The sequence below is a fragment of the Agilicoccus flavus genome (assembly GCF_014857905.1).
Taxonomy (GTDB): domain Bacteria; phylum Actinomycetota; class Actinomycetes; order Actinomycetales; family Dermatophilaceae; genus Agilicoccus; species Agilicoccus flavus.
The window spans coordinates 228,756-342,622 of record NZ_JACYXE010000003.1 but is presented as its reverse complement, the minus strand read 5'-3'; the positions used below and the strand labels follow the sequence as shown (position 1 = coordinate 342,622).

Genomic DNA, 113,867 nt, shown 5'->3' with positions numbered 1-113,867 from the left:
GCTCTGAGGTGCGAAGGATCCGCCGGCCGGACTGACAGGCGCTGCGTCCCTACACCCCGACGAGGCTGTAGGGAACGCCCAGGAGGTCGTACGTGCGGCGGGCCCGCAGGTCACGTGTGAGCAGTCGGCACCCGTTGGTCGCCGCGGCCTGGCCGACGAGCGCGTCGTACACGGCGCCGCCGGTGATGCCGGCCACGGGAAGTCGCCGGCGTAGGTCGATACCGGCGGATTCGGGCAGCCACACCGTCCGGGGAAAGACCCGGTCGATGAGCGTCGCTGCGTCCGCCGGGTCGACACTCACACTGCCCGGCATGCGGGTGAGAACCGAATAGACCTCGAAAGCGGCGTGACCGGACAGGGCCGGCCGTCGCTGTTTGACGATGTCGAGACACGGGCGGTGGGCCGCGTGTCCGGCATCCAGGGCGGCGACGGCCACGCTGGTGTCGACGGCCCAGTCCTCACCGCTGGACATCGTCGCGCCAGCGCTGCACGTCGGCGTCGGTCACGGTCGCCCCGCGGACCGCCTCGATGACGGGCCATCCGTCGACCTCGACGATGCGGCGACCCGCCTTCCGCACGGGAGTCAGGCGCAGCGCGTCGTCCTCCACCGACACCTCGAGCTCGCTCCCGGCCTCGAGCGAGAGCCGCTCCCGGAGGTCCTTGGGAACGACGATGCGACCCGCTCGGTCCACCATTACCAACATGGATGCCATTTTGCCATGACTCGGCGGAAGCGTCGAGGGGCACTCGGCCCAGCAGGTCGCCGGCCTGCCGGTGCCCGACCCCGTGGTCGTGCCCTTCTGAGACCACCCCTACCTGCAGATCGCCCCCGGACTCGAGGCGCTGCTGCTCGACGGAGTCGACAGCCCCGCGGTGCGCGAGTTGCCGGTCGGCGTCGGAAGCACACCCGCGCCCGGCGCATCGCCGACCAGGGCTCCTGTCGCCGGAGGGTAGCCTGGGACAGGGGCGCCGACGCCCTGTACGCGGCGCGCCGAAGGGGAATCGGCGCGTCGACCACGGCTACCGCTCCCCTGCCGACCACCGCCACCCGGAGGGTTCCGATGTCGATCGCCACGTCCGACCCCAGCGTCGACCACCCGGGCGGCCGCGGTCCCGCCGACGGCTCCCCCGGGCACTCGCGCGCGTCGGGACTCGTGCTGACGATCACCGGGGTCATCGGGTTGATCGCCGCGGTCGTCCTGCTCGTCGAGAAGATGGCCCTGCTCGCCGACCCCGACTACGTCCCGACCTGCAGCATCAACCCCGTGCTGTCCTGCGGGTCGGTCATGGTGACGCCCCAGGCCGCGGCGTTCGGCATCCCCAACCCGATCCTCGGGATCGCCGGGTTCGCCGCGGTGACGACCATCGGCGTGGGGCTCCTCGCGGGCGCCCGGTTCGCCGCGTGGTTCCGGGCGGCGACAGTGCTCGGCGTCACGTTCGGGATCGTGTTCGTGCACTGGCTGATCTACCAGAGCCTGTACGTCATCGGCGCGCTGTGCCCCTACTGCATGGTCGTCTGGGCGGTGATGATCCCGTTGTTCGTCCACGTGACCCTGTCCGCGCTGACCGAACGGTCCGGCGGGGCGCCGAGTCGCCCCGTCCAGCTCGCGAGCGACTACCAGATCGTCGTCGTCACCGTCTGGTATCTCGCGATCTTCGTGCTCATCGCGCACCGGTTCTGGTCCTACTGGACGACCCTCGGCTGACCCGCCGGGACCCTCCTCAGCGCAGCCGGGTCTCGGCGTCCTCACCCATCTGACGGCGCAGCTCCTCCGCCGCGGCGGCGGCCATCGCCACCGCGAACCCCTTGGGGTCGGTGTCGGTGGACGTCTCGGGGACGATGCGGTGGGCGATGCCGGCCGCCAGGAGATCCGTGGCCGAGATGCGCTGCCGTCGCGTCATCTCCGGGGCGCGGTCGGGGGTGCCGTGGACGATGACCGAGGCGCCCTCGGGCGGGAGCGGCGACAGCCAGCCGTTCTCGGCGACGACCACCGTCCGGGCCGGCAGGAGGGCGAGCGCGCCGCCGCCGCAGCCCTGACCGATGAGCAGCGCGACGCTCGGGACGGTGAGCTGGGTCATCTCGGCGATGGACCGGGCGATCTCGCCCGCCAGCGCGCCCTCCTCGGCCTGGACCGACAGATCGGCGCCCGGGGTGTCGATGACGGAGACCAGCGGCAGCCCGAGCTCCTGGGCGAGGTGGATGCCGCGACGGGCGGCGCGCAGCGCGGCGGGACCCATCGAGTGGGTGCGCTGGCTGCGACGGTCCTGTCCCACGAGCACGCACGTCACCCCGTCGAACGAGGTGAGGGCGAGCAGGAGCCCGGCGTCGGCCTGCCCCTCCCCCGTGCCCGACAGCGGCACGACGTCGTCGGCGCCGTGGCGCAGCAGCTCGCGGACGCCGGGACGTCGGCGGGACCGGGTGATCTCGACGGCGGCCCACGCGTCGACCGCCGCCGGTTCGGAGTCGGTGACGCCCGCGGCACCGGTCGACGTCGCCTCCGGCACCGCGGCGGTGGGCCCCTCGGACCGGTCGCGCGCCGACGGGTGCAGCAGGCGCATGACCCGGGCGGCGACGGACGCCAGCTCGGAGGCGGGCACGACGGCGTCGATGATGCCCTTGTCGACGAGGTTCTCGGCGACCTGCACCCCGTGCGGGAACGCCTCCCCGTTGAGGGCCTCGTAGACCTTCGGGCCGAGGAACCCGACGAGCGCTCCCGGCTCGGCGACGGTGACGTGGCCGAGGGACCCCCACGAGGCGAAGACGCCGCCGGTCGTGGGGTGGCGCAGGTGGACGAGGTAGGGCAGCCCGGCCGCCTTGTGCGCGACGATCGCCCGGGTGATCGTCACCATCTCGACGAACGCCGGCGTCCCCTCCTGCATGCGCGTGCCCCCGGAGGACGTCGCGGCGATGAGGGGGAGGCGCTGGGCCGTGGCCTGCCGCACGGCCGCCGTGATCCGCTCGGCGGTCCGCACGCCGATCGACCCGCCGAGGAACCCGAACTCGCCGACGATGACGGCGACGGGCAGCCCGTCGATCGTCCCGCGGCCCGTGAGCACGGCCTCGTCGGTCCCGCTGCGCTCGGCGGCGCGGGACAGCGCGGCGCGGTAGTCGTCGTCGAACTCGGCGACGTCGACCGGCTCGTCCCACGAGTCGAACGACCCGTCGTCGAGGACGAGGTCGATGAGTTCGCGGCTGCGCAGGTGCGCGCTCATCGCGCGCCCCCCGCCGACCCGAGACCCGTTCCGACGTGACGTCGCGTCGACCTCGTCATCCGCTGTGCTCCTCGTTCGTGACGGCGGCCCGCCGCCGGGAGAGCCACTCGCGGGAGGCCGCGACGAGCTCGTCGGCGAGCGGGGTGGGGTTGTGCGCGACCTCCCAGTGGAAGCCGTCGGGGTCGGAGAAGTAGCCGGAGAACCCGCCCCAGTCGCGGCGCACCCCGTCGGAGACCTCGGGCGCGCCGGCCCGGCGGGCGTCCGCGAGGACACCCTCCACCTCGCGGGGGCTGTTCACGTTGTGTGACAGCGTGATGGGGGCAAGGCCGACGGCCGGGGGACCGACCTCCTCCTCGAAGCCCTCGCGGCTCCACAGGGAGAGCATGATGCTGTCGCCCACGGGCAGGAAGAGGACCTCGCCGGGCGCCTCGAACGCGAGTTCCCAGCCGAGGCCGTCGACGTAGAACGCGCGCGTCCGGTCGAGATCGGCGACCGCCAGGGTCACGAAGTTGAGGCGTTGCTCCATGACCCCAGCCTACTGGCCCCGCTCGGGCCGCCAGGGAGTGGCGGCGACGACGACGTCGGCCGGCAACGGGCCCCCGTAGACGTGCGGGAAGCGCTCCGCGTCGGCGTCGCCGGGACGGCCCGGCTCGTCGCGGACCTCCAGGCCCGCGGCGGCGAGCCGGGCCTCGTCAAGCTCGAGGACGAGCAGCGGCGCGGTGACGTCGGCGTAGAAGCGCCCGGCCACCCCGGCGAGCTGGGCGCGGTCGTGGCACGCGTGGAGGAAGCCGACGTCCTCGATCGTCGCGCCGCGGGTGGACCACGGGTAGGAACCGGACGCCAGGGCCGCGTCCCAGTCGTCGCGGATGGCCAGGTGCAGGATGCTCACGCCCCGATCATCGCCGCTGCGACCCCGCGGTCGCACGCCGCCCTCGGACGCGTCAGGGCCCGTCCGCGCGAGGCGGGCGGGCCCTGAGGCAGAGCGCTGGATCAGCCGGCGAAGACGGTCAGCCCGCGGAAGCTCGGGCTCACCTTCGTCACGCGGATCCCGGTGGCCCCCTGGGCGCCGATCAGGTAGCCGGCGCCGGCCCCGTCGACCGCGAGCACCGCGCGGGCGCCCGGCAGTCCGACGAGGGTGCGATACCCCCACGAACCCGCGAGGCGGGTCGAGCCGGTGACGAAGCCGCCCGTGCCGTTGCCCCGGAACAGCGTGGGGGTGCCGGAGGCGTTGACGCCGACGAGGTCGGCCTTGCCGTCGCCGTTCCAGTCGCCCACGCCGGCGAGCCGGGTGAAGACGCCGAACCCGCGCCCCACGCGCACCGCGGCCCGGAAGCCGCCCGTGCCCGTGCTGCGGTAGAGGAACAGGTCGCCGGTGCGTCGGTCGACCGCGAGCAGGTCGGGGACGCGGTCGCCGGTGAGGTCGCCCGGGACGACGAGGTGCGTCCGGCTCCCCCAGCCGGCCCCGGCCGCGCGAGCGCCGGTCAGCGTGTTCCCGGCGCCGCCGGTGAAGAGCACGAGACGGCCCGTGGCGCGCACCCGGGCCAGCACGTCGGCGCGTCCGTCGCGGGTGAGGTCGCCGGCAGAGAGGACGGCGTCGTACCCGGCCCACGAGGAACCCGACAGCTTGGAGGCGTACGTGAGGCCGGTCGACACGAGCGGGGCCGAGCGGAACAGGGCGCCGCTGGAGGACCGCATGAGGACGTCGGCGCCGGAGGGTGCCGGCGTGGACGGCGCCGCGGTCGCGGTGTTCCCGGACCCGACGCTCTGCGATCCGCCGCCGGCGGCATACGAGCCGGTCATCAGCGACCGGGCGGTGCGGCGGATGGTGGGGAGCTGCGCGTACAGCGACGTGCCCGGGCACGTCGTCTGGCCGACGTCGCGGTGTCCCTGGACGGTGCGCTCACGCCGTCCGTACAGGGTCGTCATCGCGTCGGGGTTGTACCCGGCCAGGCTGCCCTTCCACGCGATGACCTTCGCGACGGAGGTGACGGCCGCGGACGGCACGCTCACCTTGTTGTAGTCGCCGAGGACCGAGACGCCCATGGTCTGGGTGTTGTAGCCGGTCGCGTGCGCACCCTGGACCGCGCGGGAGACGCCGCCGTACCGGCCCTCCCAGACCCGGCCCCACTTGTCGACGAGGAAGTTGTAGGCGATGTCGTTCCAGCCGCGGTCCTTCGTGTGGAACGCGTAGATGCCGCGGAGGATCGCGGGGACCTGCGAGGGCGAGTAGTTGTTCGTGCCCGCCGTGTGGTGCACGACGACACCCTTGATCGTCATGTAGGACGGCGGGTCCTTGCGCCACGACTCGTTGGCGCCCCACTCCGCGCGGGAGTGGATGCGCGGTCGGGCGGCGCCGGCCTCGGCGGCCCCCGGCTGCGCGGTGCCGATCCCGTCGTCGCCCTCGCCCTGCCCCGGATCGATGACGGTGAGCCTGGCGTCGGCGGGAGCACCACCGGCCGGGCCGAGCACCCGGGCCTGCACCTGGGTGGCCCCGGTGACGACGATCGGGTCGGACCCGGAGCGGGTGCCCTCCTCGGCCGACGAGGTGGCCGCGTCGGCGTCGATGGCCTGCCAGTCGCTCCACGCATCGGCGCCGTAGGTCCGGTACTGCACGACCGTGGACCGCCCGACGTCGTTCGACCACGAGACGCCGACCACCGCGACGTCGGAGGGCACCGCCTGCGCCGGGCTCACCTCGAGCACGCGGGGCGACGCGACGGTCGCGGCCCGCGCGCTGACCCCCGCCTGCACCGCCTGGGCCGTCGCGAGCGCGAGGTCGCGACGCGAGGCCACTGTGCCGTGGGCGACGGCCGGGGCGGACGGGGCGAGTAGCTCGACGGAGCGTTCGCTGGTGGCGACCGTCTCCTGTCCGGCGGAGGCGCGGTGCCCCGACTGCGGTAGGACGATCAGGACGGGTGCGACCACAGTGGCGGCAGCCACGATGGACAGGCGGCGAATCCGCACGTTCACGACTCCTCTAAGGCATGGATGCGCGCAGGATCCCTGCGCGTCGGCCCCCCGATGTGTCCGCCGGCCGAGCCGTGTGGCTCGGCCTGCGGACACCCGTGCGCCCCATCGGCCCTCTGCCCGGTGAACTGAGCGAACGCTCAGCGCGGATGCCCGGTCGCGTGTGGATCCCTCGCTCGCGCAAGGCCTCCGGAGACGTCGGACGGGGCGGACGCGTCGTGCGTCCGCCCCGTCTCGGGTGTGCGTGCCTGTTCGGTTCTGTCGTGGTCGTGGTCGTGGTCGTGGTGCTCGGTGGCCGTCAGTGGCCTCGAGCAGCCGGGCGGGCCGCCGGGTGGCGGCGGCCGGGTCAGGAGAGGGGCACCGGCGCCGGCTGGCCGATGTCGGCCAGCATCGCGCCGAACCAGTCCTGGGTGACGTCGAAGGCCTTGTGCCCGGCGATCCGCTCGAACTCGATCGCGCGCAGCTCGTCGCCGCGCTCCTCGTCGTGCCCGATGACGCCGGGCTCGCCCGCGAGCGCCTTGTCGACCGCGAGCGTGGTCATGCTCGCGATGAGCGCGAGGTCTTCCTCGTTCGCGGGCGCCGACCGCGCGTAGTACCCGGACTTCTGGACGTTGACCTTCTCGGCGCCGAGCTTCTCCGCGAACTGCTTGGCGAACCACGCGCCCGGGTTGATCTCGTTGAGCCGCACGTGACCGAACGCGTCGCGCGGGACCTCCTCGCCGGCGGCCTCCATCTGCGCGACGATCTCGGGCACGCCGGCGCCCTCGGAGATGAAGAGGTTGACGCAGCCGAGGTCGTCCATGACGGCGCGCAGGCGGGTGGCCTCGGCGTCGATGTCGAGCTCCGCCTCGGGGACGTAGACCCCGTGGACGTCCCACGCGCGGCGGTCGAGGCCGAACTCGGGGAGCCACTCGCGCCCGTCGAGCCACCGGCGGTAGTCGCGCGCCGTCGCCGCCGTGAGCCAGCCGCAGTTGCGGCCCATGACCTCGTGGACGATGAGCATGCGCGACCCCGAGTTGTGCTCGGCGATGATGTTCGAGGCGAACTGGGCGCCCACCTGCGCCGCGGTCGTGGCCCCGAGCGACTGCCGGATGGGGACGATGTCGTTGTCGATGGTCTTCGGCAGCCCGACGACCGTGAGCGGGTGACCGTTCTTCTGCAGGTGCGCCGCGAGGTCGGCCGCCGTCGTGTTCGTGTCGTCGCCGCCGATCGTGTGCAGCACGTCGACGCCGTCCTCCGTCAGGCGGTTCGCGGCGAACTCGAGCGGGTCGACGCCGTCGGGCACGAGGCCGCGCTTCACGAGGTCCTTGGTGTTCGTCAGCTTGACGCGGGAGTTGCCGATCGGCGACCCGCCGTAGGTGTGCAGCAGGCCGGCCTTGGCCCGGACCTCGTCGGTCACGCGTAGGTACTCGCCGCGCAGCAGGCCCTGGTATCCGTGCGTGTAGGCGATGATCTCGACGTCGGGCGCCACCTGCGTGTACCGCTCGATGAGCCCGCCGACGGCGGAGGAGAGACAGGGGGCGTAGCCGCCGGCGGTGAGGAGGGCGACACGGCGAACGGTCATGGGGGGCGTCTCCATCGGTCGAGTCCCGGCCGGCGGCGGGCGAGGCGATACGACGGCCCCGCGCGCGCCCCGGCCGGATCGGAAGGGGTCGACTCCACCCTAGCGAGCGGCCCGGGTCCCGCATGACCCCCGATCGGGCCCTCAGTCCCCGGGCAGAGCCCAGGTGTGCACGGGCTCGTTGCTGTGCATCCGCTCGATGTAGTCGGCGAACATCGCACGCAGCGCGCCCAGCCGGTCGGCGCCGGCGTCCTCGTGGCGGCGGACCGCCTCCAGCTGCCACGTGGCGCCGTTCTGCCGGGCCAGGCAGCGCGCCTCGATGATGCCGAGGTAGTGGTCGCGGACGTGGGTCGGCACCCCGAGGTCGGCGAGGCCCTCGTGGGCGAGCGGGAGGAGATGACGCAGCACGAGCTCGTCGGGGCTGACCGCGTTGAACGACGGCCAGTAGAGGCGGGCGAACATGCCGTCACGGGCGCCGTGGCGGAAGTTCGTCTCGGCGGCCTGGAAGCTCATCTGCGTCCACACCGGGCGGTCCACGGTCGCGAACTTGCGCAGCGCGCCGTAGTAGAACGCCGCGCTGGCGATGGTGTCGGCCACGGTCGGGCCCGCGGGGAGGATGCGGTTCTCGACCCGCAGGTGCGGCTTGCCGCCGTGCGTGTCGTAGATCGGGCGGTTCCACCGGTAGATCGTCCCGTTGTGCAGCCGCAGCTCTCCCAGCTCGGGCGGCACCCCCTCGGCGAGAACGCTGACCGGGTCCTCGTCGGTCAGCTCGGGCAGCAGCGCGGGGAAGTAGCGGACGTTGTCCTCGAAGAGGTCGAAGATCGACGTGATCCACCGCTCGCCGAACCCGACCCGGGGGCGGACCCCCTGGTTGGCGAGCTCGATCGGGCGCGTGTCGGTGGCCTGCGTGAACAGGGGGATGCGGGTCTCGTGCCACAGCGCCTTGCCGCACAGGAACGGCGAGTTGGCGCTGATGGCGATGAGCACCCCGGACAGGGCCTGCGCCGCGTTCCAGTACGCCGCGAAGTTCGACGGGGCCACCTGCACGTGCAGCTGCAGCGACGTGCACGCGGCCTCGGGCCCGATCGAGCCCGAGTAGAACGCGAGCCGCTCGCCGGTCGACCCGGCGATGTCGATGTACATGTCCTCGCCGCGCGCGGCCATCATCGCGTCGTTGAGCGCGAGGTAGCGCCGGTTGGCGCTCATCCATCCGCTGTCGGGCGCGACGTGGTGCGTCATCAGCGTCGGGAGGATGCCGATCTGGACGATGTCGCTGCCCGCGCGCTGCGCCCGCTCCCGCGCCGCGTTGAGCCCGGCGCGGATGTCGTCCTCGAGCCGGTACAGGGCGTCGCCCTCGATGACGCGGGGGTCGACGTTGAGCTCGATGTTGAACTTGGCGAGCTCGGTCTGGAACGCCGAGGAGTCGATGGCGTCGAGGACGGCGGCGTTGTCGAAGCTCGGGTTCAGGTCGGAGTCGACGAGGTTGAGCTCGATCTCGAGACCCGTCATCCCCTCGTCGGCCTCGAAGCTGCTCGACACGAGCATGCGCTCGAACACGTCGAGGTTCTGCAGCACCTTCTCGCGGTAGCGCTGCCGCTGCTCGTTCGACCACTCGTTGCCCGAGACGTCCTGGCCCACGATCCACCTCGCGTCGTCCCGTCCACGCCTTTGCGCGGACCCCGTGAGGAGGAGCCAACCACACCGGCGTCCCCTCGTGCACCGCCAGGACCCGTGCGGTGGGCGTGCGCCCACCGCACGGGCTCCGTGCGATCAGTCCTCCGGCTCGGCGAGCTCCTCGGGCGAGGGGCAGGTGCAGACGAGGTTGCGGTCGCCGTAGGCGCCGTCGATGCGGCGCACCGGCGGCCAGTACTTCGAGCGCGGGTCGACGCCGGCGGGGTACACGGCGGTGGCCCGGTCGTACGCGAGGTCCCAGTCCCCCACGAGACTCTCGGCCGTGTGCGGTGCCCCGCGCAGGACGCTGGCGGCCGCGTCGACGCGCCCCTCCTCCACTTCGCGGATCTCCTCCCGGATCGCGATCATCGCGTCGCAGAACCGGTCGAGCTCGATGCGGTCCTCGCTCTCGGTCGGCTCGACCATGAGGGTCCCGGCGACCGGGAAGCTCATGGTCGGCGCGTGGAACCCGTAGTCGATGAGGCGCTTCGCGACGTCGTCGACGGTGACGCCGCTGCGCCTCGTCAGCTCGCGCAGGTCGAGGATGCACTCGTGCGCGACGACCCCGTCGACCCCGGAGTAGAGCACCGGGTAGTGATCGCGCAGCCGGGCGGCGACGTAGTTGGCGTTGAGGACGGCGACCTGCGTGGCGCGCAGGAGGCCGTCGGCCCCCATGAGCCGCAGGTAGGCCCACGAGATGGGCAGGACCCCCGCCGAGCCGTACGGGGCGCCGACGCACGGGCCGTCGCTGGTCTCGGGCCCGGCCGCGGGGTCGAACGGGTGGTCGGGCAGGTAGGGCGCGAGGTGGCTGCGCACCCCGATCGGCCCGACGCCGGGGCCGCCGCCGCCGTGCGGGATGGCGAACGTCTTGTGGAGGTTGAGGTGGCTCGCGTCGCCTCCGAACCGGCCCGGCCGCGCCACGCCGACGAGAGCGTTCATGTTCGCCCCGTCGATGTAGACCTGGCCGCCCGCGGCGTGCACGAGATCGCACAGCTCGGTGATCGTGTCCTCGTACACCCCGTTCGTGGACGGGTACGTCACCATGATCGCGGCGAGCTGCGGGCCGTGCTTGTCGACCTTGGCGCGCAGATCGTCCATGTCGATCGACCCGTCGGCCGCCGAACCGACGACGACGACCTTGAACCCCGCCATGACGGCGCTCGCGGCGTTCGTGCCGTGCGCGCTGCTCGGGATGAGGCAGACGTCGCGCTCGGCCTGGTCGTTGTCCCGGTGGTAGGCGCGGATGGCGACGAGGGCGGCGAGCTCACCCGTGGCACCCGAGTTGGGCTGCAGCGACACCTCGTCGTACCCGGTGAGGTCGCACAGCCAGCGCTGCAGGTCGGCGACGATCCGGCGGATCCCCACCGTCTGGTCGGCCGGGGCGAACGGGTGCAGGGCGGCGAACTCGGGCCACGTGATGGCCTCCATCTCGGTGGCCGCGTTGAGCTTCATCGTGCACGAGCCCAGGGGGATCATGCCGCGATCGAGCGCGTAGTCCCGGTCGGCGAGGGTGCGCAGGTAGCGCATCATCCGCGTCTCGGAGTGGTGGGTGTTGAACACGGGCTGCGTGAGGAACTCGCTGCGTCGGGCGAGGTCGCCCCACTCCCCCGCGAGGTCGACCGCGTCGACGTCTACCCGGCCGACCGTGACGCCCTCGACCCCGAACGCGGCGAGCACGTCGGTGGCCACCTCGGGCGTGCTGAGCTGGTCGAAGCTGAGCAGGACGGTGTCGTCGTCGACCTGCCACAGGTTGATGCCGCGCTCGCGGGCGGCGGCGAGCACCGCCTCCGCCCGGCCCGGGACGACGACGGTGAGCGTGTCGAAGAACCGGCGCGTGCGGACGTCGATCCCCGCCTCGCGCAGGGCGTCGGCCGTCGCGGCGGCGAAGCCGTGGACGCGCGTGGCGACCCGGACCAACCCGGCCGGGCCGTGGTAGACCGCGTACATGGACGCGAGAACGGCGAGGAGCACCTGAGCGGTGCAGATGTTGCTCGTCGCCTTCTCGCGGCGGATGTGCTGCTCGCGGGTCTGCAGCGCGAGCCGGTACGCCGGCCGACCCTCCGCGTCGACGCTGACCCCGACGAGTCGGCCCGGCATCGTCCGCTCGAGCCCCTTGCGGACGCACATGTAGCCGGCGTGCGGTCCGCCGAAGCCCATGGGGACCCCGAACCGCTGCGACGTCCCGACCGCGACGTCAGCGCCCCACTCCCCCGGCGCGGCGGCCAGGGTGAGAGCGAGCAGGTCGGCGCACGCCGTGACCAGCGCCTTCGCCTCGTGGGCGGCAGAGGTCAGCCCCGAGAAGTCCCGGATCTCGCCGTCGGCGCCGGGATACTGCACGACGACCCCGAACACGTCCCGGTCGCCCGCCGCGGCGCGCAACTCGTCGGGCGTGGCGACGTCGGCGAGATCGGTGTCGGCGACGACGACCTCGATGCCGATGGGCAGCGCGCGGGTGCGAATCACAGCGACGGTCTGGGGGAACACGTGCCGATCGACGAGGAGGACGGCCCCCTTGGGCGCCTTGGCGGCGCGACGCATGAGCGTCATCGCCTCCCCGGCCGCGGTGCTCTCGTCGAGCAGGGAGGAGTTCGCGACGTCGAGACCCGTCAGGTCCGACACGACGGTCTGGAAGTTGAGCAGGGCCTCGAGACGGCCCTGCGAGATCTCCGGCTGGTACGGCGTGTACGCCGTGTACCACCCGGGGTTCTCGAGCACGTTGCGGCGGATGACCGACGGGATGACCGTGCCGTAGTAGCCGAGCCCGATCATCGAGGTGAGGACGGTGTTGTCGGCGGCGATCTGCGCGAGCTCGGCGAGCACGGCCTGTTCGCTGGGCGCGGCCTCGATGTCGAGACGGTCACCGCTGCGGATCGCGCCGGGCAGGGTGGTGTCGATGAGGGCGTCGAGACTCGGCTTGCCGACGACCTCCAGCATCGCCTCCACGTCCTCCTCGCGCGGCCCGACGTGCCGGGCGACGAACGGAGTGGCGGGAACGCGGGTGGCCCGGTCGGGGGCGGCGGTGCTCTCGGCGATGTGATCGGTGGTCACGAAGGTGCTCCTGTCAGGACCGTGTCACCTCGGACGCGGGTCCGTCGATCGGCCTCCCCCCCTGTCGCCGCCGGACGCGACTCCACGGTGCCTACCCGCCCGGTCCTGCGCGCCTGAGAGATTCCGGGGAGGTTTGCTCCTTCGGCGCCCCGAGCCGGCCGCACCAGGCGGCCGGAATGCCGGGGACTCTCCCGGACGGGGTTACAGCGCGTCGAGATTAACACCGGCGCGTGCGGCGCCGGCGTGGTTCAGCCGATCCGGCGCTTGCGCCGCAGACTGAGCTCGTCGGAGGCGGAGACGGCCGCCTCCGCGGCCTCCGCCTCGAGCCGCTCGGTGGGCAGGTGGGCGAGGTCGCCCTCGACCTCGCGCCAGACGCGCCCGACGGCGATGCCGAAGACGCCCTGTCCGCCCTGGAGGAGGTCGATGACCTCGTCGCTGCTCGTGCACTCGTAGACGCTGGCGCCGTCGCTCATCAGGGTGATCTGGGCGAGGTCCTCGACGCCGCGCTCGCGCAGGCTCGAGACGGCGATGCGGATCTGCTGCAGGGAAACCCCGGTGTCGAGCAGGCGCTTGACGACCTTGAGCACGAGGACGTCGCGGAAACCGTAGAGGCGCTGGGTGCCGGAACCGGTCGCGGTGCGCACCGACGGCTCCACGAGGCCGGTGCGGGCCCAGTAGTCGAGCTGCCGGTAGGTGATGCCGGCGGCGCGGCAGGCCGTGGGCCCGCGGTAGCCGGCGTCCTCGTCGAGCTCGGGGAGGTCGGACTCGAACAGCACGCCCTGGGCCGCGACCTTGACGGGTGCCCGGCGACCCGTGTCGTCCGTCGAGCTCACGAAGACCTCCCTCTCGATCCCCGGCGTGCCGGGGATCGTCGCCGGCGCCGCGGCGGCTGCTGTCCTCGTGGCGAGCGCCCCGAGGAGGATCGGACCCGTCCGAGCCGGCTGCGGCGCGGGAGGTGCCCGTTGCGGACCTACCCTCAGAACGCTACGGTCCGCCCCGACAGTTGGCAATCACCGGGCGTGCGACGCGCCGGTGGGCCACCGTCATCCCGGGCCGACGGGGCCGGGACCACGTCGAGAACGCGTCCCGACGCCGCGTGGGCAACCGCGACGTCAGGTGGAGGTTGAGGGCCCGGGAGTCTCCTCCTCGGGGCCTCCGGGGGTGTCGAAGTCCTCGGCGGAGACGTGGTCGAGGAAGGCGCGGAACCGCTCGACCTCGTCGTCCTCGTCCTCGTCGACGACGACGCCGGCGGTGTCCATGACCTCGTCGGCGGCCCGGATGGGGCTCTTGGTGCGCAGCGCGAGGGCCACGGCGTCGGACGTGCGCGAGCTGACCTCGGCGCCGTCGGAGAAGACGAGGGTGGCGTAGAAGACGTCGTCGCGCAGCTCGACGATGCGGACCTCGGTCAACTCGCGGCCGAGGGCGGTGATGACGTCCCGCAGGAGGTCGTGGGTCAGGGGCCGAGGCGGGGTCACGCCCTGCTGGGCGAAGGCGATCGCGGCGGCCTCGGCCGCCCCCACCCACACGGGCAGGTACCGGTCCCCGTCGCGCTCGCGCAGCAGGACGATGGGCTGGTTCGTGGGCATCTCCACACGGACACCGAGGACGTCGAGATCTCGCACCCTCACCACGCTACCGGGTGCGGCCGCGCTCAGCGCTCGAGACCCGCCCGCACGAGCGCCGTGTGCAGCGCGATGCAGTGGTGGAGCAGCTCGGCGAGCGTCTCGTCGTCGCGCTCCGGGTCCCGCCCGCGACGGGGCGCGACCACCTGCTGAACGAGGCCGATCTCGCGGTCGGCGGCAGTCCGGAACGGGCGCAGATGACGCGCCTCGATCCCGTGGGCCGCGAGCGCCGCCGCCGCCCTCGCGATCGGCAGGGCCGACTCGGTGAAGTGGCCGTCGCGGCCGGGCGAGAGGAGCCCGTACCCGGCGAGCGCGTCGAACGTCGCCGCGTCGAGACCGGTGGCGCGCATGACCTCCCGGCGGTTGAGCCGGGCGGGGGCGTCCCGGCGCAGCAGGGCCGACGGCGGCGGTGCGACCGGGTCGCGGTGGTCCGCGGCGGACCCCTCGCCCGTCCCGACGTCCCCGTCCCCGCCACGCGCGGTCCCGCCGCGTCCGCCCGCCGAGGCCGACGACCTTCCGCCCTGCGGGTCGACGCCGCGGTCGAGGGAGTCGAGGGCCTCGCGGATGACCTTCAGCGGCCAGAAGCGGTCCCGCTGCGCCTCGAGCACGTAGCGGAGCCGCTCGACGTCACGGTCGCTGAAGCTGCGATAGCCCGACGGAGTGCGCTCGGGCTTGATGAGTCCCTCGGCCTCGAGGAATCGGATCTTGCTGATGGTGACGTCGGGGAAATCGTCCTGCAGGGTCCGCAGGACCGCCCCGATCGTCCACCTCGCTGCGGCCGGCCGCCGATCCACCACGGCGTCAGTGCGCTCGCGGAGCGTCAGCCGAGGCGTGCGTGTGGCCGGCGTGGTAGACGAGCCGGAACTTGCCGATCTGGACCTCGTCGCCCGACCGGAGCGGGACCGAGTCGATGCGCTCGCGGTTGACGTACGTGCCGTTGAGGGACCCCACGTCGCGGACGACGAAGCCGTCCCCTTCGGCCTGGAAGACCGCGTGCTTGCGGGACACGGTGACGTCGTCGAGGAAGATGTCGCTGGACGGGTGGCGGCCCGTGGTCGTCGTCTCGGCGTCGAGGAGGAAGCGCGCGCCGGTGTTGGGACCGCGCAGGACGAGCAGCAGGGCGGTCCCGGGACGCAGGGCCTCGATCGTCGCCTGGTCGTCGGAGGACAGGCGGGCCTCGACGTCGTGCGAGACCTCCGGCTCGGCCCCCAGGCCGGTGATATGCATGGTGGCCGGATCGGCGTGCGGACGCCCCGACTCCTCGTGCGAGCCCTGGTCGGTCACCGTGTCGTCACCTGCTTCTCTGCCCTGGCGCGGGCCCGTCGCCCGGCGTCATCGGACCCTCACCCTAAACCATCGGTCGACCTCCCCGGAACGGTCATGTCGACCGATGGCGGCAGCGTGTGGTCAGTCGAGCTGCTCGCGGTAGGAGTCGACGTCGAGGAGCTGCTCGGCCGCACCCACCTCGGCCGCCTTCATCTCGAACATCCAGCCCTCGCCATAGGGGTCGGAGTTGACGAGTTCGGGTGTGGTGTCGAGGGACTCGTTCACGGCCGTGACCTCGCCCGCGAGCGGCGAGTAGAGGTCGCTCACCGACTTCGTGGACTCGATCTCGCCGCACGAGTCGCCCTCGGCCACGGTGTCGCCGACGGTGGGGAGGTTGACGAAGACGACGTCGCCGAGGGCGTCCTGGGCGTACGACGTGATGCCCACGCGCACGATGCCGTCGGCGGCCGCGCGGACCCACTCGTGCTCGGCGGTGTAGCGCAGGTCCTCGGGGTAGTCCAGCTCGCTCATGATGCGTCCTTCCGTGGGTGGTGCGGTCGGGGCGGCGACACCGCCGGCGGCGGCGCGACGGGGGCGTTCGGCTCGCGCGGTGTCGCTCGCTTCGAACACTAGCGAAGCGTCGAGGTGGTGCGCACGGCACTCACGAGGACCGACGGCGACGTCGTCACCGAGACCCGCCCCTCCAGCCCGCGGACCGTCTCGACGAGTCCGCCGGGGATGTCCATGGCCGAGGCGAGCGTGCGCGGCTCGCCGATGGCGCTGACGACGACCCGGGCGGGCAGCGGCGTCCCGTCGAGGCTGACCACGCCGTCGGCCGACTCCGTCACCGCGCTCGAGGCGACGACCCGGACCGGACCCACCTGGATCGCCTCGGCGCCCGCGTCGCGCAGCTCGGCGAACAGGTCGAGGTAGACGCCCGTGCCGATCCCCTGCGGCGGCCCCTCCAGCGTCATCGTGACCCCGGGCCCGCGCGCGGGGACCGTGCCGGCGAGGACGGCGAGGTCGTCGGCGCGGTCCTGGGCGGCGCGGCGCGCGGCCTCGCTGCCGGCGGGCGCGGTCACGAGGTCCTCGCGCTGCCGCTCGAGGTCCGCGACCTCCTCCGACAGACGTGCGCGTCGCTGCTCGACCGTGTCGAGGACACCGACGAGCTCGTCCTCGCGCAGCGCCTCCAGCCCCTGCTCGCGGGTCGCGCGGATCTGCACGGTCAGCGCGAGGCCGAGCAGGAGGGCGAGCACGCCGGCGAGCAGCGCCGTGCGCGTCGGGCGGATGAACAGCGCGGTGCGCAGGCGGCTCCAGGCCACCGCCCGGCGCTGCGCCGGGGTCGCCTCGGGTGCGGGTGGCGCGCTCATGCGCCGAAGAGGAGGCGCCGGATGGCGGCCACGTTGGAGAAGATGCGCACGCCGAGGACGACGACGACGCCGGTCGAGAGCTGCGCGCCGACCCCGAGTTGGTCGCCGAGGAAGACGATGAGCGCGGCGACGACGGTGTTCGACAGGAACGAGACGACGAAGACGCGGTCGGAGAAGACGCCGTCGAGCACGGCGCGGAGCCCGCCGAACACCGCGTCGAGGGCGGCGATGACGGCGATGGGCAGGTACGGCTGGGCCCACAGGGGGACGGTCGGCTGGAGGACGAGGCCGAGCACGACGCCGACGACGAGGCCGATGACGGGGATCACGAGGCGGAACCCTTCGGGGTGGGGACGGGCGTGGAACGGGCCCGGGAGGGCGAGGTCTCGCCGGGGGACGGCGCGGGCGGGGTGGCCGGGCTCGCGGGCGCGCGGGGCCACTGCTCGGGGCCGTCGACGGCGCCGGGCGCGGGCGCGGCGTGGTCGAGGTCGAGGAGGGTGCCGGCGGGCAGGGTGAGCCGGGCCACCGCGGCCGTGCCCACCCGGGCCCCGAACGCGGTGCGCAGCTCGTCGAGGTACACCCCGCCGCGGGGCTCGAACCGGGCCGCCAGGTCGGCCGGCCCGACGGCGCCGATCTCGTACGGGCGCGCGAGGGGCCGGTAGCCGACGAGGATGGCCCGGCCCGCGAAGCGGATGGAGGACGTCGCGGTGAGGCGTTGGCCGTTGACCGCGACGCCGGTCGCGCCCGCGGCCCACAGCTCGTTGGCGACCTGGGCGACGTCCCGGGCCACGATGCGTCCCGATTCCGCGGCGTCGCCCGCGCCCGGGGCGTCGGGGGCCGGCGCGGGGGCGAGGGCGGCCGGGGCGTCGTCGAGGGTGACGACGAGGCCCGGACCGGTCAGCGGCACCGCGCCCGCGGCCTCGGCGAGACGGGCATCGGCGGAGCGGGAATCGGCGGCGGTGGGGCCGGCGCCCCGCAGGGCGCTCGCCCGGGCCGTGAGTGCATCGACGTCGGCCTGGGAGGCCTCCACCCGTTCGACGAGGGCGGCCCGCCGCTCGCGCAGCGACGACCGGGTCCGGTCCGAGGCGAGACCGGACGTGGCGAGCACGAGGCCGATGACGAGCCCGACGGCCAGCGAGCCGGCGACGTGGCCCGGCCGAGGACGGGGACGAACCGCCCCGGCTTCATCGGGTCGCGGCCCCTCCCCCGACTCACCCGACGCCTTCGACTCCCCCGGCGCCTTCGACGACGAGCCCGCACGGGCGGCGTGGGCGGTGGACCGCACCCGGTGGACGGCCTCGTACCCGGGATCGAGGGGCTCGGCCAGCGCCTCGAGCAGACCGACGGGCACCGGTGCGTGCGAACGCGAACGACTCACGGCTCTCCCTCCCCTGCGGCAGCGTAACCGGGCACGACGAAGCCCCGGCAGGACGTCCGTCCCGCCGGGGCTGTCTTCGTCGGGATGACAGGATTTGAACCTGCGGCCCCTTGACCCCCAGTCAAGTGCGCTACCAAGCTGCGCCACATCCCGATATCCACTTGTTCTTCGTGCGCACCCGCCGTGCTCCTGCGCGGTGGGCGACCTGAAGACTACCGCACGCCCCGGCCGACCTCCGAATCGCCCGGCCGGGCCGGGGATCGGCTCGCCGTCGGCTCGTCGTCGGGCCCGGACACACCCGCGCCGACCACGGTTCCCGGTGCGGTTTCCCGGCCCGATCCGGCGCCGATCACCGGGTCTTGCGTCGCTTCTCGCGGACGCGCACGGAGATCTCGATGGGCGAGCCCTCGAACCCGAACTCCTCGCGCAGCCGCCGCTCGACGAAGCGGCGGTAGCCGGCCTCGATGAAGCCGCTCGCGAAGAGCACGAACCGCGGGGGCCGGGTCGACGCCTGGGTCGCGAAGAGGATGCGGGGCTGCTTGCCGCCGCGCACCGGGTGGGGGTGGGCGGCGACGATCTCGCCGATGAACGCGTTGAGCCGGCCCGTGGGGACGCGCCGGTCCCACGAGTCGAGCGCGGTCGTCAGGGCCGGGACGAGCTTGTCCATGTGCCGGCCCGTGCGGGCCGAGACGTTGGCGCGCGGCGCCCAGTCGATCTGCACGAGCTCCCGCTCGATCTCCCGTTCGAGGAAGTGGCGGCGCTCCTCGTCGAGCAGGTCCCACTTGTTGTACGCGATGACGAGGGCGCGGCCGGCGTCGACGACCTGCTGCACGACCCGGATGTCCTGCTCGGTGAGCGAGGCGGAGGCGTCGATGAGGACGACGGCCACCTCGGCCTTCTCGAGCGCCGTCCGCGTCCGCAGCGAGGCGTAGAAGTCGGCGCCCCGGGTCTGGTGGACGCGGCGGCGGATGCCCGCGGTGTCGACGAACCGCCACGTCTCGCCGCCGAGCTCGACGAGTTCGTCGACGGGGTCACGCGTCGTGCCGGCGACCTCGTCGACGACGACCCGCTCCTCCCCTGCGAGCTTGTTGAGCAGGCTCGACTTGCCGACGTTCGGGCGCCCGAGGAGGGCCACCCGCCGCGGACCGCCCCGGCGGTAGGCCCCGAAGACCCCGGAGGTCGCCGGCATGACGGCGAGCAGTGCGTCGAGGACGTCGCCGCTGCCCCGGCCGTGCAGCGCGGACACGGGCCACGGCTGCCCGAGGCCGAGGGACCACAACATCGCGGCGTCGGCCTCGGCGCGCGCGTCGTCGACCTTGTTCGCGACGAGGACGACGGGCTTGCCCGAGCGGCGCAGCAGCCGCACGACGGCCTCGTCGGTGTCGGTGGCGCCGACCGTCGCGTCGACGACGAAGAGGACGACGTCGGCGAGCTCGACGGCAACCTCGGCCTGCTCGGCGACGCGTAGGTGGATGCCGCTCGCGTCGACGTCCCAGCCGCCCGTGTCGACGAGGGTGAACCGGCGGCCGGTCCACTCCGCGTCGTAGGCGACGCGGTCGCGGGTGACGCCCGGGACGTCCTCCACGACGGCCTCGCGGCGGCCGAGGATGCGGTTGACGAGCGTCGACTTGCCGACGTTCGGGCGCCCGACGACCGCGACGACGGGCCGGTCCGCGCCGTCGTCGTCCTCGTCGTCGAACCCGCGCTGGGCGGACAGCAGGGCCCGGTCGTCCTCGTCGAGCTCGAACTCCTCCAGGCCGGCCCGCAGGGCGACCTCGACCTCGGAGGCGTCGCCGTCGTCGGAGCCCGGTCCGAAGGCCCGATCGGCGTCCGCCGCGGCGCCGGGGGACGTCGGCGGCGCCTCACCCTGGATGTCGGCCTCCACCTCGGCCTCCGCCTCGGGCGCAGTGTCTGTGTCCACCTCGGCCGCGGTGTCCGCGTCGGCGGCGAAGTCGACCTCCGAGACGACGATCGCGAGGACGGCGCGGACCGACTCCTCGAAGTCGAGGTCGGAGGTGTCGAGAACGGTCACGCCGGGGGCGGGCTCGAAGAAGCTCGCGACGGTCGAGTCGTCGGCGTCGCGGCGCACGACCTCGTCGCGCACCGACTCCACCGCCGCCTCGCTGTCCGCGGGGCCGTGGAGCTGGGCCGCGCGGCGCCGCAGCCGGGCCTCCTCGCTCGCGACGAGCAGGATGCGGGCGTCGGCGTCGGGGGCGACGACGGTCGTCGTGTCGCGCCCCTCGGCGACGACGCCGCCGTCCTCGCGGCACGCCTCGATGACGCGGCGCTGGCGGTCGACGAGCTCGGTGCGCACGCCCGGGACGCGGGCGACGAGCGAGACGACGGTCGAGATCGACGACTCCCGGATGGCGGCGGTGATGTCGCGCCCGTCGACCCCGACGTAGGGCTCGAGCGGGTCGACCCCGATCTCGAGCGGCATGTCGACCGCGGCGGCGGTCACCGCCTCCGCGTCGTCGAGGGGGATGCCGTGCTCGAGGCACCACCAGGTGAGGGCCCGGTACATGGCGCCGGTGTCGAGGTAGGCGAGGTCGAGGCGGGCGGCGGCCTCGCGGGACACGCTCGACTTCCCCGAGCCGGAGGGCCCGTCGATGGCGACGACGAGGGCGGAGGAGGGCGGGAGAGTCACCGCCCTACCCTAACGTCCGCCCGGCACGCCCCCGGCGGAGCGGTCGCGAGGCGGCGACAGGCGACGGCTCAGTCCCGGACCGTCCAGCCCTGGGCGCGCAGGGCGGCCCGCAGCGGGTCCACGGCGGCCGGCAGCACGGCGATCTCGACGACGCCGACCGCGCGGCCGACCTCGTGCTCGATGCGCACGTCCTCGACGTTGACCCCGGCGGCGCCGACGTGGTCGAAGAGCAGCGCGAGGTGCCCGGGCCGGTCCGGCATGAGGACCGTCACCGTGCCGTACGTCGTGGGCCCGGCGCCGTGCTTGCCGGGGATGCGGGCGTGCCCGGCGTTGCCGTGGGCGATGGCCGAGGCGAGGACGCGGCGCGCGCCCGGCGCGGGGGCGTCGGGGTCGTCGCCGACGTCGGCCAGGGCCGCGACGACCTCGCCGAGGTCGGCCGCGAGGTCGGCGAGGACCGTGCGGACGGCGCTCGCGTTCCCGACGAGGATCTGGGTCCACAGCGCGGGGTCGCTCGCCGCGATCCGGGTCACGTCGCGCAGACCCTGCCCGGCGAGCGCCACCGAGTCGGCGGGCAGGTCGCGCAGGCGCGCGGCGACGAGGCTGGCCGCCACCTGCGGCACGTGCGAGACGGCGGCGACGGCGGCGTCGTGCTCCGCCGAGGCCATGCGGGCGACGGCGGCGCCGGTGAGCGCGGCGAGGCGTTCGACCTGGGCGACGCGCCCGGGATCCGACGCCTCGTGCGCGACGACGACCCACGGCCGACCCGCGAAGAGGTCGGACCGGGCCGCGATGGCGCCGCTACGCTCGCGGCCCGCCATGGGGTGCGAGCCGACGTACCGGGCGGGGTCGTCGGCCGCGGCGACGACCTCGGCCTCGACCGCGCGCTTGACGGAGGCGACGTCGGTGACGGTGGCCCCGGGGTGGCGGCGCAGGGCGTCGCCGACCACCCGGGCGGTCACGTCGGGCGGGGCGGCGACGACGACGACGTCGGGGCGGTCGTCGGGCCGGGCGAGGCGCCCGGCGCCGAGGTCGGCCGCGAGGGTCACGGCCGTCGGCGAGGGGTCCTCGAGGGCGACCGGCACGCCCGCGGCCCGCAGCGCGAGCCCGACGCTCGCCCCGATGAGGCCCGTGCCGACGACGGTGACGAGCCCGAACCCCGACTCCGCCCGACGGGAGGCGACGTCGGGGGCCTGCGGCACCTCCGGCGTCTCGGCCGGGCTCACAGACCCGCGGCCGAGTAGAGCTCGCCGATCTCCTTGCCGTTGAGCGGGCGGGTGCGCCCGGTCTTGAGGTCGGCGAGGCGGATCGGGCCGAGCTGGACCCGCGTCAGGGTCTCGACGGGGTGGCCGACGGCCTCGAGCATCCGCCGGACGACGTGCTTGCGGCCCTCGTGGAGGACGACCTCGACGATGGCCCGACCCGGGGCGGAGTCGACGAGCCGGAACGAGTCGGCCTTGACCGTGCCGTCCTCGAGGTCGACGCCGGCGCGCAGCGTGCGGCCGACGTCGCGGGCGACGGGGCCGGGCACGGTGGCGACGTACGTCTTGAGGACCCCGTAGGAGGGGTGCTGGAGTCGATGGGCCAGCTCCCCGTCGTTCGTCAGGAGCAGGAGACCGTCGGTGTCGACGTCGAGGCGCCCGACGTGGAAGAGGCGTTCGCTGCGGCGCGCGACGAAGTCGCCGACGCACGGCCGCCCGAGTTCGTCGTCCATCGTCGAGACGACGCCGAGGGGCTTGTTGAAGGCGAGGTAGACCCGGGAGGCGTCGAGCTGCACGCGGCTCCCGTCGACCCGCACGCTCTGGCCCACCGGGTCGATGCGCACGCCGAGCTCGGTGACGACCTGGCCGTCGACCTCGACCCGGCCCTGGGAGATGAGCTGCTCGCAGGCCCGCCGACTGCCGACGCCCGCGGCGGCGAGGAGTTTCTGCAGGCGCACGCCGTCGGGGTCGTGCACGTCGATCTCGGGCGCCGAGGGCGGCATCGGCGCCGACGCCCCCGCCCCGGACCGCCCCGCGCCGGGACGGCCGCCCCGGCCCCGCCCGCCGGCGGCACCGCCCTGACCGCCCTGCGAGGCGCGGCCCCGTCCACCCTGAGCGCGTTGCCCGCCTTGCCCGCCCTGACCACGAGGCGTCGAGGGCCGCCCGGACGGGGTGCGCCCGCCGCGGCCACCACGCCCCGCTGAGCCGGCCGAACCGCCGGTGGGTCGCGGGCTCACGAGGAGAGCCGATCGGTGGAGGCGTCGGTGAGGCTGTCGAGCATGTCGATCTCCGGCAGGTAGGGCGCGAGCGGCGGCAGGTCGTCGAGCGAACCCAGGCCGAGCCGCTGCAGGAAGTAGGGGGTGGTGCCGTACAGCACAGCTCCGTGCTCGTCGTCGACACCGACCTCGGTGATGAGGCCGCGCGTCAACAGGGTACGCACGACGCCGTCGACGTTCACGCCACGGACCGCGCTGACGCGGGCGCGGGACACCGGTTGACGGTAGGCGACGACCGCCAGCGTCTCGAGGGCCGCCTGCGTGAGCCGGGCGCGCTGCCCGTCGAGGAGGAACCGCTCGACGACGGGCGCGTACTCCGAGCGGGAGTACACGCGCCACCCGCCGGCGACCTCGAGCAGCGCGAACCCCCGCCGGTCGCGGGCGTACTCGTCGGCGAGCACCCGCAGGGTGTCCTCGACGTCGCGGGTGGGCCGGCGCAGGGCGCTCGCGAGCGTGGGCGCGTCGAGCGGCTCCTCGACGACCATGAGCACCGCCTCGAGCGCGCCGCGCAGGCCGGCCGGGAGGTCGTCGACGTCGAGCTCGGCCGGCGCGTCCGACGACGGCTCGGCGGTAGGACTCTCCAGCCCCGGGGCGGGATCGGGGTCGGGGACGGCGGACGACCCGAAGTCGGCCGGCGGGTCCGGCGGGAGGGCGGTCACGGGGTGTCCTGTTCGGTGGGGGTGGGGGTGTCGGTCCCGGTGGGCAGGGTCGGGTCCGCCGGCGGCGCGTCGTCCGTCGCGTCCGCGTCGTCCTCGGCGCGGCCGTCGCCGCTCTCGGGGCCGGCGTCGTCGTCGAACTCGTCGAACTCGTCGCCGACCTCGAGGCTCTCCGGGCCGGTCCACTCGACGACGAGGTCGCCGAGCGCCTCCGGCTGGTCGAAGGTGACGGCCGCCTCGCGGAACAGCTCGAGCAGGGCGAGGAAGCGGGCGACGATGACCAGCGTCGAGTCGGCGTCGGCGACGAGCTCCCGGAAGTTCGCCCGCCCGCTCGCCCGCAGCCGCTCGACGACGAGCGCGGCCTGCTCCCGCACGCTGACCTGGGGCGCGTGCAGGTGCTCGACGCCCACGGTCGGCGGCGGCCGCGGCACCATCGCGGCCGCGGCGATCTTCGCGAGCTGCTCGGGCGTGATCCCGAGGACGAGTTCGGGCAGCAACGCGGCGAAGCGCGGCTCGAGCCCCGCCTGGCGCGGGACGATGCGGCCGTGGCTCTCCATGCGGGCGGCGCACCAGGTCGCGACCTCCTTGAACGCGCGGTACTGCAGCAGCCGGGCGAAGAGCAGGTCGCGGGCCTCGATGAGCGCGAGGTCCTCCTCGCTCTCCTCGCCCGTCGCGGGCAGGAGCCGGGCGGCCTTGAGGTCGAGGAGCGTCGCCGCCACGAGGAGGAACTCCGAGGCCTGGGAGAGGTCCCAGTCGGTGTCCGCGGCCTGGTGGTGGCGGATGTGGGCCATGAACTCGTCGGTCACCTGCGCGAGCGCGATCTCGGTGATGTCGAGCTTGTGCTTGCTGATGAGACCGAGCAAGAGGTCGAACGGGCCCGAGTACACGTCGAGGTGGACCTCGAACGGGCTGACCGCGGCTCGGCGGGTGAGGACGCCGCCCGGCGCCCCACCGCCCGGCTCGGCGACGCCGGGCGCTCCCGCGGCCTCGCCGGGCGGGGCCTGCGCGGCGCGGGCCGGATCGGCGGTCACCGTCAGGGCGCGCCCCCGCGCGAGATGAGTTCGCGCGCGAGCTGACGGTAGGCCTCCGCGGCCCCGTGGGAGGGCGCGTACGTCGTGATCGGCTCCGCCGCGAGGGTCGCGTCGGGGAACTTCACGGTGCGCGTGATGACGGTGTGGAAGACGCGGTCCTGGAAGTGGTCGACGACGCTGCGCACGACCTCCCGGCTGTGCAGGGTCCGGCCGTCGTACATCGTCGCGAGGATGCCGTCGATCTGCAGGCGCGGGTTGAGCCGGTCGGTGACCTTGTCGATCGTCTCGACGAGCAGCGCCACCCCGCGCATGGCGAAGAACTCGCACTCGAGCGGGATGAGGACCCCGTGCGCGGCCGTCAGGGCGTTCACGGTGAGCAGGCCGAGCGAGGGCTGGCAGTCGATGAGGATGACGTCGTAGTCGTCGACGACCGGCCGCAGCACCCGGGCGAGCACCATCTCGCGGGCGACCTCGCCGACGAGCTGGACCTCGGCGGCCGAGAGGTCGATGTTCGCGGGCAGCAGGTCGAGATCGCGGGTCCGCGTGGTCTGGATGACGTCGCGGATGTCGTGGTCGCGCTCGACGAGCAGGTTGTACACCGTGAGATCGAGGTCGTTGGGCCGGATCCCGAGCCCGACGGACAGCGCGCCCTGCGGGTCGAAGTCGACGAGGAGCACCCGGCGACCGAGTTCGGCCAGCGCGGCCCCCAGGTTGATGGTCGTGGTCGTCTTGCCGACGCCGCCCTTCTGGTTGCACATCGCGATGACCCGCGCCGGGCCGTGCGAGCCGAGCAGCGGGGGTTCGCCGAACGACGGCATCGGCCGCCCGGTGGGTCCGATGGACCCGTCCCCGGCGGTCTCGGTGCCGGGGAGACGCTCGTGCGTGGCCCCGGGGGACGTCGTCTCGAAGCCCATCGATGTCCTTGCTCGTGTCGGCTGCTCGTGTCCGCTGCTCTGTCGGCTGCGCTGCCGGTCCGCCCCGCTCCGGCGGCAGGACCGAATGCCGCCGACCCTATCAGCGCGCCCGAGGATGGGTCCGCGCGTAGACCTCGCGCAGGCGCGTCGCCGTCACGTGCGTGTAGATCTGGGTGGTGGTCACCGAGGCGTGGCCGAGGAGTTCCTGCACCACGCGCACGTCGGCGCCTCCCTCGAGCAGGTGCGTGGCGAACGAGTGCCGCAGCGTGTGCGGGCCGACGCCCGCGGAGAGCTCGGCGCGCTCGGCGGCCTGGCGGATGATCGCCCAGGCGCTCTGCCGGGACAGCCGACCCCCACGCTGGTTGACGAAGACGGCCCGACCGGCCTGACCGGCGCCCGACTCGAGCAGCGCCGGGCGCGCGCGCACGAGATAGGCCTCCAGATGCGTGCGGGCGTGCCGGCCGAGGGGGACGATGCGTTCCTTGTCACCCTTGCCGAGCAGCCGGACCGAGCCGCCGTCGAGGTCGACGTCGTCGAGGTCGAGGCCCACGGCCTCGCTGATCCGGGCGCCGGTGCCGTAGAGCACCTCGACGAGGGCGCGGTCCCGCAGCGGGAGGGGGCCGTCGCCGAGGGCCAGACCCTCGAGGAGCCGCTCGACGGCGGCGACGGACAGGGCGGTGGGGAGGCGCTGCGCGGCCCGCGGGACGGGGACGTCCGCGGACGGGTCGTCGGCGGTGAGTCCCTCGAGGAGCAGGAAGCGGTGCAGGCCGCGGACGGCCACGAGCGTGCGGGCGACCGACGACACCGACAGGGGTCGATGACCGTCGCCGCCGTCCCGCAGCGCCGCCACGAAGCCGGCGACGTCGGACTGGTGGACCTCGGCGAGCGAGGTGATGCCGAGCCCGTCGAGGTGGGCCCGGTAGCGGTCGAGGTCGCGGGTGTAGCCGAGCAGCGTGTTGTGGGCCACCCCGCGCTCCACACGCAGGTGGTCCAGCCACAGGCGGACCCCGTCGGCGGGCGTGACGGTGCCAGGGCGCGCGGGCACCGCTGAGGCGCTCCCTGCCGTGTGCTCCACGTGATGTCCTTCGGCTCGCGTTCCGGACCGGGGTTACTGGTCGGTCGTCCTACTATGCCAACCGTCCGGCCTCGAGTCGTGTTCCCACCCCGACACAGCCGCCCGTCCCACCCCGACACAACCGCCCCCGGCGGTCCGCGTGTCGCCGGCCCCGGCCCGGCGAGGGGCGGTCCGCCCCGTCAGGATGGGAACATGTGGTACGCCCAGGAACCGCGACGCGCCGCGCGACAGGCGATCGGAGACGCACTGGTCGTCGGGTGGGTGCTCGCATGGGTGGCCGTCGGGATCCGCCTCGCCGAGCGCCTGCGCGGGCTCGCCGAGCAGGCGCGCGCGCTGGCCCGGTCGGGCGAGCAGGCGGAGTCGGCGCTGACCCAGGCGTCACGCGATGTCACCGAGCTCCCGTTCGTCGGCGAGCGGCTGGCGGGCGCGTTCGCCGCGCTGGCCGCCCCGGGGACGCAGGCCCGACAGGCGGGTCTGGACCTCGCCGCCGACGTCGAGCGGCTCGGCTCGATCGCCGGCGCGGCCACCGCGCTCGCCCCGGCGCTCGCGCTCGCCATCCCCTGGCTCGTGGCGCGGATCGCGTTCCACCGCCGCTCCGGCGCGGCGCGGCGGCTGCTCGCGACGGGGGCCGAACCGGACCTGTTCGCCCTGCGGGCCCTGGCCCGGGCCCCGCTGACCCGCCTGCGCGCCATCCACCCCGACCCGGCGGGCGCGTGGCGCCGGGGGGACCCGGACGTCGTGCGCGCGCTGGCCGATCTGGAGCTCGCGGCGATCGGCCTGCGCATCCCCGCCCGGGCCGCCGCGGCGACCCCCGCACCGGGCGCCACCGACGGGCACGCTGACCGGGGTCGCGAGGACGCCGGCGGCGCCGGGGGCCCACAGAGCGCCGGCCCCGCTGATCCCCCGGTCAGTCCGCGACGATGAGCGCGGGCCGCAGGTCGGTCTCCGGCGGCTCCCACGTGGCCGCGTCGGCCTCGACCTGCTCGCCGCTGCGGATGTCCTTGACCGAGTCCGGGGCCTCCTGCTCGCCGAGGAACCAGACGAACGGGATGGACCGTCGATCGGCGAAGCGGATCTGCTTGCCGAACTTGGCGGCCGAGGGGGCGACCTCGGTGGCGATCCCGCGGGCGCGCAGCCGGGCGGCGAGGCGCATCGCCCGCGGCCGATCGGTCTCGGCGGCGAGCGCGACGAGCACGCACGTCGGGGTGGGACGGGACGCCGTGAGGGAGCCCGAGGCCATGAGGCGGTGCAGGAGCCGCGAGACCCCGATCGAGATCCCCACCCCCGGGTAGGTCGTCCGCCCGTCGCTCGCGAGCGAGTCGTACCGGCCGCCGGAGCAGATCGACCCGTAGGCCTCCTGCCCCACGAGGCGCGTCTCGTAGACGGTGCCCGTGTAGTAGTCGAGACCCCGGGCCACGGACAGGTCGGCCACGACGACGCCGGGCGCGTGCTCCGAGGCGGCGGCCACCACGGCCGCCAGATCCGCGAGGCCCGTCTCCAGCGTGGGGTGCTCGACGCCGAGCCCGCGGACGGCGTCAACGAACGACAGGTCGTCGGAGCGGATCCGCGCGAGGTCGAGGCACGCCGCCGCCTGGGCGTCGGTCAGGCCCGCCTCGACGAGCGCGGCCGCCACCGCGTCGGCCCCGATCTTGTCGAGCTTGTCGACGATGCGCAGCACCGGTACGACGAGCTCGGGGGCGACGCCGAGGCCGAGGTAGAAGCCCTCCGGCACCTTCCGGTTGTTGACCTGGATGCGGTAGGGACCGATCGGCAGCTGCGCGAACGCGTCGACGATGACGAGCGGCATCTCGGCCTCGTAGTGGGCGGGCAGCACGCCGTCGCCGACGACGTCGATGTCGGCCTGGACGAACTCGCGGAAGCGCCCGTCCTGCGGGCGCTCCCCTCGCCACACCTTCTGGATCTGGTAGCGCCGGAACGGGAAGGTCAGGTGGCCCGCGTTCTCGAGGACGTACCGGGCGAACGGCACGGTGAGGTCGAAGTGCAGGCCCAGCTTCGCGCCGCCCGCCGCGTCGTCGTCCTCGCCGGCGAGGCGCGTGATCCCGAAGATCTCCTTGTCGGCGTCCCCGCCCTTGCCGACGAGTCGCTCCACCGGCTCGACCGCGCGCGTCTCGATGTTCGCGAAACCGTGCAGCTCGAACGTCGAGGCGATGACGTCGAGGAAGTGCGACTCGACGACCCGCTGGGCGGGCAGCCACTCGGGGAAGCCGCTGAGCGGCGCGATCTTCTGGCTCATCGGTGCAGTCCTTGCAGGTAGGGGTTCGTCGCGCGTTCGTTCGCGATCGTGCTGCCCGGTCCGTGGCCGGGCAGCACGAGGCTGTCGTCGGCCAGGCCGAGCACGACGTCGCGCAGGCTGGCGGTCATCGCGGCGTCGTCGCCGCCGGGCAGGTCGGTGCGGCCGATGCCCCCGGCGAAGAGGACGTCGCCGGTGAGGATGGTCCGGGCCAGGCCCGTCTGCGGGCCGAGCAGGTCCGGGGTGCCGTCGACGGAGAACAACACGGAGCCCTCCGTGTGGCCTGGGGCGTGGTCCACGCGGAACCCGAGCCCGGCCAGGGCGAGGTCCTCGCCGTCGTGGGCCTCCCGGATGTCGTCCGGCCGCGTCCACTCCACGCGCGAACCCAGCTGCTGCTCGAAGACGGCGACGAGCGGCCCGACGTCCGAGACGGGATCGTCGAGGCGGTACCGGTCATCGGGATGCACGTAGGTCGGGGCGTCGTAGCGGGACCCCACGAGCGCCGCGGAGTAGACGTGATCGAGGTGCCCGTGCGTGAGCAGGACCGCGACCGGCGTCCGCGAGTGCTCGGCCAGCAACCGGGTCAGCGGGTCGAGGACCCCGACGCCGGGATCGACGACAACGCACTCCTCGCTGTGCGAGGGGCCGACGACGTAGCAGTTGGTCGCGAGCGCGACCGCGGGGAAGCCCATGAGGAACACCCGCGCAGCCTATCGGCCACCTCCGACACCCCCGGCGACCCTCGCGTCCTCCCCCGCGCCGGGGCGCTTCCCGGGGCGCGCCGGGCGCCGCGTGGGGCGCCCGCCCCGTATCGTCGTGGGGAACGTCACTCATCGAACCGCTGCCGCGCCCTCGCGCAGCGGTGTCCACCACAGGAGGGCCCCCGCCGTGTCCGACCAGAGCCAGCCCACGCCCGACGCGCCCGCCGAGGTGACCGCCCCGCAGGTCGAGGCGACCGACGCCGTCGCGACCCCCGGCACGGCCCCCGCGCCGACGGACGAGGCGCGCGGCGCGGCTTCCGAGCCGGCCGACGAGACCGGGAGCACGACCCCCGAGCCGGCCGACGAGACCGCGAACGCGGCCCCCGCACCCGCCGACGAGACCGAGAACGCGGCCCCCGCACCCGCCGACGAGACCGAGAACGCGGCCCCCGCACCGGCCGACGAGACCCCGGCCCCCGCCGACGTCACCGAGCCGGACACCGCGGGAGCCACCGAGGGCGCCCCGGGCGGCGACGGCACCGACGGCGGGTCGTCCGAGGTTCCCTCGCCGGCCCCCGCGCCCCCCGCGCCCCCTGTCCCGTCACCCGCGCCCCGGCCCACGCCGCCGGCCTCCCGCCCCACGCCCGGGCCGCCGGCGCGACCGGGGCCGGCACGCCCGGCGCCGGGCGCGGATCGTCCCGCGCCGCCCGCGACGGCCCCGGTCTCCGGGGTGGCGATCGCGGACGCGGTCACCTTCGGCCGCGTCGCCGACGACGGCACGGTCTTCGTGCGCACCCCGGAGGGCGAGAGCGAGGTCGGGTCGTACCCGGGGGCGTCGCCCGACGAGGCGCTCGCCTACTTCGCCCGCAAGTACGTCGAGGTGGACGCGGCCGCCGACCTGCTGCTGCAGCGCGTGACGCAGACCGACCTGTCGGCCAAGGAGGCCGACGAGAGCCTCGCCGCCCTGCGCACGAGCGCCGGCGAGCTGCGGGCGGTCGGCGACCTCGTCGCCCTGGCCGCGAAGGTCGAGAACGTCGCGACCGCGGTACAGGCCCGCCGGGCCGTCGAGGCGGAGCAGCGGGCGCAGCAGCGCGCCGAGGCCGCCGCCGCCCGCGAGAAGATCGTCGTGGAGGCCGAGCGGATCGCCGGCCAGCCCGAGGAGAAGGTCCAGTGGAAGTCGAGCAGCGCCCGGATGCGCGCGCTCCTCGACGAGTGGAAGGCGGCCCAGCGGGGCGGTCCGCGCCTCGACCGCGAGACCGAGCAGGCCCTCTGGGCCCGGCTCTCCTCGTCGCGCAACTCCTTCGACAAGATGCGTCGTGTCCACTTCGCCCAGCTCGGCGCCACGCAGGGCGAGGCGAAGGCGGCCAAGGAGGCCCTCGTCGCCGAGGCCGAGGCCCTGCGCGACAGCACCGACTGGGGCGCCACCGCGGGGGCGTTCAAGCGGCTCATGGACCGCTGGCGTCAGGCCGGGCGGGCCGCGCGCGCCGACGACGACGCCCTGTGGAGCCGCTTCAAGGCGGCCCAGGACGCGTTCTTCGCGGCCAAGGACGAGATCGTCGCCGCCGAGAACGAGGAGTACCAGGGCAACCTCGTCGTCAAGGAGGAGCTCCTCGCCCAGGCCCAGGCCCTGCTGCCCGTCACGGATCTCGACCGCGCCAAGGCCGCGCTCCGGAGCATCCAGGACAAGTGGGACGCCGCCGGGAGGGTCCCCCGCTCCGACATGGACCGGGTCGAGAAGGCGATGCGGCGGGTCGAGCAGGCCGTGCGCGACGCCGAGGACCACAAGTGGAAGGCCACCAACCCCGAGGTCGCCGCGCGCGCCGCGAGCCTCGCCGCGCAGGCGGAGGCGGCCCTCGAGAAGTACCGCCGCGACCTCGAGAAGGCGGAGAAGAGCGGGGACGAGCGGCGGATCGCCAAGGCGCGGGAGGCGCTCGAGACGCGGCAGGCCTGGCTCGCCCAGGCGCAGGCCGGAATGGCCGAGTTCGGCGGCCGCTGAGACACGATCGCGACACGGCTCCGTAACACCACGGAGACGCGGAGGAGAGTAGCGTCCCGTCCCCGACGGGCGAGATCAGCCCCGTCGCCCCGTCGACCGCCCGGTCGACGGGGCGGACCGCGTCGACCTCGGTCGGCCACGCACCGCGAAGGGCCTGTCATGGCTGCTCCTCCCTCCACCGCCCCGGACCTGCACAAGGGGCTCAAGCAACGCCACCTCGCCATGATCGCCATCGGCGGGGTCATCGGCGCCGGCCTGTTCGTCGGGTCGGGCACCGTGCTCGGCAGCGCCGGGCCGGCCGCGTTCCTCACGTACGGCCTGTGCGGTCTGCTCATCATCTGCGTCATGCGCATGCTCGGCGAGATGGCGACCGCCCTGCCCGCCACCGGCTCGTTCTCCGACTATGCCCGACTGGCGCTCGGTGACTGGGCCGGCTTCTCCGTGGCCTGGTTGTACTGGTACTTCTGGGTCGTCGTCGTCGGTTTCGAGGCCGTCGCCGGCGCGAAGGTCATCCAGTACTGGATGCCGTCCGTCGACCTGTGGATCATCGGGCTCGTCCTCATGCTCTTCATGACGGCGACCAACATGTTCTCGGTGAAGTCCTACGGCGAGTTCGAGTACTGGTTCGCCGGGATCAAGGTCGCGGCCATCGCGCTGTTCCTCGTCGTGGGCACGCTCTACGTGCTCGGCGTCATCGGCGGCACCGGCATGCACTTCGAGAACCTCACCGCGCACGGGGGCCTCTTCCCGAACGGCGTGGCCGCAATCGTCGTCTCCGTCGTCACGGTGATCTTCTCGATGGTCGGCGCGGAGATCGCGACGATCGCCGCCGCGGAGTCCGACGACCCGGCCAAGGCCATCGTGCGCGCCACGAACTCCGTCATCTTCCGCGTGGCGACGTTCTTCATCGGCGCGACGTTCCTGCTCGCGTGCATCGTGCCGTGGAACGACAAGGCCGCCATGGTGTCGCCGTTCGTGTCGGCGTTCAAGGTCATGGGCATCCCCTACGCCGACCAGATCATGAACGCGGTCGTGCTCGTGGCCGTCCTGTCGTGCCTGAACTCCGGCCTGTACACGGCGAGCCGGATGCTGTTCGTGCTCGCCGCCCGGGGTGAGGCGCCCGTCTCGCTCACGCGGGTCAGCGCCAGCGGCGCGCCCCGCCGCGCGATCCTCTTCTCGACGATCGTCGGCTTCGCGTGCGTCATCGCCGCCCGCGTCTCCGAGGACGGGATCTTCGCGTTCCTGCTCAACTCCTCGGGCGCGATCATCATCTTCGTCTACATCCTCATCGCGGTCTCGCAGTTCGTCCTGCGCCGCCGGGCCGACGACGCCACGCTCGAGGTGAAGATGTGGGCCTTCCCCGTCCTGACGATCCTCTCCATCGTCGCGATGGTCGCGATCCTCGTGCAGATGTCGTTCAGTCCCGACACGGCCTCCCAGCTGTGGCTGAGCCTGGGCGCCTGGGCCGTGTTCCTCGTCGCGTTCGTCATCATGCGCCGGTCGCGCGGCCTGCCCCTGACGGGCCGCACCGACGCCGGGACCGGGCCCGTGGAGGAGCCCATGTCCACCGGCCCGTCGGGTCACTGACGTCACGTCCGCGCCGCCCCCGGGCCTACGGGTCCGGGGGTTGGGCCGGGGCACGGCCCGTCGGGCCGGGCGCAAGTCCTCGGGCGCCGGTCCCCCTCGCGACCCGTCGGGCGGGAGAGACTGTGAGCCCCGCACGGGAATCCCCGGCCCGACAACGAGGTACACGCCGTGATCGCTCTCCACACGACCATCGCCATCCTCGCGATCGTCCTGCTCATCATCAGGTTCAAGATCGACCCGATCATCTCCCTCGTCATCGGGTGTCTCTACCTCGGGCTGGCGGGGGGCGTCGGGTTCACGGCGACGGTCGAGGCCATCACCGAGGGCTTCGGCGACATCATGGCCAAGATCGGTCTGCTCATCGGCTTCGGCGTGCTCATCGGGTCGCTGCTGCACACGACCGGCACGTTCGACCGCCTGGTGGGGGTGCTGGTGCGGACCCTGGGACCGAAGCGGATCCCCTACGGGCTGACGGTGGCCCTCTCGACGATCTTCCCCTCGATCTACGTCGACGTGCAGGTGGTGCTCGGCGCGCCGGTGGCCCGCCAGGCCGCCCCGCACGTCGGCAAGCACGGGTTGGCCCTCATGGCGGGCGCGCTCGGCACGGGGATCTTCTGCGGCTACGTCTTCGTGGTGCCCGGTCTCGCCGCGGTCTCGATCGCCGGGTTGCTGCAGATCCCGCTCGGGACCTACCTCATCTACGGCATCGTCCTCGGCCCGCTCACCGCCGTTCTCACCACCTTCGTGTTCGGCCTCATGCTGCGGGGCGGCTACTGGAACGAGGAGAAGGACGAGATGGACGGCGAGGGTGACGCCCTCGGCCCCTCCGACGACGAGGGCGCGGACGCCGCCGCCCCGGCCACGTTCGGCGGCCGGCGGGCCCCCGCCCTCGTCGTCGCCCTGCTGCCGATCCTCGTCCCGCTCGTGCTCATCGCGTTCGGCGCGTTCGTGGGCCTCGCCGGCGTCGAGAACGAGGTCGTCGACTTCTTCGGCAACGCCAACGTCGCGATGTTCATCGGTCTCCTGCTGGCCTTCTTCCTCGCCCGCCGGACCGTCGGGCGGAACCGCACCGACGAGGCGTTCGGCGACGGCCTGCACACCGCCGGCGAGATCCTCCTGGTCACGGGCATCGGCGGTTCGCTCGGCGCCGTCATCAAGGCGACGGGCCTGGCCGACGTCCTCGGCGGGCTCTTCGGCGCGGACAGCGGCGCTCCGGTCGTCGTCAGCGTCCTGCTCGCCTGGTTCATCGCCGCCGTGCTGCACCTCGCCATCGGGTCGGTGTCGGTGGCGGCCATCACGGCCGCGGGCATCGTCGCGCCCATCCTCGGCTCCATCGGGGTCGCGCCGATCGCCATCGGCCTCGCGATCGCGTCGGGCTCCCTGTTCGCGCTCCAGGTCAACAGCAACTTCTTCTGGATGTACAAGGCCCTCCTCGGCCTGACCACCCAGGGCGGGCTGAAGACGATGACGGTGGTCACCTCGATCGCCTCGCTCGTGTCGCTGCCGATCGTCGTCGCGCTGGCGTTCGTCGCCCCCTGACCCGCTCCGACGACGACGACGGCAGCAGCGGTGGACGAGAGATCAACCCCGCTGCGAGAGCAGCAGGTTGATCTGCTCGTTGAACGTCGTCATCGCCGAGACGGGTTCCTGCCCGATGTAGATGGCGTTCATGCCGGGCCCCAGGATGGCCTTGATGTCCTCGGCGTAGTAGACGACCGGGTAGAGGAAGGTCGACTTCTCGCTCACCTGTTCGGTGAACGGGGTGACGTCGAGGTTGCGCTCCCGCTTGTTGTAGGCGACTGCGAGCTCGGTCCCCGACCTGCGCGCCGGGAAGACGACCCCGGCGTTGCCGATGATGTCCTGGCACGTCTGGCCCGAGAGGAACTTCACCCACTTCGCCGCGTTCTCGGGCTGCGTGCTGTTCGTCGTCACCGAGTCGGCGAGGCCGTTGAACATCGACGCGCGCTTCCCCGCGGGGCCCACCGGCGTGGGCGCGATCCCGATGGGCGTCTTCTCGCCGGCCGCGTTCGTGAAGCCGCTGTAGGTGGAGATCATCCACGAACCGTCCACGGTCATCGCCGCGGTCCCGGCCGCGAGCTGCTTGTTCTTGTCGAGGTCGCCGGCCGTCACCTCGTACGGGGGCATGTAGCCCTTGCGGACGAGGCCGAAATACCAGCCGAGCGTCTTCTGCACGTCGGGTGAGTCGAAGCGGAAGCGGGTGCCCCACGGGTTCTTGTCGAGGTACTGCCACCCCGTGCCCGAGCTGCCCGTGAACGGCGACCACTGGGTCTGGCCGTAGCCGTCGCCGCCGCCGTGGTCGATCGCCATCCCGTAGACCTTGACCCGGTTCTTGTCGAAACCGGGCTCGTCGCCGCGGCGGCCCTTGGCGTCGACGGTGAGCCGGGCGACCATCTTCTCGAACGTGCCCCCGTCGTCGGGGTTCCAGGCCGCCGAGTCGACCTGCTCCTTCGTGATCCCCGCGTCCGCGAGCATCTTCGCGTTGTAGAAGAGGGCGACCGTGTCCCAGTCCTTCGGAGCGCCGTACCGCTTGCCGTCCTGCCCCTTCCACAGGGTCGCCAAGCCCTCCTGGTAGTCGTCGTCGGCGATGTCCTTCGTCGCCTGGAGGTCGTCCAGGGGGCGCAGGACGCCGAGATCGGCGAACTGCGCGAACTTGCCGAGGTGGTCGGTGAAGACGTCCGGGGCCGTGTCGGCGATGAAGCCCGCCGTCAGCTTGCTCCAGTAGTCGTCCCAGCCGTACTGCGTGATGCGCACGCGCAGCCCGGGGTTCTCCGCCGCGAACGCGTCCGCGCACTTCTGGTACCCGGGCTGCTGCGCCGAGTCCCACAGCCAGTACGAGATGGTCCCGCCGGCCCCGGCCGCGCTCTCGCCCTTGGCGCAGCCCGACAGGCCCACCGCCGACCCCACGGCCACGGCGAGGGCGAGCGCGGTCGCGGCCCGCGTGCGGGTCCGGTCCGTCCGTCGACGTCGCATCTGCACGCTCCTGTTCACTTGATCCCGCTGAAACCGATGGAGTTGACGATGCGCTTCGCGAAGACCCCGAAGAGGAGCAGCATCGGAAGCGCGGCCACGAGCGTCGCCGCCATGAGCCCGGCCCAGTCCGGGCCGGTCTGCGGCGCCTGCGACTTGAAGACGCCGAGCCCGACGGTGAGCACCCGCGAGGCGTCGGTGTAGCTGACCATGAGCGGCCAGAAGTAGTCGTTCCACGCCGTCATGTACGTGAGGATCGCGAGCGTCGTCACCGGAGCCACCGACATCGGCAGCACGAGCTGGAAGAACACGCGCACCTTGCTCGCGCCGTCGACGAGGGCGGCCTCCTCGACCTCGCGGGAGAGACCGAGGAAGAACTGCCGCAGGAAGAACACCGCGAACGGCGTCATGAACATCGTCGGCAGGGCGACCCCGAGCAGGGTGTCGATGAGCCCCAGCTGCTTGATGAGCACGAAGTTCGGCAGGAACGTGAAGATCGCGGGGATCATCAGGCCGGCGAGGAAGAAGGCGAACACCTTCTCGCGGTGCCGCCACCGCAGCCGCGCGAACGCGTACGCCGCCATCGCCGAGAAGAACGTCTGGCCGGCGGTGACGAGAGTGGCCACGACGACGGAGTTGAACAGGTAGCGCCAGAAGGGGATCGACGCGCCGGAGCCGCCGGCCGCGATGGCCTCCTCCCCCGTCTGGGAGCCGAAGACCCGCTCGAACCCGCCGGTCGAGAAGCCGACCGGCAGCAGGTCCGTGCTGCCGGAGTACAGCGCGTTGTTGCTCGACAGCGCCGTGCGCAGCATCCAGTAGAAGGGGAAGAGCGTCGCGAGGATCACGAGGATCATGAAGAGCCAGGCGAGGGCCCGCCCGGGCGAGAGACGACGACGGCGGGCCGGTTCGTCGGTGGGGCCGGAGGCAGGCACCGGCTGCGGATCGGTGGTCGGGGCCGCGGTGGGATCGGTCATGGTCGGTCCTCTCAGTCCAGGTCCGTGCTGTCGGCCCGGGTGAGGCGGTACTGCACGAAGGTCACGGCCATGAGCACGAGGAGCAGCGCCACGGACAGGGCGGAGGCGTACCCGAACTGGAAGCGGCCGAAGGCGAGGTCGTAGATGTAGAACTGCAGGACCCGGGTCGCGTTGACGGGCCCGCCCTGGGTGGCCACCGCGACCGTGTCGAACACCTGGAACGAGCCGACGACCGTGATGATGAGCCCGAGCGCGAGGATCGGCCGCAGCAGGGGCACGGTGATGCGGAGGAACGTCGACACCTCCGAGCTGCCGTCCATCCGGGCCGCCTCGTACACGGTCTCGGGGATGGTCTGCAGCCCGGCGAAGATGAGCAGGGCCGTGTAGCCGACGTGGCGCCAGGTGTTGATGAACGCGATCGTCGGGATGGCCCAGTCGGCCGAGCCGAGGAACGGGATCCGCTCGAGCCCGATCGACTCGAGCACCACCTGGCCGAACCCGAGCTGGTAGTCGAGGATCCACAGGAAGAGCATCGCGGCGACGACGTTGCTGACGAGGTACGGCGTGAGGATGAGGCCCCGCAGCCACGTGGACTGGGTCAGCCGCTGCATCATCACGGCGATGACCAGCGCGAGGATCGTCTGGAAGCCGATGTTGAGGACGACGTACTGCAGGGTCACCCAGAGGGCGTTCCAGAACACCGGGTCCGCGAACATCCGGGTGTAGTTGTCGACGCCGACGAACTCGGCGGGCCTGAGCAGGTTGAACCGCGTGAAGCTGAGGTAGATCCCGCGCACCGTCGGCCACACGAGGAACACGAGGAACCCGAGCGCGGCGGGCGCGATGAACAGCAGCGCGAGCTTCGTGTCGTCGGGCGGCGCCGGGCGTGGCGTCGAGCCGGTGCGAGCCGGCGAAGGTGAACTCATCGTCGAGACCTTCTTCTCGGGGAGGGGGCGCGTCGCCGAGCGGTGCCGCGCCGGGGCGGCCGACGGCCGCGTCCGCTCAGAGGGCGGCGACCTCGTAGAGCACCACCTGGTCGGGGTCGACGAGGGGGGACTGGAGTCCGGCGGCGGCGAGGGCCGCCCCGGTGAAGACGCCCCCCGGCAGGCGGGTGTCCGACAGGACGTCGACGACGCGCGGGCCGCCGGCGGCGCTCGGGGCCGTGCTCGCCCCCTCCGCGTCCTGCACGCGCCACCAGGGCGGCGGGCGCAGGCCCGAGGGCGTCGCCCCGACGACGACGGGCTGCACGCGGTAGCGGGTCCCGGGGTCGAGGCCGGGCAGGAGGAGGCGGGGGCGCGGGGCGACGTCGCTGCGCCCCGTCGTCGCCGCGAAGAACGTCGCGTCACGCTGGTCGGGCGAGACGACGCCGTACACGTTGAGGGTGTCGTCGGCCGTGTCGACCCGGACGAGGTCTCCACCCAGCAGCTGGGCGCGGCGGCCGCGGTAGTAGGCGATCCACGAGCGCAGCTCGTCGATCTCGGCCGGCGTCGCCTTCGCGAGGTCCCATTCGATGCCGAAATGGCCGAGCACGGCCGTGCCCGCCCGGAACGACAGGTCGTGGACCCGCCCCGTCGTGTGCGACCGTCCCGAGGCGACGTGACTGCCGAGCAGCTCGGGCGGGAGGAGCTGCATCGTCCACCGGTTCATCTGCTGCCGCTCGAGGGGGTCGATGCAGTCGGAGGTCCACACCCGGTCGCACCGCTCCATCGCCCTGAGGTCGACGCGCGCACCGCCCGAGCTGCACGACTCGATCTCCAGCCCCGGGTGCCGGGCCTTGAGGTCGTCCACGAGCCGGTAGTAGGCGAGCGTCTGGGCGTGCACGGCGGGGCGTCCGTGGTCCGTGCGGTTGCCGGCCTCGACGAGGTCGCGGTTGTGGTCCCACTTGATGTAGGAGATGTCGTACTCGGTGAGGATCGCGTCCATGGCGTCGCGGACGTAGGTCCAGCACTCTTCGATGGCGAGGTCGAGGACCTGCTGGTGGCGCGCCCGCGGCGGCAGCTCCCGGCGCGCGGCCATGATCCACTCCGGGTGGGCGCGCGCGACGTCGGAGTCCTCGTTGACCATCTCGGGCTCGAACCACAGACCGAACTGCATCCCCAGCCCGGTCACGTGGTCGACGAGCGGGCCCAGGCCGTCCGGCCACGCGTCCGGGCTGACGACCCAGTCGCCGAGGCCGGAGAAGTCGTCGCGGCGCGACCCGAACCAGCCGTCGTCGAGCACGTATCGCTCGACGCCGAGGGCGGCGGCGCGGTCGGCGAGGTCGCGCAGGCGGTCGAGGTCGTGGTCGAAGTAGACGGCCTCCCACACGTTGAGGGTGACGGGCCGGTCGACGTCGACGTGCCCGGGGCGGGAGCGCAGCCAGGCGTGGATGCGGCCGGCGACCGCGTCGAGTCCGACGCCGTAGCTGCCGTACACCCACGGCGAGGCGTAGGACTCGCCCCGGGCCAGGCGCACCTCGCCGGGCAGCAGCAGCTCCCCGCCGCCCGCGACCTGCACGCCCGCGGACGTCCGCTCCGCGTAGTGGGTGTGGTTGCCCGAGAACCCCACGTGGACGGCCCAGATCGCCCCGGAGCGGAAGCCGAAGCCCGCCTCGCCGAGGTGCACCATGCCGGCGGCGTCGGCGCCGGTGCGGCCGCGGCGCCCCTCCCGCAGGTGGGTCCCCGTGTGCAGGACCGACCGCTGCGGGGTCTTCTCCTTGCCCCACCGGCCGCCGAAGTCGAGGAGCTCGCGGGCGTGACCGGGCACGGGGTAGGCGAGCACGAGGTCGTCGAGGGCGTACTCCTCCCCCGTGTTGAGCAGGGTCGCCCGGCTGCGCAGCAGCCCGGAGGGCAGCAGCTCGACCTCGAGGGTGAGCCGCAGGTCGGTCTGCTCGTCGACGGCGTCGACCTCGAGTCGGCCCCCGTGGTCGCGCTCGGTGTGCCCGCCGCCCAGCTCGACCGGCGCGCCGTCGAGAGCCGCGGTGTGCACGGTGAAGTCCGTCGCCCAGTCCGCGCCGGCGCGCGAGCCCGACAGGCCGGGGCGCCCGGACCAGGCGTGGTGCGGCTCGGGCAGGAGCGACACCGGCCGGGGCGCGTCGACGCTGCTCGGCGCCGTCTGGGGCAGCGAGGCCACCAGCAGGTCGGCCGCCTCCTGCGCGGTGAGCGCGCCGACGTCGGCCCCCCAGTGGGCGACGACGGGCAGGCCGTCCCGGGGCACGGCGAGCAGCACCGAGACGCCCGCCGCCCTCAGGTGGATCGTGGTCGCGTGGGGTGCGCCGAAGGCGTCCGTGGGCATCGCTGCTCCTGTGCCGAGGGTGAGGGGAACATCGGTCGGCACCACACAGTTCCGTGCGCTCAACCGGTTTAGCAGATCCTGGCGGGCGGTCGGACGCGGTGTCAAGACCCCGACGGCGCGATGTCACCGCGGCGAGACCCCACTCCGCCGGAGGCCGGGGGGCGGGCGGACCGGTCGCCGGCAGCGGCTGCGGCTCACCGGTCGGAACGAGCCGAGGGCGCCGGTCCGCGGTAGATTTCGGCGTCCCGTCGTCGTCGGAGCCCGGCGCCTCCGATCCCCACCCGGAGGTGACCCATGCCCCGCCGCCCGACCCTGCAGGACGTCGCCGACGCGTGCGGGGTCTCGCGCGCCACCGCCTCGCTCGTCCTCGCCGGCCGACAGGCCCGGATCTCCGGGTCGACCACGGCGCGGGTGCGGGCTGCGGCGGCCGACCTCGGGTACCGCCCGAACCGGCTCGCCCACTCCCTGGCGTCGGCGCGCACCCAGACCCTCGCGCTGGTCACCGACGCCCTGGCCAGCGACCCGTTCACCGGCCGGTTCGTGCAGGCCGCGACGACGGCGGCGCGGGACCGCGGGCATCTCCTCTTCGTCGCCGAGACCGGCGGCGACGAGGCGGTCGAGCAGGAGGTCCTCCGGCGGCTCCTGGACCAGGGCGTCGACGGCTACGTCCTCGCGCCCGCGCAGCGCCGCGAGATCCGGGTCCCGCCCGACCTCGCCGGCGAGCGCGTCGTCCTCCTCAACGCCACCCCCGCACCCGCCGAGGCCGCCGAGCCCGGGCAGCCCCGCAGCGGGGCCGCCGACGCGCCCACTCCGCCCACGGCGGTCGCCGCCGTGGTGCCCGACGACGCCCAGGCGGGCCGGCTCGTGGCGCGGGCGCTGCTCGAGGCGGGTCACACCACCGGCATCCGGCTCGTGGGCGAGACGGTCCCAGGGGGTCCCGGCGGACTCGAGCGGCGGGACGCCCTGCGCGCCGAGCTGGCCGCCCACGGGTGGGCCCTGCACGGGCACGACGAGGTGCCCTGGTGGCCCGGGCCGGTCCGCGACGCCCTCGAGCCCGTCCTGGGGGACCCCCACGGGCCTACCGCCGTCGTCGCCCTCAACGACCGGGCCGCGCTCGGCGTCTACGAGGCCGCCGCGCGCCGCCGGCTCGACGTGCCGCGCGACCTCTCGGTCGTGTCCTTCGACGACAGCTTCCTCGCCCGGTGGCTCGACCCCGTGCTCGCGAGCGCGGCCCTGCCGTACGAGGCGATGGGCACGCTGGCGGTGGAACTCCTGCTCGACGCCCGGGCGAGCCCGGGGCCGACCGGCACGACGCGCGTGCCGTTCACCCTCGCCGACGCGGGGTCTCTCGGCCCTCCCCCGTCGGTCCCGTGACTCCGGCGGTGTCGGTGACGTCGGGTCCGTCCTCGGGCCACACCCCGTCGACGATCCCCCGCGGTCGGGACGGCAGCTCGTCGAGGACGTAGCGGGCCTTGACGGGGTCGGCGCGGTGACGTTCGAGGTCGCCCAGCGCGGCCACGGCGTACTTGCCGAGCAGGAAGAGCGCGATCAGGTTGATGACGGCCATGAACGTCATCGCGACGTCGGCGAGGGACCAGACGAAGGACAGGCTCGTCAGCGCGCCGACGAACACGGAGGCGACGACGACGAGGCGCAGCACGACGTCGCCGATCCGCCCGCCGCGCAGGAAGTCGACGTTGATCTCGGCGTAGGTCGTGTTGCCCAGCACCGAGCTGAAGGCGAAGACGAAGATGAGCACCGTCATGACGGGCACGACCCAGTCGCCGAGGCTGGAGGCGAGGGCGCTCTGCGTGAGGGCCGCGCCGGCGTCGTCCTTCGTCGTCACGCCCGGGGTGTAGACGCCGGGCGCGGCGAGCAGGATCATCACGGCGGTCGCCGTGCAGACGACGATCGTGTCGACGAAGACGCCCGCCGCCTGGATGATGCCCTGATGGGCGGGGTGGGAGGTCGTCGCCGTCGCCGCCGCGTTCGGGGCCGAGCCCATGCCGGCCTCGTTGCTGAACATGCCGCGCTTCACGCCGTTCATGAGCGCGGCGACCATGCCGCCGCCGACGCCGGCGAGCGCCGGGTCGAGGCCGAACGCGCCCTTGATGATCTGCATGAACGCGTCGGGGACCGCCGTGATGTGGATGATCAGCACGCCCACGGCGAGGAGGAAGTAGAGCAGGGCCATCGCGGGGGCGACGATCTCGGTGACGCGGGCGATGGCCTTGAGGCCGCCGAAGATGATGACGCCGGTGAGCACGACGAGGATGACGGCCGACCACATCGGCGCGACGCCGTGCCCGTTCGCGAGCACCTGGCTGATCGTGTTCGCCTGGACCATCTGGAACGCGACGCCGAACGTGAAGATGAGGCAGATCGCGAAGACGATGCCCATCGGGCGGGCCCCGAGGCCGCGCTGCATGTAGTAGGCCGGGCCGCCGCGGAACGTGCCGTCGTGGTGCGGCTGCTTGTAGATCTGGGCGAGCGTGGCCTCGACGAACGCGGTCGCCATGCCGAGCAGCGCCATGACCCACATCCAGAAGATGGCGCCCGGGCCGCCGAGGGCCAGTGCGATCGCGACCCCGGCGATGTTCCCGGTGCCCACGCGCGACGCGAGGCTGATGCAGAACGCCTGGAAGGACGACACGCCCTCCCCGGCCCCGGACCGGGAGTCGAAGAGGACCCGCAGCATCGTGCGGCCGCTGCGGAACTGCATCCCGCGCACCCGGAACGTGAACCACAGCCCCGCGATCGCCAGGAGCGGGACGAGCAGGTAACCGGTCAGCGCGTCGTTGGCGGCGGTGACGAGGTCTTCGACGGCGTCCATCGAGGGGCCTTTCGAGCGGAGGGGGCGAGCGTTGCGTGCACCCTATCCACCCGGGAGGGCGACCCGGCTCACCTGCCGGCCCCGCGGCGCGGCGGGAGCACGGGCGGCGCCGACCGCCGGGTCAGGCCCCGGCGCGGTCGGCCACGGCCCGGTGACCCGGGCGCGACCGCGGCCGGTCACCGGTCACCCGCTCGACCTCGATGACGTGGTCGACGGCCCGCAGGGTGCGCAGCACGTGCTCGAGGTGGCTGGGGTCGCCCATGTCGAAGACGAAGGTCGAGCGCGCCTGCCGGTCGGTCTTCGTCGCGACGTTCGCGGTGATGATGTCGATCCTCTCGTCGGCCAGCGCCTTGGTGATGTCGGCGAGCAGCGACTTCCGGTTGAGCCCGACGATCTGCACCTGCACGCGGAACGACCGACCGTCCGCGACGTTCTCGCTGCCCTCGGCCCAGCTCACGTCGACGAGCCGCTCAGGGTGCTCCTGCAGGAGCTCGGCGTTGACGCAGTTGCGCCGGTGCACCGACACGCCCTGGCTGCGGGTGGTGAAGCCGATGATGTCGTCGCCCGGCACCGGGGTGCAGCACTGCGCGAGCTTGGACCACACGCCCGTCACGCCGTCGCCGATGACGATGCCGGGATCGCCCGCCGAGCGGACGGCCTGCCGCCGCCCCGGCACGGTGGCCTCGGCGAGGTCCTCCGTCGCGCCCTCCTCCCCACCGTAGGAGGCGACGAGCCGGTCGATGAACGCCTGCGCCGACAGGTGCTTCTCGCCCACGGCGGCGTACAGGGCGTCGACGTCGGTGTAGTGCCAGCTCGCAGCGAGGTCGGTCAACCGCTCCGCCGTCATGAGACGCGTCAACGGCAGGTTGCGGCGGCGCATGGCCTTGACGATGGCCTCCTTGCCCCGCTCGATCGACTCCTCGCGCCGCTCCTTGCTGAACCACTGGCGGATCTTCGACAGGGCGCGGGGGCTGCGGGCGATGTCGAGCCAGTCGCGCGAGGGGCCCGCCCCGTCGGCGCGGCTCGTGAGGATCTCGACCTGGTCGCCGTTGTCGAGGACCGTGTGCAGGGGCACGAGGCGGCCGTTGACGCGGGCGCCGATGCAGTAGTGGCCGACCTCGGTGTGCACGGCGTAGGCGAAGTCGATGGGCGTCGAGCCCTTGGGGAGCGTGATCGCGCCGCCCTTGGGCGTGAACGCGAACACCTCCTTGGCGTTGATCTCGAAGCGCAGGCTGTCGAGGAACTCCTTGGGGTCCTCGGTCTCGCGCTGCCAGTCGAGGATCTGCCGCAGCCAGCTGAGCTCGTCGAGCGGGTCGGCGCCCTTGCCGCCCGCGAGGTCCTTGTACTTCCAGTGGGCCGCGACGCCGTACTCGGCGCGGTGGTGCATGTCCTTGGTGCGGATCTGGATCTCGATCGGCTTGCCCCCGGGGCCGATGACCGTCGTGTGCAGCGACTGGTACATGTTGAACTTCGGGGACGCGATGTAGTCCTTGAACCGCCCCGGCATCGGGCGGAACCGGGCGTGCATCGAGCCCAGGACCGAGTAGCAGTCCCGCACGCTGTCGACGAGGACACGGACGGCGACGAGGTCGTGGATGTCCTCGAAGTCGCGGCCCCGGACGATCATCTTCTGGTACACGGAGTAGTAGTGCTTCGGGCGGCCGCTCACGTTCGCCGTGATGCCCGCCTCCTTGAGGTCGGCGACGATCGCCGCCTTGACCACCGCCAGCTCCTCCTCCCGCTCGGGGGCGCGGTCGGCCACGAGCCGGACGATCTCGTCGTACACCTTCGGGTAGAGCGTCTGGAACGACAGGTCCTCGAGTTCCCACTTGATCGTGTTGAGGCCGAGCCGGTGCGCCAGCGGCGCGTAGATCTCGAGGGTCTCCTTGGCCTTGCGCTGCGCGCTCGCGGGCGAGACGTAGCGCCACGTGCGCGCGTTGTGCAGACGGTCGGCGAGCTTGATGAGCAGCACGTGCACGTGGCGGCTCACCGCGAGGATCATCTTGCGGACCGTCTCGGCCTGCGCCGCGTCGCCGTACTCGACCTTGTCGAGCTTGGTCACGCCGTCGACGAGGATGGCGATCTCGTCGCCGAAGTCGCGGCGCAGGTCATCGAGCGCGTACGACGTGTCCTCGACGGTGTCGTGCAGGAGCGCGGCCGCGAGCGTGGTCGGGGGCATGCCGATCTCGGCGAGGATGTTGGCGACCGAGAGCGGGTGCGTGATGTAGGCGTCGCCGCTCTTGCGCATCTGCCCGTCGTGGACGCGCTCGGCGAGGGCGTACGCGCGCTCGATGACCCCGAGGTCGGCCTTGGGGTGGTTCGCGCGGACCGTGCGCAGCAGCGGCTCGATCGTCGGGTTCGTCGCGTTGCGCGGGGCGCCGAACCGCGCGAGGCGGGCGCGCATCCGGGCCGCGGTGGGGACGGCCGACGCACGACCGCGCCGGGCAGGTTCCACGGCGGACCCGGGCCCTCGGCCACGCCGGGCACCGCCGCGCGGTCCGTCGGACCGCGGCTCGGGCTGCTCGGTGGCCTCGCTCATGGACAAATGATAGTGGTGGCGCGCCCCGGCACCGTGAGCCGGTCGACGACATGCCCACCCGATGCCCACCCGAGTCCCCGTCCCGGCTCGGGTCGGCTCGCCGACCGCGCCGACGGGCCCCCCGTGACCGGGCGCCGCGGCCACGGACGCCTGCGTACGTCTCAGACGACGAGCAGCGACTCCACGGTTCGACCGGCGAGGCGTTCCCGGCCGCCGAGCCCCGCGATCTCGACGACGACGTCGACCGCCACGACGAGCCCGCCGACCTCGTCGACGAGCCGGCACGCGGCCAGCGCCGTGCCGCCGGTGGCGAGCACGTCGTCGATGAGCAGCACCCGCGTGCCGGGCGGGAACGCGTCGCGGTGCATCTCGATCGTCGCGCTGCCGTACTCGAGGTCGTAGGAGGCGGAGACGCACGGGGCGGGGAGCTTGCCCGCCTTGCGGATCGGGACGAAGCCGACGCCGAGCCCGACCGCGGCCGCGGTCCCGATCATGAAGCCGCGGGCCTCGATGCCGGCGACGACGTCGACGCGGCCCGCGAAGCGCTCCGCGATCTCGGCGACGACGGTCGCGAGGGCGGCGCCGTCCGCGAGCAGCGGGGTGAAGTCGCGGAACGTCACGCCCGGCACCGGGTAGTCGGGGATCTCGCGCAGCCGGGAGGCGACGAGGCCGCGCACGCTCCCGCGATCCGCGGATGCCGACCCTCCGGCGGCGAGGCCCGTCATCGGCCCGACCGTCCGCGCCGCGACCGGGGCGGGTCCTCGTCGGCGAGCAGCGACGGGTGGATCCGCCGACCCGTGGCCGTCCGGGCGGTGTCGTCGTCGTCCGCGTCACCCGGGTCACCCGGGTCACCGGCGTCGACGCCACCGCCGGTCTCGTCGCCCTCGCCCTCCGAGTCGGGGGCCGCGCCCCCGGGGTGGGCGGCGCCGGCGTCCGCGGCGGCGGGGCCGTCGGACTCCGCGGCCCGCGAGTCCTCGGGGGCTCCGTCGGCGGCCGCCGGCGCGACCGGCCCGATGTGCGTCGGGCGGCCGGACCGGGCGACCCGCTCGTGCAGCGCCTTCATCCGCGGCTCCTTCTCGCGCAGCCACGCGAGCAGCGGCGTCGCGACGAAGATGGAGCTGTAGGTGCCGACGGCGATGCCGACGAACAGCGCGAGGGACAGGTCGAGCAGGGTTCCCGGCCCGATGAGAGTGAACCCGGTGACGAGGATGACCGCGACGGGCAGCAGCGCGACGACCGAGGTGTTGATCGAGCGGACCAGCGTCTGGTTGACGGCGAGGTTGGCGGCCTGGGAGTACGTCATCCGGCCGGTGGCCATCGCCTCCGTCGTGTTCTCGCGCACCTTGTCGAAGACGACGACGGTGTCGTAGAGCGAGTACCCGAGAATCGTGAGGAACCCGATCATCGACGCCGGGGTCACCTCGAACCCGGCGAGGGCGTACACCCCGACCGTGATGATGATGTCGTGCGCCAGGGCGACGAGCGCCGCCGCCGCCATTTTCCACGTCCGGAAGTAGACGGCGAGCAGGAGGGTGACGAGCAACAGGAAGATGATGAGCGCCTGCAACGCCTTCTGGCTGACCGACGCGCCCCACGACGGGCCGATGACCGACGACGTGACGTCCCCCACCGGCACCCCGAACGCCTGGGCGAGCCCACCGGCGACGTCCTGGGCGAGGCGGTCGTCGAGGCGCTCGGTCTGGACGCGCACCGTGTCGGAGCCGATGAGCGTCGAGCTCGCGTCGGGGACGCGACCCTTCTCCTCCACGACGGCCCGCGCCTTGTCGGCGTAGCCCTCGGTGGAGCTCACGCCGGGCACGCGGAAGTCGGAACCGCCGGTGAACTCGATGCCGAGGTTGATCCCCCGGATCGCCACCCCGGCGGCCACGACGAGGAGGATGGCGAGCGAGATGAGCATCCAGCGCTTCAGGCGGCCGACGAAGTCGATCGACCGGCGGCCGGTGTAGAGGTCGTTGCCGAACGTCGCGAGGCTCATGACCGCGCTCCTTCCATGCCGCCGGTCCGGCGGGCGGGCTCGGCCGTCATGAGGCGCCCGCGGCCCATGTAGCGGACCTTCGCGCCGAGGGTCTTCCGGTCGAAACCGGACCACTTGTGCCCCTCGCCGAAGAAGCGGGTGCGCGAGAGCAGGGACAGCAGCGGGTGCGTGAAGAGGAACGTGACGAGCACGTCGAGGATCGTCGTCAGCATGAGCATGAACGCGAAGCCGCGGACGTTGCTCGAGGCGAGGACGTAGAGGACCGCCGCCGCGAGGAAGTTGACGCCGTCGGAGATGAGGATCGTCCGCTTGGCGCGGTCCCAGCCGGTCTGGACCGCGGCCTCGAGGCGCCGACCCTCCCGGACCTCGTCGCGGACGCGTTCGAAGTAGACGATGAACGAGTCGGCGGTCGTGCCGATCGCGACGATGGCGCCCGTGACGCCGGCCATCGTCAGGCGCAGGTTGTAGCCCCAGCCGAGGAGGGCGAGACACAGGTACGTCAGCGCGGCCACGATGAGCAGCGACGCGACGGTGACCAGGCCGAGGGCCCGGTACTGGAACAGCGAGTACAGCACGACGAGCAGCAGGCCGACGGCGCCGGCGATGAGGCCCAGCCGGAGCTGGTCGCCGCCGATGGTCGGGCTGATCGTCTCGGTCGACTGCACCGTGAACGAGATGGGGAGCGCGCCGAACTTGAGCTGGTTCGCGAGCTCCGTGCTCTCCTCGGCCGAGAAGTTGCCCTCGATCTGGGCGTTGCCGTCGGTGATCGCGCTGCGGAAGTAGGGCGCCGAGACGATGCTGTTGTCGAGGACGACCGCGAGCTGGTTGCGGGGCTCGGGCAGCGAGACCATCGCCCCGCTGATCGTCGCGTACGCCGAGGTGGCCGCCCCGCCCGCCATCTTGAGGTTGACGACGTAGCCGCCCGTGGGCTGGCCCTGCTGGTTCGTCGCCAGGCCCGAGCTCGCGTCGGCGAGCTGGTCGCCCGAGAGGACGGACGGGCCGAGCAGGTACTTGGCCGTGCCCTGGGCGTCGCAGGCGATCGACGGCTGGTTCGGGTCCTCGGTGGCCGGGTTGTAGGCGGGCGCGTTCGCGCAGTCGTAGGCGATGAGGCGCTGCTGCCACTGCGGGGTGAGCCAGGCCTCGCTCGTGGCGGCCGCGACGAGCTGCTTGGGGTCGGCCCGCACCGCGTCGGTGATCTTGGGGGTGCCGTCGGCGTTCGCACCCGGGGCCCCGCTCGGTGCGGGGGTCGCGGCACCGGACGGCGTGGCCGCGCGGGAGGGGGTGGCGGCCCGGCTCGGGGTCGGGGTCAGGGCCGGGGTGGCCACCGGGGGCGTCGTGGCGGCGGGGACGCCGGCGGTCATCGACCCACCGCTGTTCGTCACGCCCGCGGAGGGGGTGGCGGCGGGGGCGCGCGTGGCCGCACCGCTGGTCGGGGCGCCGGTGCCGACCGACGAACGCGGGGTCGCGGTGCCCGTGGGGGCGGGCGTCGCGCCGGTGGGAGCCGGTGTGGCGCCGCCCGTCGGGGCGGGCGTCGGCACCGCGGCGGGCTGCGCGGCGAGCACGGGACGGAAGCGCATCTGCGACGACTGCCGGAGCGCCTCCTCCTGCGCCTTCGTCATCGTGCCGGGCACGGCGACGACGACGTTGTCGCCGAGGGTCGAGACCTCGGCCTCGGCGACGCCCTGGCCGTCCACGCGGGCGCGCATGATGTCGACGGCCTGGGCGAGCTGCTCCTGGTTGACGCGCTCCCCCTCGCGCACCTGCGGCTGGAGGATCATCTGGGTGCCGCCCTCGAGGTCGAGGCCGAGCTGAGGTGTCCACGACCCGCCCCGCCACGTCGTCGCCGCGGCGAGACCGCCCACGAGGGCGGCCACGACGAGGAACATCGCGATGAGGGAACGCCACGGGGCGCGCATCGTCGAGGGGGCCATCAGCGTCCCTCGCCAGGGGCCGCGCGGTGCGCGGCACCCGCCCGGCCGGTGCTCCCGACGTCCACGCCGTGCGCTCTGGTGCGGAAATGCTGCATGTGGCGGTCCTGTCCCGTCCCTCGTCGTCGTCGCGTCGAGGCGGCTGTGGTGCCGCGCGCCCCGACGCTCGCTGGCGCCCCCTGCCCCACCCGGCGGGCAGGGCAACCTCGTCGAGTTTAGGTGACCCGCCTGGCTCCCCCCCAATCGGCCGCGCCGGGGCGGGGCGCGAATCGCCCCGTTCCCCGGGTGAAGTCGGGCCGAGGTCAGGCTCGACTCAGCCGCCGAAGCGCCCCGAGGCGCCGCGGTCGGGGGCGTCGAGCGGCAGCTCGTCCTGGGCCGCCCCACCGCCCGATCCGCCGCCGGATCCGGAACCGGGCACCCCCGCCGGAGGCGTCAAGCCGAGGTGGCGCCACGCGAGCGCCGAGGCGGCGCGCCCGCGAGGCGTGCGCACGAGGTAGCCCTCGCGGACGAGGTAGGGCTCGGCGACGGTCTCGACCGTGTCGGCCTCCTCCCCCACCGCGACGGCGAGCGTGGAGAGCCCGACGGGGCCGCCGGCGAAGCGGCGGCACAGGGCGTCGAGGACGGCCCGGTCGAGGCGGTCGAGGCCGGCCTCGTCGACGTCGAACAGGGCGAGGGCCTCCCGGGCCGCGGCCAGGTCGACGACGCCGGCGCCGTGGACCTGCGCCCAGTCGCGGACCCGCCGCAGGAGCCGGTTCGCGATGCGCGGGGTCCCGCGGGAGCGGCCGGCGATCTCACGGATGCCCCGGGCGTCGGCCTCGACCCCGAGCAGCCCGGCCGAGCGGGCGACGATCGTCTCGAGGTCGGAGCTCGCGTAGTAGTCGAGGTGGCCGGTGAACCCGAACCGGTCGCGCAGCGGCGCCGGCAGCAGGCCGGCCCGAGTCGTCGCCCCGACCACGGTGAACGGGGGCAGATCGAGCGGGATGGCGGTCGCGCCGGGGCCCTTGCCGACGATGATGTCGACGCGGAAGTCCTCCATCGCGAGGTAGAGCATCTCCTCGGCGGGGCGGGCCATGCGGTGGATCTCGTCGAGGAAGAGGACCTCCCCCTCGGCCAGCGACGACAGGATCGACGCCAGGTCGCCCGCGTGCTGGATCGCGGGGCCGCTCGTCACGCGGATCGGGGCTTCCAACTCGGTGGCGACGATCATCGCGAGGGTCGTCTTGCCCAGCCCCGGCGGGCCCGAGAGCAGCACGTGATCGGGCGGGGAGCCGCGGCGGCGGGCCGCCTCGAGCACGAGGCCGAGCTGGTCGCGCACCCGCGGCTGGCCGGGGAACTCGGCGAGCCGCCGCGGCCGCAGCGCGGCCTCGACGACGCGTTCGTCGTCGTCGGGCGTCGCCTGCGCATCGACGATGCGGTCCGTCACGTCGGAGGAACCGTCGGGCGTGCCGTCGCCGCCGGCCCCGAGGTGAGCCGACCCCCGATCCGGCCGGTCGTGGCCGCCGAGGGTCATCGACCCAGCTCGCGCAGGGCGCTCTTGAGCGCCACGGCGACGTCGGGGTCGGGGCCGAGGCCGGCCTGCACGGTGTCGAGCGCGCTCTCGGCCTGCTTGGCGTTCCAGCCCAGGCCCAGCAGCGCCTCGGTGACGGGCGCCCGCCAACCCGCCGCCGCGTCCGCCGGGGCCGGGGTGGTGGTCGCGGCGCCGCTCGGGGCGCCGATCTTGTCGCGCAGCTCGAGGACGAGCCGCTCGGCGCCCTTCTTGCCGATGCCGGGCACCTTGGTCAGGGTCGCGATGTGCTCGGTCGCGATGGCGCGGCGCAGGTCCTCGGGGCTGAGCACGGCGAGCATCGCCAGCGCCAACCGCGGCCCGACGCCCGAGACCGTCTGGACGAGATCGAAGACGACCCGCTCCTGCTCGTCGGCGAACCCGTAGAGGGTGAGCGAGTCCTCGCGCACCACCAGGCTCGTCGACAGCCGGGCGTCGGCGCCGTGACGCTGCGCCGCGGCGGTGGCCGGGGTGGTGTGCACGAGCATGCCGACGCCGCCGACCTCGACGACGAGATGGTCGAGACCGATGCGGCCCACGGTCCCGCTCACCGACGCGATCATCACGCGACCCTCTTCCTGCGCTCGGACATATGTTCGCCCACGACCCTAGCGGTCGCCGTCCCCGGCGCGACACCGGCACGCCGACCGCTGCCTCATCGCCCGACGTCCCGGACGTCGGCAGGCGTCGGCAGGGGTCGGCGGGGCTCAGTGGGTATCGAGGCCGTCAACGGGTGCGTTGCGCGGCGACGGCCGCGTCGATCCGGGACGCGGCGCCGCCGCGCCACACGTGGCAGATGGCCAGCGCGAGGGCGTCGGCGGCGTCGGCCGGGCGCGGCGGCGACTCGAGCCGCAGGATACGCGTGACCATAGCGGTGACCTGCGCCTTGTCGGCTCGGCCGTTCCCGGTGACGGACGCCTTGACCTCGCTCGGGGTGTGCAGGGCGAGCGGGAGCTCGCGCCGCGCGGCGGCGATCATCGGCAGGGCGCTGGCCTGGGCGGTGCCCATGATCGTGCTGACGTCGGACCGGGCGAAGACCCGCTCGACCGCGACCGCCTCCGGTTCGTACCGCGTGAACCACTCCTCGATCTGCGACTGCATCGAGTAGAGCCGTTCGTGGATGGGGTCTCCGGTGGGCGTGCGCAGCACCCCGACCGCCACCATCGTCAGCCGCCCGCCGAGGCGCCCGTCGACGATGCCGAGACCGCAGCGGGTCAACCCGGGGTCGACCGCCAGTACCCGCACGCCGTCCCCACTCTCCCGCCTCCCGGCGATCCGAACATCTGTCCGCATCCGAGGCTAACGAACCGCGACCCCCGCGCCCCCGAGCGACACGGCGCCGACCGCCCCCGGCTCGACGGGGCGACCGGTCGGGCCGGCCGCGGCGCACCTCGACGGTCGGCCGCCGGCGTGTCGGGGTCGCCAACGGGGTCTGTGGTGGGAGATCACCGGCGCCCGCGCGGAGCCGACGTCGTGGCGGAGGGACGCCCCGCCCGGTCCGCGAGCGGGGCTCGCGGACCGAAGAACCATTCGGGCCGGGTCGGCGACCTCCGCTGGGGCGTGAATTCGAGAACGTGCAGGTCAGAGGGTTGCGCCGGACCGGAGACCGAGATCGACCCGGCCGAGATGGTTCTTCCGTCGCTCCGAGACCGATCTCTCGCGCTCGGCACCCCATCGGCCGGACCCCGCGACGGGCGCGGGGTCCGAACCCGGTCGGGCCTACTCCTCGTCGAGCTCGGCGGCGACCTCTTCGGAGACGTCGCCGTTGACGAAGACGTTCTGGACGTCGTCGCTGTCCTCGAGGGCGTCGATGACGCGCATCATCTTCCGGGCGCCGTCGACGTCGAGCGGGACCTCCATGCTCGGCACGAACTCGGCCTCGGCGGAGTCGTAGTCGATGCCGGCCTCGACGAGCGCGGTGCGGACGGCGACGAAGTCGCTCGCCTCGGTCTCGATGCGGAAGCTGTCGCCGTAGTCCTCGACCTCCTCGGCCCCGGCGTCGAGCACGACCTCGAGGAGCGCGTCCTCGGTGGTCTCGCCGTCCTTCTGGGCCTTGGGGACCATGACGACGCCGCGCCGATTGAACAGGTAGGACACCGAACCCGGGTCGGCGAGGTTGCCGCCGTTGCGGGTGAGGGCGACCCGGACCTCGGTGGCGGCGCGGTTCCGGTTGTCAGTGAGGCACTCGATGAGCACGGCGACGCCGCCGGGGGCGTACCCCTCGTACATGATCGTCTGCCAGTCGGCCCCGCCCGCCTCGGCACCCGATCCCCGCTTGAGGGCGCGGTCGATGTTGTCGTTGGGGACCGAGGACTTCTTCGCCTTCTGCACCGCGTCGTAGAGCGTCGGGTTGCCCGCGATGTCGCCACCGCCGGTGCGGGCCGCCACCTCGATGTTCTTGATGAGCTTGGCGAAGAGCTTCCCGCGCTTGGCGTCGATCGCGGCCTTCTTGTGCTTGGTGGTCGCCCACTTGGAGTGGCCGCTCATCGAGTTCTCCTTGCTGCCGGTTCCCGGAACCGGACCATCGTAGCGATCGGGATCACGCCACCCGTTCGCGCGCCGCGCGCACAAGGTCGACGAAGTAGCGGTGGACGCGCAGGTCGCCGGTCACCTCGGGGTGGAACGACGTGGCGAACAGGTTCCCCTGCCGCGCCGCGACGACCCGGCCGGCGGCCGGCGAGACGCCGGCGTCGGAGCCCTGCGGACGTTCCGGTACGCGCGCCAGCACCTCGACGCCCGGTCCGACCGCCTCGATCCAGGGCGCCCGGATGAAGACGGCCCGGATGGGCCGCTCCGGCTCGGTGAGCGCCGGGAAGCGCAGGTCGGTCTCGAAGGAGTCAACCTGCCGTCCGAACGCGTTGCGTCGCACCGTGACGTCCATCCCGCCGAGCGTCTGCTGGTCGGCCTCGCCGTCGAGGACGGTGCTCGCGAGCATGATCATGCCCGCGCAGGAGCCGTACACCGGGAGTCCGTCGGAGATGGCGGCGCGCAGCGGGTCCCGCAGGCCGAGGGCCCGGGTGAGCTTGTCCTGCACGGTGGACTCGCCGCCGGGCAGGATCAGCCCGTCGAGGTCGGCGAGCTCGCCCGGGCGACGGACGCGGACCCACGTGACGCCCAGGGCGGACAGGGCCTGCGCGTGCTCGCGCACGTCGCCCTGGACGGCGAGGACACCGATGCGGACGGGCTCGCCGTCGGCGGCGGGGCCGACCCGCCCGGGCCCCGCCGGCGTCAGTGTGGTCGGGCGCGTCACCAGCCGCGCTCGGCGAGCCGGTGCGGGACGGGGATGTCGTCGACGTTGATGCCGACCATGGCCTCGCCGAGCCCGCGCGAGACCTCCGCGATCGTGTCGGGGTCGTCGTAGAACGTCGTCGCCTTGACGATCGCCGCCGCGCGCTGGGCGGGGTTGCCCGCCTTGAAGATGCCGGAGCCGACGAAGACGCCCTCGGCGCCGAGCTGCATCATCATCGCCGCGTCGGCGGGCGTCGCGATGCCGCCCGCGGTGAAGAGGACGACGGGCAGCTTGCCGTTCGCCGCGACCTCCTTGACGAGCTCGTACGGCGCCTGCAGCTCCTTGGCGGCGACGAAGAGCTCGTCGTCGGCCATCGAGCGCAGCCGGTTGATCTCGGCGCGAATCTTGCGCATGTGCATCGTCGCGTTGGAGACGTCGCCGGTGCCGGCCTCGCCCTTCGAGCGGATCATGGCCGCGCCCTCGGTGATGCGGCGCAGCGCCTCGCCGAGGTTCGTCGCCCCGCAGACGAACGGGACGGTGAACCGCCACTTGTCGATGTGGTTGCTGTAGTCGGCCGGGGTGAGCACCTCTGACTCGTCGACGTAGTCGACGCCGAGGCTCTGCAACACCTGCGCCTCGACGAAGTGGCCGATGCGGGCCTTGGCCATGACGGGGATCGAGACCGTGTCGATGATGCCCTGCACCATGTCGGGGTCGCTCATCCGCGACACGCCGCCCTGGGCGCGGATGTCGGCGGGGACCCGCTCGAGGGCCATGACCGCCACCGCGCCGGCGTCCTGGGCGATCTTCGCCTGCTCGGGCGTGACGACGTCCATGATGACGCCGCCCTTGAGCATCTCCGCCATGCCGCGCTTGACGCGGGACGTGCCCGTGCCGGACGCCACGGACCCTTCGGGGGTGGACGTCGGGGACGCGGTGGTCGGGTTCTGCTGGTCGCTCACTGAAGGCCTTTCGGGTCTGACGAGGGGGCCGGTGGTCTCCCGGCGCGCGGCGCGGACGTGGGGTGGACCAGCCGAGGCGTGGACGTGGTCCCGGCCGCGGTCATCACCGAGTCTAGGTCGGGGCCGTGGGCTCGCCGGCGCCGACCGGGTGCCGCTGGATCCTCACCGGCCGGGGGCTCCCAGCGGGCGGTCGTCGAACTCCACGGGCCGCGGCAGGTGCGCGTGCCCGGCGAGGCGGAACCAGCGCACCGTGCCCTGCCGGCGCAGCCAGCGCACGTCCTCCACGGAGTCGTTGTGGAAGCGGCGCGCGAGCACGACCCGCTTGTGGGACCGATCGAGGCGCGCGAGCAGGAAGTCGGCCGATACCTCGCCGGTCTCGTCGCCCCTGAACCGCGGATCGTCGTCCCTCGCGTCCGCCGGCCCACCGTCTCCGGCGGCGTCTGGACCGTCCGCGGGCGGCACCTCGTCGTCGGCCGTCGCCGCGAGGGCCTCCCCGGAATCGTCGGAGCGGTCGTCGAGGGCCGCGCGCAGGGCGCGGGACAGGTCGCTCTCGAGGCGTTCCCGTGCGGCGAGGGGCTCCTCGGTCCAGTCGCGGGCGTCGAACCCCTCCGGCGACGCGTCGAGGCACGCCGCGGCGGCCCCGGCGACGACGAGGGACCCGGCGGGGTCGAGGACACCCGCGTTGGCGACCTCGAGCGCCGCCTCGGCGCGCCGAACGAGCTGCGCGTCGAGGGCGGCGAGCGTGCCCTCCACCCGGGTGTGCAGGCGGTGCAACCGGGAGGCGGTGTACGACAGGTGCCAGGCCACCGCGAGGACGACGGCGAGGACGAGGACGAGGACGAGGAGTTCGATCGTGCTCACGGGAGCGCGCTCACGATCCGTCACCCTCCCCGGGCCGGCGCCAGACGCCCCGGGAGGCGCGCGAGCTGCGGTCGGGCAGGAGTCGGACCGGGCGCCGGGCCCGTCGGCCGGCGGCGAGGCGCGCGGCCCGCCGCGCGGTCGGCGGCGTCGGTGCCGGCGAGGACCCGGCTCCCGGGGCGGCGGGAGGACGCCCCTCACCCGCGCGCGCCGTAGCCCGGTCGGCGGACGCCCCGGCTCCCCCGGCTCCCTGCGCTCCCTCGCCGGCGGCGGCGCCCGCGGAGACTGCGGCGCCGGCCTGCTCGGCCGCGAGAACGGTCTCGTAGGCCAGCACGACGTCGCCGACGACGCGGGACCAGTCGTAGCGCCACGCCCACGCCCGGCCGGCGGCGGCGAGGGCCTCGCGCCGGGCGGGGTGCTCGAGGAGGTCGAGAATCACGTCCGCAAGGGCGGCCTCGTCGCCGCGCGGGAAGAGCTGTCCGGCCCTGCCGCCGTCGAGCACGTCGACGAAGGCGTCGAGGTCGGCGGCGACGACGGGAGCGCCCGCCGCCATCGCCTCGGGCAGGACGATGCCGAAGCTCTCCCCGCCCGTGTGCGGGGCGACGAAGAGGTCGGCGGACGCGAGCAGGGACGCCTTCTCCGGTTCCGACACCGCGCCGAGGAACGTCACGGCGCGGGCCGCGGCCGGGGGCAGCGTCGCCCGGGCGGCCTCGACGTCGCCGTGCCCGGCGACGAGGACCCGCGCGCCGGGTCGGGCCGCGAGGACGGCCGGCAGCGCGGCCGCGAGGACGGGAAGGCCCTTGCGCGGCTCGTCGATGCGGCCGAGGAAGACGAGGGTCGGCGCGGCCGGGCTCCCGACGAACCGCGGGTCGGGCGCGGCGCCGGCGAAGCGGGCCACGTCGACGCCGTTGGGGATGACGACGGCGTCGGCCCCGACGTGGGTGACCACCGTCTCCCGCGCCGCCTCCGAGACGGCGATCCGGCCGTGGATCTTCTCGAGGCTGGCCCGGACCAGCGGGTAGGCGGCCTGCAGGGCGCGGGAGCGCTCGAGGCTCGTGTGGAACGTCGCGACGACCGGGCTGCGGGCCGCCCACAGCGCGAGGATCGACACGCTCGGCACGAGCGGCTCGTGGAGGTGCAGGACGTCGAAGTCGTGCGCGTCCACCCAGCGCGACACGCGGGCCGCGGTGACCGGTCCGAAGGTGAGACGCGCGACGGACCCGTTGTACGGCACCGGCACCGACCGGCCGGCGGGGGTGACGTAGTCCGGCAGCGGCGCCTCGTCGGCGGCCGGCGCGAGGACGGCGACCTCGTGGCCGAGGCCGCGCAGGTGGACGGCGAGGTCGCGGACGTGGAACTGCACCCCGCCCGGCACGTCGAGGGAGTACGGGCACACGAGGCCGACGCGCACGCCGCTCAGTCCGTCCGGGCGGGCAGGCGCGCCGGGTCGAGGTCGTCGACGAAGACCGCCTGCATCATGTGCCAGTCCTCGGGGCGCGCCGCCACGGCCGCGCCGATCGCGTCGACGCATCCCTGCGTCATGAGCAGGACGCGGTCGGCGCGCTCGCCCCGCCCCGGGTCGGGCACCGGGTCGTAGAAGGTGACGACGAGGCGATGGCCGCCGGAGCGCCGGTCCCCCGGTGGGCGGGGCTCGTAGCGCGTCGTGATGGGCACGAGGGCGGCCCCGCGGGCGAGCGCGAGCGCCGCCGGGCCGGCCGCGACCCGGGCCCGGTGCCCGGCGAGGTCGACCTCGATCCCGCGCGAGGTGAGGTCGCGGTCGGCGAGCAACGGTACGAGACGCGGGCCGGCCGTCGCCGCGAGCAGGGCCGCGAAGACGTCGCCCCCGCCGGTGAGCGGGAGCACGGTCATGCCGAGCCGCTCACGGAACGCGAGGAACTCGAGGAACAGCGCCTCGGGCTCGAGCCGCTCGGCCACCGTCGTCACGGGCGCCAGGGCCACGCCGCTCCACGCGCCGGCGAGGTCCCAGTTGCCGAGGTGGCCGAGGAACGCGACGACGGGGCGGCCCGCGGCGAACTCGGCGCGGACGAAGCCGTCGTTCTCGGCGCGCACCTGCTCGCGGAGGCGGTCGGGGGTGTAGTCGGGCAGGCGGAACGCCTCGCACCAGTACCGGAAGTAGGAGCGCAGGCCGGCCCGCACGAGGCGGTCCAGCTCGGCCGGCCCGGCGTCGGGGCGGACCCGGGCGTAGTTGGAGCGCATCCGCGCGACGTCGGCGCCGCCCCGCCGGCGCACGACGTCGGCGATGCCGTCGAAGAGCCGGTAGGCGGCCGGTTCCGGCAGGCGCCGCACGAACGACCATCCGGCGCGGAAGGCGGCGACCGTCGCGAGGTCGGCCCAGTCCCCCGGACCGGGGCTCACGACGCGGCGTCGATCTCGCGTCGGACGGCGACCATCCGCTGGGCCACGGTGACGGCGCTCGCCACCGCGAGCAGGCCGAGGACGACGGTGAGGACCACGTCGGGCAGGTCGAACAGTCCGACGAGGAACGTCGTGGCGAGGACGACGACGAGCCGGTCGGCCCGCTCGGCGATGCCGGTGTTCGCGGCGGTGAGGCCGATGCCCTCCGCCCGCGCGCGGGCGTAGCTCGTGACGAAGCCGAAGACGAGGCAGGCGAGGGCGAACCAGGCGGTGAGCTTCCCGTCGGGCTGGCGCGTGTAGTAGAGCATGAGGCCGCCGAAGACGGCGGCGTCGCCGAACCGGTCGAGGGTCGAGTCGAGGAACGCCCCCCACTGGCTGGAGCGGCCGGAGACGCGGGCCATCGTGCCGTCGAGGAGGTCGCCGAGCACGAACACCGCGATGAACAGCGTCCCCCAGGCGAATTCGTACCGGGGGTAGAAGTACAGCGCCCCGAAGCACACCCCGAGGGTGCCGATCATCGTCATCATGTCGGGCGAGACGCCGATGCGCAGGAAGCCCCGCGCCAACGGGGTGATGAGGCGGGTGACGAAGGCGCGCGCGAATCGGTTCAGCATGGTGGGGCCAGACTATCGACCCACCCGTCGCGGGGATTCCACACCCGCGTCCGCGGCGGCCGTCGGGCGTGTCCGGCATCCCGCGGGCGCCGGGCCGCTCGTCAGTCCGGCGGCCAGGCGGCGGCCAGGCGCGAGCGGGTGTCCTCCAGGAGCACGGGCAGCGCCTTGGTCTGGGCGACGATCGGCAGGAAGTTCATGTCGCCGCCCCAGCGCGGCACGACGTGCTGGTGCAGGTGCGCGGCCACGCCCGCCCCGGCGACCGCCCCCTGGTTCATCCCGAGGTTGAAGCCCATCGGCGCCGACGCCGCCTCCAGCGCCCGGATCGCCGCCTTCGTCAGGGCCGTGAACTCCAGGGTCTCCTCGTCGGTGAGATCGACGTAGAGGGGCACGTGGCGGTACGGGCAGACGAGCAGGTGACCGGGGTTGTACGGGAACAGGTTGAGGACGACGAAACACGTGCGGCCCCGGTGGACGATGAGCCCCTGGGCGTCGTCCTTGGCGGGCGCCGCGCAGAACGGGCACCCCTGGCCCGCGTCGGGCGACGGCCGCTCCCCCTGGACGTAGGCCGCGCGGTGCGGCGTCCACAGCCGGTCGAACCCGTCCTCGACCCGGGCGAACGCCGCGGGGTCCTCGAGGGCGACGCCCTCGGGCGCCGAGCCGGGGTCGGAACGGCGCGGGTCGTCGGAACCGGTCATGGCCCCGATCCTAGGTCGTCCTCCGAGCCCCTCCGGCCCCTCCATCCCCCTCGCGCGCCTCTCCCGCGCAGGTCGACGTGCCGCACTGGCCCGTCGCACCGCTGCGGCGGAGAATGGACCTCCCCGACGAAAGGAGCCCACGTGCTCAAGGGAATCGACCCACTGCTCGGCCCGGACCTGCTGCGGTGGCTGGCGGAGATGGGGCACGGCGACGTCCTCTGCATCGCGGACCGCAACTTCCCGTCCTACGGCCGTGGCCAGGAGCGGGTGTGGCAGATGAACGGGGTCGGGGCGCCGCAGGCCCTCGCCGCGGTCCTCACCCTCTTCCCCGTCGACACGTTCGTCCCCGAGCCGCTGGCGCACATGCTCACCGACGACGGCACCGACGGGCCGGCGCTGGCCGACGTGCGCCGGGTCGTCGACGAGGCGGAGGGCCGCGAGGTCGGGGCTCGAGGTGTCGAGCGCGTGCCCCACTTCTACGACGAGGCCGCCCGCGCCTACTGCACCATCCGGACGAGCGAGGTCCGTCCGTACTCCTGTTACCTGCTCACGAAGGGAACCGTCGCATGACCGACACCGAGTACGTGCCCCCGAAGGAGAACTGGGTCCGCGACCAGCTCGCGGCGATCGACGCCGCGGGTGACACGCGCGTCGCCGACGTCCAGGGCCGCCGCATCGTCGTCTTCACCGTGACCGGCGCGAAGTCCGGCCGACCGCGCCGGGTCCCGCTCATGCGCGTCGAGCACGACGGCTCCTACGCGGCCGTCGCGTCGTACGGCGGCGCCCCCAAGCACCCCGCCTGGTACCACTCGATGCGGGCGAACCCGCAGCTCACCCTCCAGGACGGCACGGAGCACCACACGCTCGTGGCCCGCCAGGTGGAGGGCGACGAGCGCGCGCAGTGGTGGAAGCGGTGCGTCGAGGCCTTCCCGCCGTACGCCGAGTACCAGGAGAAGACCGACCGCGAGATCCCCGTCCTCGTCTGCGAGCCGGTGCGGCGCGACGGCTGAGGGATCAGTCGTCGGTCGGGCGCCACACGAGCTGGTCCGGCGCGGGGACGAAACCGGCGGTGACGAACACGTCGGCCCCCGCGTCGGGGCCGCTCGGGCGCACCCCCACACGCTCGACCCCCCGCGCGTGCGCCCAGCCCTGGGCTCGCGCGACGAGTGACGCCCCGACGCCGGTGCCGCGGGCCCGGGGCGGCACGTACAGGAACGTCAGATGCAGCCAGGGCCGCGGCGTCCGGCCGACGGCCGGACGATCGTCGACGACGAGCCCCGCGAGCACCCCGAGCGGGTCGCCCGCGGCGCTCGTGGCGAGCCACGTCGGCCGGTACTCGCGCCGGGGCAGCCACCAGTCGGCGAACCGGTCGAGGAATCCCGCCTCGGGCACCGCGCCAGCGGCGACGTCGTGCTGCAGATGCAGGGCCGCGACGGCGAAGGCGTCGCCGGGCTCGGCGAGCGCGACGCGCACGTCGGGCCGCGGCAGGGTGTCCATACCGGTCAGTGAACCACGACGGCGCAGGTGGGGGCACCCCCTGCGCGGCCCCGGCCTGCGTTCGGCGGGGTGATGGACCGCGCCCGGTGCGGCCGCGCGGCCCCGCTCCCGGCCCCCGGTCGAGGGCCGGCCGGGGGCGGAGTCGGTGACGCGGTGGGTCGGCCGGTCAGCTCACCGGTTCGGCGGGCTCCACCGGCGCCGACGCGTCGAGCGCCGTGGGGGCGGTCAGCACCTGGTCCTTGCTCTCGATCGCGGCGACGATGCGCTCGATCGCGTCGTCGACCGGGACGCCGTTCTCCTGGGAACCGTCGCGGTAGCGGAACGAGACGGCCCCCGCGGCCCGGTCGTCCTCGCCGGCGATGAGCACGTACGGGACCTTGGACTTGCTCGCCGTGCGGATCTTCTTCGGGAACCGGTCGTCGCTGTGGTCGATCTCGACGCGGACGCCGCGGCGGCGCAGTCGGGCCGCCACGTCCTCGAGGTAGGGCGCGTACTCCTCGGCCACGGGGATGCCCGTGACCTGCACCGGGGAGAGCCACACCGGGAAGGCCCCGGCGTAGTGCTCGACGAGGACGCCCATGAACCGCTCGATCGACCCGAACTTCGCCGAGTGGATCATCACCGGCTGTTTCCGGGTGCCGTCGGCCGCCTGGTATTCGAGGCCGAAGCGCTCGGGCTGGTTGAAGTCGTACTGGATCGTGCTCATCTGCCAGGTGCGGCCGATGGCGTCGCGGGCCTGCACCGACACCTTGGGGCCGTAGTAGGCGGCGCCCCCCGGGTCGGGCACGAGCTCGAGACCCGACTCCAGGCACACCTCCTCGAGCACGCGGGTCGCGACCTCCCACTGCTCGTCGGAGCCGATGAACTTGTCCTTCTTGGCGCCCTCGGTGTCCCGGGTCGACAGCTCGAGGTAGAAGTCGGAGAGCCCGAAGTCGCGCAGCAGCCCGAGGACGAAGTCGAGCAGGTGCTTGATCTCGGCCGGCGCCTGCTCGGCCGTGACGTAGGAGTGCGAGTCGTCCTGGGCGAACCCGCGAACGCGGGTCAGGCCGTGGATGACGCCCGACTTCTCGTACCGGTAGACCGAGCCGAACTCGAAGAGCCGCAGCGGCAGCTCGCGGTAGGACCGGCCGCGGGAGCGGTAGATGAGGTTGTGCATCGGGCAGTTCATCGCCTTGAGGCGGTACGGGGTGCCGTCCACGTCGAGCTCGGGGAACATCCCCTCCGCGTAGTACGGCAGGTGCCCGGAGGTGTGGAAGAGCTGCTCGTGCGCGATGTGGGGGGTCCCGACGTACTCGAAGCCCTCCTCGATGTGCCGGCGGCGGACGTAGTCCTCCATCTCCCGCTTGATGATCCCGCCCTTGGGGTGGAACACCGGCAGGCCGGACCCGATCTCGTCGGGGAACGAGAACAGGTCGAGTTCGATGCCGAGCTTGCGGTGGTCGCGCTTCTCGGCCTCCTCGAGGCGGTGCAGGTAGGCCTTGAGCTCGTCCTTGCTCGGCCACGCGGTCCCGTACAGGCGCTGGAGCTGCTGGTTGGCCTGGTCCCCGCGCCAGTACGCTGCCGCCGAGCGCATGAGCTTGAACGCGTTCCCGATGATCTTCGTGTCGGGCAGGTGCGGGCCGCGGCACAGGTCGCCCCAGGCGACCGTCCCGTCCTTGCGGACGTTGTCGTAGATGGTCAGCTCGCCGGCGCCGACCTCGACGCCCGCGCCCGCCTCCTCGTCGTCGTGGGACATCGAGCCCTTGAGGCCGACGAGCTCGCACTTGAACGGCTCCCCCGCCAGCTCCTCGAGGGCCTCGGTCTCGGAGACGACGCGGCGGCGGAAGGTCTGCCCCTCGTTGACGATCCGCTGCATGACCTTCTCGAGCGACTTGAGGTCGTCGGGGGTGAAGGGCTGCTCGACGTCGAAGTCGTAGTAGAAGCCGTCACGCACGGGCGGGCCGATGCCGAGCTTCGCGCTCGGGTTCACCTGCTGCACCGCCTGCGCCATGACGTGGGCGCACGAGTGCCGGAGCACGTCGAGGCCGTCGTCGGATCCGACGTCGACACCCTCGATCACGTCGCCGTCGGCGAGCTCGTGGGAGAGGTCGACGAGCCGACCGTCGCCCTCGCCGAGCAGGCGGGCCACGACGATCCGGCGGGAGTCGAAGAGGTCGGCCGCCGTCGTCCCGGCCGGGACCGATCGCTGCTCTCCGGCGACGGACACGGTGATCTGGGATGACACGGGGACTCCTCTGGGTGGATCGGGTGGGGTGGGCGCTGGTCGCTCGCCGCGGGCGGCGGGGACGCACCCGGCCGCCTCGGGCGGCCGCCTCAAGGGTATCGGCCGAGGCCGCCGGGCCGGCGGTGGCGGCGCCGTGGCGAGGCCCGACTACGACCGGCCGTCCGCCACCCACGGTCGTGGCACCTGGTGCCGCGCGACTCGGGCCCCGTCCTGGTCTCGTCGCCCGACGAGGGCGCGGGAACGTCAGGCGGGGGCGTCGACGCCGCTGTGCTCGCCGGTGTCGACGCCCGGCTCGAGGGTCTCGAGCGGGTCGCCGACGGCGAGCAGACCTTCCTGCACGACGGAGGCGTAGACGCCGGCGCACCCGCTGGGCAGCTCGTCGAGGGCGAGCACGACCCCTCCGGCGCGAACCTCCTGACCGAGCGCCTCGCGCAGGCAGGCGTCGGGGGTGTCGAGGAACAGGTTCGCGCGGGTCGTGTCGGGCGTCTCCTCCTGCCCGACGACGTGGACGGGCCGCTTCTTGCGGCGGTCGCCCTCCAGGCCTGCGGGTTCGACGAACGCCGACTCCAGCCGCGTCCCGGGCTCGTCGCGTTCGGGGTAGATCGCGAGCGTGGTGATCGTGCCGATCGGCCGGGGCGGGGGTGTCGCGGCGGGGGGCGTGGCGCCGGGCGGGATCGAGGTGGTCATGCCCCCATCGTGCGCGCCGGTCGTGTCGCCGGGCGAGCCGACGGGATCGTTCAGCACTCTCCTAGGGTGGGCGGGTGCTCGACGTCGCCCTCTCACTGCTCGCCTGCCCGGTGTGCGGGTCCGCGCTGGCCCGGGTCGACGCGGGGGCGCTCGGCTGCGCCGCCGGCCACCGCCACGACGTCGCGCGACAGGGGTACGTCAACCTCCTCGGCGGCCGCGGCGCGCACGGTCTCACCCCCGACTCGACGCAGATGGTCCTCGACCGGGAGCGGATCCAGTCCGCCGGCCGGTACGCGCCCATCGCGCGAGCGCTCGCCGCGGCGGCGGGGGACGCGGTCACGGCCCAGGGCGCAGGCGTTCCTACGATCGTGGCCGGCGGCCCCGCACCCGCCGGCCCGGCAGCCCCGCCGGTCCCTCCAGCTCCGCTCGGCGGGGCGGACGCGTCCGTCCCGCGCGGCCTGCTCGACGTGGGGGGCGGCACCGGCTACTACGCGGTGGCGGTCCTGCACGCGCGCCCCGACCTCGTCGGCGTGAGTCTCGACCTGTCCCGCCCCGCGGCCCGACGGGCGGCCCGCGCACACGGCCGTCTCGCCTCGGTCGTCGGCGACGCGTGGGCCGGTCTGCCCCTGCGGGACGCCTCCTGCGACCTCGTCACGTGCGTCTTCGCGCCCCGGCCCGCGGCCGAGATCCTGCGCGTCCTCGCGCCCGGCGGGTCGCTGCTCGTCGTCACGCCGGGCCCGGGCCACCTGCGCACGCTCGTCGAGGCGGCGGGCATGGTGGGCGTCGACGAACGCAAGGACGAACGTCTGGCCGACCGCCTCGCCGCGTTCGAGGCGGTGGACGAGCGGGTCGTGAGCACGGTCGAGACCGTCGGCCCCGCGGACGCGGCCGCCGTCGTCGGCATGGGCCCCAGCGCCCACCACGTGCGTCCCGACGCCCTGCACGCGGCCCTTGCGCAGCGGGAGAGCTGGCCCCTGGAGATCGACGTGCGCGTGCGCCGCTACCGCCGCCCCTGAGCGTGTCCGGACACAGAAAAGGCCCCGCCGTGTGAGGCGGGGCCTTGTATGCCGGTCGGTGGACGTAAAGGGACTCGAACCCCTGACCTTTCGCGTGTGAAGCGAACGCTCTAACCAACTGAGCTATACGTCCGCAGCAGAGCCCGTCGAGAGACGCGCTCATGTGCAACGGGATCCGATGTTAGCGGGTCGGGGGGTGTGCGAGCGAATCCGAGAACCCGCGCTCCGTGCGGACGCGGCCGCCGCGCCGCGCCGGGCACTGACGGGTCACGGCCCGCCGAGGGCGCACCTCGATCAGAGCCCCAAGTAGATCCGCAGCGGCGTGGACACCTCCGGCGGGAGCCAGCCGGGCAGGCCGATGAGCTTGAAGAAGCACCAGAAGAACACCCCCACGGCGAGGCTCGTCGTCGCGAGCAGCGCGAGCCGGATCGCCCAGGAGGCGCGGCGGACGTAGGCCTCCCAGCCGCGCAGCCGCTCCCGCCCCCAGCCGTGCAGGCGGTGGGCCCAGGCGAACTCGGAGGCCCAGACGGCGACACCGAGGAAGACGATGAGCCACCCCGGGCCCGGGAGCGGCACGAGGACCAGACCGGTGACGACGATGACCGCCCCGAGCGCCGCGATCCCCCACCGATAGGCGTGGTACAGCCGGGCGTTCTCCCGGATGCGCCGGCGCCACGCCCAGTCGCGCCGCGACCGGTGCGACGCGGTGTCGGCGACGGGCTCCGCCGGTCGACGCCCGCGGGCGTCCCGCTGCCGTGTCGTGTCCATCGCCTCCCTCTCGCCCTCGTGATCGCGCCCCGGCGCACAGAACGTCGACGCCCGACCGGCGTGCCGGCCCGGCCTCGCCCCTGCCGGGCCACCCCGTTCATCGTCGCTGAACGCGGCGAGCCGCGCCCGCGTTCCCGCGTCCGTCGCGGCCGCGCCCCTAGCCTGTGCGCATGTCGCGCTCCGCGGGTCGTCCCGCCGTTGCGGCCGCGCTGGCCGCCGCCCTCATCGGTCTCACGTCCTGCGCCGCCGATCCGCCTGCCCCGCAGGCATCCCCGGGCGTGAGCCCCTCCGGGGCGTCCGCGCCCGGGACGCCCACGCCGTCCGACCCGGCGTCCGCGAGCCAGACGCCGACGAGCGTGCCGGACATCTCCCTCGCCTTCGCTGGGGACATCCACTTCGCGCGGCAGCTCGAGCCGCGCCTGGACGACCCGGACTCGGAGTGGGCCGATCGGCTCCCACAGCTCGCCGCGGCCGACCTCGCCGTCGCCAACCTCGAGACGGCGATCGCGACGGAGGGCCGTCCGGAGGCCAAGCGGTTCACCTTCCGCGCCCCGCCGAAGGCCCTGACGGTGCTGAAGACCGCCGGGATCGACGTGTTGTCCATGGCGAACAACCACGCCGCCGACTACGGCCGTTCCGGCGTGCGGGAGACGCTCGCGGCGATCGCCGACTCCCCCGTGCCGGTCGTCGGGTTCGGGGCGGACGAGAAGCAGGCGTTCGCACCCGCCACGGTCGACGTCAAGGGGGTGAGGGTGGGGGTGGTGGCCGCGACAGCGATCGAGGAGGAGACGGCCCGCAACTGGGCGGCGGACGCGGACTCCCCCGGGGTGGCGACCGCGCTGGACGACGAACGGCTCCGCGCCGCCACCCGCGCCGCGGTGGCGAGCCACGACGTCGTCGTCGCCTACCTGCACTGGGGCACCGAGGGCACGACCTGCCCGAACGAGCGGCAGCGCGCCCTCGCCCGGAATCTGTCGCAGGACGGCGCGGACGTCGTCGTGGGGACGCACGCACATCGGCCCCAGGGCTCCGGCATGCTCGGGCGCACCTTCGTGGGCTACGGCCTCGGGAACTACGTCTGGTACAACCCCAGCCCGGGTTCGCGCTCCTCGGGAGTGCTCACGGTCACCCTCGACGGCGCCCGCATCGCCGAGAAGCGGGCCCGGGCGGGCGATCAGCGCGCCGGCGCGCCCGCGCTCGTCACGGCGAGCGAGTGGGTGCCGCGGCTCATCGCCCCCTCGGGCATCCCCCGCGACCCGGCCGGGCAGGCCGGCGAGCTCGACCGGCTCGCCGACGCCGCCCAGGGGTGCGCGAAGCTCGACCGGCCCTAGGGCCCTCACGCCGCGTACCCGTGGCCCCTCGGGGCGGACTCAGAACGCGCTGTGGCACTCCACGGCGGCCACGCGGCTCTCCCCCGGCGTGAACGTGATGCCGGCGACGTCGCGGAACGCCCCCGAACGCACGGTGCGCAGGACCTCGCTCAGGCTGGTGGCCGTGACAGAATGCCAGCTGCCCGCCGCGGTCGTCGCGTCGGAGCCCGGGTCGACCCGGGTGATGAGGATGCTGTATCGACGCGGAGCGACCAGCGCGGACATGGGCGTCTTTCCCTTCGATGGTTCGAGGCGGTGAGGTGGCGGTGGGGCCGATCGGCCGGCCCCGGTTCGGCGCCGCTCCCCCATCGGTCGGAACGACCCCTGCGTGAGAGGTCGACGCCCCGGGACGGGCTCGGGTTTCGGAACTCGTGCGCAAGGCCCGGACACCCCTCGCCGACCAGGTCGGCGTGTCCCCTTGACGCCCATCGCGACTGGCGGATCTTCCCCTCGACACACGACGAGACCCCCGACCGTGTCGGGGGTCTCGCGGCGTGCGGTGGGCGATACAGGACTTGAACCTGTGACCTCTTCCGTGTCAAGGAAGCGCGCTAGCCAGACTGCGCCAATCGCCCATATGGGTTTGTTCTCGTGCTGCGAGGTGGAGACGGGATTTGAACCCGTGTACACGGCTTTGCAGGCCGTTGCCTCGCCTCTCGGCCACTCCACCATGAAGATCTGTCGACCTTCGAGGAAGGCACGTGAGTCTTCCCTCCGAGCGGACGACGGGACTCGAACCCGCGACCCCAACCTTGGCAAGGTTGTGCTCTACCAACTGAGCCACGTCCGCATGTGACGCCCGATCCGTAGGCCGGGCCTCGTGCCCGCCGCGCTTGCGGCGTGCTGGAAGACAGTAACCGATTCGCGAGTCCGGAGTCCAACCGAGCACGAACGGGGGCCGAAACGGTCCCCGCGCGAACACCGCCCGCCTCCGCCGGTGATCGGCGGTCGACCCGGGCCCCGCTACGCTCGGACGGGGCCGGAACGACGTCCGGCCCTCACGCACGCGTCGAAACCGAGCCGTGCAGACGAAAGGGATCTATGGACATCTGGCCGGGCTCTGCCTACCCCCTGGGAGCCACGTACGACGGGACGGGCGTCAACTTCGCCCTCTTCTCCGAGGTGGCCGAGCGCATCGAACTGTGTCTCATCGACGGCGAGGACTCGGAGCTGACCGAGACCCGCATCGAGCTCACCGAGGTCGACGGGTACGTGTGGCACGCGTATGTGCCCAACGTGCAGCCGGGGCAGCGCTACGGGTACCGCGTCCACGGTCCCTACGACCCCGACAACGGCCAGCGGGCGAACCCGAGCAAGCTCCTGCTCGACCCGTACGCCAAGGCCGTCGAGGGCGTCAACACCGGCGACGAGTCCTTGTTCTCGTACCGCTTCGACGACCCCGACGCCTTCAACGACGACGACTCGCTCGGGCACACGATGCTCTCGGTCGTCATCAACCCGTTCTTCGACTGGGGCCACGACCGCCCCCCGCGGTACGAGTACCACGACAGCGTCATCTACGAGGCGCACGTCAAGGGTCTGACGATGACGCACCCCGACGTCCCGGAGGAGATCCGCGGGACGTACGCGGCGATCGCGCACCCGTCGATCATCAAGCACCTCACCGACCTCGGCATCACCGCGATCGAGCTCCTGCCCGTGCACCAGTTCGTGCAGGACAGCCACCTGATCGACAAGGGCCTGCGCAACTACTGGGGCTACAACACGATCGGCTTCCTCGCCCCGCACAACGAGTACGCGGGCACCGGGACGCGCGGTCAGCAGGTCACCGAGTTCAAGGCCATGGTCAAGGCGCTGCACGAGGCGAACATCGAGGTCATCCTCGACGTGGTCTACAACCACACCGCCGAGGGCAACGAGAAGGGCCCGACCATCTGCTTCCGCGGCATCGACAACGCGGCGTACTACCGCCTCGTCGACGACGCGAAGGGGCACTACTACGACACGACCGGCACGGGCAACAGCCTGCTCATGCGCAACCCGCACGTGCTGCAGCTCATCATGGACTCGCTGCGCTACTGGGTCACCGAGATGCACGTCGACGGCTTCCGCTTCGACCTCGCCGCGACGCTGGCCCGCCAGTTCCACGAGGTCGACAAGCTGTCCGCGTTCTTCGACCTCATCCAGCAGGACCCGGTCATCAGCCAGGTCAAGCTCATCGCCGAGCCGTGGGACCTCGGCGACGGCGGCTACCAGGTCGGCAATTTCCCGCCCCTGTGGACCGAGTGGAACGGCAAGTACCGCGACACGGTCCGCGACTACTGGCGCGGCGAGGCCGCCGCCCTGTCGGAGTTCGCGTCCCGCCTGACCGGGTCCTCGGACCTCTACGCCCACTCGGGCCGGCGGCCGATCGCCTCCATCAACTTCATCATCGCCCACGACGGCTTCACGCTGCGCGACCTCGTCTCCTACAACGAGAAGCACAACGACGCCAACGGCGAGGGCGGCAACGACGGCGAGAGCCACAACCGGTCGTGGAACTGCGGGGCCGAGGGCGTCACCGACGACCCCGACATCCGCGCGCTGCGCATCCGCCAGATCCGCAACTTCCTCACGACGCTGCTCGTCAGCCAGGGCGTCCCGATGATCGCCCACGGCGACGAGCTCGGCCGGAGCCAGGGCGGCAACAACAACGTCTACTGCCAGGACAACGAGATCTCCTGGATCGACTGGAATCTCACGAAGGAGCAGCGTCAGCTCCTCGACTTCGCCGGCCACATCGTCGCCCTGCGCAAGGACCATCCGGTGCTGCGCCGGCGCCGCTTCTTCGCGGGCAGCGCCGACCACGGCGGAGAGTCGCCGCTCGGCGACATCCTCTGGCTGGGTGTCGACGGGCGCGAGATGCGCGACGAGGACTGGTCGACGGGGTACGCCCGGACGCTCTCGGTCTTCCTCAACGGGAAGGGCATCCAGGAGCCCGGACCGCTCGGTCAGCGCGTCACCGACGACGACCTCATCCTCATGTTCAACGCCCACAGCGAGCCGGTCGACTTCGCCATCCCGAAGATCGTCGACGACGTGCAGTGGCGGGTCGCCGTCGACACCGACACGGCCACCGGTCGGGCGGGCGCCGACACCGAACCGCACGAGTCGGGTTCGGTCCTGACGGTCGCGGGCCGCTCGGTCATCGTCCTGACGAGCGAGCCGATCCCCGAGGCCGAGGAGGGTGAGACCTCGGAGGCCGAGGTCGCGTCCGCCGAGGCGCACAACGCCGAGATGGCCCAGCAGCAGGCCGCCGCCTCCTCCGACCGGTCCGACGACGCGCCGTCCGAGACGCCGGCTGCGAGCGACGAGGCCAGCACGGCCGACGCGCAGACGGCCGACGACGACAAGGCCGGCGCCTCCGAGCAGCCCGCCACGTCCGGGGACGCGGCGAAGGCGCCCAAGACCGGGTCCGGCAAGGGCTCGTCCGGGAAGTCCCGACGCAAGGGCTGAGCAGGAACGATGAGGGCCGGGGACGTGGACACGCCCCCGGCCCTCATCCGTGGCCCTCATCCGTGGACCGATCGGTCCACGCGCGCTCCGGCCGACCCGAGGCGCTGACCCGGTGGGTCGGGTCAGCTCTCGGCGAGCCGCTTCTTCTCGGCCTCCACGTCGAAGTCCGCCGGGGGCCACTGCGGGTCGAGGGCGCGCAGGTGTTCGAGCAGGAGCTGCTGGACGGCGAGACGCGCGTACCACTTCCGGTCGGCGGGCACGACGAACCAGGGCGCGTGCGCGGTCGAGGTCCGCGTCAGGGCGGCCTCGTAGGCGACCTGGTAGTCGTCCCACAGGGCGCGCTCGTCGACGTCGCCGGGGTTGTACTTCCAGTACTTGTCGGGGCGGTCGAGACGCTCGGCGAGGCGCTCGCCCTGCTCCTTCTTCGAGATGTGCAGCATGACCTTGACGATGGTCGTGCCGCCCGCGGCGGTCGTCTTCTCGAACGTGTTGATCTGCCCGTAGCGGCGCGCCCACGTCGACGACGGCACGAGGTTGCGGACCCGGGCGATGAGCACGTCCTCGTAGTGAGACCGGTCGAAGACCCCGATCATCCCGGGCCCGGGCAGGCGGGGCCGGATGCGCCAGAGGAACGGGTGCCGGCGTTCGACCGTCGTCGGTGCCTTGAAGGCCGTGATCGACACCCCCTGCGGGTCGACGAGACCGACGACGTGGCGCATGATCCCGCCCTTGCCGGACGTGTCCATGCCCTGGACGACGAGCAGGAGGCGTTCCTGACCGCCCCCCTTGGCCTGCGCGTAGAGCCGCTCCTGGAGGGAGCTCAACTCGTCGGCGCCTGCCGCCATGAGTTTCTCGCCGTCCTTCTTGATTCCGCCCTTCTTCCCCCCGAGCGCGGGGGTCGATCTCGGGTCGACGTGTGCGAGGGCGAAGCCCTCGCGGACCATGAGGGCGTCGGTGAACGGCGTCGCGGAGCCGGTGCTGGAGGGGGCCATGCGGGTCATCATGACATCGCGACCGGCCACGTGGAGCCGGGTCGGGCCCGGACGTGTCCCGAGCGCCGCGGCGGGGCCCGCAGGAGGTCAGAGGCCCCGCAGGTAGTCGGCGACGACGCGCTCCCAGCGGTCCCGGTCGACGTTCCACTCTCGGACGTGCCGGGCGACCGACCACTCCTCGAAGCGGACCCGGTCGGGCCGGCGGCGCGCGAGCTCTCGGGAGGGCCCGACGGGAACGAAGGTGTCGTCGCGGGAATGGATGAGCAGGATGTCGTGCCGGATCTCGTCGGCGCGGTGCTGCCAGTTCGTGCGGGCGACGTCCAGGACCTCGGTCAGCCCGACGAGCCGCTGCGACCAGCGCGCCCCGAGCATCGTCTGCGCGAGCAGGGCGAGCCAGCGCGGGAGGCGTCGCAGCCGCGCCTGGTGGGCGATGACGTCCCCCCAGTCGATGACCGGCGCGTCGAGGACGACGGCGCGCACGTAGCGCGACAGCTCGGAGCGGTCGAGGGTCTGCAGGACGATCGCGCCCCCCATCGACCAGCCGAGCAGCACGACGTCGCGGGCGCCCTGCTGGAGGGCGTACCGGATCGCGGCCTCGATGTCGCGCCACTCGGACAACCCGAGGTTGTACTTGCCGTCGGGGCTGGGCGGGCCCTGCGGGTCGTTGCGGTAGGTGGGCACGAGGGCGGTGATGCCGAGCGCGTGCAGCGTCGGGACGGCCCGCAGGCATTCGTGACGGGTCGCGCCGCGGCCGTGGACGAGGACGGCCCACCGGCCGCCGGCCCCGCCCACCGCGCGCCCGTCTCCGTCGCCGCCGCCGTCGTCATGCCCGTCGCCGTCGCCGTCGCAGTCGTCGTTCGGGCCGCCCCCGGGCACGAGCCAGGCCGGCAGGTCGCCGACCTCCCCCGGCAGGGCGACGTCGGTCGTCGGCAGGCCCAGGCTCACGTCGGGCCGGTCCCCGTAGTAGTAGCCGTCCCAGCGCGCCGGGCCGGGGGTGGGGGTGCGCAGGTCGACGCCCTGCAGCTCGCGCGTCACCCGACCCGCCGTCTCGTCGAGCTCGAGGATGTCGCCGACCCGCAGGTGGCCGGCGCCCTGGTCGAACCAGAGCCCGTACCAGCCCGGGCACACCGAGTCCTCGGTGACGTCGAAGGTGATCGTGTCGTCGGTGATCGCGAGGATCGTCACGTTGTCGGGGCGGTCGCGCTCGGGCGTGAGCAGGACGCGCGCGAAGTAGGACGCGGCGCCGAGGGAGCCGGCCGCGGAGGCCGCGCTGAGCCCCCCGGCTGTTCCGGCGGCGACGAGCGCCACCCTGCGGGCCAGCGGTCGACGTGCGGACACCCCCGCAGTCTCCCAGACGGCCCCCGACGGGCCCGCGACGACCCACCGCGACCCGCCGCGGCCTCGCCGACCCTCCACGACTCTCCGAGACTGGCCACGACCTCCGCGACCCCCCGACGCCGCGCCGGGGTCGCCACGGCGCGCGAGAATGACGCCCATGACCCTGCCCCTGGAGCTGCCGTTCACGCCGATGCTCGCCAAGGCGGTCGCCGCCGTGCCCGCCGCCGACTCGGTGCCCGGCGGCCTGTCCTACGAGCCGAAGTGGGACGGGTTCCGCTGCGTCGTCCTGCGCGACGGCGACGACGTCGAGCTCGCGAGCCGCGGATCGAAGCCCCTGACGCGCTACTTCCCCGAGGTCGTCGACGCCGTGCGGGCGACCCTCCCGAGCCGGTGCGCGGTCGACGTCGAGATCGTCGTGCGCTCGGGTTCGGCCGGGGCCGAACGCCTCGACTGGGACGCCCTGAGCCAACGCATCCACCCCGCCGCGAGCCGGGTCGAGAAGCTGAGCCGCGAGACGCCCGCCGAGATCGTCGCGTTCGACCTGCTCGCCCTCGGGGACGACACCCTGCTGGACCGTCCGTTCCGCGAGCGCCGGGCTCGCCTCGAGGAGGTCTTCGCGGACGTGCCCGCCGGGAGCGGGGTGCATCTCACCGCGACGACCCTCGACCCCGACGTCGCCACCGACTGGTTCGAGCGGTTCGAGGGGGCGGGCCTGGACGGGGTCGTGGCCAAGCCCCTCGACGGCGTCTACGAGCCCGGCCGGCGCGCCATGCTCAAGATCAAGCACAAGCGCACCGCGGAGGCAGTGGTCGTCGGGTACCGCGTGCACAAGTCCGGCCAGGGGGTCGGGTCGCTCCTCCTCGGCCTCTACGAGGACGGGCGGCTCTTCAACGTCGGCGGCATCGCGGCCTTCACGGCGAAGCGGCGCCTCGAGCTGGTCGACGACCTCGAACCCCTCGTGCGCCGGGACGCCGACGGGCAGATCGAGGCGGCCGCGACCGACCGGTCCCGCTTCTCCTCCAACAGCGACGTCTCGTTCGTGCCGCTGCGGCCCGAGCGGGTCGTCGAGGTGGCCTTCGACCAGCTCGAGGGCCACCGCTTCCGGCACGCCGTGACGTTCCTGCGCTGGCGCCCCGACCGCGAGCCGACGTCGTGCACGCTCGCCCAGATCGACCGCGCCCCCGCCTACGACCTCGGCGAGGTGTTCACCGCCGGCTGAGGGCGGGCACCGCGCCTCACACGGTCAGCGGCGCCTGGGTTCGCAGGGCGGCGATGGAGTCGTCGCTGCACGTCGCGAAGAAGTGGCCGACGACGTCCTCCAGCTCGGCAACGTCGCGCGCGGCGAAGAGGACGGGCTGGTAGGCGGTGATGTCGTAGTTGAGGGTGCCCATGTCGAGCAGGTCCAGGGGGCGGATCTCCATGTGCGCGAATTCGTCCATCTCGCCGTAGCTCGAGAGGATGCCGGCGCCGTAGGCCTTGAGCTCCGGCCCGTCGTACATGACGCCGAACTCCATCGAGAACCAGAACACGTCGGCGACGAACTTCATCGCCGACTCGTCCTCCAGGCGCAGCGAGGCCTCGCCGGCGGCCCGGGTGATCGCCGCGAACCGCGGGCTCGCGAGCTGGTTCGCGTGCCCGATGACCTCGTGGATGATGTCGGGCTCGGGGGTGTAGAGCGGCCGGCTCGGGTGACGCAGGTACTGCGTCGAGTGGAAGACGCGTCGCCCGAGGGCCCCGTAGAACTGCCGGAGCGCCACGAGGCCCGGCGCGGCGATGTAGGACCACCCGGTGAGCGGGCCGATGCGGTCGCTCACCTCGTCGAGGGTGGGGACGTACTCCGTCGGCAGACCGAGCGCCCGCTTGGCGGCGAGGTACTCGGGGTGGGCGTGGCGCTCGTGCTTCGGCGCGAGCGCGCGGCTCACGGTGGCCCACACCTCGTTCTCGGCGTCGGTGTAGTCGATGTGCGGGAGCGGCTGCCCCTCGCGCCAGTCCAGGGCGGCGGCCGCGATCTCGTTGCGGCGCCGCAGGTACGCCTCGTCGGCGGCGCCGGGGTGCGACGGGTCGAGGTGGACGCGCACACCCCCGTCGTCGCCGCGGCTCACGGGTGAGTACAACTGGCCCTCGTCGAACACGGTGGTGCTCCCTCCACGTCGTTGTGGTGGTCGCCGGATCGCGGCGACCGCATGGCCTCAGGAGACCACCGGGACGACCCCCTGCCAAGAGCGAAGGTCGGGCCTGACCACTCGGACCGATCCCGTGAGGTGGGGCGCCACGATCTTGTACACCTTGCCCACAATTCGCGAGCGAGCGCGACATACTTGCCCAGCCGACATCGCTCCTCGGCTCAGTCGGGATCGCGCTCCTGCGCGGCCGGCCAGTGGGCCGCGACCTTCTTGCTCGGCTGCACGCGCGGCGGCTCGCCGGGCATCTTGGGGTAGTCGGGCGGGAAGGCGAGCTCCCCGAGGCCGCGGTCGAGGTCGGCCTCCCACAGGCGCAGGGCCGCGGCGATGTCGCCGGCGGCGTCGTCGAGGCCCGCCCACGCGTCGCCGCGCTCGGCGAGCCGGGCGGGCGCGGACCGGATCGTGAAGTCGCGCGGGGCGACGTCGTCGAGCTCCTCCCAGGTCACCGGCATCGACACCGGCGCATCGGGCAGCGGGCGCGGGCTGTACGCGGAGGCGATCGTCCGGTCGCGGTTGGCCTGGTTGTAGTCGACGAACACGCGGGCGCCGCGCTCCTCCTTCCACCACGCCGTCGTCACGAGCTCCGGCATCCGCCGCTCCAGCTCGCGGGCGATGCCGATGACGGCGTGCCGCACGTCGAGGAACTCGTGCGTGCGGCGCAACCGGGAGTAGACGTGCACGCCGCGGTTGCCGGACGTCTTGGCCCAGGCGACCAGACCCACCTCGCCCAACAGCTCCCGCAGGGCGTGCGCGACGGTGACGACGTCGCCGAAGCCGCGGCCGGTGTGGGGGTCGAGGTCGATGCGCAGCTCGTCGACGAGGTCGTTGTCGTCGGCGCGCACGGGCCACGGGTGGAACGTCACCGTGCTCATCTGGGCCGCCCAGACCGCCGAGGCGATCTCGTCGACGACGAGCTGGGGGTGCCGCCGCCCCGAGGGGTAGGTGCACTCGACGGTGCGGAACCACGCCGGGGTGCCCTTGGGCGGGTTCTTGGAGTAGAACTCCTCGCCGGTCACGCCCCCGCGGAAACGCTGCAGGGTCACGGGACGGTCCCCCACGGCGGCCAGGAACGGGTCGGCCACGGCGAGCAGGTAGTCGACGAGGTCGCGCTTGGTCACCGGGTCGGCGCCGTCGACGGCGGGCCACACCGGCTTGTCGGGATTGCTCAGCTTGACGACGCGTTCGACGTCGCCGGGGCCGGGGATGGTCAGCGTCACCGCGTCGGAGGCCATGCCCGCGAGCCTACGGCGGGGCGCCGGGAAACACCCGGGCGTCCGCGGCGTTGACACGAGCATGACGACGAACTCACCGCACACCGACCGCACCTACCCGGTCAGCCGCACCGAGGACGAGTGGCGCGAGCGCCTCACCCCCGCCGAGTACCAGGTCCTCCGGCAGGCCGGCACCGAACGCCCCGGCATCGGCGAGTACACGGACACGACGACCGAGGGCGTCTACGAGTGCCGGGCCTGCGGCGCCGAGCTCTTCACCTCCACGACGAAGTTCCCGAGCCACTGCGGGTGGCCGTCCTTCTACGCCCCGCTGGCGGGAGAGTCCGTGGAGTACATCGAGGACACGACCCTCGGCATGCGCCGCGTCGAGGTGCGCTGCGCGTCGTGCGGCTCGCACCTCGGGCACGTCTTCGAGGGCGAGGGGTACGACACGCCCACCGACCAGCGCTACTGCATCAACTCCATCTCGATGCGCCTGCGCCCGACCACCGACTCCGCCACGTCGTGAGATGTCACGCGTGACCGTCGGCGCCGCGCCCGGAACGGTCCACATCGTCATCTCACGATGTGAGCGGCCGGGCGCGGCCCGTCACGGCAGAGCGGCGACGAGCTCGCGGATGTCGACGCGGGGCCCCGTGTAGAACGGGATCTCCTCGCGGACGTGCAGGCGGGCCTTGCTCGCGCGCAGCTCACGCATGAGGTCGACGATGCGGTGCAGCTCGTCGGCCTCGAAGGCGAGGATCCACTCGTAGTCGCCGAGCGCGAACGCCGGGATGGTGTTCGCGCGCACGTCCGGGTACGGGCGGGCCATGGCCCCGTGCTCGGCGAGCATGGAGCGCCGCTCCCCGCCGTCGATGACGTACCAGTCGTAGGAGCGCACGAACGGGTAGACGCACAGGTAGTCGCGCACGCGCTCGCCGGCGAGGAAGGCCGGCAGGTGGCTGCGGTTGAACTCCGCGGGCCGGTGCAGCGCGGCCACCGACCACACGGGCTCGAGGTGCGCGCCGAGGCCGGTGCGCAGGAACCCGCGGTAGGCGGCCTGGAGCTGCTCGATGGCCGGCGCGTGCCACCAGATCATGAGGTCGGCGTCGGCGCGCAACCCCCCGACGTCGTACACGCCGCGCACGTCGACGTCGGCCCCGAGCACGGTCTCGACGCCCGTGTGGGCCGACGGGCCCTGCCCGAGCCCCTCGAGGTAGGCCTCCGCCTCCTCGCCCAGCCGGTCGCGCTCCGCGACGTCGGCAGGCAATCGCTGCCCCACCTTGAAGACCGACCACATCGCGTAGCGGACGGTGTCGTTGAGCTCGTTGATGCGGGCGACGTTCGGGTTGGTGGGAGAGGTCATGGCCTCATTCTCGCGTGGCCGCGGCGGTGGGCCGACGCGCCCCCTCGAGCCAGCGCATCGCCGGGGTCGCGGTCGTGCCGTGGACGACGACCGAGACGAGGATCGTGAACGCCACTGTCGCCCACAGCTCCTCGGCCTGCTGGAACGGTGCCTCCGCGAGGGCGTAGGCCACGTAGTAGATGGACCCGATGCCGCGGACCCCGAAGAACGCGGTGACGAACCGCTCGCGCGGCCCGAGCTCCCCGCCGACGGCGGTGTCGACCCCCGCGCCCCGCCCGAGGGCGAGCAGGGCGCACACGGGGCGCACGACGAACACGAGCGCGAGACCCACCGCCGCGCCCTGCCACGTGAGGTGGTCGAGGACGCCGTCGGCGAAGCTCAGGCCGACGAGCATGAGCATGAGCAGGGTGAGCAGCAGCTCGAGCCGCTCGATGACGTCGTGCATGTGCCCGTGGTAGTCGTGGCTGCGTTCCTGGGCCCGCAGGGTGAGCGCGCACACGAACACGGCGAGGAACCCCCACCCGTGGGCCACCTCCGCGAGGCCGTACACGGCCAGAGTCGCCGCGAGGGCGAGCAGCGGCTCGCCGCGGTCGGCGAGCCGCAGGGAGTCGACGCGGCTGCGGAAGGCGATGTGGCCGAGCGCCCAACCGCCCGCGATCCCGACGAGCACGCCGACGACCGTCTTGAGGATGATCTCGGTGCCCAGCCACGACCAGCCCCACTGAGCGACCGAACCCTTGGTGACGAGGTAGATCGCGGCGTAGACGAACGGGAACGCGAGCGCGTCGTTGAGACCCGCCTCGGAGGTGAGGGCGAACCGCACCTCGTCGTTCTCCCCCACGTGGGGTTCCGCCTCCTTCTCGTCGCCGGCGCCGTCGCCGCCGTCCGCCCCCTCGCCGTCGCCGTCCTCGTCCCACGTGCGGCGGACGCCGTGCTGGAGGTCGGCGCCGCCGTCGGGACGCCCGTCGCGCCCGTCGGCGTCGCTGCTCGGCCCCGACAGCTCCGGCCCCTCGACCTGCACGTCCGCGGCGAGGACGGGGTCGGTCGGCGCGAGGGCCGCGCCGAGCAGGAGCGCCGTGGCGGGGGCGAACCCGATCGCCCACCAGCCGAGGAACGCGACGCACGCGATGCACAGCGGCATGGCGATGAACAGCAGCCGCCACGTCGTCCCCCACGACCGGATCGAGGTCAGCGACCGCCACCGCAGCGGGCGGTCGAGGGCCAGGCCCACACCCATGAGGGAGACGATGACGGTGATCTCGGCGAGATGCTGGGTCTCGAGGGTGTGCTCAAGGGGGCGCACCGGCGCCTGCCCGGTCCACGGCAGGACCCCGACGATCACGCCGATGAGGATGAGGATGATCGGCGCGGAGGCGGGCAGCCGCTCGAGGATGCGCGGCAGGATGATCGCGATGAGCAGCGCTGCACCGGTCACCAGGTAGAGGACGTCGACGTTCACAGGGCCAGCGTGACCGATCGGTCGCCCGGCGCGGACGGCGGTCTCACGGCAGGGATCATCGTGACCATGCGCCGCCCCCGCGAGGACTCCTCGCTCCCCCCGCCCGACCGCCCCGCGGGCCGCCCGCAGCTGCTCGCCATCGGCCCCCTCGCCCAGCTCCGCGCGGGCCGTCTCCCCCGCCGGCTCGTGCAGCTCTTCGTCGGGCTGAGCCTGTACGGCGTCTCGATGGCGATGCTCGTGCGGGGCACCCTCGGGCTGGACCCGTGGGACGTCTTCCACGACGGTGTCATGACGCACGTCCCCTGGAGCTTCGGCACGATCGTCGTGGTGACGAGCTTCGTCGTGCTGCTCCTGTGGATCCCGCTGCGGCAGATGCCCGGACTGGGGACCGTCGCGAACTCGGTGTGGATCGGCGTGGCGACCGACGCCACCCTGGCCGTCCTCGAGGCCCCGGCGGGGCTGCTGCCCCGGGCGGCCCTGCTCGTCGGCGGGGTCGTGCTCAACGGCCTGGCCGGCGCCCTCTACATCGGCAGCCAGCTCGGGCCGGGTCCCCGCGACGGGCTCATGACCGGCCTGCACCGGCGCACCGGGTGGAGCCTGCGCCTCATCCGGACCGCCCTCGAGGTGACCGTCCTCGCGGTGGGCTGGGCCCTCGGCGGCGCCGTCGGCGTCGGCACCGTGCTCTATGCGCTCGCGATCGGCCCCCTGGTACAGCACTTCCTGCCGCTGTGCACCGTGCGCCTGACCGACCCCGGACCCGGACGGCCCATGCGCCGCCCTACCGGATAGGCGCTGGAACCGTCCCCGGATCTCGGCGATGACGTGTCCGCGGAGACGGCCGGCCCGCCGCAGGGGTCGCGCTCCACGCCCCGCGCGGCGCCGGCCGGTCGTCGTCCCGAGCGGGTCCGTGTCGTCAGTTGCCGGTCGCGCCGTCGACGGCCTCCCGCGGGAGGTCGAGGTGCCCATTGTGCCGGGCGTACTCCTCGATGAGGTGGATGAGGATCCAACGCAGCTGGTAACGCGAATCCTCGTTTGATCCGTCCTCCCCGGGGTCGGCGCAACCGGCGCGCCTGCTGAGGGACGAGGGACTCGACGACGCGGCGAAGGCCGCACGTGCGGCCCCGACCGCTCGTTCGTGGAGATCCAGCACCTCGTCGGGGTCGGTGGTGCTGACGTCCCACTCCCAGTCGGGGTCGGTGCCGCGGCAGCCGGCCCAGGGCTCGTCCATCTCGCCGTAGTCGTATCCGAGGAAGACCGCTTGGGACCACTTGATCTCCACCCAGCTGAGATGCTTGAGGACGCCTCCGATCGTGAGAAGCGAGGGGTGGCCGGGAAGCCGCTGTCTCAGTGACGAGGCGCTGATTCGCTCGGCCTTGCGGCGCGCGACGGCACGCTGGTGGTCGAGGTAGGCGTCGAGGAGCTCGAGCTCGGCTCCCGTGGCAGGGATGACGGGCAGCTCGGTGCCGTCATGCTCGGGGCGTGAGGGGATCATGTGTCGGCTTTCGCATCCGTCGGGTCGGAGGCGACGGACCGGCGACAGCGCGAGGGGAATGGCCTCGGCCACGACTGTCGCAAGTCGGAAGCGCAAAATCCAGCAAACACATGTGTGGTTCTGTTCGGCACATCTGAACTGACCTAGGGTGGCGCCGTGGATCTGAATCGCCTGCGCACCTTCCGCTCGGTCATCGCGACCGGATCCATCCGCGGGGCCGCGGAAGCGCTCCGCTATTCGCCCGCATCCGTGAGCCAAAAGGTCGCCCAGCTGCAGCGAGACACCGGCCTGACCCTCCTCACGCGCATCGGGCGCGGCGTGGAGCCCACCCCTGTCGGCCTCGCCCTGGCGGCCAGGACGGACTCGCTCGTGGCCGAGCTGGCCGACCTGGACGACTTCGTCGCCGGCCTCCGCGCCGGGCGCAGCGGCACGTACACCCTGTGCTACTTCTCCTCGCTCGGTGCGGCCTGGATGCCCGAGATCATGGCCCGGCTGACGCGGGAGTTCCCCGATGTGCGCGTCGAGCTCTACGTCCGGGACGCGTACGACCCGCAGTGTCGGCCGCGCCCGGACCTGCAGCTCGTCGCCGAGGCCGAACCCCCGCCCGCCCCGCGGGGCTACCAGGCGATTCCCCTCACGAGCGACCCCTACGTCGTGGCGGTGCCGGTCACGCACCCCCTCGCCGCTCACGAGGGGCCGCTGCGGCTCGAGACCCTGCAGCACGACACGTGGATCGACACCAACGCCGGGCAGGGCAGCTGCCGTCAGATCACCATCGACGCGTGTGTGGCCGCCGGTTTCCGCCCGGACCTCGGCGTCCAGGCGCAGGACTACGCCACGGCCCTGGCCATGGTCGCGGCCGGCGTCGGGATCAGCGTCCTGCCCCGGATCGGTGCAAAAGCGTCGCCACCGGGGGTGGTGATCCAGCCGGTCGCGTCGCCCACCCCGAGACGAGTCATCAGTGCATTGGTCGCGACCGAAGCACTCGTCTCACCCGTGACCGAGCGCGCCCTCGCACTCGCCCGGCGTGCCGCGGGGTCGTTCGACGAGCCGATGGGCATCGGTTGAACGCGCCGGCCTCGAGGCACCCTGGACGGACCTTCCCGGCCGGGACGGCCAGATGACGCGGGCGGGACGTCGACAGGGTGCCGTCGTTGACCTTCGAGTGGGTCGAGGTCCCACGATGTCCACGTGACGGACCCGGAGTTGATGTCGATCGGCGCGTTCGCCGAGCTCGCCGGGCTGACGGCGAGCGCGTTGCGGTTCTACGACGATGCCGGCGTGCTGCGCCCCGCGCGAGTGGATGCGGTGACCGGCTACCGGCTCTACGGCGAGGAGCAGCTCGAGCGGGCGACGCTGGTGCGTCGCCTGCGGGAGATCGGCATGCCGCTGCCCACCGTCCGCAGGCTCCGCACGGCCGACGCTGAGGAGGCGGCGCGGCTGATCGACGAGCAGGTCGCGCACGTCGCGGCCGAAGCCGACCGGATCCGACAGGTCGCCGCGGTGTTACACGCCTCCCTGGGCGGATCGGGCCGCCTCGTCATCACCACGCTGCCCGGTCCGGCCCTGGCCGCGGCGATCGACGAGGTCCTGACGACGACGGTGGCCGACCCCGAGAGGCCCGTCCTGGGCGGGGTGCACCTCGAGATGCACCCCGACGCCATCGCGCTCACGGCCACGGATCGCTACCGCCTCGTCACGCGCACGCTGGTCCCCCGCCGCCCGCCCGCCGCGTCATGGGCAGGGACCCTCGACGGGGACGATCTCCGGACCGCGGTGTCGTGGCTCCGGCGGAGCCCGATGGTGCGGTTGGACGCGGACGAACGGACCCTGGATCTGAGTGCGGACGACGGCAGGGTGCTACACGCTCGCCTGCTCACCGACGTCTTTCCGGATCACCGGCTCGTGGTCCGGTCCCTCCCACCGGTGACGCATCGCGTCACCGTCTCGAAGCGGGAGATCGTCAGGTCGCTGGAGCAGCGGGCGGCGGACAAGGTCGGCCTGCGGGTATCGGGCGGTCGGCCGGCCCTCCTCCTTCCTGACGGCGTCCAGGCGCTCGACGGCACGGCGACGGGTCCCGATCTGAGCCTCTGGTTCGCGACGACCACGTGGTATCCCGCGTTGAGCCTCGCCCTCGGCAGCGACGTCATGCTCGATCTCCGCGGGCCCGACCGCCCGGCCACCCTGCGGTCGGCCGACGACGGCGACCTCGCCACGATCGTCATGCCGTGCCGGGGCCCGGACCACACTCCTCGGTCGTGACCGACCCCGGTCCATTGCCCCGATCACGATCCACGCGAAGGAGCACCTAATCCATGACGACGAACGCTGAAGGTCCGGACCCGACGATGGACGCCATCGGCTCGGCCGTGGCTCGCGGGCGCGAGGGCGACGTCGCGTCGGCCCGACGCGACCTGATCGCCCTCTGGCGACGCATCGGACCGGCGGGCGATGCCTTCCACCGCTGCACGCTCGCCCACTACCTGGCCGACCTCCACGTCGACGCCGCGGAATCCCTCGTCTGGGACGTCCGCGCCCTCGATGCCGCCGACGCCCTCGCCGACGAACGCCTCAGGCGACACCACGACAGCCACCGCGTCGCCGGATTCTTCCCCAGCTTGCACCTCAACCTGGCGGACGATCTCCGCCGTCTGGGGGCCTTCGACGCGGCCGCCGAGCACATCCACGCCGCCGAACAGCGCTCCGGTGCGCTCGCCGACGACGGCTACGGCGACACCGTTCGCACGGCCATCGCCGGGGTCCGCCAGGCCATCGACGATCGCGACACGGCCCGCCGAGCGTCCGCCCCCGGCGGGCGCGCTGACGCTCCGGGCGCGCCGCGGGCATCGAGGAGGCCCCGGCGGCGACCCGGTCAGACCTCCAGCGACCGGACGAGCTCGACGACGCGAGTGAGGACGTCGGGGTCGGTGTCGGGGAGCACGCCGTGGCCGAGGTTGACGACGTGGCCCGACGCGCCGCGGCCCTCGGACACGATCCGCCGGACCTGCGCGTCCACGACCTCCCAGGGTGCGAAGAGCAGCGCGGGGTCCAGGTTGCCCTGGACGGCGGGGGCGCCGACCCCGGCCACCCGGTCGATCGCGCCGGCCAGCGACGTGCGGTAGTCGACGCCGATGACGTCGGCCCCCGCAGCGGTCATCGGTTCGAGCAGCTCGGACGTGCCCACCCCGAAGTGGATGCGCGGGACGCCCAGCTCGGCGACGGAGGCCAGGACGGACGCGGAGTGCGCCTGCACGTGGCGCTCGTAGTCGCGGCGGGACAGGAACCCGGCCCAGGAGTCGAAGAGCTGGACCGCGCTCGCACCGGCCTCGATCTGCACCCGCAGGAACGCCCCGGCGATCTGCGCGAGCCGGGCGCACAGGTCCGACCAGAGCTGAGGGTCGCCGTGCATGAGCGCCTTCGTGCGGGCGTGGGTCTTGCTGGGGCCGCCCTCGACGAGGTAGCTCGCGAGCGTGAACGGGGCGCCCGCGAAACCGATGAGCGGCGTCGGACCCAACTCGGCGACGAGCAGCCGGACCGACTCGGCGATGTCGGGCACCGCGGCGGCGTCCAGCTCCGGGAGGCGGTCGAGGTCGGCGCGGGTCCGGATCGGCTCCGCGACGACGGGCCCCGTGCCCGCGACGATGTCGAGGTCGATCCCCACTGCGGCGAGCGGGACGACGATGTCGCTGAAGAAGATCGCCGCGTCCACGCCGTGGCGGCGCACGGGCTGCAGCGTGATCTCGGTGACGAGGTCGGGGCGGCGGCACGACTCGAGCATCCCCACCCCCTCCCGCACCTTGCGGTACTCCGGCAGGGAGCGACCCGCCTGGCGCATGAACCACACGGGCGGGCGCGGGCCGGGGCGGCCCGTCGCCGCACGCACGAGCAGGCTGTCGGCCGGCGAGCCGCCGGCAGGAGCGACGTCCGGGCCGGGGGCCGGTCGGGGCGTCGGAGCGGGGGTCGAGGAGGCGGCGGGTACGGCGTCGGTCACCCCCCGATCGTGTCACGAGCCCCCGACGCGCCGCCCGGCCTCGCCCGCGCCGGGCCGGCGAGGGCGTCGGCGTCCCGCCCGCCCGGCGTGGTGCCGGGGGGCGAGAGTGGCGGCGGCATACATTCTGCGGGTGAACAGCCGTCGCGCGTCCGCCGCGCCGCCCGCGTTCGTGGCGGCGGCGCAAGCCCTGCGCGACCTGAGGTTGCGCCCCGAGGTGGCCCTCGAGGAGATCCCCGCCCCCCAGCGCATCGCACCCCACTCGCTCGCGCTCAGCGCGGAGGTGGTCTCCGCCGCCGGCGCGGACCCGAGCGCGAACGGCCGCTTCGTCCTCCTGCACGACCCGTCGGCGCCGGAGGCGTGGGAGAGCACGTGGCGCGTCGTCACCTTCGCGTCCGCCGAGCTCGAGGCCGAGCTCGCCTCGGATCCGCTGCTCGGGGAGGTCGGCTGGTCCTGGCTCACGGACGCCCTCGGGGTGCACGGCGCCGAGCACCGCGCGCTCGGCGGCACGGTCACCCGCGTGGTGTCCGAGAGCTTCGGCGCGCTGTCCGACCGCGAACCCGCCGTCGAGATGGAGGTGCGGGCGAGTTGGTCGCCCGTCGACGACGACATCACCGGGCACCTGCACACGTGGGCCGAGCTGCTGTGCACCGTCGCCGGGCTGCCGCCCCTGCCCGCCGGGGTCAGCGCCATGCCCGCGCGCCGGCGATAGACTCCCGGGATGCCCACGCCCAGCGCGGACCACCGCGCCGACGCCGACCGCCCCCGTTCGTCGGGGCGCTCGGAGGGCTCCGTGGACGCGGTCGCGGCCGGCGCCCCCGAGGCCGCCGGGGCCCCCTCGGCCACGGCGGGTCCGTTCCGTCCCCGCCGCCGGTTCGCCGGACGCCCCGCCGGTGCCCCCGATGCCGCGGCCGCCGGCTCCGCCGCCCAGTCCGCCGTCGCACCCGATGCCCCGGGCCCGACCGACGACGACGCCGCGGCCGTCAGCCACGCCGCCACCCCGGCGGAGCCCGGCGCGGCCACCGCTGCCGAGTCGCCGGCCGCCCCTTCAGCGGAGGCGCCGGAGCCGCTGCCGCTGCTCGGCCGGCCCCGCGACCCCCTGGCCCCGGTGGTCGAGGACGAGCGGCGGCTCGTCGAGGCGGCCCGGGCGCTCGCGGAGGGTCACGGGCCGCTCGCGATCGACGCCGAACGCGCGTCCGGCTATCGCTACGGGCAGCGCGCCTACCTCGTGCAGGTCCGGCGCGAGGGCGCGGGCACGTGGCTCGTCGACCCGATGGCCTGCACCGACCTGTCCCCCATCGGCGAGGCCGTCCGCGACGTCGAGTGGGTCATCCACGCCGCGACGCAGGACCTGCAGTGCCTGGCCGAGGTGGGCCTGTCGCCCACCTCGCTCTTCGACACCGAGCTCGGGGCCCGGCTCGCCGGGCTCCCGCGGGCCGGCCTCGGCGCCGTCGTCGAGCACTACCTCGGCGTGCGCCTCGCGAAGGAGCATTCGGCCGTCGACTGGTCGACGCGTCCGCTGCCCGAGCCGTGGCTGCTCTACGCCGCGCTCGACGTCGAGCTCCTCGCGGAGCTGCGGGAGGCCATGGCGGCCGACCTCGCCGCCCAGGGCAAGGAGGAATGGGCGCGCCAGGAGTTCGCGCACCTCGTGGGCTTCACGGGCCCGGCCGTCCGCACCGACCCGTGGCGCCGCACGTCGGGCCTGCACCGGGTCCGCGGGCGGCGCCCGCTCGCCGTGGTCCGCGAGCTGTGGCAGACCCGGGACGACCTGGCCCGCCGGCGCGACGTCGCCCCGGGTCGGCTCCTGCCCGACGCCGTCCTCCTCCAGGTCGCTCTCGCCGGCCCCGCCACCGGTGCCGACCTCGCCGCGGCGACGTCGCACCGCAGCATCCGGCGCTCGCAGGACGTCTGGCTCGCCGCCGTCGCCCGCGCCCAGGCCCTGCCCGAGAAGGACCTGCCCGCCGCCACCCTCCCCTCCGACGCGCCGCCACCGCCGCGCACGTGGGCCGACCGGGATCCCGTCGCCCACGCCCGTCTGCAGGACGTGCGCGCGGGGCTCACCGCGTTCTCGGAGCAGCGGAACGTGCCGCTCGAGAACCTCCTCACCCCCGACACGTTGCGCCGCGTCGTCTGGTCCGACCTGGGCGACGCCGGCGGCGACCTCGAGGCGGCCGAGGAGGTCGCGGCGCGGGCCCTGGCCGCCCGGGGCGCCCGCCCGTGGCAGGTCGACATCGCCGCCCCGCTGCTCGCGCAGGCCGCGCTCGCCCACCGCGGCTGACCGCGGCCCGCCCCCAGAGCAGGGCCGTCCGGGGACGCTCCGGCGGCGGAGGTGCCCGAGGCGACCCGACGGGCCGCTCCCCCTTCGCGCGCGCATCATGTGGTCAGGGCCACGTGCCCGCCGGGAGGAAGCGGCCCGCCCACCTCCCTACCGCCCGGTAACGTGAGGGACGACCACGGTCGCGCATCCGGCGACGACGCAGGAGCTCAGAGGAGATCACCCGTGAACCGACCACGCCGTGAAGTCGTCTTCGTCGACGGTGTCCGCACACCGTTCGGCAAGGCGGGCGAGATGGGCATGTACGCCCAGACCCGGGCCGACGACCTCGTCGTCGCCTGCATCCGCGAGCTCGTGCGCCGCAATCCGTCGCTGCCCGTGGAGGAGGTCGGCGACGTCGCCATCGCGGCGACGACCCAGACCGGCGACCAGGGTCTGACGATCGGCCGCCTCGCCTCGCTGCTCGCCGGCCTGCCGAACACCGTGCCCGGCTACGCCATCGACCGCATGTGCGCCGGCGCCCTGACCGCCGTGACGACGACGGCCGGGGCGATCTCGTTCGGCGCGATGGACGTCGCCATCGCTGGCGGGGTCGAGCACATGGGCCGCCATCCGATGGGCGAGGGCATCGACCCCAACCCGCGGATCATCGCCGAGAAGATCGTCGACCCGTCCGCGCTCGTCATGGGCTCGACGGCCGAGAACCTTCACGACCGCTACCCGAGCCTCACCAAGGAGCGCAGCGACCGGTTCGCGGTCGCGAGCCAACAGAAGGTGGCGGCCGCCTACGAGGCCGGCGACATCCAGCCCGACCTCGTGCCCGTGGCCACGCGCCACGCCGAGCTGGGCTACGGCCTGGCCACCGCGGACGAGCCGCCGCGCCCGGGCGCGACGATGGAGGGCCTGGCCGACCTGCGGACCCCGTTCCGCCCGCACGGCAAGGTCACCGCCGGCAACAGCGCCGGCCTCAACGACGGCGCCACCGCTTGCCTGCTCGCCTCGGAGGAGGCGGCCGCGCGCCTGGGCCTGCCGGCGAAGATGCGGCTCGTCGCGTTCTCGTTCGCCGGCGTCGAGCCCGAGGTCATGGGTTACGGCCCGGTCCCCGCGGCCGAGAAGGCCCTCGCCCAGGCCGGGTTGAGCATCGACGACATCGGCCTGTTCGAGCTCAACGAGGCGTTCGCGGTGCAGGTGCTCGCCTTCCTCGAGCACTTCGGGATCCCCGACGACTCCCCCAAGGTCAACCCGTACGGCGGCGCCATCGCCGTCGGGCACCCGCTCGCCGCCTCCGGGGTCCGCCTCATGACGCAGCTCGCGCGCCAGTTCGAGCAACAGCCCGAGGTGCGCTACGGCATGACCGCCATGTGCATCGGCATCGGCATGGGCGCGGCCGTCATCTGGGAGAACCCGCACCACGCCGACTACCGCAGTGACATCGGCGCCGACGGCACCTCCACCCAGACCGACGCACCGTCCGAGAACGAGGAGGTCACCCGATGACCACGCCCGCCGGCTCCCTGAGCGAGTCCTTCACCGACGAGGTCGTCACCCACGCGCTCGTCCGCGACGTCGCGCTGCCCGGCGGCGCGGGCACGATGGCCCTGATCACCCTCGACAACGGCCACGACCACACGAAGCCGAACACGTTCGGACCGGCCGGCCTGACCGAGCTGGCGGCGCGCGTGCGCGAACTCGCCGCCCGCGCCGAGGCCGGCGAGATCGTCGCCGTGGGTGTGACGGGCAAGCCGTTCATCTTCGCCGTGGGCGCCGATCTCACGGGGGTCCCCCGCATCGACACCCGCGACAAGGCGCGCGAGGTGGCCCGACTCGGTCACGAGGTGTTCTCGGCCCTGTCCGACCTGCCCGTCCCGACCTTCGCGTTCGTCAACGGGGCCGCGATGGGCGGCGGCGTCGAGGCCGCCCTGTCGTGCACGTACCGGACGATCAGCTCCGGCGTGCCCGCGCTGGCGCTGCCCGAGACGTTCCTCGGCCTCGTGCCGGGCTGGGGCGGCTGCTGGATGCTGCCGAACCTCGTGGGGCCGGAGAGGGCACTCACCGTCATCGTCGACAACCCGCTCGAGCAGAACCGCATGCTCGCGGGCCCGAAGGCGTTCGAGCTCGGCATCGCCGACGCGATGTTCGAGCCGGCCGATTTCCTCGCCGAGTCCATCCGGTGGGCCGCGCGCGTGCTCTCGGGCGAGGTCACGGTGGAGCGCACGCAGGCCGGGGACGGGCCGGGCCGCGACGAGGCCTCCTGGGAGGCCGCCGTCGACGCCGCCCGCGGACGCGTCCTCGCCCGCACCGGCGGAAAGGCGCTCGCGCCCCTGCGCGCCCTCGAGCTCGTCTCGGCCGCCCGCACCTCGAGCCGCGAGCAGGCCTACGCCGCGGAGGACGAGGCGCTGGCCGACCTCCTCATGAGCGACGAGCTCCGCGCGGGCCTCTATTCCTTCGACCTCGTGCAGAAGCGGGCCAAGCGACCCGCCGGCGCGCCCGACAAGGGCCTCGCCCGCCCGGTCACGAAGGTCGGCATCGTCGGGGCGGGGCTCATGGCCGCGCAGCTCGCGCTGCTGTTCGTGCGCCGGCTCGAGGTGCCCGTCGTCATGACCGACGTCGACTCGCAGCGCGTCGAGAAGGGCCTGTCGTACGTCCACGCCGAGATCGACAAGCTCGTCGCCAAGGGCCGCGTCAGCGACGACGCGGCGACGCGGATGCGCGGCCTGCTCACCGGCGACGTCGACAAGGCGGGCTTCGCCGACGCGGAGTTCGTCCTCGAGGCGGTCTTCGAGGAGATGTCGGTGAAGAAGGAGGTGTTCGCGCAGGTGGAGGCCGTGGTCTCCCCCGAGTGCATCCTCGCGACGAACACGTCGTCCCTGTCGATCACGCAGATGGCGGCCGACCTCGCCCACCCGGAGCGGGTCGTCGGCTTCCACTTCTTCAACCCGGTGGCGGTCATGCCGCTGCTCGAGATCATCCGCGGCGGGGCCACCGACGACGCGACGCTCGCGACGGCGTTCGAGGTGGGCAAGAAGCTGCGCAAGACCCGGATCCTCGTCAACGACAGCCCCAGCTTCGTCGTCAACCGGCTGCTCGGCCGCTTCATGTCCGACGTGGGCCGCATCGTCGACGCCGGCACGCCGATCGAGGTCGCGGACGCCGCGTTCTCCGGCATCACGCCGATGCCGCCGTTCCACCTCGCGGGGCTGGTGGGTCCGGCGATCGCGCTGCACAACAACGAGACCCTCGCGGCCGCCTTCCCCGACCGGTTCACGGTCTCGGAGAACGCGCGCCGCGTCGTGGCGGCCGGCAAGCGCGGCTACTACACGCCCGGGCCCGACGGCACCCCGGTCCTCGACCCCGAGGTCCTCGACCTGTTCGAGGCGCCCGAGAAGCCCGTCGAGCTCAGCGCCGAGCAGGTCCGCGAGCAGGTGCTCGAAGGGTTGGCGCAGGAGGCGCGGATCATGCTCGACGAGGGGGTCGTCGCGGCGCCGATGGATCTCGACCTCGCGATGATCACCGGCGCCGGCTTCCCGTTCTTCAACGGGGGGCTCACGCCGCTGCTCGACCGCAGCGGCATCGCCGAACGGGCCACGGGCGGCCGATTCCTGCCGCGGGGCGCCGCCTCCGTCCCGGAGGGCCCGACGACCTGATCGCCGCGGCGGCCGGGTCGGGCGACACGCCGATCCTGCCGGCCACTCGCGGCGGCCGTCCTCCCCGCTGACACGGGCGGCGTCCACCCCGGTGTGGACGCCGCCCGTGGCGTGTCGCGGACCCGGTCGAGGCCGCCTCCGACCCTCCTGCGACACACCCCTGTGCAAGGGTGAATCCTGTTGCGGCATAACAAGATCAACTCGCCGAGCCCGGCGCGCGATTGGGCCGGGGCGAACCGGCGTGGCAAACTGGGTCGAACGTCCGACCTGGTCCGATCCGGCGACCACCACCGTGGGTGGCCCGCCGCACGGCGGGCGAGCCGTCCGAACGCGGGACACGCGAGGGCCCTCCTGGGGCCGTCGTATCTCACATATGAGTTAGGGTTTGGTGCATGAGTGACGACTACCTCTCGCGCATCGGGACCCTCATCCGCGAAGCGAGAAAGCATGAGGGCATGACTCAGAACGATCTGGCCGAGCTGCTCGGCACGAGTCAGAGCGCCATCGCGCGCATCGAGCAGGGGCGGCAGAACCTGAGCCTCGACATGCTCTCCCGCATCGGCGACAAGCTGAACTCCCAGCTCGTGTCGCTGGGATCGTCGGGCCCGCAGCACCTGCGGATCGAGGGCGGGCGCAGCCTGTCCGGCTCGATCGACGTCAAGACGAGCAAGAACGCGGCCGTCGCGCTGCTGTGCGCCTCGCTGCTCAACCGCGGCCGCACCACGCTGCGCAGCCTCGCCCGCATCGAGGAGGTCAACCGCATCCTCGAGGTCCTCTCGAGCATCGGGGTCAAGACGCGCTGGCTGCCCGACAGCAGCGACCTCGAGATCATCCCGCCGGCGCGGCTCGACCTCGCCGGGATGGACGTGGAGGCGGCCCGCCGCACGCGCACGGTCATCATGTTCTTCGGCCCGCTGCTGCACGACTACCTCGACTTCCAGCTGCCGTACGCCGGCGGCTGCGACCTGGGGTCGCGGACGATCGAGCCCCACATGACGGCGCTGCGCCACTTCGGGCTCACGGTCGAGGCGACGAACGGGTTCTACGAGGCCCGGGTCCAGAACCAGGACACCGCGACGCACACCATCGTGCTCACCGAGCGCGGCGACACCGTGACGGAGAACGCGCTCCTCGCCGCCGCCCGCCACCCGGGCCGCACGGTCATCCGCAACGCGAGCCCCAACTACATGGTCCAGGACCTGTGCTTCTTCCTCGAGAAGCTCGGCGTGCGCATCGAGGGCATCGGGTCGACGACCCTCACCGTCGACGGCGTGACCGAGATCGACGTCGACGTCGACTACAGCCCGTCCGAGGACCCGATCGAGGCGATGAGCCTGCTCGCCGCCGCGGTCGTGACGAAGTCCGAGATCACGATCCGCCGCGTCCCCATCGAGTTCATGGAGATCGAGCTCGCCCTGCTCACCGAGATGGGCATGAAGTACGACCTCAGCGACGAATACCCGTCGGCCAATGGACTGACGCGGCTCGTCGACCTCACGACGATCCCCGGGCCGCTCAAGGCGCCGATCGACAAGATCCACCCGATGCCGTTCCCCGGCCTCAACATCGACAACCTCCCGTTCTTCGCGCTCATCGCCGCGTGCGCGGAGGGTCGGACGATGATCCACGACTGGGTCTACGAGAACCGGGCGATCTACCTGACGGAGCTGACGAAGGTCGGCGCCAAGGTGCAGCTGCTCGACCCGCACCGCGTCCTCATCGACGGCCCCACGCGCTGGCGCGCCGCCGAGGTCATCTGCCCGCCGGCGCTGCGCCCCGGTGTGGTCGTGCTCATCGCGATGCTCGCCGCGCCCGGCACGTCGGTGCTGCGCAACGTGTACGTCATCAACCGCGGCTACGAGGACCTCGCGCAGCGGCTCAACGCGCTCGGCGCGACCGTCGAGACGTTCCGCGACATCTGACGGCGCGCCCCACCGCGCGCACACCACGAGGCGCCACCCCGCACGGGGTGGCGCCTCGCCGTTTCGGGGGGTCCAGGGGGTTCAGGGGGTTCAGGGGGTTCAGGGGGTTCAGGGGGTTCAGGGGCAGCGGATCACAACGGCGCGTCGGCGTTGTCGGTGGGTCGGAGGGCGTGCGCGGTGGAGCCGGCGTTGTAGTCGACGATCTGCCACCCGCGCGCCTCGTGCTCGGCGAGCACGGTCCACGCGCAGTTGCCCATGCCCGCGAACATGTCCCGCAGGTGCGGCGGGGCGTCGAAGAAGCCCAGGAGGCCGCTGGTTAGCGCCGCGCCGTGGCCGACGAGGACGCCGACCCGCCCCGGCGGCAGCGCCTGGGTCGCGTCCCGGATCACGTCGCCCACCCGCCGCGCGACCTGCCCGACCTCCTCGGCGCCCGGCACGTGGAAGTGGGGGTCGCCGAAGAAGCGGCGGTGCACCTCCGGGTGGGCCGCCCGGAACTCCTCGAACGTGTACCCGGCGCGCAGGCCCACGTCGTACTCCCGCAGGCGGGGATCGGTGACGACCGGCAGCCCGGTGAGCCGGGCCAGCGCGTCGGCGGTGTCCCGGGCCCGCGTCAGGTCCGAGGACCAGACGAGGGCGGGGTCGAGGGCGGCCAGGTGCGGCGCGGCGTCGGCGGCCTGGGCGACCCCCACCTCGTCCATGGGGACGTCACGCTGGCCCTGAGCCCGGTTCTCGACGTTCCAGGCCGTGCGGCCGTGCCGCCACAGGACGACGCGGCGCGGGCTCGTGGGGGTCATCTCGCTCCTGTTCGGGGTGGTGGGCCCGGCGGGACCCGGTCGGCGTCCGGGTGCGGGGGTTCGACGCGCGTGGTGCCGAAGACATTGTTACGTTGACGCCCCCGGCGGTCATCACGACCCCGGCCAGGCCGATCCGCCTGATCCGTGAGACGGAGGTCGCACCATGCATCCCGACGTCAGCGCGTGGCTCAGCCAGCGCTCTTACGACGCACAGCAATTCGACGCCGTCTCCCTCGCGGCGGCCAAGGCGGGCCGCGCCGTGAGCGTCGTGTTGCCGGCGCGCAACGAACAGGACACGGTCGGCGCGATCGTCGCGGCGATCGCCGGCACGCTGCGCGACGAGATCGGCCTCGTCGACGAGATCCTCGTCGTCGACTCGAACTCCACCGACGCCACCGTCGAGGTGGCCCGGGCCGCCGGGGCCCGCGTCGTGGCCCAGGGCGACGTCCTGCCGCAGCTCGGCGACGTGCCCGGCAAGGGCGAGGCCCTGTGGAAGTCCCTGGCCGCGACGAGCGGCGACGTCCTCGTCTTCGTCGACGCCGACCTGCGCAACTTCGATCCGGTCTTCGTCGTCGGGCTGCTCGGCCCCGTGCTGGCCCACGGCGTGCACTTCTCCAAGGGGTGCTACGACCGGCCCCTGACGAACGGGGCGACGGTGCTGCCCGCCGGGGGCGGCCGGGTCACCGAACTCGTCGCCCGGCCGCTGCTCAACGCCCACTGGCCCTGCCTCGCCGGGTTCGTCCAGCCCCTGGCCGGCGAGTACGCCGCGACCCGCGAGTGCCTCGAGTCGGTCCCGTTCGTCTCGGGCTACGGCGTCGAGATCGGGCTGCTCGTCGACCTCCTCGACCGGTACGGCCTCGACGCGCTGGCCCAGGTCGACCTCGGCGTGCGAGAGCACCGCAACTCCCCCGACGACCAGCTGGCCCGCATGGCGATGCAGATCCAGCTCACGGCGCACGAACGCCTCGCGCGGCAGGGGCGGATCGTCGCGACCGAACAGCCGTCGCACGAGATGACCCAGTTCGTCCGCGGGACCGCGGGCTACGTCGCCCGCACCAGCGACGTCGGCTTCGGCGAGCGGCCCCGGATGCTCGACGTCCCCGCCTACCTCGAGCGCCCGCGCCCGCGCCCGGAGCCGATGTCGAGGTCGCGATGACGCTGCGGGTCCTCGTCGACGCCGGGCCGTGGCTGCCCGTCCCGCCGATCGGGTACGGCGGGATCGAGACCGTCGTCGCGACCCTCGTGCCGGAGCTGCGCCGCGCCGGGGCCCACGTGACGCTGGCCACCGTCGGCGAGCCGGGTCTCGAGGTCGACGACGTCATCCGGGTCGTCGACGCGCCACGCTTCGCCGACATCGCGCGCCCGTACAACCAGGTTTCCGGCATCGCCCACGCCCACATGCACGGCGTCGCCGCCGCCCTGCGGTCCGGGCGCTACGACGTCGTCCACGACCATCTCGAGGTCGTCGGCGTGGCCACGCTCGCGGCGATGGGGACCGACGCCCCGCCGACGCTGCAGACCCTGCACTGGGACATGCGCAAGCACGCCGACTTCTACTCGCGCTTCGACGGGCGCGGGCGGGTCGCGTTCGCGGCGGTGTCGCAGTCCCAGCTCGACCGTGCCCCCGAGGCCATCCGTGCCCAGACGCTCGGTGTCGTCCCGCTCGCGGTGCCCGCTCCGCCCGTCCTCGGGCCGGAGGTCGAGTCGACGATCGAGCAGGGGGCCCACGCGCTGCTCCTCGCCCGCATCACCGCCGACAAGGGCCAGGACATCGCGGCGCGCGCCTGCGTCGCCGCCGGGGTCCCGCTCGTGCTCGCGGGGCCGGTGGCGGGGGTGGGCGACCCCGAGGAGCTCGGCGCGCGCATCGCGGCCGGCGACGAGGCCTTGCTGGGCCACCCCGACGTCCAGTACTTCCGCGAGCGTGTGGAGCCGCTCCTCGACGGGCGCGCCGTGCGCTGGGCCGGCGGGGTGGCGGGCCTGGAGAAGGAACGCCTCCTGCGGGGCGCCGTGGCCCTCCTCGCGACCAACCGGTGGGCCGAGCCGGGCGCGACCGGCGTCGTCGAGGCCCTGGTGCGCGGGATCCCCGTCGTCGCCACCCCCCTCGGGGTCCTGCCCTCCCTCGTCACCGACGGCGTGACGGGCTTCCTGCGCGAGGACGAGGCCGGGATCGCCGAGGCGCTGCACCGGGTCGGTGAGATCTCCCCGGCGGCGTGCCGCGATTCGGCCCGGCCCTGGAAGCCGGAGAGGATGGCGGCGGACTACCTGTCCCTGTACTACGAGCTGCTTAGGAGGAACCCGTGACGAGGATCGCCCTCATCGGCGCCGGCGGCGTGGCCCAGCGCCACGCCCGCGTCCTGTCGGACCTGCCCGACGTGTCGATCGCGGCGGTCGCCGACGTGTCGCTGCCGGCGGCCACCGCCCTGGCCGACACGGTCGGTGCCCGCGCGTTCGACGACGTCGAGGCGGCCCTCGACGACGGGCCCGTGGACGCCGCCTACGTGTGCGTCCCCCCGTTCGCGCACGGCGCCCCCGAGGAGGCCGTCCTCGCGCGGCGGCTGCCCCTGTTCGTCGAGAAGCCCGTGGGCCTCGACCTCGACACCCTCGACCGCCTGGAGTCGCTCGTCGAGGAGGCCGGCGTCGTCACCGGGACGGGGTACCACTGGCGGTGCCTGGACCACCTCGCGGTGGCGCGCGAGCTGTTCGCGACGAGCCGCCCCCTGCTCGCGCACGGCTACTGGCTCGACAAGAGGCCGCCGGTCACGTGGTGGCAGCGGCGTGACCGGTCGGGCGGGCAGGTCGTCGAGCAGCTCGCCCACGTCCTCGACCTCGCGCGGTCGCTGTTCGGCGAGGCCGTCGAGGTACACGCGTTCGGCGCGCGTCTCGCGGACGAGGACCGTCGACCCGGGACGTTGCCCGAGGGCGTGACCGGGACGGACGTCGACGACGCGACGGGCGGCGTCGTCCGGTTCGCCTCCGGCACCGTCCTCACGATCGGGGCCTCCTGCGCGCTGTCCCGGAAGTTCGGGGCCGGGCTCGACGTCGTCGCCGCCGGCGCCCACGTGAGCATCGGCGAGGAGGGCCTCGTCCTCGACCGCGGTACCGGCGAGCCCGAGCGGCACGAGCGGGGGGCCGACCCGCGGGTGGCGGTCGACGAGAACTTCGTCGCCGCCGTCCGCGGCGAGATCCCCGCCGCGATCGCCCCGTGGGCCGATGCGGCGAGCAGCCACCGGCTGGCGATGGCGCTGGCCGATAGCGCGGCGGCCGACAAGCCCGTCGTGCCCCGGCGGTCGGGGACGAGCGCGTGAGGCGCCGCAACCTCACGGTCGCCGCGCCCGGGCAGCTGCGCATCGTCGAGGGGGACCTGCCCGCGGTCCCCGACGGCGGCCTGCTCCTCGAGGCGGTCGCCTCGGGGCTGTCCGCCGGGACGGAGCTGACGTTCCTCAAGGGCGACAATCCGGCTCTGCACGCCCGCCTCGACCCCGAGCTCGGTCTCTTCGTACCCGACCCCGGCGCCGAGCCGGACTTCGCCTACCCCGTGACCCGGCTCGGCTACATGGAGGTCGCGCGCGTGCTCGAGTCGGCGACCCCCGCCTTCGCCGTCGGCGACCTCGTGGCCACCCCGTTCGGTCACGCGACCCACCACGTCAGCGACCCCGTGCGCGAGCACGTCGTCCCCCTCCCCGACGGACTCGACCCGCTGCTCGGGGTGTACGTCGCGCACCTCGGCCCGATCTGCGCCAACGGCCTGCTCCACGCGGCGTGGGACGCGGCCGGCGGCAGCGCCGACGACCTGGGCCGCGGGGTCGCCGGCCGGCTCGTCGTCGTCACCGGCGCCGGCCCGATCGGCCTGCTCGTGGCACTGCTCGCGCGGCGACACGGCGCGGCCGAGGTGGTCGTCGTCGACGCCGACGACCGGCGGCTGTCCGTCGCGCGCCGACTCGGCTTCGCCGCGCTCGACCTGGGCGAGGATCCCGGAGCCGTGCTGAAGACACGGTGGCGGCACGGCCCCGGCGACCACGGCGCCGACGTCGTCTTCCAGTGCCGCGGCCGGTCTGCCGCGCTGCACGAGGCCCTGCGCTGCCTGCGCCCGCAGGGCAGCGTCGTCGACCTCGCCTTCTACACCGGCGGCGCCGACGACCTGCGCCTCGGCGAGGAGTTCCACCACAACGGCCTGCGGATGGTGTCCGCGCAGATCGGGCGGGTCCCCCGCGGGCTCGCCCACGCCTGGGACCGGCGCCGGCTGTCGCTGGAGACCCTCGACCTGCTCGAGGCGGAGGGCGCGGCCGTCCGCGAACACCTCGTCACCGACGTCGTGCCGTTCGAGGAGGCTCCCGACCTCATGCGCGCCGTCGCCGCGCGTGAACGCCACGTGCTGACGGCCGTCTTCACGTTCTGACGCGGGCGCCCGCCGGGTGGCCTTTCGAGCACCCGGTGGGTCGCGCCCGGCGGGCGGCGTCGGACGCGCTCAGCCGACCAGGGCGGCGTCGATCGCGTCGACGACGACGGTCACGGCGGCGTCGTCGAGGATGACGCCGTAGTGGTTGACCCCCTCCGCCCCGGTCACCTCCACGGCCTCCGGCAGCGCGAGGGCCGCGATCCGGTCGGCGTCGTACAGGCCGACGGCCTCGTCCATCAGCCCCCGCTCGGCCCAGACGAACCGGAGCGGCACTCCCTCGGCGAGCGCGCGGCGGCCGGCGCCCAGGACCTCGGGGTCCGCGAGGATCGCTCGGCCGTCGGCGCGGATGACGTCGGCGACGCACGAGCTGACGTAGTCGCCCTGCGCCGTCGGGACGAGGTCCGAGAGCAGGTAGGTGCGCACCGCCCCGGCGTGCGCCCCGCGCAGCAGCGGGCCCACCGCGGGGTGGGCGGCCCAGAAGTCGAGGTAGGCCGCCGGCGTCGGGAACCGCATCGACAGGCGCTGCATCGCCGGGCCGATGACGGCGGTGAGGGCCGCGTCGATGTCGAGGCCGGCGGGGGCGGGGAAGGCGAAGCCGCCGTCGACGAGCACTGCGCCCCGCAGCCGGGAGGGGTACGTCGCGGCCGCGAGCGCGGTGACGAACCCGCCCATCGAGTGCCCGACGAGCACGCAACGGTCGTCGACCTCGCCGGCCTCGCCGTGGGCGTCCCCCGTGTCGGCGGTGTCGGCGGCGGCTCGGGCGTCGCCGGCCTCACCGCGAGCGGCGTCGAGGACCGCGGCGAGGTCGGCGACGTGGGCGTCGATTCCGGCCGGTCGCGTCGTGCCCCGCGACATGGCGCGCCCGCGCAGGTCGGGGGCCCAGACCCGGACGCGCTCCCCGTGGCGACGGGCCAGCTCCGCCCCGACGACGCTCCACGCGGCACCGTTGGCGGTGATGCCGTGGACGAGGAGCACGAGCGGGGCGTCGGCGGCCGCGCCGGGGTTGAGGTCGCGGACGGCGACGAACCCGCCCTCGACCGGGACGCGGCGCACGCCGCGGCCCTCGGTGTCGGCCGGCTCGGTGTCGGCGGGCTCGGTGTCGGGGAGCTCGGTGTCGGCGGGCTCGGCCGTGGGGCCGGTCGAGGGGCCGGTCGAAAGGTCGGGGCCGGTGGGCTCGGTCACGGCGTCTCCTGCGGGTCGGGTGGGGTCGGCGGTGCGACGGCCGGGGCGGGTCGGGCGGGCGCCCGTCGGCTCAGAGGCGGGCGATGAGGTCGTCGGCGATGTCGTCGGGCGTCAGCCCGGCGCCGCGCAGGATCGCCCCGCGGGAGTCGTGGTCGAGGAACTCCTTCGCGAGGCCGAAGCGCCGGACCGGCACGTCGACCCCTTGAGCGGCCAGGGTGGCGGCGACCGCCGACCCGATGCCGTTGTCGGCGACGTGGTCCTCGACGACGGCGACGAGGCGGGCGCGGGCGGCGGCCCCGACGAGACCGGGGGCGACGGGCAGCACCCAGCGGGGGTCGACGACGTCGACGCGCAGGCCCTGGGCGGCGATCTTCTCGGCCGCGCCGACCGCGATCTCGGCCATCGCCCCCACCGAGACGAGCAGGAGGTCGAGGTCGTCGCCCTCGCCGTGGCGCGCGAGGACGTCGAAGGCGTCGGCGCGTTCCACGACCGGCAGCGGGGCGGGCTCGGTGCCCTTGGGGAAACGCAGGACGGTGGGCGCGTCGTCGACGTCGACCGCCTCGCGCAGCGCCGCCGCGAGCTGCTCGCCGTCGCGGGGCGCGGCCAGCCGCAGCCCCGGCACGATCGAGAGCAGGGAGTAGTCCCACATGCCGTTGTGCGAGGCGCCGTCGCTGCCGGTCACACCCGCCCGGTCGAGCACGAACGTCACGCCGGCGCGGTGCAGCGCGCAGTCCATGAGGAGCTGGTCGAACGCGCGGTTGAGGAACGTCGAGTAGATCGCGACGACGGGGTGCAGGCCGGTGTAGGCGAGCCCGGACGCCATAGTCACGGCGTGCTGCTCGGCGATGCCGACGTCGAACACGCGGTCGGGGTACTTCTGCGCGAATCCGCGCAGTCCCACGGGGATGAGCATGGCTGCCGTGATGGCGACGATGTCGTCGCGCTGCGCGCCGAGCCGCTCCAGCTCCTCCGAGAAGTTCGCCGTCCAGCTCCGGCCGGCGATCTCGAGCGGGAGACCCGTCTCGGGGTTGATGACGCCCACGGCGTGGAAGGCGTCGTCGGAGTCGTTCGTCGCGTGCTCGTACCCGTGCCCCTTCTCGGTGAGCACGTGGACGATGACCGGGCCGCCGAAGTCGCGCGCGCGCCGCAGCGCCGTCTGCAGCGCGTCGAGGTCGTGACCGTCGACGGGGCCCACGTACTTCAGACCGAGGTCCTCGAACATGACCTGCGGCGCGACGATGTCCTTGAGCCCCTTCTTCACGCCGTGAAGGGCGTCGAAGGCGCGGTCCCCCACGACCGGGGCCCGCGTGATGACCCGCCGCCCCCACGACATGACGTCCTCGTAGCGACGCGTCGTGCGGAGCAGGCCGAGGTGCTCGGCGAGCCCGCCGGTGGTCGGGGCGTAGGAGCGGGCGTTGTCGTTGACGACGATGACCAGCGGCAGCGTCTTGTCGGAGGCGATGTCGTTGAGCGCCTCCCACGCCATGCCGCCGGTGAGGGCGCCGTCGCCGATGACGGCGACGGTGTGGCGCCCGGTCTCGCCGCGCAGGCGCCGGCCGCGGGCGATCCCCTCGGCCCACGCGAGCGACGTCGACGCGTGGCTGTTCTCGACGATGTCGTGCTCCGACTCGGTGCGGCTGGGGTAGCCGGACAACCCACCGCGCGAGCGGAGGCCGTCGAAGTCGTGCCGACCGGTGAGGATCTTGTGGACGTAGGAGATGTGACCCGTGTCGAAGACGATGGAGTCCCGCGGCGAGGAGAACACGCGGTGCAGCGCGACCGTGAGCTCGACGACCCCGAGGTTCGGGCCGAGGTGGCCCCCGGTGCGCGAGACCGACGACACGAGGAACGAGCGCACCTGCTCGCACAGTTCGGGCAGCTGCGCCGCAGACAACCCGCGCAGGCGCGCGGGCGAGGTGATCGACGACAGCAGGCTCACGGGCGTTCGGTCCTTCCGGTGACGGGTAACCGTCCGACCCTACGACGCCGAGCTGGGCGTCCGCTCCCCGCGCCCCGGGCCCGCGCGCCCACCCGGCGGGCGGCCCGCTCGAACAGCGCCGCGGCGCCCCGACCGCCGGTCGGACACGTCGGAGGCCCCGCGGGCGCCCTTCCTAGACTGGCGCGCATGGCGAACGAGACCGCGCTGCCCCCCACCCGTCCGGTCACCCTCGAGGACGATCTGGCGTTCCTGCGGGGGCTGCACGAGCAGGTCCTGCGCGAGGCCGGCGGCGACACGCTGCTCGACCTCGTCCAGGCGCTCGTCGCCGCGTGCGCGAACCCGAGCACCGCGGAGTCGATGGCGTCGGCGCAGGCCATCGTCGGCGACCTCGACGCGGCGAGCACGGCCGCGGTCACCCGCGCCGTCACCGTCCACCTGCACCTGACGACCCTCGCCGAGGAGCGCCAGCGTGCGCGGGGCCTGCGGGCCGAGGACGCGGAGTCCGGCGAGGGCATCGAGTCCGGCGGCGTCTCGCCCGCGCTGTCGCGGCTGCGCGGGGAGGCGCCCGAGCTGCTCGACGGGCTGCGCATCCACCCCGTCCTCACCGCGCACCCCACGGAGGCCCGGCGGCGGGCCGTGACCGCGGCGTTGCGCCGCATCGCCACCCACCTCGACCTGCACGACGACCCGGCGAACGGTCCCGCCGGGCGGGCCTTCGCGCGGCGGCTGCTCCTCGAGGACATCTCGACGTTGACCCGGACGGCCTCGCTGCGCAGCACCCAGCCGGAGCCGGGCGACGAGGTGCGCACCGTCATGTCGATCTTCGACCACACGCTCTTCGACATCGTGCCGCGGCTGTACCGCTCCGTCGAGGCGGCGCTGCCCGGCGCCGACCCGGGGGTGAGCCCGCCCCGGGTCCCCGCGTTCCTGCGTTTCGGCTCGTGGGTCGGCGGCGACCGCGACGGCAACCCGCACGTCACCGCGGCCGTGTCCCGCGAGACCGTCGGGCTGCACGCGGAGCAGGCCCTCACGCAGCTCGCGCGGGCCGTCGACGCCGTGGCGCGCGCGATGACCGTGGACGCCGCGTGGAGCCCGCCCTCGGACGCGCTGCGTGAGGCGCTCGCCAACGACGCGGTCGCCTTCCCGGAACGGTTCGCGCAGGTGGAGAAGAGCTCACCGGGCGAACCGCACCGGCAGAAGATGCTCATCGTCGCGTTCCGCGTCGAGGCCACGCGGGCCCAGCGCGCGGGGGCGGGATACACCGACCCCGACGAGATGCTCGCCGACCTTGCCCTCGTGCAGGACAGCCTCGTCGCCGCCGGCGACCTGCGCAGCGCGTACGGCGACCTGCAGCACCTGATCTGGCTCGTCGAGACCTTCGGGTTCCACCTCGCCGAACTCGAGGTGCGCCAGCACTCGGCCGTCCACGAGGCCGTGCTCACCGAGCTGCTCGCCGGCCTGCCCGACGTCACCGACCCGGCGGCCGCGGCCCAGGACGCGCACCTGCTCGACCGCCTCGCGCGCGACGGCTGGCCGACGGGGGTGCACCCCACCGGCGAGCGGGCCGAGGAGGTGCTCGACACGATCCGGGTCATGGCCTGGCTGCAGGAACGGTGGGGGCCGCGCTCCTGCGGGCGCTACATCGTCAGCTTCAGCCGCAACGCCGCCGACCTCGCGGCCGTGCGCGCCCTCGCCCGCCTGGCCGTCGGGACCCGGCCGCTGCGCCTGACCGTCGTCCCCCTCTTCGAGACCGGCGCCGACCTCGAGAACGCCCCCCGCATCCTGCGCGACTGGGCGGCGCTGCCCGCCACGATCGAGCACCTCGAGTCGTCCGGGCGGGTGGTGGAGGTCATGGTCGGGTACAGCGACTCCGCCAAGGACGTGGGCCCGGCGTCCGCGACGCTCACCCTCGGCCGGGCCGAGGAGGAGCTCGTCGCCTGGGCGCGCGAGGCGGGCGTACAGCTCACCCTGTTCCACGGCCGCGGCGGTTCCCTCGGCCGCGGCGGCGGCCCCCTGCACCGCGCGATCATGGCGCAGCCGAGCGGGTCCGTCGACGGCCGGTTCAAGGTCACCGAGCAGGGCGAGGTCATCTTCGCCCGGTACGGCGACCGGACGATCGGCCAGCGGCACCTCGAGCGCCTCACCTCCGCCGTCCTGCTCGCCGACGAGCCGGAGCGGGCCGCGGCGCGCGACGCCGCCGCCCGCCGGTTCGCCGACGTCGCGGCCGTCGTCGACGCGCAGAGCCGCGGCTGCTACCGGGCGCTCGTCGAACAACCCGGCTTCGCCGACCTCCTCGCCGACGTCTCGCCCCTCGACGAGATCGGCGAGCTGCGCCTCGGCTCCCGCCCGGCCCGCCGCAGCGGCGCGAACAGCGGCCGCGGCCTGGACGCCCTGCGGGCCATCCCGTGGGTGTTCTCGTGGGCGCAGACCCGGGTCACCCTGCCCGGTTGGTACGGCATCGGTTCCGGTCTCGCGGCCGTCGACGACCTCGACGCGCTGCGGGCCGCCTACCGGGAGTGGCCGCTGTTCGCGTCCCTCATCGACGTCGCCGAGATGAGCATCGCCAAGTCCGACCGCGAGATCGGGCGCGCCTACCTCGAGCTCGGCGGCCGCCACGACCTCACCGAGCAGATCCTCACCGAGTTCGACCTGAGCAAGAGGCTCGTCCTCGCGGTCCTCGACCAGGAGGAGCTGCTCGAGCACAAGCCGCACCTCGAGCGGGCCATCGGCGTGCGCCTGCCGTACGTCGACGCCCTCAACCACCTCCAGTTGCGCGCGCTGCGGGTGCTCCGGCTGCCCACCGACCCGACGAGCGGGCAGACGCGCCCCGACCGGCAGGAGTGGCGCCGGGTGCTTCTGCTCACCGTCAACGGCGCGGCCGCCGGGCTGCAGAACACCGGCTGAGTCCGCGCCTACCCTGGCGGGATGAGCACCCCGGCCGCCGCCCGCCTCGACGCGGCGACCCGGGCGTTCTGGCGCACGGTGGGTCGGCCCGTCGACCTGCGCGGCGCGCACGCCTGGCTCGACGCCCCGTGGGTGAGCGCCTCCCGCGTCGACGACACGTGGGTCGAGGCCTACGCGCAGCGGCTGGGTGGGCGGGTCCGGCGCGTCGCCGACGGCGGCCTGCTGCGCGACATGGCCGATCTCGACGGGCCCGGGTTCGCGGCGAGCGACCTCCATCCGCTCGTCCGCGACTTCTACGAGCACACCGGCGCGTGGCGCATGGAGGTGTGGACGCAGTGGAGCCCGCTGTTCGCCCCCGGCGGGGCCCTCGTCGCGCGCTGGTTCGGGCGCCGCGTCGGCCAGCTCGCGCTCCCGACCCGCCCGTTGGACGTGGCCCGGGGCGTCGACAGCGACGTCCGCCTCCTCCTCGACGGATCGGGCGAACAGGTCGCGGCCGCCTGGCTGCGGCGCCTGCGCGCGAGCGGCGCCACCCTCTACAGCGGGTGCTACTCGGTCCGGCCGCTGCCCGGCTCGGACCGGCCGAGCGTCCACGTCGCTTTCCCCCTCGAGGAGGGCAACGTGCAGGTGTTCCTGCGCCCGCGGGCGGACCCCGACGGCTCGCTCGTCCTCTCCTCCCCCGCCGGGCCGTTCGGGGCCGACGGCGCCTACGTCGTCGTCCGGCACCGGGGCGGCGCGCACGCCGCCCGCGCGCCCATCCACGAGGAGTTCCGCGTCTTCGTCGACGACGAGGGCGTCCTGCGCACCGACCACGACCTCGCGTTCGGCTCCCGCCGCGCCGCCCGGCTGCACTACCGCCTCGAGCGGCGGCCGACGTGAGCCGGCCCCGAGCCGTCCCGGCCGGGACGCCGCCTCATCCTTGCGCCCGGACCGCGTCGCCGGCGGGCGGCGGCGACCGGGCGGCCCTCTCGCCCTCGGACTACCCCTGGTGGACCCTGCCGGGGCGCCCCGGCGTGCTGCGGGAGGGGCGCTTCGTCCCGGGGCCGGTGACCCCTCCGCGGGATCCGGACCTGCGCGCCGTCGTCGCGGTCGGGTCCAACGCCTCCCCCGAGGTGCTCGCGGCCAAGCTTCCGGCGGACGGGCCGGCCGTGGTCGTCGCGCCCGGGCGGTTGCAGGGGCTTGGCGTCGGGCACTCCGCGCACGTGAGCCTGCGCGGCTACGTGGCAGCCGCCCCCTACCGCGACCCGCACGCGGTCTCGGACGTCGTCGTGGCCTGGCTCGACGCGGCCGGTCTCGCCGCGCTCGACGCGACGGAGCCCAACTACGACCGGCTCCCGCTGCCCGGCGGCGCGCGGCTCGTCGTGGCCGGGGCGGAGATCGCGGCGGCCGAGCTGTACGTGTCCCGCCACGGTGTCGTGGACCTCGGCGGCGGCCCGGCGGCCCTCGGCCCCCAGGCGGCGATCCTCACGGCGCTCGCCGGCGTCCCCACGCTGACCCACCTCGTGGGCGGGTCGCCGGCCGACGCGGCGCGGCGTCTGGCCGCGGACCCCCGCGCCCGGGAACGCGTCCGCGCCGCGCTCGCCGACGGGGGCCTCGCCCGCGCCTGGACGACCGAAACCGGCCGGGACGCCGGCCGGCCCGGCCCGTAGGCTCGGGCCATGGCGACCTTGTTCAGCAAGATCATCGACGGCGAGATCCCCGGACGATTCGTCTGGGCCGACGAGCGCTGCGTCGCGTTCCTCACCATCGCCCCCCTGCGGGACGGGCACACGTTGGTCGTCCCGCGGGGGGAGACGGCCCAGTGGACAGATACCGACCCCGACCTGTGGGCCCACCTCACGGAGGTCGCGCGGCACGTCGGCCGCGCCGCGCAGGCCGAGTGGGAGTCCCCGCGCGTGGGCCTGCTGTGCGAGGGGTTCGAGGTGCCCCACACGCACGTCCACGTGTGGCCGGCGTGGGGGCCCGCGGACTTCGACCTCCACAACGCCGACCACGACCCGGACCCGGCGCGCCTCGACGACGCCGCCGCCCGGCTCCGGGCGCGGCTGAGGGCCGACGCCCGGACGGCGCCGTCCGTGCCGGCCGAGCCCGGGGACTCCGCCGCCACGTCCTGACCGGCGGCCCGCCCACCTGTCCGACGTGGGCCGAGACGCACCGTGTCGACCCGTCTCGCCGCTCGGTGGGTGTACGTTCCGGGCCGCGGCCCTCGCCCCATGCCAGGAGGGCGCTGAGCAAAGCCGCCGATCAGCGGCGGGCCGGCCGACGGGATCGTCGATCAGTCTCCTAGAGCCGCGGCGTGTACGGCACACCCTGGAGCGCGTCGCGGACGAGCGCGGCCGCGTGGGCGTTCGCCCTCAGCCGCAGGCCCTCCCGCTCCAGGGCCCCGAGGATCTCGGGCAGCGCGCGCGGCTCGACGTGCTCACCGAGCTCGACGCGGACCTGCCGGTAGGCGTCCCGCATGACGACGACCTGCCCCTCGACGTGCCGCGCCGCGATCCACGCGAGCGCGACGGGATGGCGCCGCCAGGCCCCGTAGGCGCGGTAGTCGGCGGGGCACTGGTCGAGCAGCCAGGCGACGGCGGCGTCCTGCCACCCGGGGCTACCGGGCGGCGGGACGCCCGGCGGCCACCCGGGCGGGGTCCGGCGTTCGTTCACGACGCCAGTGTGCCCGCGGGCACCGACAGCCTCCCCCGACCGCCCGGCCGACCGCCCGGAGCCCGCGGATGCGGTCCACGGGCGCCGCCCGACCACCGGCCCGCACCGACGCACCCGAGCGTCGCCGACGGGGTCGGACCGGCGATGATGAGCGGCATGCCCCGCCTCCGCCTCGACCACTCCGACGCGCGCTTCACGTACTCGACCCGGCTCGTCGTCCGCTTCGACGACGTCAACCTCGGCGGCCACCTCGGCAACGACCGGCTCGTCAGCCTCCTCGGCGAGGCGCGCAGCCGGTTCCTGCACGACCTCGGCGTCCCCGAGGAGGGCGGGACCGGCCCCGACGGCGCCCCCACGCCGGGCGTCATCATGGTCGACCTCGCGGTCACCTACCGCCGCGAGGTGGGCCTGCGCGACGAGCTGCGGTTCGACCTCGGCCTCGACGACCTCACGCGTGTCGGCGGCGACGTCCTCTACCGCGTCGTCCGCGAGGCCGACGACGCGGTCGTCGCCACCGCGAAGACCGGCATCGTCTTCTTCGACTACGCCCAGCGGCGCGTCGTCAGCGCACCGGAGGCGTTCGCGGCCGCGGCCGCCCGCCCCTCGCTCGACCGCCGCAGCGGCGAGATCGGCGACGGCCGGGGCGGGGGCGGAGGCGAGGACGAGGATGAGGGCGGCGACGGTGCCGACAGCGGCGACGAGGGCCGGGGAGCGGCGTGAGCGACGGCGCGGAGCGGCCCATCCCGGTCGGGGGCCACGACGTCGCCGTCGTCGGCCTCGGGCCGGCGGGGCGGGCGCTCGCCCACCACTGCGCCGCCGCCGGGCTGCGCGTCCTCGCCCTCGACCCGGCCCCCGACGCCCCGTGGCGCCCGACGTACGGGGTCTGGGCCGACGAGATCGACGACCTGCCGGGGCACGTCGCCCGCTCCCGCACGGACGGACCCGTCATCGTGGCCCGGGGCGCGCACCCGCTCCCCCGCACGTACGTCGTCCTCGACAACGCCGCCCTCCAGCGGCATCTGCACCTGGACGGGGTGGACATCCGCGCGCGCCGGCTCACCGACGACGACGTGAGCGCCCTGGCGGCCCACGTGCCGGTGGTCGTGGACGCCCGGGGAGCCAGGCCGTCGGGCGACGGCGGCTCCCTCGGCGCCGACCGGCGGGGCGTCGAGGTCACCGACGCGGCCCCGGCTCAGACCGCCTACGGCGTCGTCGTCCCCGAGGCCGCCGCGGCCCCCGCCCTCGACGGACATCCCGCCCTGCTCATGGACTGGCGCACCGACTGGCGATCGGACTCGACCGGCGGCGCGCGGCGCGCGGCGGGGGCCGATGCGGCGGGAGCCGACGGCGGCCCCGCGGCCGGGGTGCCGACGTTCCTGTACGCCGTGCCGCTCGGGGCGGGACGGGTCCTCCTGGAGGAGACCGCGCTCGCCGCCGCGCCCGCGGTGGACCTGCCCGAGCTCCGACGTCGGTTGCGGACCCGGCTCCTGCGACGCGGTGTCGACCCGGCCGCCGTGGACCACCCCCTCGCGACCGAGCACGTGGTCATCCCCATGCGCGGCCGCGACGCCCCGCCGCCGGCCGGGACGATCGCCGTCGGCGTCGGCGGCCGCGGCGGCAACATCGTCACCGGCTACTCGGTGGCGCACTCCCTGCGCACGGCCCCGGCGCTCGCGGCGACCCTCGCCGCCGGGGGCGAGCCGCGCCCGCCGACCGCGCCCGCCGGCGCGCAGGCCCTGCGCGAGGCGGGCCTGCGGGCCCTGCTGCGCCTGAGCGTCGACGGCACCCTCGACCTCTTCGACGCCTTCGGCCGCCTGCCCGCCGACTCCCAGCGCGCGTTCCTGAGCCGCTCCGCCGGCCCGGGCCCGCTCCTGGGCTCGATGTGGCGGATGTTCGCGACCATGCCCCCGCGGGGGAAGGCCGACCTCGTCCGGGCGACCTTGGGGCACGACGACCCCCGCTCACGCCTCACAGAGCCCCGCCCGTGGCCCCGATACCGGTGACGCCACGCCGGCTCCGGGGGAGGGTGGGTGGGAGGAACCCGGTCCGAGCTCCTGCACATCGCGGCGACACTCATCACGGTGTCCCTCGAGGACGGCCCCCTGACCGAGCTTGTCGCCGACCGCTACCCGTGGATGTACGCGCTGAGCGCGCGGGATCGGGACGAGTGCGCTCGGGACCCCGTCGACGCCGCGCGGGCGTCCTTCTCCACGCATCAGCCGCACCTGGCCATTGCGACGCTCACGAGCTGGCGCGAGACGGCCGCGGCGATCGCCGCGGGCCTGGCCTCCCGACCGGTCGTGTGGCTCGACGAGCACGACGATCCTGTCGGTCGTGCGGTCGTGCAGCGTCCCTGATCATGCCCAAGAAGATGCTGGTCCCGCGACCGGCGACGAGGTCGGAGTACGTGCTGAAGTACGCCACGAAGCAGGCCGAGAAGGTCTACGTGGACGACAGCACCGTCTACCTGGAGCAGGTCCACACCGCACACCCCTCCGAGACGTCGTCGCCGGTCTCGGCCGTCCCGTGTTCTGCCCGTTGCCACGCAGTGAGCCACTGCGGGTCGGGCCGCGGACGTGCCGACCGCCCTGACGGGCGTCCGTAGGCCCGACCCCGACGTCACGAACTGCGCAGACACAGGACGAATACGGACCGACACGATGCGCGCCCCGCCAGGCCGAAACCTGACGGGGCGCGTGTGCGAGACCCCAGTGCGATCGCCGATGGCAGCGAGTCAGCGACCAGCTTCTCTGGGATCCGAGCCGATCTGCTCAGGCACCGGCGAGTTGGCGCAGCACGTACTGCAGGATGCCGTCGTTGAGGTAGTACTCGCGCTCGCCGGGGGTGTCGATGCGGACCACCGCGTCGAACTCCACGGCCTCGCCGCCGTCCTTGGCGGCCTTGACGTGCACCGTCTTGGGCGTCTTTCCCTCGTTGAGCTCGGTGACGCCGGTGATCTCGAAGGTCTCGGTGCCGTCGAGACCGAGGTCGGCCGCGGTCTTGCCCTCGGGGAACTGCAGGGGCAAGACGCCCATCCCGATGAGGTTCGAGCGGTGGATGCGCTCGTAGCTCTCGGCGATGACGGCCTTGACCCCGAGCAGGCGCGTGCCCTTCGCGGCCCAGTCGCGCGACGACCCAGAGCCGTACTCCTTGCCCGCGAGGATGACGAGCGGGACGCCCGCCTCCTGGTAGGCCTCCGACGCCTCGAAGATGCTCGTCTGCTCGCCGCCCGCCAGGAAGTTGCGCGTGAACCCGCCCTCGACGCCGTCGAGGAGCTGGTTGCGCAGGCGGATGTTCGCGAAGGTGCCGCGGATCATCACCTCGTGGTTGCCGCGGCGGCTGCCGTAGGAGTTGAAGTCCTTCTTGTCGACGCCGTGCTCGGCGAGGTAGAGCCCCGCCGGGCTGTCGGCCTTGATCGACCCCGCCGGGCTGATGTGGTCGGTGGTGACCGAGTCACCCAGCTTGGCGAGCACCCGGGCGCCGGAGATGTCCTCGACCGGCGTGAGCTCCATCGTCATGCCGTCGAAATACGGGGGCTTGCGGACGTAGGTGGACTGCGGGTCCCACTCGAAGGTGTTGCCCTCGGGGGTGTCGAGGCCCGTCCAGCGCTCGTCGCCGGCGAACACGTCGGCGTACTGGGTGAGGAACATGTCGCGGTCGATCGAGGAGTCGATCGTCGACTGGACCTCGTCGGCGCTCGGCCAGATGTCCTGCAGGAAGACGTCCTTGCCGTCCGAGTCCTGCCCCAGCGCCTCGGACTCGAAGTCGAAGTCCATCGTCCCGGCGAGGGCGTAGGCGACGACGAGCGGCGGCGAGGCGAGGTAGTTCATCTTGACGTCGGGGTTGATCCGACCCTCGAAGTTGCGGTTGCCCGAGAGCACCGAGGTGACGGCGAGGTCGTTCTCGTTGACGGCCGCCGACACGTCCTCGGGCAGCGGGCCCGAGTTGCCGATGCACGTCGTGCAGCCGTAGCCGACGAGGTGGTAGCCGAGGTCCTGCAGCGCCGGCCACAGCCCGGCCTTCTCGTAGTACTCGGTGACGACCTTCGACCCGGGGGCCATCGACGTCTTCACCCACGGCTTGACCTTGAGGCCCTTCTCGCTCGCCTTCTTCGCGAGCAGGCCCGCGGCGAGCATGACCGAGGGGTTGGAGGTGTTCGTGCACGAGGTGATCGAGGCGATCGAGACGATGCCGTGGTCGATCTCGAAGGACTGGCCGTCCCGCGAGACGGTCACGCGCTTGTGGGGGCGGCTCGACCCGTTGCCTTCGCTCGCGGGCTTGCTGCCGCCGTTCTGACCCTCGTCGGACCCCTGCGGGGTCGGGTCGCTGGCCGGAAAGCTGGAGGCCGCGCCCGCGTCGCCCTCGTCGCCGTCGACGTACGTGGGCAGCACCTTGCGGAACGAGTCCTTCGCCTCCGAGAGGAGGATGCGGTCCTGCGGGCGCTTCGGGCCGGCGATGCTCGGCACGACCGTCGACAGGTCGAGCTCGAGGTGCTCCGAGAAGCGCAGCTCGCGGTCGGGGTCGTGCCACATGCCCTGCTCCTTGGCGTACGCCTCCACGAGCGCGACCTGCTCGTCGCTGCGGCCGGTCAGGCGCAGGTACTCCATCGTCACGTCGTCGATGGGGAAGATCGCGCAGGTCGAGCCGAACTCGGGGCTCATGTTGCCGATCGTCGCGCGGTTGGCCAGCGGGATCGACGCGACGCCCTCGCCGTGGAACTCGACGAACTTGCCGACGACGCCGTGCTCGCGCAGCATCTGCGTGATCGTCAGGACGACGTCCGTCGCCGTGACGCCCGCGGGGATCTCGCCGGAGAGCTTGAACCCGACGACCCGCGGGATGAGCATCGAGACGGGCTGGCCGAGCATCGCGGCCTCGGCCTCGATGCCGCCGACGCCCCAGCCGAGCACGCCGAGACCGTTCTCCATCGTCGTGTGTGAGTCGGTGCCGACGCACGTGTCGGGGTAGGCCACGCCGTCGCGCTCCATGACGACGCGCGCGAGGTGCTCGATGTTGACCTGGTGGACGATGCCGGTGCCGGGCGGGACGACCTTGAAGTCGTCGAAGGCGCCCTGGCCCCAGCGCAGGAACTGGTAGCGCTCGCCGTTGCGCTGGTACTCGAACTCGACGTTGCGCGCGAACGCGTCGGAGCGCCCGTAGACGTCGATCTGCACCGAGTGGTCGATAACGAGCTCGGCGGGCGAGAGCGGGTTGACCTTCTCGGCGCTGCCGCCGAGGTCCTCGACGGCCTCGCGCATCGTGGCGAGGTCGACGATGCAGGGCACGCCGGTGAAGTCCTGCATGATGACGCGGGCCGGGGTGAACTGGATCTCGGTGTCGGGCTGGGCGTTCTCGTCCCAGTTGCCGAGCGCCCGGATGTGGTCGGCGGTGATGTTCGCGCCGTCCTCCGTGCGCAGGAGGTTCTCGAGGAGCACCTTGAGACTGTAGGGCAAGGTCTGAGCCCCGTCGACCGAGGCGATGCGGTAGATCTCGTACTCGGCGTCGCCGACGCTCAGCGTCCCTTTGCTGGTGAAGCTGTCCTGGCTCACGAATTGGCTCCTTCGCTACGTGCTGACTGCGGTACGGGTGGCTCTGCTGTCCCGGTGGGCCTGCGGTCCGGGTTGCTCTGCGGTGCCGGCGGCGGCCGTCCCGCCGCGACGTCGACGACCGTCGCCCTGCGGTGACGTCCCGTGGATCGGGTCGGCGGTCTGCCGCGATCCGCATGATCCGCCACATTATCTCGATGTCGAGATAATTCTATCAAACCGCGGGGTCCGCGACACCCGGACGGAGCACGGCGATCGTCTCGACGTGGTGCGTCATGGGGAAGGCGTCGTACGCCTCGATCTCCGCCACGACGTACCCGTGCTCGCCGACGTCGCGCAGGTCGCGGGCGAGCGCCGCCGGGTCGCAGGCGACGTAGGCCACCGCGCGGGGGCCGAGGGCGAGGACGTCGGCCATGACGGCGCGTCCGGCCCCGGAGCGGGGCGGGTCGAGGACGACGAGGTCGACCTCGTCGCCGCCGGCGAGCAGGGGCGCGAGCGCCTCGTGCGTGGGCTGGGCGCGGAACTCGAGCTGGTCGATGCCGGCGGCCCCCGCCGCCCCCAGCTCGACGGCGCGCTCGTCGGTCTCGACGGCGAGGACGGCGCCGTCCGGCCCGACCGCGTCGGCGAGCGCGCGGCCGAAGAGGCCGACGCCGGCGTAGAGGTCGAGGGCCCGCTCCCCCCCGCGTGGGGAGAGAAGGTCGAGCACCCGGGTGACGAACGTCGTCGCGGCACCGGGGTGGACCTGCCAGAAGCCGCGGGCGTCGACGTCGACGTCGTAGGTGTGGCCGCCGGCCGTGACGCGCTCGGTGACGACCGGCGCGTCGACGGGCGTCTTCGGGCGGATCGGCACGACGACCGGCTCCCCCACGCCCGGTTCGACGACGTCGAGGGCCCGAAGGCCGGGCCACCGGCGCTCCAGCACACCGGTGGCGACCACCTCGCGACGGGCGATGGGGCAGTCCGCCAGGGGCACCACGTCGTGGCTGCGGTGGCGGCGCAGGCCGGCCCGCCCGTCCCGACCCACGGCGAACTCGACGCGCGTGCGCCAGCGCAGGCCGTCCTCGTCGCCCGGGAGCGGCGCGACCTCGACGCGGCGGTCGAGCCCGGCGAGGCGCGCGAGCTGTTCGGTGACGACGTCCGACTTGAGGCTCCGCTGCACCTCGAGGTCGACGTGCTGGAAGTCGCACCCGCCGCACCCCCCGGGACCCGAGACGGGACAGCGGGGCTCGACCCGCCCGGGAGCCGCGACGAGGATCCGGTCGGCGTCGGCGAACAGGTAGGAGTCCCGCTCGCGGCCCTTGGTGACCACGGCCTCGACGCGCTCGCCCGGAAGGGCGTGGCGCACGAAGACGACCCGGTCGTCGTCGCGGGCCACGACGTGCCCGCCGTGCGCGACCGCGCCGCAGTCGAGCGTCAGGCGGCGGCCGACGAGCGAGGGCCCGCTCACGACGCGTCCTCCCCGTGGGCGCCCGCGGCCGCCGAGGCCCGGCCGACGCCACGCATCTCGGTGTACATCGCCTCTCCTCCCTCGGAGCTCGCGAGCTGCCACGGCA

At 73.7% G+C, this 113,867-nt stretch carries 101 protein-coding genes, 5 tRNA genes and 1 riboswitch (2 of these 107 cut by a window edge); of the genes, 34 read left to right on the top strand and 72 right to left on the bottom strand.

The features are described 5' to 3' along the window. Positions 1 to 7: the end of a DinB family protein gene (locus ICW24_RS07375; protein WP_226345061.1), read on the top strand. The gene continues 497 nt to the left of window position 1, outside the view; the window shows 7 of its 504 coding nt (coding positions 498-504); its start codon lies off the left edge, out of view; it ends in the stop codon at positions 5 to 7. 42 nt (positions 8 to 49) lie between these two features. Here ICW24_RS07375 and ICW24_RS07370 read toward each other — a convergent pair whose 3' ends face one another. Further along, positions 50 to 472: a type II toxin-antitoxin system VapC family toxin gene (locus ICW24_RS07370; protein WP_226345060.1), complete on the bottom strand. Its 423-nt coding sequence runs from the start codon at positions 470 to 472 to the stop codon at positions 50 to 52. Then, positions 459 to 704, bottom strand: coding sequence for an AbrB/MazE/SpoVT family DNA-binding domain-containing protein (locus ICW24_RS07365; protein WP_226345059.1), 246 nt, complete (start codon positions 702 to 704; stop codon positions 459 to 461). The genes ICW24_RS07370 and ICW24_RS07365 overlap by 14 nt, the downstream gene beginning before the upstream one ends. A gap of 357 nt (positions 705 to 1,061) precedes the next feature. On the opposite strand from ICW24_RS07365, the gene ICW24_RS07360 reads away from it, so the two are divergent. Continuing rightward, a complete protein-coding gene (locus tag ICW24_RS07360) occupies positions 1,062 to 1,706 on the top strand; it encodes a vitamin K epoxide reductase family protein (protein ID WP_226345058.1) in 645 nt (214 codons plus the stop codon). Positions 1,707 to 1,722: 16 nt separating this feature from the next. On the opposite strand, the gene ICW24_RS07355 is transcribed toward ICW24_RS07360, so the two are convergent. The 23 genes from ICW24_RS07355 to xerD all read right to left on the bottom strand — a co-directional run bounded on the left by ICW24_RS07355 (position 1,723) and on the right by xerD (position 26,643). Next, positions 1,723 to 3,213: a carboxyl transferase domain-containing protein gene (locus tag ICW24_RS07355; protein WP_226345057.1), complete on the bottom strand. Its 1,491-nt coding sequence runs from the start codon at positions 3,211 to 3,213 to the stop codon at positions 1,723 to 1,725. A gap of 55 nt (positions 3,214 to 3,268) precedes the next feature. After that, positions 3,269 to 3,739 carry a VOC family protein gene (locus tag ICW24_RS07350; RefSeq protein WP_226345056.1) on the bottom strand — a complete coding sequence of 157 codons (471 nt, stop codon included), beginning with the start codon at positions 3,737 to 3,739 and terminating at the stop codon, positions 3,269 to 3,271. Positions 3,740 to 3,748: 9 nt separating this feature from the next. Beyond that, positions 3,749 to 4,102 carry a DUF952 domain-containing protein gene (locus ICW24_RS07345; RefSeq protein WP_226345055.1) on the bottom strand — a complete coding sequence of 118 codons (354 nt, stop codon included), beginning with the start codon at positions 4,100 to 4,102 and terminating at the stop codon, positions 3,749 to 3,751. A 101-nt stretch (positions 4,103 to 4,203) separates the two neighbouring features. Next, entirely contained in the window at positions 4,204 to 6,153 is a 1,950-nt protein-coding gene (locus ICW24_RS07340; protein ID WP_226345054.1) for an FG-GAP-like repeat-containing protein, read from the bottom strand. A 373-nt stretch (positions 6,154 to 6,526) separates the two neighbouring features. Then, the gene (locus ICW24_RS07335; protein ID WP_226345053.1) at positions 6,527 to 7,744 is read right to left on the bottom strand and encodes a pyrophosphate--fructose-6-phosphate 1-phosphotransferase; all 1,218 of its coding nucleotides are present in this window, start codon (positions 7,742 to 7,744) and stop codon (positions 6,527 to 6,529) included. 141 nt (positions 7,745 to 7,885) lie between these two features. Further along, positions 7,886 to 9,379 (bottom strand): glutamate-cysteine ligase family protein, encoded by a 1,494-nt coding sequence (locus ICW24_RS07330; RefSeq protein WP_226345052.1) that lies wholly within the window; start codon positions 9,377 to 9,379, stop codon positions 7,886 to 7,888. 132 nt (positions 9,380 to 9,511) lie between these two features. After that, positions 9,512 to 12,460, bottom strand: a complete 2,949-nt coding sequence (gcvP, locus tag ICW24_RS07325; protein WP_372360556.1) for an aminomethyl-transferring glycine dehydrogenase — start codon at positions 12,458 to 12,460, stop codon at positions 9,512 to 9,514. A gap of 90 nt (positions 12,461 to 12,550) precedes the next feature. After that, positions 12,551 to 12,664, bottom strand: a riboswitch (glycine riboswitch). Positions 12,665 to 12,708: 44 nt separating this feature from the next. Further along, on the bottom strand, positions 12,709 to 13,293 hold the full coding sequence (locus ICW24_RS07320) for a MerR family transcriptional regulator (RefSeq protein WP_307781308.1): 585 nt from the start codon (positions 13,291 to 13,293) through the stop codon (positions 12,709 to 12,711). A 279-nt stretch (positions 13,294 to 13,572) separates the two neighbouring features. After that, positions 13,573 to 14,082 (bottom strand): bifunctional nuclease family protein, encoded by a 510-nt coding sequence (locus ICW24_RS07315; protein WP_226345051.1) that lies wholly within the window; start codon positions 14,080 to 14,082, stop codon positions 13,573 to 13,575. Positions 14,083 to 14,111: 29 nt separating this feature from the next. Continuing rightward, positions 14,112 to 14,876 (bottom strand): transcriptional regulator FtsR, encoded by a 765-nt coding sequence (gene ftsR, locus ICW24_RS07310; protein ID WP_226345050.1) that lies wholly within the window; start codon positions 14,874 to 14,876, stop codon positions 14,112 to 14,114. 7 nt (positions 14,877 to 14,883) lie between these two features. Further along, positions 14,884 to 15,309 (bottom strand): FHA domain-containing protein, encoded by a 426-nt coding sequence (locus ICW24_RS07305; RefSeq protein WP_226345089.1) that lies wholly within the window; start codon positions 15,307 to 15,309, stop codon positions 14,884 to 14,886. Between the two features lie 180 nt (positions 15,310 to 15,489). Further along, on the bottom strand, positions 15,490 to 15,879 hold the full coding sequence (gene gcvH, locus ICW24_RS07300; RefSeq protein ID WP_226345049.1) for a glycine cleavage system protein GcvH: 390 nt from the start codon (positions 15,877 to 15,879) through the stop codon (positions 15,490 to 15,492). Positions 15,880 to 15,977: 98 nt separating this feature from the next. Next, entirely contained in the window at positions 15,978 to 16,718 is a 741-nt protein-coding gene (locus ICW24_RS07295) for a DUF881 domain-containing protein (RefSeq protein WP_226345048.1), read from the bottom strand. After that, positions 16,715 to 17,047, bottom strand: coding sequence for a small basic family protein (locus ICW24_RS07290; protein WP_226345047.1), 333 nt, complete (start codon positions 17,045 to 17,047; stop codon positions 16,715 to 16,717). Before ICW24_RS07290 ends, ICW24_RS07295 begins: the two co-directional genes overlap by 4 nt. Further along, complete coding sequence (locus tag ICW24_RS19675) at positions 17,044 to 18,096, bottom strand: DUF881 domain-containing protein (RefSeq protein WP_226345046.1); 1,053 nt, start codon at positions 18,094 to 18,096, stop codon at positions 17,044 to 17,046. Before ICW24_RS19675 ends, ICW24_RS07290 begins: the two co-directional genes overlap by 4 nt. Before the next feature lie 79 nt (positions 18,097 to 18,175). Continuing rightward, positions 18,176 to 18,249 (bottom strand) — tRNA-Pro (locus ICW24_RS07280). A 196-nt stretch (positions 18,250 to 18,445) separates the two neighbouring features. Beyond that, positions 18,446 to 20,743, bottom strand: coding sequence for a bifunctional cytidylate kinase/GTPase Der (gene der / locus ICW24_RS07275; protein WP_226345045.1), 2,298 nt, complete (start codon positions 20,741 to 20,743; stop codon positions 18,446 to 18,448). A gap of 68 nt (positions 20,744 to 20,811) precedes the next feature. Further along, positions 20,812 to 21,942, bottom strand: coding sequence for a prephenate dehydrogenase (locus ICW24_RS07270; RefSeq protein ID WP_226345088.1), 1,131 nt, complete (start codon positions 21,940 to 21,942; stop codon positions 20,812 to 20,814). A 20-nt stretch (positions 21,943 to 21,962) separates the two neighbouring features. Then, entirely contained in the window at positions 21,963 to 22,958 is a 996-nt protein-coding gene (locus ICW24_RS07265; protein ID WP_226345044.1) for a pseudouridine synthase, read from the bottom strand. Further along, the gene (gene scpB, locus ICW24_RS07260; RefSeq protein WP_372360555.1) at positions 22,955 to 23,656 is read right to left on the bottom strand and encodes an SMC-Scp complex subunit ScpB; all 702 of its coding nucleotides are present in this window, start codon (positions 23,654 to 23,656) and stop codon (positions 22,955 to 22,957) included. Before scpB ends, ICW24_RS07265 begins: the two co-directional genes overlap by 4 nt. Beyond that, positions 23,653 to 24,690 carry a segregation and condensation protein A gene (locus tag ICW24_RS07255; protein WP_372360558.1) on the bottom strand — a complete coding sequence of 346 codons (1,038 nt, stop codon included), beginning with the start codon at positions 24,688 to 24,690 and terminating at the stop codon, positions 23,653 to 23,655. Before ICW24_RS07255 ends, scpB begins: the two co-directional genes overlap by 4 nt. After that, entirely contained in the window at positions 24,687 to 25,598 is a 912-nt protein-coding gene (locus ICW24_RS07250; RefSeq protein WP_226345042.1) for a ParA family protein, read from the bottom strand. The genes ICW24_RS07255 and ICW24_RS07250 overlap by 4 nt, the downstream gene beginning before the upstream one ends. A 100-nt stretch (positions 25,599 to 25,698) precedes the next feature. Continuing rightward, the gene (gene xerD, locus ICW24_RS07245; protein WP_226345041.1) at positions 25,699 to 26,643 is read right to left on the bottom strand and encodes a site-specific tyrosine recombinase XerD; all 945 of its coding nucleotides are present in this window, start codon (positions 26,641 to 26,643) and stop codon (positions 25,699 to 25,701) included. A gap of 222 nt (positions 26,644 to 26,865) precedes the next feature. Between xerD and ICW24_RS07240 the strand changes: the two genes are divergently transcribed. Next, positions 26,866 to 27,597: a hypothetical protein gene (locus ICW24_RS07240; RefSeq protein ID WP_226345040.1), complete on the top strand. Its 732-nt coding sequence runs from the start codon at positions 26,866 to 26,868 to the stop codon at positions 27,595 to 27,597. Here the strand turns inward: ICW24_RS07240 and hisS are convergent. Both hisS and ICW24_RS07230 read right to left on the bottom strand, forming a co-directional pair. After that, a complete protein-coding gene (gene hisS, locus ICW24_RS07235) occupies positions 27,581 to 28,927 on the bottom strand; it encodes a histidine--tRNA ligase (protein ID WP_226345039.1) in 1,347 nt (448 codons plus the stop codon). The genes ICW24_RS07240 and hisS overlap by 17 nt on opposite strands. After that, the gene (locus ICW24_RS07230) at positions 28,924 to 29,616 is read right to left on the bottom strand and encodes an MBL fold metallo-hydrolase (RefSeq protein ID WP_264176358.1); all 693 of its coding nucleotides are present in this window, start codon (positions 29,614 to 29,616) and stop codon (positions 28,924 to 28,926) included. The genes hisS and ICW24_RS07230 overlap by 4 nt, the downstream gene beginning before the upstream one ends. Positions 29,617 to 29,812: 196 nt before the next feature. Here ICW24_RS07230 and ICW24_RS07225 point away from each other — a divergent pair, with 196 nt between their 5' ends. The 3 genes from ICW24_RS07225 to ICW24_RS07215 all read left to right on the top strand — a co-directional run bounded on the left by ICW24_RS07225 (position 29,813) and on the right by ICW24_RS07215 (position 34,747). After that, the gene (locus ICW24_RS07225) at positions 29,813 to 31,621 is read left to right on the top strand and encodes a DUF349 domain-containing protein (protein ID WP_226345037.1); all 1,809 of its coding nucleotides are present in this window, start codon (positions 29,813 to 29,815) and stop codon (positions 31,619 to 31,621) included. 159 nt (positions 31,622 to 31,780) lie between these two features. Next, on the top strand, positions 31,781 to 33,208 hold the full coding sequence (locus ICW24_RS07220) for an amino acid permease (protein WP_226345036.1): 1,428 nt from the start codon (positions 31,781 to 31,783) through the stop codon (positions 33,206 to 33,208). Between the two features lie 168 nt (positions 33,209 to 33,376). Then, positions 33,377 to 34,747 (top strand): GntP family permease, encoded by a 1,371-nt coding sequence (locus ICW24_RS07215; protein WP_226345035.1) that lies wholly within the window; start codon positions 33,377 to 33,379, stop codon positions 34,745 to 34,747. A gap of 42 nt (positions 34,748 to 34,789) precedes the next feature. On the opposite strand, the gene ICW24_RS07210 is transcribed toward ICW24_RS07215, so the two are convergent. The 4 genes from ICW24_RS07210 to ICW24_RS07195 all read right to left on the bottom strand — a co-directional run bounded on the left by ICW24_RS07210 (position 34,790) and on the right by ICW24_RS07195 (position 40,443). Beyond that, positions 34,790 to 36,199, bottom strand: coding sequence for an ABC transporter substrate-binding protein (locus ICW24_RS07210; protein WP_226345034.1), 1,410 nt, complete (start codon positions 36,197 to 36,199; stop codon positions 34,790 to 34,792). 14 nt (positions 36,200 to 36,213) lie between these two features. Beyond that, on the bottom strand, positions 36,214 to 37,170 hold the full coding sequence (locus ICW24_RS07205; protein ID WP_226345033.1) for a carbohydrate ABC transporter permease: 957 nt from the start codon (positions 37,168 to 37,170) through the stop codon (positions 36,214 to 36,216). An 11-nt stretch (positions 37,171 to 37,181) separates the two neighbouring features. Beyond that, positions 37,182 to 38,096: a carbohydrate ABC transporter permease gene (locus ICW24_RS07200; RefSeq protein ID WP_226345032.1), complete on the bottom strand. Its 915-nt coding sequence runs from the start codon at positions 38,094 to 38,096 to the stop codon at positions 37,182 to 37,184. 76 nt (positions 38,097 to 38,172) lie between these two features. Continuing rightward, positions 38,173 to 40,443: an alpha-galactosidase gene (locus tag ICW24_RS07195; RefSeq protein ID WP_226345031.1), complete on the bottom strand. Its 2,271-nt coding sequence runs from the start codon at positions 40,441 to 40,443 to the stop codon at positions 38,173 to 38,175. A 294-nt stretch (positions 40,444 to 40,737) separates the two neighbouring features. On the opposite strand from ICW24_RS07195, the gene ICW24_RS07190 reads away from it, so the two are divergent. Beyond that, positions 40,738 to 41,817: a LacI family DNA-binding transcriptional regulator gene (locus ICW24_RS07190; RefSeq protein WP_226345030.1), complete on the top strand. Its 1,080-nt coding sequence runs from the start codon at positions 40,738 to 40,740 to the stop codon at positions 41,815 to 41,817. Here the strand turns inward: ICW24_RS07190 and ICW24_RS07185 are convergent. The 16 genes from ICW24_RS07185 to ICW24_RS07110 form a co-directional block, all read right to left on the bottom strand. After that, positions 41,768 to 43,276, bottom strand: a complete 1,509-nt coding sequence (locus tag ICW24_RS07185; protein WP_226345029.1) for an alanine/glycine:cation symporter family protein — start codon at positions 43,274 to 43,276, stop codon at positions 41,768 to 41,770. The genes ICW24_RS07190 and ICW24_RS07185 overlap by 50 nt on opposite strands. A gap of 121 nt (positions 43,277 to 43,397) precedes the next feature. Further along, a complete protein-coding gene (locus ICW24_RS07180) occupies positions 43,398 to 45,815 on the bottom strand; it encodes a RelA/SpoT family protein (RefSeq protein ID WP_372360554.1) in 2,418 nt (805 codons plus the stop codon). A 161-nt stretch (positions 45,816 to 45,976) separates the two neighbouring features. Further along, entirely contained in the window at positions 45,977 to 46,540 is a 564-nt protein-coding gene (locus ICW24_RS07175; protein ID WP_226345028.1) for an adenine phosphoribosyltransferase, read from the bottom strand. After that, positions 46,537 to 47,811, bottom strand: coding sequence for a protein translocase subunit SecF (gene secF, locus ICW24_RS07170; RefSeq protein WP_226345027.1), 1,275 nt, complete (start codon positions 47,809 to 47,811; stop codon positions 46,537 to 46,539). Before secF ends, ICW24_RS07175 begins: the two co-directional genes overlap by 4 nt. Beyond that, positions 47,808 to 49,742 carry a protein translocase subunit SecD gene (gene secD / locus ICW24_RS07165; protein ID WP_226345026.1) on the bottom strand — a complete coding sequence of 645 codons (1,935 nt, stop codon included), beginning with the start codon at positions 49,740 to 49,742 and terminating at the stop codon, positions 47,808 to 47,810. Before secD ends, secF begins: the two co-directional genes overlap by 4 nt. 310 nt (positions 49,743 to 50,052) lie before the next feature. Then, entirely contained in the window at positions 50,053 to 51,249 is a 1,197-nt protein-coding gene (ruvB, locus tag ICW24_RS07160; RefSeq protein ID WP_226345025.1) for a Holliday junction branch migration DNA helicase RuvB, read from the bottom strand. After that, complete coding sequence (ruvA, locus tag ICW24_RS07155) at positions 51,246 to 51,845, bottom strand: Holliday junction branch migration protein RuvA (protein ID WP_226345085.1); 600 nt, start codon at positions 51,843 to 51,845, stop codon at positions 51,246 to 51,248. Before ruvA ends, ruvB begins: the two co-directional genes overlap by 4 nt. 163 nt (positions 51,846 to 52,008) lie before the next feature. Then, entirely contained in the window at positions 52,009 to 52,527 is a 519-nt protein-coding gene (ruvC, locus tag ICW24_RS07150; protein ID WP_226345024.1) for a crossover junction endodeoxyribonuclease RuvC, read from the bottom strand. Positions 52,528 to 53,001: 474 nt separating this feature from the next. Next, positions 53,002 to 53,769 (bottom strand): YebC/PmpR family DNA-binding transcriptional regulator, encoded by a 768-nt coding sequence (locus ICW24_RS07145; RefSeq protein WP_226345023.1) that lies wholly within the window; start codon positions 53,767 to 53,769, stop codon positions 53,002 to 53,004. 52 nt (positions 53,770 to 53,821) lie between these two features. Next, a complete protein-coding gene (gene pdxT / locus ICW24_RS07140; RefSeq protein WP_372360557.1) occupies positions 53,822 to 54,457 on the bottom strand; it encodes a pyridoxal 5'-phosphate synthase glutaminase subunit PdxT in 636 nt (211 codons plus the stop codon). A 71-nt stretch (positions 54,458 to 54,528) separates the two neighbouring features. Further along, positions 54,529 to 55,416, bottom strand: coding sequence for a pyridoxal 5'-phosphate synthase lyase subunit PdxS (gene pdxS, locus ICW24_RS07135; RefSeq protein WP_307781311.1), 888 nt, complete (start codon positions 55,414 to 55,416; stop codon positions 54,529 to 54,531). Positions 55,417 to 55,635: 219 nt separating this feature from the next. Continuing rightward, the gene (locus ICW24_RS07130; RefSeq protein WP_226345021.1) at positions 55,636 to 56,334 is read right to left on the bottom strand and encodes a hypothetical protein; all 699 of its coding nucleotides are present in this window, start codon (positions 56,332 to 56,334) and stop codon (positions 55,636 to 55,638) included. Between the two features lie 10 nt (positions 56,335 to 56,344). Further along, complete coding sequence (locus ICW24_RS07125) at positions 56,345 to 57,742, bottom strand: glycosyltransferase family 4 protein (RefSeq protein WP_307781307.1); 1,398 nt, start codon at positions 57,740 to 57,742, stop codon at positions 56,345 to 56,347. Between the two features lie 5 nt (positions 57,743 to 57,747). Then, positions 57,748 to 58,707, bottom strand: a complete 960-nt coding sequence (locus ICW24_RS07120; protein WP_226345020.1) for a phosphatidylinositol mannoside acyltransferase — start codon at positions 58,705 to 58,707, stop codon at positions 57,748 to 57,750. Continuing rightward, on the bottom strand, positions 58,704 to 59,321 hold the full coding sequence (pgsA, locus tag ICW24_RS07115; protein ID WP_226345019.1) for a phosphatidylinositol phosphate synthase: 618 nt from the start codon (positions 59,319 to 59,321) through the stop codon (positions 58,704 to 58,706). Before pgsA ends, ICW24_RS07120 begins: the two co-directional genes overlap by 4 nt. A gap of 101 nt (positions 59,322 to 59,422) precedes the next feature. Then, positions 59,423 to 60,016: an HIT family protein gene (locus tag ICW24_RS07110; RefSeq protein ID WP_226345018.1), complete on the bottom strand. Its 594-nt coding sequence runs from the start codon at positions 60,014 to 60,016 to the stop codon at positions 59,423 to 59,425. Between the two features lie 141 nt (positions 60,017 to 60,157). Here ICW24_RS07110 and ICW24_RS07105 point away from each other — a divergent pair, with 141 nt between their 5' ends. Next, positions 60,158 to 60,586 (top strand): RbsD/FucU family protein, encoded by a 429-nt coding sequence (locus ICW24_RS07105; protein ID WP_226345017.1) that lies wholly within the window; start codon positions 60,158 to 60,160, stop codon positions 60,584 to 60,586. Beyond that, positions 60,583 to 61,026 (top strand): nitroreductase family deazaflavin-dependent oxidoreductase, encoded by a 444-nt coding sequence (locus tag ICW24_RS07100; RefSeq protein ID WP_226345016.1) that lies wholly within the window; start codon positions 60,583 to 60,585, stop codon positions 61,024 to 61,026. Before ICW24_RS07105 ends, ICW24_RS07100 begins: the two co-directional genes overlap by 4 nt. 4 nt (positions 61,027 to 61,030) lie before the next feature. Here ICW24_RS07100 and ICW24_RS07095 read toward each other — a convergent pair whose 3' ends face one another. The 3 genes from ICW24_RS07095 to ICW24_RS07085 all read right to left on the bottom strand — a co-directional run bounded on the left by ICW24_RS07095 (position 61,031) and on the right by ICW24_RS07085 (position 64,424). Next, positions 61,031 to 61,513, bottom strand: a complete 483-nt coding sequence (locus ICW24_RS07095; protein ID WP_226345015.1) for a GNAT family N-acetyltransferase — start codon at positions 61,511 to 61,513, stop codon at positions 61,031 to 61,033. Positions 61,514 to 61,679: 166 nt separating this feature from the next. Next, positions 61,680 to 63,737: a threonine--tRNA ligase gene (gene thrS / locus ICW24_RS07090; RefSeq protein WP_226345014.1), complete on the bottom strand. Its 2,058-nt coding sequence runs from the start codon at positions 63,735 to 63,737 to the stop codon at positions 61,680 to 61,682. Between the two features lie 243 nt (positions 63,738 to 63,980). Next, a complete protein-coding gene (locus ICW24_RS07085) occupies positions 63,981 to 64,424 on the bottom strand; it encodes a hypothetical protein (protein ID WP_226345013.1) in 444 nt (147 codons plus the stop codon). 74 nt (positions 64,425 to 64,498) lie between these two features. On the opposite strand from ICW24_RS07085, the gene ICW24_RS07080 reads away from it, so the two are divergent. Then, positions 64,499 to 65,440, top strand: coding sequence for a putative RNA methyltransferase (locus ICW24_RS07080; protein WP_226345012.1), 942 nt, complete (start codon positions 64,499 to 64,501; stop codon positions 65,438 to 65,440). Between the two features lie 59 nt (positions 65,441 to 65,499). On the opposite strand, the gene ICW24_RS07075 is transcribed toward ICW24_RS07080, so the two are convergent. Continuing rightward, positions 65,500 to 65,573, bottom strand: a tRNA-Val gene (locus ICW24_RS07075). 161 nt (positions 65,574 to 65,734) lie between these two features. Next, complete coding sequence (locus tag ICW24_RS07070; RefSeq protein ID WP_226345011.1) at positions 65,735 to 66,208, bottom strand: TIGR02611 family protein; 474 nt, start codon at positions 66,206 to 66,208, stop codon at positions 65,735 to 65,737. Between the two features lie 170 nt (positions 66,209 to 66,378). Between ICW24_RS07070 and ICW24_RS07065 the strand changes: the two genes are divergently transcribed. Then, entirely contained in the window at positions 66,379 to 67,539 is a 1,161-nt protein-coding gene (locus ICW24_RS07065) for a CapA family protein (protein ID WP_226345010.1), read from the top strand. Positions 67,540 to 67,578: 39 nt separating this feature from the next. On the opposite strand, the gene ICW24_RS07060 is transcribed toward ICW24_RS07065, so the two are convergent. The 4 genes from ICW24_RS07060 to ICW24_RS07045 form a co-directional block, all read right to left on the bottom strand. Then, positions 67,579 to 67,803 (bottom strand): hypothetical protein, encoded by a 225-nt coding sequence (locus ICW24_RS07060; RefSeq protein WP_226345009.1) that lies wholly within the window; start codon positions 67,801 to 67,803, stop codon positions 67,579 to 67,581. Between the two features lie 275 nt (positions 67,804 to 68,078). Then, positions 68,079 to 68,153 (bottom strand) — tRNA-Val (locus ICW24_RS07055). Positions 68,154 to 68,177: 24 nt separating this feature from the next. Further along, positions 68,178 to 68,248 (bottom strand) — tRNA-Cys (locus ICW24_RS07050). Between the two features lie 47 nt (positions 68,249 to 68,295). Further along, a tRNA-Gly gene (locus ICW24_RS07045) sits at positions 68,296 to 68,368 on the bottom strand. Between the two features lie 251 nt (positions 68,369 to 68,619). On the opposite strand from ICW24_RS07045, the gene glgX reads away from it, so the two are divergent. Continuing rightward, positions 68,620 to 71,034, top strand: a complete 2,415-nt coding sequence (gene glgX, locus ICW24_RS07040; protein WP_226345008.1) for a glycogen debranching protein GlgX — start codon at positions 68,620 to 68,622, stop codon at positions 71,032 to 71,034. 122 nt (positions 71,035 to 71,156) lie between these two features. Here the strand turns inward: glgX and ICW24_RS07035 are convergent, their stop codons facing one another. After that, positions 71,157 to 72,026 (bottom strand): PPK2 family polyphosphate kinase, encoded by an 870-nt coding sequence (locus ICW24_RS07035; protein WP_226345007.1) that lies wholly within the window; start codon positions 72,024 to 72,026, stop codon positions 71,157 to 71,159. A gap of 87 nt (positions 72,027 to 72,113) precedes the next feature. Further along, positions 72,114 to 73,364 carry an alpha/beta hydrolase family protein gene (locus ICW24_RS07030; RefSeq protein ID WP_226345006.1) on the bottom strand — a complete coding sequence of 417 codons (1,251 nt, stop codon included), beginning with the start codon at positions 73,362 to 73,364 and terminating at the stop codon, positions 72,114 to 72,116. A 157-nt stretch (positions 73,365 to 73,521) separates the two neighbouring features. On the opposite strand from ICW24_RS07030, the gene ICW24_RS07025 reads away from it, so the two are divergent. After that, positions 73,522 to 74,583 (top strand): ATP-dependent DNA ligase, encoded by a 1,062-nt coding sequence (locus tag ICW24_RS07025; protein WP_226345005.1) that lies wholly within the window; start codon positions 73,522 to 73,524, stop codon positions 74,581 to 74,583. A 16-nt stretch (positions 74,584 to 74,599) separates the two neighbouring features. On the opposite strand, the gene ICW24_RS07020 is transcribed toward ICW24_RS07025, so the two are convergent. Together ICW24_RS07020 and ligD are read right to left on the bottom strand one after the other, a co-directional pair. Beyond that, the gene (locus ICW24_RS07020; RefSeq protein WP_226345004.1) at positions 74,600 to 75,496 is read right to left on the bottom strand and encodes a phenylalanine 4-monooxygenase; all 897 of its coding nucleotides are present in this window, start codon (positions 75,494 to 75,496) and stop codon (positions 74,600 to 74,602) included. 212 nt (positions 75,497 to 75,708) lie between these two features. Next, positions 75,709 to 76,776 (bottom strand): non-homologous end-joining DNA ligase, encoded by a 1,068-nt coding sequence (gene ligD / locus ICW24_RS07015; RefSeq protein WP_226345003.1) that lies wholly within the window; start codon positions 76,774 to 76,776, stop codon positions 75,709 to 75,711. Positions 76,777 to 76,837: 61 nt separating this feature from the next. Between ligD and msrB the strand changes: the two genes are divergently transcribed. After that, positions 76,838 to 77,284, top strand: a complete 447-nt coding sequence (msrB, locus tag ICW24_RS07010; RefSeq protein WP_226345002.1) for a peptide-methionine (R)-S-oxide reductase MsrB — start codon at positions 76,838 to 76,840, stop codon at positions 77,282 to 77,284. A gap of 81 nt (positions 77,285 to 77,365) precedes the next feature. Here msrB and hemQ read toward each other — a convergent pair whose 3' ends face one another. Together hemQ and ICW24_RS07000 are read right to left on the bottom strand one after the other, a co-directional pair. Next, entirely contained in the window at positions 77,366 to 78,121 is a 756-nt protein-coding gene (gene hemQ / locus ICW24_RS07005) for a hydrogen peroxide-dependent heme synthase (RefSeq protein WP_226345001.1), read from the bottom strand. A gap of 4 nt (positions 78,122 to 78,125) precedes the next feature. After that, positions 78,126 to 79,580 (bottom strand): cation:proton antiporter, encoded by a 1,455-nt coding sequence (locus ICW24_RS07000; RefSeq protein WP_226345000.1) that lies wholly within the window; start codon positions 79,578 to 79,580, stop codon positions 78,126 to 78,128. A 66-nt stretch (positions 79,581 to 79,646) separates the two neighbouring features. Here ICW24_RS07000 and yczE point away from each other — a divergent pair, with 66 nt between their 5' ends. Then, positions 79,647 to 80,369 carry a membrane protein YczE gene (gene yczE, locus ICW24_RS06995; RefSeq protein ID WP_226344999.1) on the top strand — a complete coding sequence of 241 codons (723 nt, stop codon included), beginning with the start codon at positions 79,647 to 79,649 and terminating at the stop codon, positions 80,367 to 80,369. Positions 80,370 to 80,493: 124 nt separating this feature from the next. Here the strand turns inward: yczE and ICW24_RS06990 are convergent, their stop codons facing one another. After that, positions 80,494 to 81,072, bottom strand: a complete 579-nt coding sequence (locus ICW24_RS06990; protein ID WP_226344998.1) for a mycothiol transferase — start codon at positions 81,070 to 81,072, stop codon at positions 80,494 to 80,496. 156 nt (positions 81,073 to 81,228) lie between these two features. On the opposite strand from ICW24_RS06990, the gene ICW24_RS06985 reads away from it, so the two are divergent. Both ICW24_RS06985 and ICW24_RS06980 read left to right on the top strand, forming a co-directional pair. Beyond that, complete coding sequence (locus tag ICW24_RS06985) at positions 81,229 to 82,140, top strand: LysR family transcriptional regulator (RefSeq protein WP_226344997.1); 912 nt, start codon at positions 81,229 to 81,231, stop codon at positions 82,138 to 82,140. Positions 82,141 to 82,263: 123 nt separating this feature from the next. Continuing rightward, complete coding sequence (locus ICW24_RS06980) at positions 82,264 to 83,334, top strand: MerR family transcriptional regulator (protein ID WP_226344996.1); 1,071 nt, start codon at positions 82,264 to 82,266, stop codon at positions 83,332 to 83,334. A 23-nt stretch (positions 83,335 to 83,357) separates the two neighbouring features. Here the strand turns inward: ICW24_RS06980 and ICW24_RS06975 are convergent, their stop codons facing one another. Together ICW24_RS06975 and hemE are read right to left on the bottom strand one after the other, a co-directional pair. Further along, positions 83,358 to 83,759 carry a hypothetical protein gene (locus ICW24_RS06975; RefSeq protein WP_226344995.1) on the bottom strand — a complete coding sequence of 134 codons (402 nt, stop codon included), beginning with the start codon at positions 83,757 to 83,759 and terminating at the stop codon, positions 83,358 to 83,360. 185 nt (positions 83,760 to 83,944) lie between these two features. Next, positions 83,945 to 85,063 carry a uroporphyrinogen decarboxylase gene (hemE, locus tag ICW24_RS06970; protein ID WP_372360553.1) on the bottom strand — a complete coding sequence of 373 codons (1,119 nt, stop codon included), beginning with the start codon at positions 85,061 to 85,063 and terminating at the stop codon, positions 83,945 to 83,947. A gap of 130 nt (positions 85,064 to 85,193) precedes the next feature. Here hemE and ICW24_RS06965 point away from each other — a divergent pair, with 130 nt between their 5' ends. From ICW24_RS06965 to ICW24_RS06945, 5 genes are all read left to right on the top strand, one after another. Beyond that, positions 85,194 to 85,772 carry a DUF3000 domain-containing protein gene (locus tag ICW24_RS06965; RefSeq protein WP_226344994.1) on the top strand — a complete coding sequence of 193 codons (579 nt, stop codon included), beginning with the start codon at positions 85,194 to 85,196 and terminating at the stop codon, positions 85,770 to 85,772. A gap of 9 nt (positions 85,773 to 85,781) precedes the next feature. Then, positions 85,782 to 87,338, top strand: a complete 1,557-nt coding sequence (locus ICW24_RS06960) for an HRDC domain-containing protein (RefSeq protein WP_226344993.1) — start codon at positions 85,782 to 85,784, stop codon at positions 87,336 to 87,338. A 222-nt stretch (positions 87,339 to 87,560) separates the two neighbouring features. Next, a complete protein-coding gene (locus ICW24_RS06955) occupies positions 87,561 to 88,832 on the top strand; it encodes a thiolase family protein (protein WP_226344992.1) in 1,272 nt (423 codons plus the stop codon). After that, entirely contained in the window at positions 88,829 to 90,979 is a 2,151-nt protein-coding gene (locus tag ICW24_RS06950) for a 3-hydroxyacyl-CoA dehydrogenase NAD-binding domain-containing protein (protein ID WP_226344991.1), read from the top strand. The genes ICW24_RS06955 and ICW24_RS06950 overlap by 4 nt, the downstream gene beginning before the upstream one ends. A gap of 392 nt (positions 90,980 to 91,371) precedes the next feature. Next, complete coding sequence (locus tag ICW24_RS06945) at positions 91,372 to 92,901, top strand: helix-turn-helix domain-containing protein (protein ID WP_226344990.1); 1,530 nt, start codon at positions 91,372 to 91,374, stop codon at positions 92,899 to 92,901. Positions 92,902 to 93,032: 131 nt separating this feature from the next. Here ICW24_RS06945 and ICW24_RS06940 read toward each other — a convergent pair whose 3' ends face one another. Then, positions 93,033 to 93,695 (bottom strand): histidine phosphatase family protein, encoded by a 663-nt coding sequence (locus tag ICW24_RS06940; protein ID WP_226344989.1) that lies wholly within the window; start codon positions 93,693 to 93,695, stop codon positions 93,033 to 93,035. A 163-nt stretch (positions 93,696 to 93,858) separates the two neighbouring features. Here ICW24_RS06940 and ICW24_RS06935 point away from each other — a divergent pair, with 163 nt between their 5' ends. Genes ICW24_RS06935 through ICW24_RS06920 form a run of 4 tightly spaced genes read left to right on the top strand, consistent with a single transcriptional unit; the run spans position 93,859 to position 98,091 of the window. After that, the gene (locus tag ICW24_RS06935; RefSeq protein ID WP_226344988.1) at positions 93,859 to 94,851 is read left to right on the top strand and encodes a glucosyl-3-phosphoglycerate synthase; all 993 of its coding nucleotides are present in this window, start codon (positions 93,859 to 93,861) and stop codon (positions 94,849 to 94,851) included. Beyond that, on the top strand, positions 94,848 to 95,996 hold the full coding sequence (locus ICW24_RS06930; RefSeq protein ID WP_226344987.1) for a glycosyltransferase: 1,149 nt from the start codon (positions 94,848 to 94,850) through the stop codon (positions 95,994 to 95,996). The genes ICW24_RS06935 and ICW24_RS06930 overlap by 4 nt, the downstream gene beginning before the upstream one ends. Beyond that, the gene (locus ICW24_RS19670) at positions 95,993 to 97,000 is read left to right on the top strand and encodes a Gfo/Idh/MocA family protein (RefSeq protein ID WP_226344986.1); all 1,008 of its coding nucleotides are present in this window, start codon (positions 95,993 to 95,995) and stop codon (positions 96,998 to 97,000) included. The genes ICW24_RS06930 and ICW24_RS19670 overlap by 4 nt, the downstream gene beginning before the upstream one ends. Then, positions 96,997 to 98,091: a zinc-binding dehydrogenase gene (locus ICW24_RS06920; protein ID WP_226344985.1), complete on the top strand. Its 1,095-nt coding sequence runs from the start codon at positions 96,997 to 96,999 to the stop codon at positions 98,089 to 98,091. The genes ICW24_RS19670 and ICW24_RS06920 overlap by 4 nt, the downstream gene beginning before the upstream one ends. A 69-nt stretch (positions 98,092 to 98,160) precedes the next feature. On the opposite strand, the gene ICW24_RS06915 is transcribed toward ICW24_RS06920, so the two are convergent. Next, positions 98,161 to 99,273: an alpha/beta fold hydrolase gene (locus ICW24_RS06915; protein ID WP_307781306.1), complete on the bottom strand. Its 1,113-nt coding sequence runs from the start codon at positions 99,271 to 99,273 to the stop codon at positions 98,161 to 98,163. Between the two features lie 70 nt (positions 99,274 to 99,343). After that, positions 99,344 to 101,212 carry a 1-deoxy-D-xylulose-5-phosphate synthase gene (gene dxs, locus ICW24_RS06910; protein ID WP_226344984.1) on the bottom strand — a complete coding sequence of 623 codons (1,869 nt, stop codon included), beginning with the start codon at positions 101,210 to 101,212 and terminating at the stop codon, positions 99,344 to 99,346. A 186-nt stretch (positions 101,213 to 101,398) separates the two neighbouring features. On the opposite strand from dxs, the gene ICW24_RS06905 reads away from it, so the two are divergent. From ICW24_RS06905 to ICW24_RS06890, 4 genes are read left to right on the top strand one after another with little or no spacing between them, the layout of a single operon-like run. Continuing rightward, positions 101,399 to 104,116, top strand: coding sequence for a phosphoenolpyruvate carboxylase (locus ICW24_RS06905; protein WP_226344983.1), 2,718 nt, complete (start codon positions 101,399 to 101,401; stop codon positions 104,114 to 104,116). A 21-nt stretch (positions 104,117 to 104,137) separates the two neighbouring features. Further along, positions 104,138 to 104,992: a hypothetical protein gene (locus ICW24_RS06900; RefSeq protein WP_226344982.1), complete on the top strand. Its 855-nt coding sequence runs from the start codon at positions 104,138 to 104,140 to the stop codon at positions 104,990 to 104,992. After that, positions 104,989 to 105,762: a hypothetical protein gene (locus ICW24_RS06895; protein ID WP_226344981.1), complete on the top strand. Its 774-nt coding sequence runs from the start codon at positions 104,989 to 104,991 to the stop codon at positions 105,760 to 105,762. The genes ICW24_RS06900 and ICW24_RS06895 overlap by 4 nt, the downstream gene beginning before the upstream one ends. A gap of 9 nt (positions 105,763 to 105,771) precedes the next feature. After that, the gene (locus ICW24_RS06890) at positions 105,772 to 106,227 is read left to right on the top strand and encodes an HIT family protein (RefSeq protein WP_226344980.1); all 456 of its coding nucleotides are present in this window, start codon (positions 105,772 to 105,774) and stop codon (positions 106,225 to 106,227) included. Positions 106,228 to 106,396: 169 nt separating this feature from the next. Here the strand turns inward: ICW24_RS06890 and ICW24_RS06885 are convergent, their stop codons facing one another. Continuing rightward, on the bottom strand, positions 106,397 to 106,768 hold the full coding sequence (locus ICW24_RS06885; RefSeq protein WP_226344979.1) for a hypothetical protein: 372 nt from the start codon (positions 106,766 to 106,768) through the stop codon (positions 106,397 to 106,399). 156 nt (positions 106,769 to 106,924) lie between these two features. On the opposite strand from ICW24_RS06885, the gene ICW24_RS06880 reads away from it, so the two are divergent. Genes ICW24_RS06880 through ICW24_RS06865 form a run of 4 tightly spaced genes read left to right on the top strand, consistent with a single transcriptional unit; the run spans position 106,925 to position 109,373 of the window. After that, positions 106,925 to 107,488, top strand: coding sequence for an acyl-CoA thioesterase (locus ICW24_RS06880; RefSeq protein WP_226344978.1), 564 nt, complete (start codon positions 106,925 to 106,927; stop codon positions 107,486 to 107,488). Beyond that, positions 107,485 to 108,771 carry a lycopene cyclase family protein gene (locus ICW24_RS06875; RefSeq protein ID WP_226344977.1) on the top strand — a complete coding sequence of 429 codons (1,287 nt, stop codon included), beginning with the start codon at positions 107,485 to 107,487 and terminating at the stop codon, positions 108,769 to 108,771. Before ICW24_RS06880 ends, ICW24_RS06875 begins: the two co-directional genes overlap by 4 nt. Positions 108,772 to 108,798: 27 nt before the next feature. Next, positions 108,799 to 109,125 (top strand): hypothetical protein, encoded by a 327-nt coding sequence (locus ICW24_RS06870; RefSeq protein ID WP_226344976.1) that lies wholly within the window; start codon positions 108,799 to 108,801, stop codon positions 109,123 to 109,125. 2 nt (positions 109,126 to 109,127) lie between these two features. After that, a complete protein-coding gene (locus ICW24_RS06865) occupies positions 109,128 to 109,373 on the top strand; it encodes a hypothetical protein (protein WP_226344975.1) in 246 nt (81 codons plus the stop codon). A gap of 166 nt (positions 109,374 to 109,539) precedes the next feature. Here ICW24_RS06865 and acnA read toward each other — a convergent pair whose 3' ends face one another. From acnA to ICW24_RS06850, 3 genes are all read right to left on the bottom strand, one after another. Beyond that, positions 109,540 to 112,317 carry an aconitate hydratase AcnA gene (gene acnA / locus ICW24_RS06860; RefSeq protein ID WP_226344974.1) on the bottom strand — a complete coding sequence of 926 codons (2,778 nt, stop codon included), beginning with the start codon at positions 112,315 to 112,317 and terminating at the stop codon, positions 109,540 to 109,542. A gap of 211 nt (positions 112,318 to 112,528) precedes the next feature. Next, positions 112,529 to 113,761, bottom strand: coding sequence for a class I SAM-dependent RNA methyltransferase (locus ICW24_RS06855; RefSeq protein ID WP_226344973.1), 1,233 nt, complete (start codon positions 113,759 to 113,761; stop codon positions 112,529 to 112,531). Further along, positions 113,758 to 113,867 carry the 3' end of an APC family permease gene (locus ICW24_RS06850; RefSeq protein ID WP_264176343.1) on the bottom strand. 1,876 nt of this gene lie beyond the right edge of the window, so the window shows 110 of its 1,986 coding nt (coding positions 1,877-1,986); its start codon lies off the right edge, out of view; its stop codon occupies positions 113,758 to 113,760. Before ICW24_RS06850 ends, ICW24_RS06855 begins: the two co-directional genes overlap by 4 nt.

Excerpts from the sequence above, each read along its gene's own strand:
- ICW24_RS06945 (WP_226344990.1), top strand. The coding sequence starts at position 91,372 with ATGAGTGACGACTACCTCTCGCGCATCGGGACCCTCATCCGCGAAGCG.
- ICW24_RS07035 (WP_226345007.1), bottom strand. The coding sequence starts at position 72,026 with ATGGCCCCCTCCAGCACCGGCTCCGCGACGCCGTTCACCGACGCCCTC.
- ICW24_RS06880 (WP_226344978.1), top strand. The coding sequence starts at position 106,925 with ATGCCCCGCCTCCGCCTCGACCACTCCGACGCGCGCTTCACGTACTCG.
- ICW24_RS07145 (WP_226345023.1), bottom strand. The coding sequence starts at position 53,769 with ATGAGCGGCCACTCCAAGTGGGCGACCACCAAGCACAAGAAGGCCGCG.
- glgX (WP_226345008.1), top strand. The coding sequence starts at position 68,620 with ATGGACATCTGGCCGGGCTCTGCCTACCCCCTGGGAGCCACGTACGAC.
- ICW24_RS07060 (WP_226345009.1), bottom strand. The coding sequence starts at position 67,803 with ATGTCCGCGCTGGTCGCTCCGCGTCGATACAGCATCCTCATCACCCGG.
- secD (WP_226345026.1), bottom strand. The coding sequence starts at position 49,742 with ATGGCCCCCTCGACGATGCGCGCCCCGTGGCGTTCCCTCATCGCGATG.
- ICW24_RS07210 (WP_226345034.1), bottom strand. The coding sequence starts at position 36,199 with ATGCGACGTCGACGGACGGACCGGACCCGCACGCGGGCCGCGACCGCG.
- ICW24_RS07095 (WP_226345015.1), bottom strand. The coding sequence starts at position 61,513 with ATGGACACCCTGCCGCGGCCCGACGTGCGCGTCGCGCTCGCCGAGCCC.
- ICW24_RS06900 (WP_226344982.1), top strand. The coding sequence starts at position 104,138 with ATGAGCACCCCGGCCGCCGCCCGCCTCGACGCGGCGACCCGGGCGTTC.
- pgsA (WP_226345019.1), bottom strand. The coding sequence starts at position 59,321 with ATGCTGAACCGATTCGCGCGCGCCTTCGTCACCCGCCTCATCACCCCG.
- ICW24_RS07220 (WP_226345036.1), top strand. The coding sequence starts at position 31,781 with ATGGCTGCTCCTCCCTCCACCGCCCCGGACCTGCACAAGGGGCTCAAG.
- ICW24_RS07350 (WP_226345056.1), bottom strand. The coding sequence starts at position 3,739 with ATGGAGCAACGCCTCAACTTCGTGACCCTGGCGGTCGCCGATCTCGAC.
- ICW24_RS06890 (WP_226344980.1), top strand. The coding sequence starts at position 105,772 with ATGGCGACCTTGTTCAGCAAGATCATCGACGGCGAGATCCCCGGACGA.
- ICW24_RS07355 (WP_226345057.1), bottom strand. The coding sequence starts at position 3,213 with ATGAGCGCGCACCTGCGCAGCCGCGAACTCATCGACCTCGTCCTCGAC.
- ICW24_RS06930 (WP_226344987.1), top strand. The coding sequence starts at position 94,848 with ATGACGCTGCGGGTCCTCGTCGACGCCGGGCCGTGGCTGCCCGTCCCG.
- ICW24_RS07065 (WP_226345010.1), top strand. The coding sequence starts at position 66,379 with ATGTCGCGCTCCGCGGGTCGTCCCGCCGTTGCGGCCGCGCTGGCCGCC.
- yczE (WP_226344999.1), top strand. The coding sequence starts at position 79,647 with ATGCGCCGCCCCCGCGAGGACTCCTCGCTCCCCCCGCCCGACCGCCCC.
- ICW24_RS07370 (WP_226345060.1), bottom strand. The coding sequence starts at position 472 with ATGTCCAGCGGTGAGGACTGGGCCGTCGACACCAGCGTGGCCGTCGCC.
- ICW24_RS06865 (WP_226344975.1), top strand. The coding sequence starts at position 109,128 with ATGCCCAAGAAGATGCTGGTCCCGCGACCGGCGACGAGGTCGGAGTAC.
- ICW24_RS07295 (WP_226345048.1), bottom strand. The coding sequence starts at position 16,718 with ATGAGCGCGCCACCCGCACCCGAGGCGACCCCGGCGCAGCGCCGGGCG.
- ICW24_RS07185 (WP_226345029.1), bottom strand. The coding sequence starts at position 43,276 with ATGGACGCCGTCGAAGACCTCGTCACCGCCGCCAACGACGCGCTGACC.
- ruvA (WP_226345085.1), bottom strand. The coding sequence starts at position 51,845 with ATGATCGCGTCGGTGAGCGGGACCGTGGGCCGCATCGGTCTCGACCAT.
- ICW24_RS07025 (WP_226345005.1), top strand. The coding sequence starts at position 73,522 with ATGACCCTGCCCCTGGAGCTGCCGTTCACGCCGATGCTCGCCAAGGCG.
- ICW24_RS07190 (WP_226345030.1), top strand. The coding sequence starts at position 40,738 with ATGCCCCGCCGCCCGACCCTGCAGGACGTCGCCGACGCGTGCGGGGTC.
- ruvB (WP_226345025.1), bottom strand. The coding sequence starts at position 51,249 with ATGACCCTCGGCGGCCACGACCGGCCGGATCGGGGGTCGGCTCACCTC.
- ICW24_RS07305 (WP_226345089.1), bottom strand. The coding sequence starts at position 15,309 with ATGCATATCACCGGCCTGGGGGCCGAGCCGGAGGTCTCGCACGACGTC.
- ICW24_RS06905 (WP_226344983.1), top strand. The coding sequence starts at position 101,399 with ATGGCGAACGAGACCGCGCTGCCCCCCACCCGTCCGGTCACCCTCGAG.
- msrB (WP_226345002.1), top strand. The coding sequence starts at position 76,838 with ATGACGACGAACTCACCGCACACCGACCGCACCTACCCGGTCAGCCGC.
- ICW24_RS07205 (WP_226345033.1), bottom strand. The coding sequence starts at position 37,170 with ATGACCGATCCCACCGCGGCCCCGACCACCGATCCGCAGCCGGTGCCT.
- ICW24_RS07230 (WP_264176358.1), bottom strand. The coding sequence starts at position 29,616 with ATGGGCTTCCCCGCGGTCGCGCTCGCGACCAACTGCTACGTCGTCGGC.
- ICW24_RS07085 (WP_226345013.1), bottom strand. The coding sequence starts at position 64,424 with ATGACCACCTCGATCCCGCCCGGCGCCACGCCCCCCGCCGCGACACCC.
- ICW24_RS07200 (WP_226345032.1), bottom strand. The coding sequence starts at position 38,096 with ATGAGTTCACCTTCGCCGGCTCGCACCGGCTCGACGCCACGCCCGGCG.
- ICW24_RS06940 (WP_226344989.1), bottom strand. The coding sequence starts at position 93,695 with ATGACCCCCACGAGCCCGCGCCGCGTCGTCCTGTGGCGGCACGGCCGC.
- ICW24_RS07175 (WP_226345028.1), bottom strand. The coding sequence starts at position 46,540 with ATGACGGGCCTCGCCGCCGGAGGGTCGGCATCCGCGGATCGCGGGAGC.
- ICW24_RS07365 (WP_226345059.1), bottom strand. The coding sequence starts at position 704 with ATGTTGGTAATGGTGGACCGAGCGGGTCGCATCGTCGTTCCCAAGGAC.
- hisS (WP_226345039.1), bottom strand. The coding sequence starts at position 28,927 with ATGAGCCAGAAGATCGCGCCGCTCAGCGGCTTCCCCGAGTGGCTGCCC.
- ICW24_RS07250 (WP_226345042.1), bottom strand. The coding sequence starts at position 25,598 with ATGGGCTTCGAGACGACGTCCCCCGGGGCCACGCACGAGCGTCTCCCC.
- hemQ (WP_226345001.1), bottom strand. The coding sequence starts at position 78,121 with ATGACCTCTCCCACCAACCCGAACGTCGCCCGCATCAACGAGCTCAAC.
- ICW24_RS07100 (WP_226345016.1), top strand. The coding sequence starts at position 60,583 with ATGACCGACACCGAGTACGTGCCCCCGAAGGAGAACTGGGTCCGCGAC.
- gcvH (WP_226345049.1), bottom strand. The coding sequence starts at position 15,879 with ATGAGCGAGCTGGACTACCCCGAGGACCTGCGCTACACCGCCGAGCAC.
- ligD (WP_226345003.1), bottom strand. The coding sequence starts at position 76,776 with ATGGCCTCCGACGCGGTGACGCTGACCATCCCCGGCCCCGGCGACGTC.
- ICW24_RS06950 (WP_226344991.1), top strand. The coding sequence starts at position 88,829 with ATGACCACGCCCGCCGGCTCCCTGAGCGAGTCCTTCACCGACGAGGTC.
- secF (WP_226345027.1), bottom strand. The coding sequence starts at position 47,811 with ATGAGCCTCGCGACGTTCGGCAACGACCTCTACACCGGCCGCCGGTCG.
- ICW24_RS06990 (WP_226344998.1), bottom strand. The coding sequence starts at position 81,072 with ATGATCCCCTCACGCCCCGAGCATGACGGCACCGAGCTGCCCGTCATC.
- ICW24_RS06935 (WP_226344988.1), top strand. The coding sequence starts at position 93,859 with ATGCATCCCGACGTCAGCGCGTGGCTCAGCCAGCGCTCTTACGACGCA.
- ICW24_RS07240 (WP_226345040.1), top strand. The coding sequence starts at position 26,866 with ATGTGGTACGCCCAGGAACCGCGACGCGCCGCGCGACAGGCGATCGGA.
- ICW24_RS07180 (WP_372360554.1), bottom strand. The coding sequence starts at position 45,815 with ATGAGCGAGGCCACCGAGCAGCCCGAGCCGCGGTCCGACGGACCGCGC.
- ICW24_RS07110 (WP_226345018.1), bottom strand. The coding sequence starts at position 60,016 with ATGACCGGTTCCGACGACCCGCGCCGTTCCGACCCCGGCTCGGCGCCC.
- ICW24_RS07070 (WP_226345011.1), bottom strand. The coding sequence starts at position 66,208 with ATGGACACGACACGGCAGCGGGACGCCCGCGGGCGTCGACCGGCGGAG.
- ICW24_RS07335 (WP_226345053.1), bottom strand. The coding sequence starts at position 7,744 with ATGACCGTTCGCCGTGTCGCCCTCCTCACCGCCGGCGGCTACGCCCCC.
- ICW24_RS07195 (WP_226345031.1), bottom strand. The coding sequence starts at position 40,443 with ATGCCCACGGACGCCTTCGGCGCACCCCACGCGACCACGATCCACCTG.
- ICW24_RS07360 (WP_226345058.1), top strand. The coding sequence starts at position 1,062 with ATGTCGATCGCCACGTCCGACCCCAGCGTCGACCACCCGGGCGGCCGC.
- ICW24_RS06960 (WP_226344993.1), top strand. The coding sequence starts at position 85,782 with ATGCCCACGCCCAGCGCGGACCACCGCGCCGACGCCGACCGCCCCCGT.